101 protein-coding genes and 6 tRNA genes (1 of these 107 running past the window's edge) are annotated in these 115,343 nt (G+C 43.3%); 42 read left to right on the forward strand and 65 right to left on the reverse strand.

The genetic code is table 11. From position 1 onward, the window contains the following. Nucleotides 1-990 precede the first annotated feature (990 nt). Nucleotides 991-1,830 carry a LysR family transcriptional regulator gene (locus R7044_RS14475; RefSeq protein WP_025998628.1) on the forward strand — a complete coding sequence of 280 codons (840 nt, stop codon included), beginning with the start codon at nucleotides 991-993 and terminating at the stop codon, nucleotides 1,828-1,830. Between the two features lie 296 nt (nucleotides 1,831-2,126). Beyond that, nucleotides 2,127-2,339, forward strand: coding sequence for a hypothetical protein (locus tag R7044_RS14480; protein ID WP_005376260.1), 213 nt, complete (start codon nucleotides 2,127-2,129; stop codon nucleotides 2,337-2,339). Between the two features lie 90 nt (nucleotides 2,340-2,429). On the opposite strand, the gene R7044_RS14485 is transcribed toward R7044_RS14480, so the two are convergent. The 10 genes from R7044_RS14485 to R7044_RS14530 all read right to left on the reverse strand — a co-directional run bounded on the left by R7044_RS14485 (nucleotide 2,430) and on the right by R7044_RS14530 (nucleotide 12,280). After that, nucleotides 2,430-2,819, reverse strand: coding sequence for a universal stress protein (locus tag R7044_RS14485; RefSeq protein WP_017634770.1), 390 nt, complete (start codon nucleotides 2,817-2,819; stop codon nucleotides 2,430-2,432). 873 nt (nucleotides 2,820-3,692) lie between these two features. After that, complete coding sequence (locus R7044_RS14490) at nucleotides 3,693-3,854, reverse strand: YoaH family protein (RefSeq protein WP_005376257.1); 162 nt, start codon at nucleotides 3,852-3,854, stop codon at nucleotides 3,693-3,695. 41 nt (nucleotides 3,855-3,895) lie between these two features. Further along, the gene (locus tag R7044_RS14495; RefSeq protein WP_033907062.1) at nucleotides 3,896-5,017 is read right to left on the reverse strand and encodes a conjugal transfer protein TraF; all 1,122 of its coding nucleotides are present in this window, start codon (nucleotides 5,015-5,017) and stop codon (nucleotides 3,896-3,898) included. 60 nt (nucleotides 5,018-5,077) lie between these two features. Then, nucleotides 5,078-5,959 (reverse strand): DUF2861 family protein, encoded by an 882-nt coding sequence (locus R7044_RS14500; RefSeq protein WP_033907061.1) that lies wholly within the window; start codon nucleotides 5,957-5,959, stop codon nucleotides 5,078-5,080. Nucleotides 5,960-5,965: 6 nt separating this feature from the next. Then, entirely contained in the window at nucleotides 5,966-6,628 is a 663-nt protein-coding gene (gene vxrB, locus R7044_RS14505) for a response regulator transcription factor VxrB (RefSeq protein WP_005376251.1), read from the reverse strand. Continuing rightward, nucleotides 6,603-8,057, reverse strand: coding sequence for a sensor histidine kinase VxrA (gene vxrA / locus R7044_RS14510; RefSeq protein ID WP_025767766.1), 1,455 nt, complete (start codon nucleotides 8,055-8,057; stop codon nucleotides 6,603-6,605). The genes vxrB and vxrA overlap by 26 nt, the downstream gene beginning before the upstream one ends. Before the next feature lie 155 nt (nucleotides 8,058-8,212). Next, entirely contained in the window at nucleotides 8,213-9,589 is a 1,377-nt protein-coding gene (gene pntB / locus R7044_RS14515) for a Re/Si-specific NAD(P)(+) transhydrogenase subunit beta (RefSeq protein ID WP_005376248.1), read from the reverse strand. Nucleotides 9,590-9,597: 8 nt separating this feature from the next. After that, nucleotides 9,598-11,154 carry a Re/Si-specific NAD(P)(+) transhydrogenase subunit alpha gene (locus tag R7044_RS14520; protein ID WP_033907060.1) on the reverse strand — a complete coding sequence of 519 codons (1,557 nt, stop codon included), beginning with the start codon at nucleotides 11,152-11,154 and terminating at the stop codon, nucleotides 9,598-9,600. Between the two features lie 434 nt (nucleotides 11,155-11,588). Beyond that, nucleotides 11,589-11,870, reverse strand: a complete 282-nt coding sequence (locus R7044_RS14525; protein ID WP_017634616.1) for an HlyU family transcriptional regulator — start codon at nucleotides 11,868-11,870, stop codon at nucleotides 11,589-11,591. A 41-nt stretch (nucleotides 11,871-11,911) separates the two neighbouring features. After that, nucleotides 11,912-12,280, reverse strand: a complete 369-nt coding sequence (locus tag R7044_RS14530) for a late competence development ComFB family protein (RefSeq protein ID WP_005376241.1) — start codon at nucleotides 12,278-12,280, stop codon at nucleotides 11,912-11,914. A 253-nt stretch (nucleotides 12,281-12,533) separates the two neighbouring features. Here R7044_RS14530 and R7044_RS14535 point away from each other — a divergent pair, with 253 nt between their 5' ends. Further along, nucleotides 12,534-13,772 (forward strand): sensor domain-containing diguanylate cyclase, encoded by a 1,239-nt coding sequence (locus tag R7044_RS14535; RefSeq protein ID WP_033907059.1) that lies wholly within the window; start codon nucleotides 12,534-12,536, stop codon nucleotides 13,770-13,772. 247 nt (nucleotides 13,773-14,019) lie between these two features. On the opposite strand, the gene R7044_RS14540 is transcribed toward R7044_RS14535, so the two are convergent. Next, nucleotides 14,020-14,979 carry a diguanylate cyclase gene (locus tag R7044_RS14540; RefSeq protein ID WP_017634619.1) on the reverse strand — a complete coding sequence of 320 codons (960 nt, stop codon included), beginning with the start codon at nucleotides 14,977-14,979 and terminating at the stop codon, nucleotides 14,020-14,022. Between the two features lie 273 nt (nucleotides 14,980-15,252). On the opposite strand from R7044_RS14540, the gene R7044_RS14545 reads away from it, so the two are divergent. After that, complete coding sequence (locus R7044_RS14545; protein WP_005376232.1) at nucleotides 15,253-15,690, forward strand: DUF3069 domain-containing protein; 438 nt, start codon at nucleotides 15,253-15,255, stop codon at nucleotides 15,688-15,690. A gap of 76 nt (nucleotides 15,691-15,766) precedes the next feature. Here the strand turns inward: R7044_RS14545 and modC are convergent, their stop codons facing one another. From modC to R7044_RS14565, 4 genes are all read right to left on the reverse strand, one after another. Then, a complete protein-coding gene (gene modC, locus R7044_RS14550; RefSeq protein WP_225455641.1) occupies nucleotides 15,767-16,873 on the reverse strand; it encodes a molybdenum ABC transporter ATP-binding protein ModC in 1,107 nt (368 codons plus the stop codon). After that, entirely contained in the window at nucleotides 16,870-17,559 is a 690-nt protein-coding gene (modB, locus tag R7044_RS14555; protein WP_104976084.1) for a molybdate ABC transporter permease subunit, read from the reverse strand. Before modB ends, modC begins: the two co-directional genes overlap by 4 nt. Nucleotides 17,560-17,586: 27 nt before the next feature. Further along, a complete protein-coding gene (gene modA / locus R7044_RS14560; RefSeq protein ID WP_033907056.1) occupies nucleotides 17,587-18,342 on the reverse strand; it encodes a molybdate ABC transporter substrate-binding protein in 756 nt (251 codons plus the stop codon). Nucleotides 18,343-18,411: 69 nt separating this feature from the next. Next, nucleotides 18,412-19,863, reverse strand: coding sequence for a cobyric acid synthase (locus tag R7044_RS14565; RefSeq protein ID WP_033907055.1), 1,452 nt, complete (start codon nucleotides 19,861-19,863; stop codon nucleotides 18,412-18,414). Nucleotides 19,864-20,018: 155 nt separating this feature from the next. On the opposite strand from R7044_RS14565, the gene R7044_RS14570 reads away from it, so the two are divergent. Both R7044_RS14570 and R7044_RS14575 read left to right on the forward strand, forming a co-directional pair. After that, nucleotides 20,019-20,393 carry a YgiW/YdeI family stress tolerance OB fold protein gene (locus tag R7044_RS14570; protein ID WP_033907054.1) on the forward strand — a complete coding sequence of 125 codons (375 nt, stop codon included), beginning with the start codon at nucleotides 20,019-20,021 and terminating at the stop codon, nucleotides 20,391-20,393. Nucleotides 20,394-20,547: 154 nt separating this feature from the next. Next, a complete protein-coding gene (locus R7044_RS14575) occupies nucleotides 20,548-21,084 on the forward strand; it encodes a hypothetical protein (protein ID WP_017634623.1) in 537 nt (178 codons plus the stop codon). A gap of 123 nt (nucleotides 21,085-21,207) precedes the next feature. Here the strand turns inward: R7044_RS14575 and R7044_RS14580 are convergent, their stop codons facing one another. The 3 genes from R7044_RS14580 to R7044_RS14590 form a co-directional block, all read right to left on the reverse strand. Then, on the reverse strand, nucleotides 21,208-21,891 hold the full coding sequence (locus R7044_RS14580) for an ATP-dependent zinc protease (protein WP_005388032.1): 684 nt from the start codon (nucleotides 21,889-21,891) through the stop codon (nucleotides 21,208-21,210). Between the two features lie 11 nt (nucleotides 21,892-21,902). Beyond that, nucleotides 21,903-23,090: an aromatic amino acid transaminase gene (locus R7044_RS14585; protein WP_025767759.1), complete on the reverse strand. Its 1,188-nt coding sequence runs from the start codon at nucleotides 23,088-23,090 to the stop codon at nucleotides 21,903-21,905. A 155-nt stretch (nucleotides 23,091-23,245) separates the two neighbouring features. Further along, nucleotides 23,246-24,103 (reverse strand): AraC family transcriptional regulator, encoded by an 858-nt coding sequence (locus R7044_RS14590; RefSeq protein WP_025767758.1) that lies wholly within the window; start codon nucleotides 24,101-24,103, stop codon nucleotides 23,246-23,248. Between the two features lie 120 nt (nucleotides 24,104-24,223). On the opposite strand from R7044_RS14590, the gene R7044_RS14595 reads away from it, so the two are divergent. Next, the gene (locus R7044_RS14595; RefSeq protein WP_225455642.1) at nucleotides 24,224-25,609 is read left to right on the forward strand and encodes an MATE family efflux transporter; all 1,386 of its coding nucleotides are present in this window, start codon (nucleotides 24,224-24,226) and stop codon (nucleotides 25,607-25,609) included. An 84-nt stretch (nucleotides 25,610-25,693) separates the two neighbouring features. Here R7044_RS14595 and nrdG read toward each other — a convergent pair whose 3' ends face one another. After that, entirely contained in the window at nucleotides 25,694-26,164 is a 471-nt protein-coding gene (gene nrdG, locus R7044_RS14600; RefSeq protein WP_017634628.1) for an anaerobic ribonucleoside-triphosphate reductase-activating protein, read from the reverse strand. An 84-nt stretch (nucleotides 26,165-26,248) separates the two neighbouring features. Then, entirely contained in the window at nucleotides 26,249-28,369 is a 2,121-nt protein-coding gene (nrdD, locus tag R7044_RS14605) for an anaerobic ribonucleoside-triphosphate reductase (protein ID WP_225455643.1), read from the reverse strand. Between the two features lie 309 nt (nucleotides 28,370-28,678). On the opposite strand from nrdD, the gene R7044_RS14610 reads away from it, so the two are divergent. Next, nucleotides 28,679-29,542 carry an endonuclease/exonuclease/phosphatase family protein gene (locus tag R7044_RS14610; protein ID WP_225455644.1) on the forward strand — a complete coding sequence of 288 codons (864 nt, stop codon included), beginning with the start codon at nucleotides 28,679-28,681 and terminating at the stop codon, nucleotides 29,540-29,542. A 36-nt stretch (nucleotides 29,543-29,578) separates the two neighbouring features. Here the strand turns inward: R7044_RS14610 and R7044_RS14615 are convergent, their stop codons facing one another. The 3 genes from R7044_RS14615 to R7044_RS14625 are packed head-to-tail and all read right to left on the reverse strand — an operon-like array spanning nucleotide 29,579 to nucleotide 30,743. Then, complete coding sequence (locus tag R7044_RS14615; protein ID WP_017820171.1) at nucleotides 29,579-30,019, reverse strand: YeeE/YedE family protein; 441 nt, start codon at nucleotides 30,017-30,019, stop codon at nucleotides 29,579-29,581. Between the two features lie 14 nt (nucleotides 30,020-30,033). Further along, on the reverse strand, nucleotides 30,034-30,447 hold the full coding sequence (locus tag R7044_RS14620) for a YeeE/YedE family protein (RefSeq protein ID WP_395231669.1): 414 nt from the start codon (nucleotides 30,445-30,447) through the stop codon (nucleotides 30,034-30,036). 5 nt (nucleotides 30,448-30,452) lie between these two features. Then, nucleotides 30,453-30,743 carry an ArsR/SmtB family transcription factor gene (locus R7044_RS14625; RefSeq protein ID WP_005376206.1) on the reverse strand — a complete coding sequence of 97 codons (291 nt, stop codon included), beginning with the start codon at nucleotides 30,741-30,743 and terminating at the stop codon, nucleotides 30,453-30,455. Nucleotides 30,744-30,894: 151 nt separating this feature from the next. On the opposite strand from R7044_RS14625, the gene R7044_RS14630 reads away from it, so the two are divergent. After that, on the forward strand, nucleotides 30,895-32,598 hold the full coding sequence (locus R7044_RS14630) for an FAD-dependent oxidoreductase (protein ID WP_053303645.1): 1,704 nt from the start codon (nucleotides 30,895-30,897) through the stop codon (nucleotides 32,596-32,598). Between the two features lie 66 nt (nucleotides 32,599-32,664). On the opposite strand, the gene R7044_RS14635 is transcribed toward R7044_RS14630, so the two are convergent. Both R7044_RS14635 and R7044_RS14640 read right to left on the reverse strand, forming a co-directional pair. Next, nucleotides 32,665-33,363: an aspartate/glutamate racemase family protein gene (locus R7044_RS14635; protein WP_151515553.1), complete on the reverse strand. Its 699-nt coding sequence runs from the start codon at nucleotides 33,361-33,363 to the stop codon at nucleotides 32,665-32,667. 139 nt (nucleotides 33,364-33,502) lie between these two features. Continuing rightward, nucleotides 33,503-34,303, reverse strand: a complete 801-nt coding sequence (locus R7044_RS14640; RefSeq protein ID WP_225455645.1) for a PhzF family phenazine biosynthesis protein — start codon at nucleotides 34,301-34,303, stop codon at nucleotides 33,503-33,505. Between the two features lie 147 nt (nucleotides 34,304-34,450). Here R7044_RS14640 and R7044_RS14645 point away from each other — a divergent pair, with 147 nt between their 5' ends. After that, on the forward strand, nucleotides 34,451-34,900 hold the full coding sequence (locus R7044_RS14645; protein WP_005376100.1) for a YkgB family protein: 450 nt from the start codon (nucleotides 34,451-34,453) through the stop codon (nucleotides 34,898-34,900). Between the two features lie 198 nt (nucleotides 34,901-35,098). Here R7044_RS14645 and R7044_RS14650 read toward each other — a convergent pair whose 3' ends face one another. Both R7044_RS14650 and R7044_RS14655 read right to left on the reverse strand, forming a co-directional pair. After that, the gene (locus R7044_RS14650; protein ID WP_005376099.1) at nucleotides 35,099-35,575 is read right to left on the reverse strand and encodes a DM13 domain-containing protein; all 477 of its coding nucleotides are present in this window, start codon (nucleotides 35,573-35,575) and stop codon (nucleotides 35,099-35,101) included. 195 nt (nucleotides 35,576-35,770) lie between these two features. Next, complete coding sequence (locus R7044_RS14655) at nucleotides 35,771-38,095, reverse strand: FdhF/YdeP family oxidoreductase (RefSeq protein ID WP_225455646.1); 2,325 nt, start codon at nucleotides 38,093-38,095, stop codon at nucleotides 35,771-35,773. 666 nt (nucleotides 38,096-38,761) lie between these two features. Here R7044_RS14655 and R7044_RS14660 point away from each other — a divergent pair. From R7044_RS14660 to R7044_RS14705, 10 genes are all read left to right on the forward strand, one after another. Continuing rightward, nucleotides 38,762-39,646 carry a LysR family transcriptional regulator gene (locus R7044_RS14660; protein ID WP_005388011.1) on the forward strand — a complete coding sequence of 295 codons (885 nt, stop codon included), beginning with the start codon at nucleotides 38,762-38,764 and terminating at the stop codon, nucleotides 39,644-39,646. A gap of 53 nt (nucleotides 39,647-39,699) precedes the next feature. Next, nucleotides 39,700-40,530, forward strand: a complete 831-nt coding sequence (fdhD, locus tag R7044_RS14665; RefSeq protein WP_005388009.1) for a formate dehydrogenase accessory sulfurtransferase FdhD — start codon at nucleotides 39,700-39,702, stop codon at nucleotides 40,528-40,530. Nucleotides 40,531-40,936: 406 nt separating this feature from the next. Further along, nucleotides 40,937-42,331, forward strand: a complete 1,395-nt coding sequence (gene uhpT / locus R7044_RS14670) for a hexose-6-phosphate:phosphate antiporter (protein ID WP_021707729.1) — start codon at nucleotides 40,937-40,939, stop codon at nucleotides 42,329-42,331. A 138-nt stretch (nucleotides 42,332-42,469) separates the two neighbouring features. Next, complete coding sequence (uhpA, locus tag R7044_RS14675) at nucleotides 42,470-43,078, forward strand: transcriptional regulator UhpA (protein WP_005388005.1); 609 nt, start codon at nucleotides 42,470-42,472, stop codon at nucleotides 43,076-43,078. Next, nucleotides 43,078-44,580, forward strand: coding sequence for a signal transduction histidine-protein kinase/phosphatase UhpB (uhpB, locus tag R7044_RS14680; protein ID WP_225455647.1), 1,503 nt, complete (start codon nucleotides 43,078-43,080; stop codon nucleotides 44,578-44,580). The genes uhpA and uhpB overlap by 1 nt, the downstream gene beginning before the upstream one ends. Before the next feature lie 6 nt (nucleotides 44,581-44,586). Further along, nucleotides 44,587-45,927, forward strand: a complete 1,341-nt coding sequence (locus R7044_RS14685) for an MFS transporter (protein WP_005480243.1) — start codon at nucleotides 44,587-44,589, stop codon at nucleotides 45,925-45,927. 124 nt (nucleotides 45,928-46,051) lie between these two features. After that, entirely contained in the window at nucleotides 46,052-47,269 is a 1,218-nt protein-coding gene (gene manA / locus R7044_RS14690; RefSeq protein WP_225455648.1) for a mannose-6-phosphate isomerase, class I, read from the forward strand. A 351-nt stretch (nucleotides 47,270-47,620) separates the two neighbouring features. Next, nucleotides 47,621-48,883 carry a hydroxymethylglutaryl-CoA reductase gene (locus tag R7044_RS14695; RefSeq protein ID WP_205461016.1) on the forward strand — a complete coding sequence of 421 codons (1,263 nt, stop codon included), beginning with the start codon at nucleotides 47,621-47,623 and terminating at the stop codon, nucleotides 48,881-48,883. 407 nt (nucleotides 48,884-49,290) lie between these two features. Further along, a complete protein-coding gene (locus R7044_RS14700) occupies nucleotides 49,291-50,859 on the forward strand; it encodes a DUF1800 domain-containing protein (RefSeq protein ID WP_064369239.1) in 1,569 nt (522 codons plus the stop codon). 9 nt (nucleotides 50,860-50,868) lie between these two features. Next, the gene (locus R7044_RS14705; protein WP_170890083.1) at nucleotides 50,869-52,194 is read left to right on the forward strand and encodes a DUF1501 domain-containing protein; all 1,326 of its coding nucleotides are present in this window, start codon (nucleotides 50,869-50,871) and stop codon (nucleotides 52,192-52,194) included. A gap of 86 nt (nucleotides 52,195-52,280) precedes the next feature. Here the strand turns inward: R7044_RS14705 and R7044_RS14710 are convergent, their stop codons facing one another. Then, nucleotides 52,281-53,375: a ketoacyl-ACP synthase III gene (locus R7044_RS14710; protein ID WP_053349917.1), complete on the reverse strand. Its 1,095-nt coding sequence runs from the start codon at nucleotides 53,373-53,375 to the stop codon at nucleotides 52,281-52,283. Between the two features lie 162 nt (nucleotides 53,376-53,537). Here R7044_RS14710 and trxC point away from each other — a divergent pair, with 162 nt between their 5' ends. Beyond that, complete coding sequence (gene trxC / locus R7044_RS14715; protein ID WP_005387991.1) at nucleotides 53,538-53,972, forward strand: thioredoxin TrxC; 435 nt, start codon at nucleotides 53,538-53,540, stop codon at nucleotides 53,970-53,972. 176 nt (nucleotides 53,973-54,148) lie between these two features. Further along, on the forward strand, nucleotides 54,149-55,309 hold the full coding sequence (locus R7044_RS14720) for an MFS transporter (RefSeq protein ID WP_033907039.1): 1,161 nt from the start codon (nucleotides 54,149-54,151) through the stop codon (nucleotides 55,307-55,309). A 50-nt stretch (nucleotides 55,310-55,359) separates the two neighbouring features. Here R7044_RS14720 and R7044_RS14725 read toward each other — a convergent pair whose 3' ends face one another. Continuing rightward, on the reverse strand, nucleotides 55,360-55,749 hold the full coding sequence (locus R7044_RS14725) for a nitrous oxide-stimulated promoter family protein (RefSeq protein ID WP_005387988.1): 390 nt from the start codon (nucleotides 55,747-55,749) through the stop codon (nucleotides 55,360-55,362). A gap of 14 nt (nucleotides 55,750-55,763) precedes the next feature. Then, on the reverse strand, nucleotides 55,764-56,273 hold the full coding sequence (locus R7044_RS14730; RefSeq protein ID WP_033907038.1) for a GNAT family N-acetyltransferase: 510 nt from the start codon (nucleotides 56,271-56,273) through the stop codon (nucleotides 55,764-55,766). A 136-nt stretch (nucleotides 56,274-56,409) separates the two neighbouring features. Here R7044_RS14730 and R7044_RS14735 point away from each other — a divergent pair, with 136 nt between their 5' ends. Further along, nucleotides 56,410-56,601 (forward strand): DUF2986 domain-containing protein, encoded by a 192-nt coding sequence (locus tag R7044_RS14735; protein ID WP_005376066.1) that lies wholly within the window; start codon nucleotides 56,410-56,412, stop codon nucleotides 56,599-56,601. A gap of 49 nt (nucleotides 56,602-56,650) precedes the next feature. On the opposite strand, the gene R7044_RS14740 is transcribed toward R7044_RS14735, so the two are convergent. Together R7044_RS14740 and R7044_RS14745 are read right to left on the reverse strand one after the other, a co-directional pair. Next, nucleotides 56,651-58,822: a TonB-dependent receptor gene (locus tag R7044_RS14740; protein ID WP_225455649.1), complete on the reverse strand. Its 2,172-nt coding sequence runs from the start codon at nucleotides 58,820-58,822 to the stop codon at nucleotides 56,651-56,653. Between the two features lie 89 nt (nucleotides 58,823-58,911). After that, on the reverse strand, nucleotides 58,912-59,649 hold the full coding sequence (locus R7044_RS14745; protein ID WP_225455650.1) for a siderophore ferric iron reductase: 738 nt from the start codon (nucleotides 59,647-59,649) through the stop codon (nucleotides 58,912-58,914). A 419-nt stretch (nucleotides 59,650-60,068) separates the two neighbouring features. On the opposite strand from R7044_RS14745, the gene R7044_RS14750 reads away from it, so the two are divergent. Continuing rightward, nucleotides 60,069-61,400, forward strand: a complete 1,332-nt coding sequence (locus R7044_RS14750; protein ID WP_005376060.1) for an anaerobic C4-dicarboxylate transporter — start codon at nucleotides 60,069-60,071, stop codon at nucleotides 61,398-61,400. 86 nt (nucleotides 61,401-61,486) lie between these two features. Here R7044_RS14750 and R7044_RS14755 read toward each other — a convergent pair whose 3' ends face one another. Beyond that, nucleotides 61,487-61,975 (reverse strand): NYN domain-containing protein, encoded by a 489-nt coding sequence (locus tag R7044_RS14755; protein ID WP_005387978.1) that lies wholly within the window; start codon nucleotides 61,973-61,975, stop codon nucleotides 61,487-61,489. A 119-nt stretch (nucleotides 61,976-62,094) separates the two neighbouring features. On the opposite strand from R7044_RS14755, the gene R7044_RS14760 reads away from it, so the two are divergent. Next, nucleotides 62,095-62,535 carry a DUF4174 domain-containing protein gene (locus tag R7044_RS14760; RefSeq protein ID WP_005387976.1) on the forward strand — a complete coding sequence of 147 codons (441 nt, stop codon included), beginning with the start codon at nucleotides 62,095-62,097 and terminating at the stop codon, nucleotides 62,533-62,535. 16 nt (nucleotides 62,536-62,551) lie between these two features. Here the strand turns inward: R7044_RS14760 and cobA are convergent, their stop codons facing one another. The 4 genes from cobA to nirB form a co-directional block, all read right to left on the reverse strand. Further along, a complete protein-coding gene (gene cobA / locus R7044_RS14765; RefSeq protein ID WP_017634651.1) occupies nucleotides 62,552-63,310 on the reverse strand; it encodes a uroporphyrinogen-III C-methyltransferase in 759 nt (252 codons plus the stop codon). Nucleotides 63,311-63,516: 206 nt separating this feature from the next. Further along, nucleotides 63,517-64,365 carry a formate/nitrite transporter family protein gene (locus R7044_RS14770; RefSeq protein ID WP_005387971.1) on the reverse strand — a complete coding sequence of 283 codons (849 nt, stop codon included), beginning with the start codon at nucleotides 64,363-64,365 and terminating at the stop codon, nucleotides 63,517-63,519. A 211-nt stretch (nucleotides 64,366-64,576) separates the two neighbouring features. Then, nucleotides 64,577-64,900 (reverse strand): nitrite reductase small subunit NirD, encoded by a 324-nt coding sequence (gene nirD, locus R7044_RS14775; protein ID WP_054575426.1) that lies wholly within the window; start codon nucleotides 64,898-64,900, stop codon nucleotides 64,577-64,579. Between the two features lie 13 nt (nucleotides 64,901-64,913). Beyond that, nucleotides 64,914-67,478 (reverse strand): nitrite reductase large subunit NirB, encoded by a 2,565-nt coding sequence (gene nirB / locus R7044_RS14780; RefSeq protein ID WP_205391159.1) that lies wholly within the window; start codon nucleotides 67,476-67,478, stop codon nucleotides 64,914-64,916. A gap of 527 nt (nucleotides 67,479-68,005) precedes the next feature. Between nirB and rnk the strand changes: the two genes are divergently transcribed. The 5 genes from rnk to R7044_RS14805 all read left to right on the forward strand — a co-directional run bounded on the left by rnk (nucleotide 68,006) and on the right by R7044_RS14805 (nucleotide 73,392). Next, on the forward strand, nucleotides 68,006-68,413 hold the full coding sequence (rnk, locus tag R7044_RS14785) for a nucleoside diphosphate kinase regulator (RefSeq protein WP_005390213.1): 408 nt from the start codon (nucleotides 68,006-68,008) through the stop codon (nucleotides 68,411-68,413). A gap of 238 nt (nucleotides 68,414-68,651) precedes the next feature. Next, the gene (locus R7044_RS14790) at nucleotides 68,652-69,611 is read left to right on the forward strand and encodes a GGDEF domain-containing protein (RefSeq protein ID WP_064376974.1); all 960 of its coding nucleotides are present in this window, start codon (nucleotides 68,652-68,654) and stop codon (nucleotides 69,609-69,611) included. Nucleotides 69,612-69,838: 227 nt separating this feature from the next. Further along, a complete protein-coding gene (locus tag R7044_RS14795; RefSeq protein ID WP_005376042.1) occupies nucleotides 69,839-70,825 on the forward strand; it encodes an ABC transporter substrate-binding protein in 987 nt (328 codons plus the stop codon). Nucleotides 70,826-71,123: 298 nt separating this feature from the next. Continuing rightward, nucleotides 71,124-72,164 (forward strand): GGDEF domain-containing protein, encoded by a 1,041-nt coding sequence (locus R7044_RS14800; protein ID WP_225455651.1) that lies wholly within the window; start codon nucleotides 71,124-71,126, stop codon nucleotides 72,162-72,164. A gap of 235 nt (nucleotides 72,165-72,399) precedes the next feature. Further along, complete coding sequence (locus R7044_RS14805) at nucleotides 72,400-73,392, forward strand: LLM class flavin-dependent oxidoreductase (RefSeq protein WP_005376038.1); 993 nt, start codon at nucleotides 72,400-72,402, stop codon at nucleotides 73,390-73,392. A gap of 5 nt (nucleotides 73,393-73,397) precedes the next feature. On the opposite strand, the gene R7044_RS14810 is transcribed toward R7044_RS14805, so the two are convergent. Continuing rightward, nucleotides 73,398-73,471 (reverse strand) — tRNA-Cys (locus R7044_RS14810). A gap of 36 nt (nucleotides 73,472-73,507) precedes the next feature. After that, nucleotides 73,508-73,594, reverse strand: a tRNA-Leu gene (locus R7044_RS14815). Nucleotides 73,595-73,895: 301 nt separating this feature from the next. On the opposite strand from R7044_RS14815, the gene R7044_RS14820 reads away from it, so the two are divergent. Both R7044_RS14820 and R7044_RS14825 read left to right on the forward strand, forming a co-directional pair. Continuing rightward, on the forward strand, nucleotides 73,896-74,825 hold the full coding sequence (locus R7044_RS14820) for a CHAD domain-containing protein (protein WP_064376958.1): 930 nt from the start codon (nucleotides 73,896-73,898) through the stop codon (nucleotides 74,823-74,825). A gap of 69 nt (nucleotides 74,826-74,894) precedes the next feature. Then, nucleotides 74,895-75,683 (forward strand): lipase family protein, encoded by a 789-nt coding sequence (locus R7044_RS14825; RefSeq protein ID WP_005375991.1) that lies wholly within the window; start codon nucleotides 74,895-74,897, stop codon nucleotides 75,681-75,683. A 74-nt stretch (nucleotides 75,684-75,757) separates the two neighbouring features. On the opposite strand, the gene R7044_RS14830 is transcribed toward R7044_RS14825, so the two are convergent. The 4 genes from R7044_RS14830 to R7044_RS14845 form a co-directional block, all read right to left on the reverse strand. Next, a complete protein-coding gene (locus R7044_RS14830) occupies nucleotides 75,758-76,012 on the reverse strand; it encodes a hypothetical protein (RefSeq protein WP_005375990.1) in 255 nt (84 codons plus the stop codon). A gap of 130 nt (nucleotides 76,013-76,142) precedes the next feature. Beyond that, nucleotides 76,143-77,666 (reverse strand): alpha-amylase, encoded by a 1,524-nt coding sequence (gene amyS / locus R7044_RS14835; RefSeq protein ID WP_115386660.1) that lies wholly within the window; start codon nucleotides 77,664-77,666, stop codon nucleotides 76,143-76,145. Between the two features lie 306 nt (nucleotides 77,667-77,972). Beyond that, nucleotides 77,973-78,046: transfer RNA gene (locus R7044_RS14840), tRNA-Cys, on the reverse strand. A 36-nt stretch (nucleotides 78,047-78,082) separates the two neighbouring features. Continuing rightward, nucleotides 78,083-78,169 (reverse strand) — tRNA-Leu (locus tag R7044_RS14845). Nucleotides 78,170-78,719: 550 nt separating this feature from the next. On the opposite strand from R7044_RS14845, the gene R7044_RS14850 reads away from it, so the two are divergent. The 4 genes from R7044_RS14850 (at nucleotide 78,720) to R7044_RS14865 (ending at nucleotide 83,130) form a co-directional block, all read left to right on the forward strand. Then, on the forward strand, nucleotides 78,720-80,351 hold the full coding sequence (locus R7044_RS14850) for a methyl-accepting chemotaxis protein (RefSeq protein WP_005375988.1): 1,632 nt from the start codon (nucleotides 78,720-78,722) through the stop codon (nucleotides 80,349-80,351). A gap of 201 nt (nucleotides 80,352-80,552) precedes the next feature. Further along, complete coding sequence (alr, locus tag R7044_RS14855; RefSeq protein WP_225455652.1) at nucleotides 80,553-81,782, forward strand: alanine racemase; 1,230 nt, start codon at nucleotides 80,553-80,555, stop codon at nucleotides 81,780-81,782. Nucleotides 81,783-82,093: 311 nt separating this feature from the next. Beyond that, a complete protein-coding gene (locus R7044_RS14860) occupies nucleotides 82,094-82,825 on the forward strand; it encodes an AzlC family ABC transporter permease (RefSeq protein WP_017820197.1) in 732 nt (243 codons plus the stop codon). Continuing rightward, complete coding sequence (locus tag R7044_RS14865) at nucleotides 82,822-83,130, forward strand: AzlD family protein (RefSeq protein ID WP_017820198.1); 309 nt, start codon at nucleotides 82,822-82,824, stop codon at nucleotides 83,128-83,130. Before R7044_RS14860 ends, R7044_RS14865 begins: the two co-directional genes overlap by 4 nt. A gap of 140 nt (nucleotides 83,131-83,270) precedes the next feature. Here R7044_RS14865 and dld read toward each other — a convergent pair whose 3' ends face one another. From dld to R7044_RS14895, 6 genes are all read right to left on the reverse strand, one after another. Further along, nucleotides 83,271-84,977 carry a D-lactate dehydrogenase gene (gene dld / locus R7044_RS14870; protein ID WP_053303669.1) on the reverse strand — a complete coding sequence of 569 codons (1,707 nt, stop codon included), beginning with the start codon at nucleotides 84,975-84,977 and terminating at the stop codon, nucleotides 83,271-83,273. Between the two features lie 382 nt (nucleotides 84,978-85,359). Then, the gene (locus R7044_RS14875) at nucleotides 85,360-86,262 is read right to left on the reverse strand and encodes a LysR family transcriptional regulator (protein ID WP_017633645.1); all 903 of its coding nucleotides are present in this window, start codon (nucleotides 86,260-86,262) and stop codon (nucleotides 85,360-85,362) included. A 239-nt stretch (nucleotides 86,263-86,501) separates the two neighbouring features. Beyond that, a tRNA-Gly gene (locus tag R7044_RS14880) sits at nucleotides 86,502-86,577 on the reverse strand. Between the two features lie 37 nt (nucleotides 86,578-86,614). Then, nucleotides 86,615-86,688 (reverse strand) — tRNA-Cys (locus R7044_RS14885). Nucleotides 86,689-86,892: 204 nt separating this feature from the next. Continuing rightward, nucleotides 86,893-88,347 (reverse strand): ATPase RavA stimulator ViaA, encoded by a 1,455-nt coding sequence (viaA, locus tag R7044_RS14890; protein ID WP_225455653.1) that lies wholly within the window; start codon nucleotides 88,345-88,347, stop codon nucleotides 86,893-86,895. A 9-nt stretch (nucleotides 88,348-88,356) separates the two neighbouring features. Continuing rightward, nucleotides 88,357-90,018, reverse strand: a complete 1,662-nt coding sequence (locus R7044_RS14895) for an ATPase RavA domain-containing protein (RefSeq protein ID WP_005375980.1) — start codon at nucleotides 90,016-90,018, stop codon at nucleotides 88,357-88,359. Nucleotides 90,019-90,287: 269 nt separating this feature from the next. Between R7044_RS14895 and R7044_RS14900 the strand changes: the two genes are divergently transcribed. The 5 genes from R7044_RS14900 (at nucleotide 90,288) to R7044_RS14920 (ending at nucleotide 95,079) form a co-directional block, all read left to right on the forward strand. Next, the gene (locus R7044_RS14900; RefSeq protein ID WP_005375979.1) at nucleotides 90,288-90,803 is read left to right on the forward strand and encodes an NUDIX hydrolase; all 516 of its coding nucleotides are present in this window, start codon (nucleotides 90,288-90,290) and stop codon (nucleotides 90,801-90,803) included. 22 nt (nucleotides 90,804-90,825) lie between these two features. Then, nucleotides 90,826-91,830, forward strand: coding sequence for a low-specificity L-threonine aldolase (ltaE, locus tag R7044_RS14905; RefSeq protein ID WP_005375978.1), 1,005 nt, complete (start codon nucleotides 90,826-90,828; stop codon nucleotides 91,828-91,830). A gap of 78 nt (nucleotides 91,831-91,908) precedes the next feature. Continuing rightward, complete coding sequence (locus R7044_RS14910) at nucleotides 91,909-92,229, forward strand: c-type cytochrome (RefSeq protein WP_005375977.1); 321 nt, start codon at nucleotides 91,909-91,911, stop codon at nucleotides 92,227-92,229. A 211-nt stretch (nucleotides 92,230-92,440) separates the two neighbouring features. After that, nucleotides 92,441-93,973: a putative basic amino acid antiporter YfcC gene (gene yfcC / locus R7044_RS14915; protein ID WP_225455654.1), complete on the forward strand. Its 1,533-nt coding sequence runs from the start codon at nucleotides 92,441-92,443 to the stop codon at nucleotides 93,971-93,973. A 110-nt stretch (nucleotides 93,974-94,083) separates the two neighbouring features. Continuing rightward, the gene (locus R7044_RS14920) at nucleotides 94,084-95,079 is read left to right on the forward strand and encodes a succinylglutamate desuccinylase/aspartoacylase family protein (RefSeq protein WP_054574303.1); all 996 of its coding nucleotides are present in this window, start codon (nucleotides 94,084-94,086) and stop codon (nucleotides 95,077-95,079) included. Between the two features lie 207 nt (nucleotides 95,080-95,286). Here the strand turns inward: R7044_RS14920 and R7044_RS14925 are convergent, their stop codons facing one another. Then, nucleotides 95,287-95,820, reverse strand: a complete 534-nt coding sequence (locus R7044_RS14925; protein ID WP_005375974.1) for a lipocalin family protein — start codon at nucleotides 95,818-95,820, stop codon at nucleotides 95,287-95,289. Between the two features lie 307 nt (nucleotides 95,821-96,127). On the opposite strand from R7044_RS14925, the gene R7044_RS14930 reads away from it, so the two are divergent. Continuing rightward, nucleotides 96,128-96,508: a cystatin domain-containing protein gene (locus R7044_RS14930; RefSeq protein ID WP_205391153.1), complete on the forward strand. Its 381-nt coding sequence runs from the start codon at nucleotides 96,128-96,130 to the stop codon at nucleotides 96,506-96,508. 59 nt (nucleotides 96,509-96,567) lie between these two features. Here the strand turns inward: R7044_RS14930 and R7044_RS14935 are convergent, their stop codons facing one another. The 15 genes from R7044_RS14935 to tssA all read right to left on the reverse strand — a co-directional run. Next, nucleotides 96,568-99,624: an AAA family ATPase gene (locus R7044_RS14935; protein ID WP_033907017.1), complete on the reverse strand. Its 3,057-nt coding sequence runs from the start codon at nucleotides 99,622-99,624 to the stop codon at nucleotides 96,568-96,570. 9 nt (nucleotides 99,625-99,633) lie between these two features. Then, complete coding sequence (locus tag R7044_RS14940; protein ID WP_033907016.1) at nucleotides 99,634-100,767, reverse strand: exonuclease SbcCD subunit D; 1,134 nt, start codon at nucleotides 100,765-100,767, stop codon at nucleotides 99,634-99,636. Between the two features lie 361 nt (nucleotides 100,768-101,128). Further along, nucleotides 101,129-101,968 (reverse strand): hypothetical protein, encoded by an 840-nt coding sequence (locus R7044_RS14945; protein ID WP_025767716.1) that lies wholly within the window; start codon nucleotides 101,966-101,968, stop codon nucleotides 101,129-101,131. Beyond that, nucleotides 101,969-102,259 (reverse strand): PAAR domain-containing protein, encoded by a 291-nt coding sequence (locus R7044_RS14950; RefSeq protein ID WP_005375969.1) that lies wholly within the window; start codon nucleotides 102,257-102,259, stop codon nucleotides 101,969-101,971. It lies immediately after the preceding gene. Between the two features lie 11 nt (nucleotides 102,260-102,270). Then, the gene (gene tssI, locus R7044_RS14955; RefSeq protein WP_017820211.1) at nucleotides 102,271-104,106 is read right to left on the reverse strand and encodes a type VI secretion system tip protein TssI/VgrG; all 1,836 of its coding nucleotides are present in this window, start codon (nucleotides 104,104-104,106) and stop codon (nucleotides 102,271-102,273) included. A gap of 49 nt (nucleotides 104,107-104,155) precedes the next feature. Next, nucleotides 104,156-104,635 (reverse strand): Hcp family type VI secretion system effector, encoded by a 480-nt coding sequence (locus R7044_RS14960; protein ID WP_005375967.1) that lies wholly within the window; start codon nucleotides 104,633-104,635, stop codon nucleotides 104,156-104,158. A gap of 208 nt (nucleotides 104,636-104,843) precedes the next feature. Beyond that, complete coding sequence (tssH, locus tag R7044_RS14965) at nucleotides 104,844-107,411, reverse strand: type VI secretion system ATPase TssH (RefSeq protein WP_017820212.1); 2,568 nt, start codon at nucleotides 107,409-107,411, stop codon at nucleotides 104,844-104,846. 10 nt (nucleotides 107,412-107,421) lie between these two features. After that, nucleotides 107,422-108,387, reverse strand: coding sequence for a type VI secretion system baseplate subunit TssG (gene tssG / locus R7044_RS14970; protein ID WP_005375963.1), 966 nt, complete (start codon nucleotides 108,385-108,387; stop codon nucleotides 107,422-107,424). Continuing rightward, nucleotides 108,384-110,207 carry a type VI secretion system baseplate subunit TssF gene (tssF, locus tag R7044_RS14975; protein WP_017820213.1) on the reverse strand — a complete coding sequence of 608 codons (1,824 nt, stop codon included), beginning with the start codon at nucleotides 110,205-110,207 and terminating at the stop codon, nucleotides 108,384-108,386. The genes tssG and tssF overlap by 4 nt, the downstream gene beginning before the upstream one ends. Next, a complete protein-coding gene (gene tssE / locus R7044_RS14980; RefSeq protein WP_225455655.1) occupies nucleotides 110,204-110,668 on the reverse strand; it encodes a type VI secretion system baseplate subunit TssE in 465 nt (154 codons plus the stop codon). The genes tssF and tssE overlap by 4 nt, the downstream gene beginning before the upstream one ends. Before the next feature lie 7 nt (nucleotides 110,669-110,675). Then, on the reverse strand, nucleotides 110,676-111,470 hold the full coding sequence (locus R7044_RS14985) for a type VI secretion system accessory protein TagJ (RefSeq protein ID WP_225455656.1): 795 nt from the start codon (nucleotides 111,468-111,470) through the stop codon (nucleotides 110,676-110,678). A 10-nt stretch (nucleotides 111,471-111,480) separates the two neighbouring features. Continuing rightward, the gene (gene tssC, locus R7044_RS14990; protein ID WP_033907015.1) at nucleotides 111,481-112,992 is read right to left on the reverse strand and encodes a type VI secretion system contractile sheath large subunit; all 1,512 of its coding nucleotides are present in this window, start codon (nucleotides 112,990-112,992) and stop codon (nucleotides 111,481-111,483) included. 52 nt (nucleotides 112,993-113,044) lie between these two features. Further along, nucleotides 113,045-114,538, reverse strand: a complete 1,494-nt coding sequence (gene tssC / locus R7044_RS14995; protein ID WP_005375950.1) for a type VI secretion system contractile sheath large subunit — start codon at nucleotides 114,536-114,538, stop codon at nucleotides 113,045-113,047. Further along, nucleotides 114,538-115,068 carry a type VI secretion system contractile sheath small subunit gene (gene tssB / locus R7044_RS15000; protein ID WP_005387524.1) on the reverse strand — a complete coding sequence of 177 codons (531 nt, stop codon included), beginning with the start codon at nucleotides 115,066-115,068 and terminating at the stop codon, nucleotides 114,538-114,540. Before tssB ends, tssC (R7044_RS14995) begins: the two co-directional genes overlap by 1 nt. A gap of 15 nt (nucleotides 115,069-115,083) precedes the next feature. Further along, nucleotides 115,084-115,343, reverse strand: partial view of a type VI secretion system protein TssA gene (tssA, locus tag R7044_RS15005; protein ID WP_005387526.1) — the final stretch only. The gene runs 856 nt beyond the window's last position; only the last 260 of its 1,116 coding nucleotides appear in the window; the start codon falls outside the window, past its right edge; the stop codon is at nucleotides 115,084-115,086.

Raw genomic sequence — 115,343 nt, forward strand, 5'->3', positions numbered from 1 at the left:
ATCACTACTTCGCTCTCCCACCCTTTGCAACCATTCAGGCCAAAGGCAAACCCTCAACATAACTCCATACACATAATACGAACTTAAGAGTTAGAAGATTAGCATTGGTGAAGTCAGTTTAGTTACACCGTATTTGGCTGTTGCTGCTTTGCAAGCCTCATCAGCTGTCTTGTATGGACCGTGAACTTCGATTTCATCACAGCGACAACTTTATAATAACCAGTCATCAACTTTAAAACCGTGTGGCTGATTAAGTTCCTTCATTGTATCTTGGGTTACGTTCAACACTGTACACGTTGGTTCTGCATCTTGCTCAATCAACATGAGTCAACATGGACACGCATTTGCTTAACCCAAACGTGTAAGTACTAGATTATCTTTATAGGAACAAGGAATCTATTAGATGTAAACTCTCTACTTTTCAATCTATACCTAGATCTTTCTTCATATGTTCACTCAACTCGTTAGTGGTTCTTACATTAATCTTATGTTTGCAATGATGGATTCTCAGCTCTTCACCAAATAATTTTACTAGTGATTTGGTATACAAAGTACTAATATTATTTATTATTCTATACAATGTATCTTTCTGATAAACAGATCTTTTCGAATTTTGTATTGCAGTCTTCATATTTAAATATCCTCACACTTTTAACTTTATAATTTAAAAAATCAATTTCAACTTTTATTATTACTTTTTCCGATATGTAATGAGTCATTATCAATGATGCACAATCAACAATTAAATCACCCGAATCCAACTTAGTAATTTCACGAGACAAATTCTTTATTTTCTATATTTAATCCGATTGAGTTAATTTCTTCAGGATATCGGTTTAACTTAATATCCAATATAGTTTTATTAAGATAGTAGTCTGCCATTATTTCATGACGGCTTTTAAATATCATTGTCCCCCTCCGATGATGCAAGTTATACTTTCCCACCAGTTAAAAGACAACGTGACTCAGAGTTGCAAAAAGGTAACAATCATGGAATTGATGAACAATGAGCTGATCTGCTTTGCAGCCATTTGTAAACACCTCTCTCTTACAGAGGCATCAAAAGAACTTGGAAAGTCTAAAGCTCAAGTCAGCAGGCAGCTAGCAGCATTAGAAAAACAACTTGGTGTAACACTCGTCCACAGGACAACAAGGAAACTCGTTTTAACTGATCATGGCGAAAGCATTAGAGAGCTTGCTATCAAGACGTTAGAGAGTTTGCACGAGTTAAATTACAGAGCTAGCTCGTTGAGTGAATGCATTGATGGAAAGTTTAAAATCACAATGCCCAACTCTATAGCCTCTTCTATTTTTGGTTCTGTTCTTAAAGACTTACAAGAACGATATCCAAAAGTTGATTTTGAAATATCGTCAAGTAACAATGTAGAAAATTTATTAGAAAGCAATGTAGATTTAGCGATTAGGCTTAATAATGTTATTGATGACACTCTTATTGCACATAAAATTGGTGATTATAGTGATGTTTTGATATCTAGGGTAAGTAATGCCAACAACAAAACACTATTAATCTACAAACATCATTCGAATAAGGAATCAATTAAAAATCAATATACTGATGTTATCGAAGTTGATAACACCTCTATTTTAATAAACTTTGTTTCTGAGGGAGTTGGGGTTGGTGTCATTCCAAACTATCTTATTAAAAGTAACTATATAGACAAAAACATCCGAATATCGCAAACTTTTGATATAGAACGTTCCATGTATATTGCCTACCCTTATCAAAACCCTTTGCCAAGAAAGCTAGCTGAGATATCTACTTTTATTAGGTCTGAGTTATCACAAGTATTGAAGAGTGAGTCATTTTAGGGCGGTTGTTCAGATTTAGAATTTTGCGTTGTCTACTCAACTAGGCCTAACGCTAATCTTTGTAACATATTGTTTCGGCGGTATTTATTAACACCCCCATCTTTATGCTTGCTATCACAATGTGGGATGCTCTTCCGCTTTGTTATCAAGGTTTTGCGTGGAATAAATCACGTGGGGTAAATGATAGATTGACTTACATTAAAATTTTCATCAAAAGCAACTTTATATAAAATTGATTTCATACCAATCTATGTGTATCTTCTTCCCATATCCCCACAATAACCAAGGAGAATGCCATGGATAAGCTACTCGCGTCTGCATTAGAAATTAAGCAGCGAACTATGGTGACTGGCTTTTTTGCTAGAAATGGATTCAAAATCGCTATGACCGATTTTGATGATGTCACTTTTGAGCGAGAAGGCGTGCAAGTTAACGTACATTTTGATCTGCAGTCAAACGCGGAGTCTGCATCTGTTTTATCTCATGAGGCATCAATCATTCCTGGCTAAAAACTTTTATTATCACCGATACACCAAGCCGAACATAAACGTTCGGCTTGTTAGTGACAAAAAATGATGAGTGCGAACAAGAGTTGTCGATCACTCGTCTAAATAGACGATTAATAAATCAGCTTCAACCTCGTTCACAACCTTTGGTATCGATGAAAAAAAGCGACTCAATAAGTTGTGATGATGACCACATACAACTAAGTCTATCCCCTCTTTTTTGACGATTCCCGATAGTTTTATATGAAGATCGCCGATTACTACCATGGTCTCGTTTACTGGATATAAGCATTTATCAGCGAGCTCTTGCAGCCTTCTTTCCAATTCTTGCTCTTCCTTCGCTTCCATGACTATGCGATCAACATCTACGTAAACAAATGAGAGTTTGCTGCTTGAGTTATCTGCTTGCATTATTGCTTTTTCGATAACGGCTTGGCTAGATTGAGATAAGTCGACAGCAACCAAAACGTGCTTATAACCCATCATTCCTCCCTAGGTTAGTTTTTGTTCTCATATTAAGTCTAGTCCACATAGAGCGAACACAACATCAAAACTACTGCTACATGATAGTTAAAGGAGTTTAGTGTAAAACAGGCAAATAGTTTTCATTACAACCTTGTTGCTTCCTCTCATCCAAAGATCAACGATGTTTTTCCAATTTCTTCTCTAATTATCGGACTATTTAACAGGAAGGATGCCAGGAAACGTTACGTTGTAATGCGCGTTACTGCTCTTGATTTCTACTACTCTTGAGGATTCATATTACCCACTTCAACGTCGCCTAGTTTAGTAAAACTACTTTAGATTAAGCATATTCAATATGTAACGCTCCGCTCAAATCCAGGAGACGTATTTCGGCTAAAAAAGCAGCTCAATAAGATGAATTTCGATTCATCTATTACATATGTCTGCGAGTGCTTACTGTTCTTATATCGCTTATTTAATAACTCTGGTTTAATTATCGTTATAAGTTACGGTGTCTCTTTTTTCTTTTTTTAGCATAATCTTCTGTCTGAGAACGAAGCTCTCTTGGGCTTTGTAATTAAATTACAAGATCAATCGCGACCAATATGGTTGGCAGATTAAAAGACCGAGGTAAACAATTGATATAATAGAGTTTAACTTATAAGTTCTTTAAAAAATGCCTAACTACCTGCACTGTGTAAGCCAAGGTTAATATGATGAGGTAAAATTTTACTAACCCGCTATTTAGTTTTAAAGGTAATTGCACAAGATTACAATCATAGAGGTATAGTAAATTTTAGTTACAGCGTAACCAGGGTGGTGTTTGGGAGTGTAAAGGAATAGAAAATAGAAAGGCAAAAAAACAGGGCGTATGCCCTGTCCATGAATTGATTAGTTTTGTTGCTGTTGTTTTTCTGCGTACTCAGATCGAATCCGTTCTGCAACAATTTTGATAGCTTCTGCAGTACTTGTGCCCTTCGCCATCAATTCTTGAATTCTCTCTACAGCTTGTTGTTGCTCTTGGTGAGATAGAGGGGGTAAATCGTCAAACATAAAAAGCTCCTCATTTTGAGGAGCTGACTATAACGATTCAATTAATAGGTCGCAAGGAAATTAATGGATGCACCCATAGCGTTCTCGTTTGTGTACTGAGCTGCGATATCCAATTCGAACAACTTAAGTGGGGACAACCCGATACCAGCAGTAATGGTTCCTTCGTCATTACTTCGAGCTAAGTTCTTCATATACCCTGCTCGTAATGCCATTTGACGCAAAATATCAAACTCAATACCAGCTCGAATCATCTGCGTATTATCATCAAAGGATGAAAAACGTTTTTCTTCGTTAAGATCGTAGTCAACACTCATCGTAAAGTAATCGGCAACAATCCCTGCCCCAACGGTGTATACAGGACGCATGCTATATTCGTATGATTTTATCGTATCGCTGCCATATTGGAATGATTTTGTTTTAACGTCTCTTCCGATCAAATTTTTCGCTGAAATACCGAGACGATATGGGCCAAAGAACCAAAGTGCGCCTGCGTCTAAGTTAAACATCGTTTCCGCGGTCTCATTTTCACGTAAGTCTTTAGTATCAAAATTCTGAAAACTCGTGGCGTATGAGTACGTGTATATACGCTGAAGTTTAGGAGTAACACCAAAAGAAAGGTGTTGGTTCATGAAATTAGTGTATTTAGCAAGTGAAATACCAGCTTCAGCCACGCCAATAGAAACACCTTGTACATAGCTATCATCTAATGGATTAGTACCTGAGGTATCAACATTTGGTTGTACGAATGATTCAGTGTATAACTTACCGTATGCAGTTGCAGATAAGAATTTGTTGGGAATACCAATGGCAACGACACCACCAAGATCAAAGTCTGTCTTTTTCCCATCGATAGCATCCATCGATTTTTTGATTTCATCGACGTCTGCCAATTTGCTGATGCGTTCGATCTCATCAACTAGATCATATTGATCATCGTAGCTGCCACCAAAACTTGGCACGATCATGCCTGCATCGTCATTTCGGCGATAAATCGCAGTAAGAGCGGGGTTGAAAAAAGGCGCAGTTAGATAAGTTGCTGATACGGTACCAACGCCACCCATTGCATCACTACGAGCCTCTATCGCATAAGTAGCAGCAGAGGCAGCATTAGTGAAAAGAATAGTAGCAACAGAAGTGGCAAGAATTTTATATTTGTTTTTCATACTACACTTGTGATTTTAGTTCGTCCTGAACCTTTATCGGCACAAGTAGTATTTCTTTAACTATTCTTCCTGGGAAAGATCATAGGTTCGGCTAATAGTTTGAGCCTGCTCAACAATTATATCGCCCTGCCAACGGCGACTATTGATACTTACCGCCAATACGTATCTATCGTTTGGGACACCCGCTAGCTCCAATGAATTTGGATAGTTAGACTCGTAAGTCTTTTTCCACATTTGCTCGTACTGGCCATCAATGTAGTCATACAAACCGACTTCAAGTTGCGGTAATGGACAATGGGGATTACGAAGTGCGCTCTTTTCTACTTTCCAATTCTCTTTAGATGTCCAACGAACATATTGAGAAGAGTTTGAATCTCCAAGTATTACCCAAGTTCGATACTCTTGTTTATCAGTAGAAACAACGGTTAAGTGATATAAACCAGCTTCAAGTTTACCTGTTAAGTTATAGCGTTTCGAGTAGCTACGCTCGTTGGCAAGTTCTGTCCCGCTCGGCTGTTGTTCATAGCTGAATGAACTGTCCGCGGATATAGAATCATCCACCCATCGATTAAATGAAATATTTTCGATGTCAGTTGTAGCTCTTAGCTTGATTACCAATCTAAATGTATCTCGCCCAGGGCTTTGAATAGTCTGACGAATAACGTTCACACCACTTATCCAATCAGGCAGCGTTACACCAGTGAGAGCCTTGCCACAGTTTTTAGATAGTGACTGACCAAGAAGATCATTAAGGTGAGGAGTCAAATCTTTACTTGGTTCCGTTTGCCAGAGTTCAACAAGAGAGTTGAACATACCCGCAAGATCATCTTCAAGTAAGTGTTGATGTGCCTGTGTTAAAGGCGTGTTAGTTTGAAACCAGTCCATCGCATGGACTGGTTTCACTAACGCTAATGAGACAACTACAGGGAGTAGTATTTTCATTACGACTTATGCTTTCATCTTGTAGCCAACACCACGAAGTGTTTCAATTTCCAGTCCTGGCAGTTTTTGACGAAGCTGTAGTACATGTGTATCAACCGTACGTGTTGTCGGGAAATGATTGTAACCCCAAACGTGGTCAAGTAGCTCATCACGAGTAAACACGCGACCTAAGTTTGACGCCAAAAATAGCAGCAAATCAAACTCTGTTCGAGTAAGCGTAATTAGCTCGTCTTTATAAGTCACTTCACGAGTCGAGCGGTCAATCTCTAAGTCTTTTGTAATCACTTTATCAGCGTTGCTTTGTTCTGCTGAATCCGGTGCTCGTAGCTGTGCACGGATTCTCGCAAAAAGCTCCGCCTCAGCAAAAGGCTTTGTTAAGTAGTCGTTCGCGCCGGAATCAAGGCCTGCAACTTTATCTTTTACGGTAACAAGTGCCGTTAACAAGATAACTGGTACGTCTTTAATCTGTTTCCATTCTGGGAGACATTGTACAGAGTCACCATCTGGGAGTTGGCGATCGAGAATTACCAAGTCAGCTTTTTTCCATTGTGGCTCTACGTCTGCAATACGCTCCACATGTAAACACTCATATCCTGCTTGTTCCAGGCTTACTAACAGGCCGTCAGCCAAGTTTTTATCGTCCTCAACGAGAAGCAGTGTCTGTTTCACAAGGTATCTCCAATATAAAAGTTGTAGGTGGTCCCATTAAGGACATTTTTCCGCCCATGCGGCCTACCATAGATTCAACGATTGTTAATCCAAGTCCTAACCCGCTCTTACTTACGAACGGTTTCTTCAAATTTGCCCAATCTTTAGCCGTTAGGCCTCCTGCATCTCGGACTTGGAATACTATTTTTTCTTCACTAGTTGAGACATCCAATTCAACCGGTGCGACACCGTACTTAAGCGCATTACGAAGCAAGTTATCGATACAAGTTCCTAACCAGTACACATTAACTTTAGCAGCCACATCTTCATTGATGTTAAAAAGCACGGCACTATCAAATTCTTCTTCGATCTTAAATTCTAACCAATCTGCAACGGATGGTACCCAGTCTGTTGCAAGCATTTGGTTATCAGATTGCAAATAATCTTTACTTGCTTCTGCCAATTGACGCAGGCGGCGCGTATCTTCACACAATCTGCGGAATTCGTCATACACACTTTCAGGCAAATGCTCGAACTCTCGACGAAAGCCTTCAACCGTTAGTGACAGAGATGCAATCGGTGTTCTGAGCTCATGCGTTAAAATTTGCAACACGAGCATTCTACTACGTAGTTCTTCTCGCTTGCTATTCCAACGGTACACCGCCCAACCAATCACCAAAAGAATATTGGCGATTACCAGTATGATCATACTGATCCGCAGAACTTGCGAGTGATCTTCTACATCCCAACAAATATTGCCTCGTTTAACAAAGCAACTTTTGCTTTGAGAGGCTAGAGCGTATGACAGACCCGCATTCGCTACGTTCTCTTGCCAGATATCTTTCTCGAAAACAAAGTAACGGTCACCACGTCTTAGCCAAAGTTCGTTACCTTCAATAAACATGCTCGCGCCTGCAATCAAAGCATTAATGGCGTCGTCATCCATGTTTTTCAAGCTTTCTAGCAACTCATCCCCTTCCTCGTTATCACGCTCTTTTATATGCATGTACTGAGATAGTTTGGGTTTGAGTTCTGGATACTTATCCACATAACGTGCCGCGTACGTCCCACCACCAGGGTGAATGAGACCACTACGCGAGAACCAACGAGGTGTCAGCTGCGTCCCTTTACAAATCGCTCTTGTAAATACTAAAGGCTCAGTAATTAAAGGACTTAATGGTAATTTGCCACGACAAGTATTCGCCAAGCTGTAAAGCTGTTGGATATCTTTTAACGGATAGTCAGACGTTTGCGGCAGAAGCGAATCTGGCGCAAGTAACTTGGTAGGATAATTTGATTGCAGAATACGAATATCGTACGACTTAAGAGCTACTTCATAGTTAAATAGCTCTGTAAACGTATCTATTCTTTCTGGTAGTGAATCGGAAAATGCAGGTGCCGAAAAAAGCGGCAATACAGTTGCAAAACCGAGCAAAAACTTTTTAATCAAACTGTTACCGTCACTTGTTACATTAGCCAAAACTATACATCAATCTACAAGCAATTGACATCTGCTAACAGAAGGATTTGCATTACTATAACATTGAAACGGAACAAAAAAGGGCCAGCGATTGCTGACCCTGTATAGTTTTAAATCAAGAATGGTTAAAGTGCTTTAAAAATAGACTCAACACTTTCTTTCGCATCACCAAATAGCATTGATGTATTTTCTTTGAAGAACAGTGGGTTCTGTACTCCTGCGTAACCAGTGTTCATTGAGCGCTTGAATACCACTACGTTTTTCGCGTTCCATACCTCCAATACGGGCATACCAGCGATTGGGCTGTTCGGATCTTCCAGTGCGGCTGGGTTGACCGTATCGTTAGCACCGATAACCAATACGGTATCGGTTTCTGCAAAGTCATCATTGATTTCATCCATTTCAAGAACGATATCATACGGTACTTTTGCTTCAGCGAGTAACACATTCATATGCCCCGGTAGACGACCCGCTACTGGGTGAATCCCAAAGCGAACTTCAATACCTTGTGAACGAAGTACATCAGTAATTTCATGAACAGGGTATTGTGCCTGAGCTACTGCCATGCCATATCCTGGAGTGATGATTACTGATTTTGAGTTCTTCAACATCTCTGCAACTTCTTCAGCCGTTGTTTCACGATATTCGCCCTGCTCTTCGTCACCTGAAATCACTATCTCTTGACCAAAACCACCGGCAATAACACTGATAAACGAACGGTTCATTGCTTTACACATGATGTAAGAAAGAATCGCACCTGATGAACCTACCAAAGCACCTGTTACAATCAATAGATCATTTGCGAGCATGAAACCTGCTGCCGCTGCTGCCCAACCTGAGTATGAGTTCAACATAGAGACAACAACTGGCATATCAGCACCACCGATTGAAGCGACTAAATGGTAGCCGAATGCGAACGCGATCAAAGTCATCACAATAAGAGCGAACATGCTGCCATCTGCTTTTACGAAGTAGATCATAAGAAGCGTAGAAATAACAACCGCTGCGAGGTTCATTTTGTGCTTATGAGGCAGGTTAAGTGGCGACGAAGAAATCACACCACGCAGCTTACCAAATGCGACAATTGAACCGGTGAAAGTTACGGCACCGATGAACACACCCAAGAATACTTCTACAAGGTGGATAACATGCTCAGCATGTGTTGCTGCTTCTGGCGCATCTAGGTAACTGTTGTAGCCAACTAAAACCGCAGCTAAACCTACAAAGCTGTGTAGAATCGCAACCAGTTCTGGCATCTCGGTCATTTCTACTTTCTTCGCATAGAAAATACCGATCGCACCACCTATCGCCATCGCGATAATGATCCAACCAAAACCTTGCGCATCTGGGCTAAAGATCGTCGCTATCAGCGCGATCGTCATACCAGCGATACCGTAGTAGTTACCATTACGAGCAGACTCTTGCTTTGAAAGTCCCGCCAAACTCATGATGAAAAATAATGCAGCAACAATGTAAGCTGCTTGTACTAATCCTGCAGACATTGTGACTCCTATTTATCTTTGCGGAACATTTCAAGCATACGCTTGGTGACGGTGAAACCACCGAAGATATTGATACTCGCGATCAATACGGCAATAAAAGATAGGAATGAAACGACGCCATTACCTTGTCCAATTTGCAGTAATGCACCAACGACAATAATGCCAGAGATAGCATTCGTTACTGACATTAGTGGAGTATGAAGTGCATGGGTAACATTCCATACTACGTAGTATCCGACAACACACGCTAGAACAAATACAGTAAAGTGAGAAAGAAACGCTGCCGGAGCAACCGATGCAACCCATGCAAAGGCTCCAACAGCCGCTGCCACACCAATAATTTTCTTCGTTGGAGACGTAGGTTCTTCTACTTTAGGCTCTGGCTTCGCAGGCTGTTCTTGTTTCACTTGCGGCTGAGCTGAAACCTGAATTGGTGGCGCTGGCCAAGTAACTTCACCTTCTTTCACCACGGTAATGCCACGGATAACAACATCTTCAAAATCAATATTGATGTTGCCATCTTTCTCTTTACACAGCAGTTTTAGAAGGTTAACAAGGTTTGTCGCGTAAAGCTGAGAAGATTGTGTAGGCAAACGACCAACCATGTCAGTGTAACCAACAATTTTTACCCCGTTATCCGTCATGATAACTTGGTCTTTCACTGTATATTCACAGTTACCGCCATTAGCGGCTGCCAAGTCAACAATTACACTGCCCGCTTTCATGCTGTCGACCATTTCTTTGGTGATCAACTTCGGCGCAGGTTTACCAGGGATGAGCGCGGTCGTAATAATGATATCAACATCTTTAGCTTGCTCTGCGTATAATTCTGCCGCTTTTTTGTTGAAGTCATCAGACATTTCTTTTGCGTAGCCATCCCCAGAGCCTGACTCTTCTTGAAAGTCAACGGTCAGGAACTCAGCGCCCATCGATTCAACTTGCTCTTTTACTTCTGGGCGGACGTCAAACGCACGGACAATGGCACCTAAGCTACCTGCAGCACCGATAGCCGCCAAGCCAGCGACGCCAGCACCCGCAACCAATACTTTCGCTGGAGGTACTTTACCGGCAGCCGTAATTTGACCTGTAAAGAAACGACCAAACTCATGAGCTGCCTCAACCACTGCACGATAACCAGCGATATTAGCCATCGAAGATAGCGCGTCTAAGGCTTGTGCACGTGAGATACGAGGAACGGAATCCATGGCAAGAACGTTAATGTTCTTACTTGAAAGTTGTTCCATCAACTCAGCATTTTGAGCCGGCCAAATAAAGCTAACCAGTGTTGATCCATCTTGCAGTAACGCAATTTCGTCAATGCCTTGCTCATCATCCACAATTGGCGCATTAACTTTTAAAATAAGGCCAGATGCCCAAACTTCTTCACTAGAAACGATTTTCGCACCAGCTGCTTCATAAGCGGCATCATCGAAACTCGCTAGCACCCCCGCTTGGGATTCAATCGCGACATCGAATCCCAATTTTATTAACTGCTCAACCGACTTCGGCGATGCAGCCACTCGCGATTCACCCGCGAGTATCTCTTTAGGTACACCGATTTGCAAAACGCATACTCCTTGTATACATATCAATAAATTAGTCCCAAAACAGAGCGTCGCTCTACTCTAATTCTTTTTTATTTCTATCTGTTTACCACGCAAGACAATTGCAAACGAAAGATGATGTTTGGGGACACCCATTTGCACAATAACACCTTGACTAACAGCCCTGTTATTATTCTGTTTGTATCGAACGCGTCTCATTACTTCAAGTGTTTTGTAATTTAAATACTAAATTTCATTACATATAACGCTAAGTAATGAATGATTGTCGCTCTGTGCTCGAAAAATAACAACGCAACACCGTACTAGACTGAGGTCTAACCAGGTAACGATTAAATACTGACTTAACAGAGATTTAAGCGTTAAAAAGAAAGAACCACTAGCATATACACTAATGGCTCTTTTTAAGATGACTGGAATCAAATTGCAGTAAATTGCTAGTCGAAGATTTTATCGCCCATTTGATCAATAAACATTTGAGATTTCTTCAACATAAGGTCATTGGCATCTTGCTCTGAGCCAAGTAAATCGGAGCGAATAAACCGATGTGTTTTCACTTCATCATTGTCATGCTTTTCTATTCGACCAGCGATGCGATATTGTCCGCCCTCTGAAAGGCTCTCTGGGTAAATAAAGAAACCTTTATACTCAACTGGCTCGATAGTTTTAGCTTCAGCGGTTTTCTCACTACCACCAAACAAACGCGAAAAAAATCCCACGATTCCTCCTTGGGTCAACTCACTAGTCAACTGAGCGACTCTTACTTGATATTAACGTTAAGGATCGGTTTTTCATACCAATCCAACTCTTTGTCATCATCATAACTAGTATGGGAAAAAATTACAGGCACATCATACTCTCGGTTCTTACGCCTGTCTTCTTTCACCATTTCTGCGGCGTTTTTCACCGCTATATCCGCGCTTTGCTTAAACTGGCTTAATTTTTGTTCAGGAAGTGAAGACAAAAAATCAATATCATGACGGATATAGACAGGCTTGAGCTGGATAAGCGCAAGGCAAGCAATATCGGCTAACTGTTCGTTGTCATACTGTTCTAAAAATTCGGGCAAACTGAGAACCTGGCCTACTAATGTTTCCATGTAATTGTGCACATCTGAGCTTATCTGCATCTGTAAATCTCCTTTTTCCTATGAAATGAGTATAGCAACGACTTGTTTATAACAACTTATTGATTGCTCTTAATTTAATCAATCTCTCTCTTTTTGCCGTAATGTCTTCCAAAATACTTGGGAAAAGGAACAAATAGACGTATTCTTGCTAGTTCTCAAAGTTCGAAATTCAATAACGGATAAATATCCATATTGATAAAACGATTTACCTAACCAATTATATAGTCAACTATTTTCAGGCAGTTTGTAATAGATGTCCTCATCGTCAATGACTTCATCAGGCTTCAGATTCTTATTCCCTTTTTTGCTACTGGGCATAGTGAGTTCGGGCATGGACAGCATTATTCAGATGACTCAGGCAAACTGGGGCATTGCCGCAAACTTGCCGTACATACTATTAGGTTGTGCGCTACTCCTTTGTTATTCATTTAAGCAAGGCAGAGAGTCCATGGTGTGCTTGGCAATGTTGCTAGCCTATTTCGTGATACAGCACCGCCTACAAGTCCCGCTTCAAAGTGGTACCGCTTTACTTGAGCTAACCATTTTAGCCACGTTACTTCCTGTCTCGTTTCTTACGGTATTTTTGTTTAGTAAAGAAGGTTTTGACTCCAGAGCCATGTTGACTTACATCTTGATGTTAGCAATGTTCGCTCTTTGGTCTTATCTAACGCTAGCATATTACGTTGAAGGAGGGTTTGAACAATGGACAAGCGGTATTTTATTTATTGTACCGACGGTCTCTAAACTGCCTTTAATTCTTGTTTTATATTGCGTGGGTATTGTCTGTTTTCTTGGAATCCTTGTTTTAAAGAAGAATGAAATTATCCATGCGATGACCTACTCTGCCATGGTATTGGCGTCTGCGACGTTCATTTTCTTTGATGTGCAGTACATATCAAGCACCATGTTTACGCTAACAGGGCTGCTTATCATTATTTATGCCGCTTCCGCTAGCCATCAACTGGCTTTCACCGATAGCCTAACGCTGATTCCGAGCAGACGTGCACTTGATCTCGATCTAAAACACATGGGTAAGAAGTTCACGATCGCAATGCTTGATGTTGACCATTTTAAAAAGTTTAACGACACCTACGGTCACGATACTGGTGATGACGTTCTAAAAATGGTCGCTTCGCGCCTCACTAAAACCCCAGGCGGCGCAAAAGTTTATCGATTTGGCGGAGAAGAATTTACCATCGTTTTTAAAGGCAAATACGCTGACGAATGTAAGAACTTTTTGGAAGAAGCTCGCAAATCGATTGCAGAATACGAGATGATATTACGCGATGAAGAATCTCGCCCTGAGAACCATAAACAAGGACAAAAACGTCGTGGTAGCAACAGTTCGAAAAGAAAGTCGGTTTTTGTTACCGCAAGTTTCGGAGTTGCTGATAGCCGGAATGGGCAAGCTCCTCTGGACGTCATTAAATTAGCGGACGAAGCACTTTACAAAGCGAAAAAGGCCGGACGTAACTGCATAAAGCTTCGTTAGACCCTCACCAATAGTGAAAGTTAACAAGCTTGTCCGGGTTTAAAACAAAACCGAACTTCCCCATCAGCATAACAACTGCACTCATCGTTGCCACTATCCCGATGTTATCTATCTAATCAAAGGTATAAGGTATACGCCCGATTGCGACATCCGTTCGTATTGTTTGCTTATCTTACTTGAGTTAACTTTAAAAGAATTACCAAAACGTGACAACGCAACAAAAAAGTGGTATTCATAAGACTTTGTTTTAAAAAGAATTAACTACAGTATGTGTGTTTCTTCCCAAAGATTTTGATGTATATAGTGCTTTATCAACGGTTGCATACAAGTCTGATTGCACTTCTTTCCCTGTTGGTTGAAAAACAAAAACACCCTGTGACACTGTCACTCTATTTGACACACTAGAATACTCATGTGGGTAATCGAGAAAATACATAGCCTCTTGTATACGCTCGGCTTCTCTTTCTGCTGTTTGAGTGTCGGTACACCCTAGCAACACAACAAACTCTTCTCCACCATATCGACCTACATATTCCCCAGAGCGACAAAACGTCGCCTTTAGTTGATTCGCAATCGCTTGCAAGCAACGGTCGCCTTCAATATGACCGTAATTATCATTAAACGGTTTAAAAAAATCGACGTCCAATAGAATCAAAGCCATTGGCATATTGTGACGGCCATGCCATGCAACCATCGATTCCAACTTATGGTCGATATAACGGCGGTTATAGAGTTTGGTTAGGCCATCTTCATTCGCTTGCTGAGTCAAAAGTTGATTAACTTGCTCCAATTGAGCTGTCGCTTGCTTAAGCTCTCGTCTCATATGAGCAATACGCTGCATTGCGATAAGTTTAGAGTTCAGTACCAGTTTATCTACCGGCTTAATTAAATAGTCATCACCGCCCGCGTCTATGGCTTTAGCAATCATTTCTGGCTCTTCGTGACTACTCAAGAAAATAATAGGGATCCAATCCGGAAACGTTTCTCTTATATGAAGAGAGACTTCAAAACCGTTCATATCTGGCATTGATATATCGAGTAACACCAGTTCCGGATCAAAACTCTCGTAGGTATTTAACGCCTCTAGTCCACTACCTACGGCTTTTACAATATGTCCAAGTTGCTTTAGACGAATAGCCAACTGCATCCTGTCTAGCTGAACATCGTCAACCAGAAGGATTCGCATCGATGTCCCTGTCGGTTGCATAACGCGTTCCATTTTTAATTATGTCTTTATTAAACATATACCATACTCATAGAGTTGTTGCATTCGACTCATAATTAAGTGCTATATTTTTGTTTGAATATCACGGAATCCATTGCATAAAGCAGTTAGACTGGACGTTACCCTATCTAATCATGGCCTGTGAGCAGAAGTTCAACAAACTCATTCACTTTGGTCATCTTGTGGATTAATGGGTATAGCTATTTGATGCATTTGGTATTAATATTCCCGCCTTTTTGTAATGAGAGACACACCATGTCAGAAGCAACTAACAGCGAAAGCAAAAAAATCGATCTAGCCAGCATTTCTCCAGAGCTACGTAAAGTTATCGAATTTGACGAAGTTCCAGAGCAAATGTTCGAAATGGTTACCTCTATCCATGAAGTGTCTGAAGAAGCGGTACGTGAATCATGGGACGAAATGCCAGCAAGTGCACAGAACATTCTAGACAACTTTGAACAGTTTCATGCTCTAGTTTCTGTAGGCCAAGCATTCGCTGGTATTAATGTGATGGAAGAGTTTCCGACTCTTAATCTGCCAGAAAACATGACAGATGAAGATAAAGAAGAATACCGTGCTCAACTACTTGATAATGTGCTTCACAACTGTGTGAAAGACATGGTTAAGCAACTTAAGAAAGCACGTCGTGACCCACTTCTTAAGCGTGAATTCAAAGAAGTATTCGCGAAGTAATTCCGACATTCTTCTAGTAACAAAGGCCGCACTTTGCGGCCTTTTTTGATCATGAAGCGTAAATCAGTCTAAACGGTTAATGAGGCGCTAGTGCCATATCTTTTTGTGTCACACTGACACCTTTAATTTGTGCAAAAACACGGCTACCAATTTTTAGGTTGAGATCGTCAAGGGCCCACGGTGTGATCGTTGCCCACAAATAACATTTCTCGTCTAGCTTGAGTGATACATTAATACTCTGTTTGTCATCGGCTGCGTTAAACACTTCGATGGAATCGACAATAGCAGGCAGAATATTTCGAATCGACGTCGCCTTGGGCTGCTCGAGCGTGATAGAAACGTCGTTGGCACGCACTTGCAAGCGTATTGGCGTGTCTGGTGTTCCGTCAATCTTTTGCACCCACAGGAGTACATTAGGTGCAAGGCTGATACAAGTCAGTGCATAACGTTCATGATGTTCAGCAATCCGGCCTTCAAATAAGCTGCTTTGATCTGAGAAAGATTGCCATGGACGCATAGCATGAGAAGCCCACACTTCCTCAAGCTTACCTGAACTCGAAATTTTACCTTGGTCAATAATTGCAAGGTGCTGAGCAAGCCTTAAAATTTCCTGGAGACTGTGTGTGACATAGATAATAGGGATATTTACCTTCTCAGACAACTCCTCAAGAAAAGGCATTACCTCACGCTTTCTTGGCATATCGAGTGAGGCAAGTGGCTCATCCATCAAAAGCAAATTGGGTTTAGATAGCAATGCGCGCGCAATCGCAACACGTTGCTTTTCACCACCAGAAAGTGATACCGGAAAGCGCTTTAGTAACGGTTTGATAGACAAGAGTTCGGTGACTGCATCAAAATACTCGTCATCTTTTTCTTTAACGCCATATAACAAATTGCCTTGAACCGAATAGTGAGGAAACAAACGTGAATCCTGAAACACATAACCAATACCACGCTTGTGCGTTGGTAGGTTAATTCCCTGTTCACTGTCAAACAAAACATGCTCACCAACCGCAACATACCCTTGCCTTGGAGTGACCAATCCGCTGATGATGTTAATCAACGTCGTTTTACCTGCACCAGATCGTCCAAACAAGGCACTAATTCCGTTACAGGGTAACTTAAGTTTGATGTCGAAGTCAGTCTCACCAAGCATTTGTTTAAATTGGACTTTAATCGTCATTGCTTCGCACCCAATCTGCTTGCCGCTTTACGATTTAGCCATTCAGAGATCATTAATGTAGACAAGGCTAACGCGATAGAAATGATACACAGACGAGCCGCCTGCATTTCTGCACCTGGCGTTTCAATAAAGTTGTACATTGCCAGCGGAATCGTTTGGGTCTCACCCGGAATGTTAGAGACGAAACTGATCGTCGCCCCGAATTCGCCAAGACTACGAGCAAATGACAGCATCGTTCCCGTAATAATTCCGGGAACGGTCAGTGGTAACGTGACTGTGAGAAACACTTTTAAAGGAGAAGCGCCTAACGTAGAGGCTGCGTGCTCCAATTTAGGGTCGACGCTATCTAAGCTTAAGCGTACTGAACGAACCATCAAAGGCAAAGCCACGACAATACAAGCGACTACTGCCCCTTTCCAATTAAAGCTAAATACTACCCCTAAGTTTTCATAGAGCCACTTTCCAAGGAACCCTTGTCGTCCTAAAGAAATCAACAATAAATAGCCGATTACCACTGGCGGCAATACCAGTGGTAAATGAATTAAGCTATCGAGAATCGATTTACCAAAGAACGTTTTTCGAGAAAGTAGCCAAGCAAGAAAAACGCCGAGAGGAATCAGCCAAAGTACTGCGTACGCGCCTACTTTGAGGCTTAACATTAAGGCTTGGTATTCCAGTTCTGTCACGCTTCGTTCCTATAATTGAAGGCCGGTTTATTGCTGAAAGCCATATTGAGCAAAAACGCGTGCGGCTTCGTCCGATTTTAGGTACTGGAAGAACTGCTCCGACTCAGTAGAATCATTCACAATTGCTGCCGGGTAAACAATAGCCGCATGCGTATCACTCGCAAATTCGCCGACAATTTTGACTTTATCAGTTAACTGAGCATCGGTTTTGTAGACCACACCTAAAGGCGCTTCTCCACGTTCAACCAACGCCAAAGCTAAGCGCACATTCTTTGCTGGTGCGACGTGAGTTTGAACCGCTTTCCATACACCCAGTGTAGTCAATGACTCTTTCGCGTACATACCAGCAGGTACTGACGTCGGATTGCCTAAAGCAAGACGATTTCCATGCAATGCCTTCTCCCATGCCTTTGCATCAGAAAAGTTAAATGAGGTTAATTCTGAAGACTGAGGAGCAATCAAGACTAAGCTATTGCGCACTAGATTTGTGACATTGTCACGATAAATGACATTTTTATCGACCAAATAATCCATCCATTTCGTGTTCGCAGAAATGAATACATCCGCTGGTGCGCCATTGATAATTTGTCGAGCGATAGCAGAAGAACCACCATAAACGGGAGTGATAGAAACGTCATACTTTTCTTCAAAGTTTTGCGCGATCTCGTTAATCGCATTCGTCATAGAAGAGGCTGCATACACTTTTAGGTTCGTTGATGCGTTTGCTGAAAATGAAATGCTTAATACTACCGTAAGGCAAGCATACTGTTTCCATGCTTTCATAGAGATACTCCAATACAAGGCAAGCGAAAGAACAGGTTATTTAAATATAAAGTTCAATCAGTTAATGGGCTATTTAAACAAAAAATCAAGGCGCACATGTTGTTCTATCGCATCTGCGATGCGATTAATGCCTTGCTCCTTTAACTCTTCAAAGTCTTGTTGTTTGATTTGGGTGCCGTTTACCCATTCTGATACCAGGCTTAAGACAGCTGCCTCGTCAAAGAACCCGTGAAGGTAGGTTCCCATGATTTGGCCACACTCGCTGATCGCCCCCTCCGCTTCACCGGAACTGAATGTAAGAGGTTGCAGGCCCCGTACTTCACTTCGCCCTACGTGGATTTCATAACCCTTTACATTGGCTGTTTTGCCGTTAAGAGAAAGCTGTGCTTTTGTGTTTGTAAGCTGTTTGCTGTTAGTTAGCGTCGTAGTGATATCAAGCAAGCCAAGTCCTTCGCTTTGACCTGGTTGGCCTTCGACGCCGTTTGGATCATCAATCAAGTTTCCAAGCATCTGGTAGCCGCCACAGATACCAATCACTTTTCCACCAAGACGAATATGACGCAAGATATCTTTATCCCACCCCTGGCTTCTTAGATAATCCAGATCGTCTCTGACCGATTTGGTCCCAGGCAAAATAACCAGGTCGGCTTTATCTATTTTTTCGCCTTTACCTACATAACGTAGATTGATGTCTGGATTCAATCGCAGCACATCAAAATCAGTATGATTACTAATCCGGGTTAAAACAGGCACAACAACATTCAGTTTTACCTCAGAGTGCAACTCCTGCTGTGCAGTGATCGCGTCTTCTGCTTCTAAATTCAAACCATGGAGAAAAGGAAGTACACCAAGTACAGGTTTACCTGTTTTTTCTTCTAGCCAATCGAGGCCCGATTGCAATAAACGAATATCACCTCGAAAACGGTTGATAACAAATCCTTTTACTCGCGCTTGTTCAGATTCAGAAAGTAACGCAAGTGTTCCGTACAAATGTGCAAACACTCCACCACGATCAATATCAGCAACAATGATCACTGGTACATCAGCGGCCTCAGCAAAACCCATGTTTGCAATATCGCCTTCTCGTAAATTGATTTCAGCAGGACTCCCCGCGCCCTCGATAATGATCGAATCAAATTCTTGAGTCAGACGAGAGAAGGAATCTAACACCGTGTCCATCGCCACTTTCTTGTAATCATGAAAGCCAGCCGCATCCATATTGGAAATCGCCTTACCCTGCAAAATGATCTGAGCACCTGTATCACTGTTAGGTTTAATCAAAACCGGATTCATATGTACGGTTGGCTCAATATTACACGCCTGTGCCTGTACGGCCTGTGCTCGACCTATTTCACCGCCATCTTTGGTTACCGCACTATTTAGTGCCATGTTTTGTGGCTTAAATGGGGCAACATTTATCCCTTTTCTTGCTAATACACGGCATAAACCTGCCACAAGGACACTTTTTCCGGCATCCGAAGTGGTGCCTTGAACCATTAAAGATGGGATCGCTGATTTCATGAACATTCGTAAGGAATAGAGGAAGATGAACAATCATAACGTCATCGTCCCCACTTACTCAAGCAAATGAATAGAATATGAATGTTGAAATCATCATTGGTTCAAACAAGCCCTGTTTTAATGACCCCATCAAAACAAACCGATGAGGATGTAACATGAAAAAGAATACAATTATCGCAACAATCGCCGCCTTAGCTATTGCTCCTTCTATCGCGTTCGCGAAAGATAACGCTCAAAACCAATCAAACTTCCAGTTTAACGGTCCTGTCACTGTGGAAAAATTGGATGCCTTGCTAAACGACTCCAATATGTTTACTGAAAAAGATGTGGTCGTTGAAGGTAACTTATTGCGTCAAGTTCGCTCGGATAAGTTTGTCTTTAGCGATGGTTCCGGTGAAGTGATGGTCGAACTCGATGACGATATTCAGCTAAATACTCCGATTGATCACACGACTAAAGTCCGTCTGTTTGGCGAATTTGAAGGCGGGAACAAACCAGAGATTGAAGTCGAACAACTCGTGGTCATGTAAAACAAACCCCGATTGCTGTGCATATCAACATGATGTAGTGACGATTACAGCTAAATAGTGACGGCAAGCACTTAAAATGATAGCTTTATCAATCTTGGTCTGCTTTTTGCAGACCATTTTTTTGTTCATTTTAATCATCTTGCCCGGAGACACCATGCTAGGTAAAGCTCTAAAGGTTGCAGCCTTTGGTTTGTGTGCTATTTTGCCACTTTCCGCACATGCAAATAATTTCAACTACAACACGATGGAATTTCGCATGGGCACTAGCCCTGGTACATTTGGTGGAGAGTTCAATACCTACTTTACAGAGAATACCCATTTCATTGCTCGCGCAGACAGTGAATTCAGCGGAGACTGGGACATTGCTGGTGGTATAGGCTTTAATGGGCCAGCAGGCCAATTTGCAGATATTTATGGCCAAATGTTGGTACACAACATTAAAGAGAACGGCAGTGATAAAGTCGGCGACGAGTGGCGCACGGAAGTGAATATTGGCACTCGTATTTGGTTTATGCAAAATGTTGAGCTACATGGCCGTATCGGCCAAATCATAGATAATGACGATTCGAACACCATTTACAATCTGGGCGCACGATTCCACTCAACTCAGCAACTATCACTTGGTGCAGATTTCAAAAATAATGGTGTCTATGGCCAGCAAATTGTAATGTCTGCTCGTTTTGCATTTTAGTGGACATGACTACTAGGGCATCACAAGCAAGCATATGATTCAATAAAAATAGCCTCCGATTTTGGAGGCCATTTTTTGTTAATCACGAATTATTAGCTTGTAGCAGAAACTAGCTTTAATACATCAGTTTTTAGCGGTTTTTTTAGGTTTATCTTGCACATATTTTTTCGATACATCTACAACGGCGATATCTCTAAAAAAGCTTCGACCAAGCAAAATTGGAAACGTCATATGTCCGCGATCCGCTAACGTAAACTCTGTCTTTTCTTTGTGATCCCCAACGGTAATGTAGGCTTTTACCACCGCTCGTTTATCCACCTCTTCTGACGAAGACTGCTTAACTTTAGCCCAGCGCTCAACGGGTACTTTAAATTCTTTGGTGTCTTTGTCACCTAAATCTATCTTAAATTTAACCCAGTCTTTACCATCACGCTCAAACGGAACAATGTCAGTCGCACTAATTGATGATGTTGTCGCACCTGTATCGACTCTAGCCTTGAAAGTCTGGTCAATTTCAGGAACATAAACCCATTCTTCAGAACCAAGAATTAACATGCCATCGGGTGTTTTTGTGACCTTGACTGGCTTCTTAGGCTTTGGTTCCGGCTTTTTCTCAGGTTTCGCTTCTGGTTTGGGCTCCACCTCTGGCTTTGGATCTACATCAGGTTTCACTTCTGGCTCGACTTTAACGGGCTCTTCGACCTTTGGCGACTCTGGCTCAACAGGTTCCTGCGTCGTTTGAGTTGACGTACAAGCAATTAAACTGCCGCTCATCATAAGCGGCAGAATCAGTTTCCAGTTTTTCATCCACACTCCAATTAAGCTTGAGATACTTTCTTAATTGCGTCCGCTACGTATGGAATATGAGTTTCGGTAAGTCCGGCAATGTTAATTCGACCATCGCCAACACCATAAATGCCATAATCTTCACGCAGTTGCGCCATTTGGTTTCCACTAAAGCCTAGCACAGTAAACATGCCTTTGTGACCCTCAATGAAATCAAATTGATCTGTATTATGGTTGTTTCTCAACTCGTTACACAAACTTTGACGAAGGCTAACCAAACGATGTTGCATTTCACTCAATTCTTGCTTCCAAACGGAAGTGAGATTGTCATCTTGCAGAATGGTCTTAACTAAAGCTGCACCATGGTCGGGTGGCATCGTGTAAGTCGAGCGAGCTAGAGTGAGGAGTTTACCTTTTGCATTGGTTACATCATGCATGTTCTTACCAACCACAATCGCTGCACCAGTTCGTTCACGGTACAGACCAAAGTTCTTCGAACATGAAGTAGTAATCAACATCTCTTCAACGTTATCTGCCATAAAACGAAGGCCTTTTGCGTCTTCTTCTAGGCCATCACCGAAGCCTTGGTAAGCAATGTCCACAAATGGGATGAAACCGTTCTTCTGCGACAATTCTGTAATGGCTTGCCAAGCAGAGAAGTCAATATCCGCACCAGTTGGGTTGTGGCAACAACCATGAAGAAGTACCACATCTGAAGGCCCAGCTTTCGCAAGATCATCCATCATTTTTTCGGTGTCTACTTGTTTCGTTTCCGAAGAGAAATAGTGGTAGAACTTAACTTTAAGGCCTGCTGCTTCCATCACTGGCTTGTGGTTTACGTAGCTTGGGTTGGAAATCCAAACCGTCGTATCTGGCTGTGCGATCTTCATTAGATCACCGAGCATACGCAGCGCACCACTTGCACCTGGCGTTTGAATAGCTGCAACACGATCCATTGCAGACGTTCCCGTCAGTAGCAAATTGATCATGCTTTTATTAAATTCTTCGCAACCTGCAAGACCAACATAAGACTTGGTTTTTTGAGTTTCAACAACGACATCCTGCGCCATTTGAATGGCTTTCATAATCGGCGTTTCGCCTGCGCTGTTTTTGTATACGCCAATGCCAAGGTCAACCTTGTTTGGACGTTCATCGTTACGGTATGCAACGGATAGAGATAAAATAGGATCTAATACGGGAGTTGGGAGATTAGAAAACATGAAAGTCATAACCCTTTGAAATTCAAGTACCGAACCTCACGTTAACACCATCGCAAAAAATGACGAAATGATTTTTCACTTATTTCATCAATTAGAGAACAAAATTCTGGATTGCGGTGAGTTTTGTGCGCTCTATCGTTCAGAAAAAGAACGATTCACTCCTCGTTGTACCAATCCACTCTACCGTTTTTTCTAAACTCTCTTGGTGTCATGGTCGACCACGCTTTAAAACGTGTACTAAAGTTAGCGCTGGTCGGATATCCGACTATTTCTCCAATATGCTGAATTGGCCATTCTGTTGAACGAAGTAACCTAGCAGCATATTCCATGCGCATACGCGTTAAATGTGCCATTGGGCTTCGACCAAACTGCTTTTGAGTCAGTCGATGCAAATGAGGCTCCGAACATGGATATAGAGCCGCCACCTGCTCAACGCTCCAATCCTTATGGAGCTGACGTTGGACAAGGTCAAATACACGCCGAAGCCTCAATTGGCTGCGTGATATCGACTCTGAGGGCGGCATGTTTAACATCAGCTCTAACTGAGCCACACTATGCTCACCTACCGCACCACCATAATCGATTGGAAGGTTAATGCTGCGTAGTAACGTTTGGATACATGCATACATCACTTCAGGTGTAGATGAAAGCTGGTAGCGAACATCGCATTCTAATATCGGCCACTCTCTATCAGGAGCAAGAAAAAGCCACGCGATCTGCCAAGGTTCTTCTTCTATACCAAAACCGTTTTCAACACCTGCGGGTACTGTAATCAACGAGCCCGGTTCCAAATCGTATCGATAAGTCCCACTCTCTAGCCACCCTTTACCACGCACCGTATAGAGCAGCATGTGTTTCTTTTGGTTTTTACGATAAACAGAGAAGAAGTCACGACAAGTGGCAATGCCGCACTGCACAATGCCTCTCTCCTCAAGTGCTAATACTCGACTGTGATCAATAAACTCTTGATAAGTTTTTTCTGAAATCGCGTAGCGTTCTTGTTTATCTTCCATGATTTATTGGCTCACATGTGCGTTAGTAGAGAGTTTTACAAAGGTTTTGGATTCCTTTGAAAAATACACCGCCAAATCATGAGGATAAACTACTCGCATTAATCTTTAAGGAGAAATGCGATGCTCTTAACACGCGAATACATCGATAAAGCATTTTGGCAAAAGCTGATTACGATTGGCCTACCTGTTTCACTTCAGTCCATGCTTTTTGCTTTGCTCGGCGTCGTGGATATTTTCATGGTAAGCCTACTCGGAGAATCTGCAACGGCAGCAGTTGGAGTTGGAAATCGTATCTTTTTCTTCAACCTAGCGGTTGTCTTTGGCCTGTGCGGTGCAGTTACCGTACTTGCTTCTCAATACTACGGCTCAGGAAACCTAGCCGGAATTCGCAGAACGTTGGCGCAATCTTGGTTTATTTCCATTTTGGTGACGCTGCCGTTTATCGTTCTTTATGCGATTTTTGATGAAGAGATCGTCTCTTTTATGTCAGACGATCCTGAATACGTCACTTATGCACGTGATTATCTTGTGGTTACGGGCTTTAGCCTCATTGCTACGGCGATAGTAGTACCGATTGAAGCGGTATTGCGCTCCGTGGGCCAAACTAAACTGGCAACCAACGTTAGTATCTCCGCCATTGTCGTTAACGTCGCGCTTAATTATGTTTTGATTTTTGGTTTATTTGGTTTCCCTCAATGGGGCGTATTTGGTGCAGCCGTAGGTAGTTTTGTTTCTCGATTTTTCCAAACCGCCGTCTTGATTTATTTTTTCTACAAACGATATGCTTACCTAATTCCGACTAAGTTCGATTGGGTACAAGACCGCTTAAAACAGTATCGAAAAAAGTACTTTAAGGTTTCTTTACCCATGTTGGTCCACGATGCACTTTGGACTGGTGGATTGATCGTTTACAGCATCATCTATGGTCAATTGGGCGTTTCAGAACTGGCGATCATCTCATTCTTATCACCGATTGAAGGGGTACTGATTTCAACCTTTATGGGATTTGCGGTCGCTGCATCCGTTCTTCTTGGGAATGATATTGGTGCAAAACATTATGACCGAGTCGAGAAAACGGCGTGGTGGTATGTGTTAACCAGCGCAATCTTAGCCACCTTGCTGTTTTTCCTAGTGTGGTTGAGCTCGCCCATGATTCATCACCTATTGGTACTGAGCCCGTTAACCGATGCAGACATGGCACTTAACGTATGTTTAGTCATGGCGCTAGGTATGATTTTGAGGGTGTTTAACATGGTTGGGATTGGCGGCGTACTAAAGAGTGGCGCTGATATTCGCTATAGCATTTTCATCGACACGTTCGGTCAGTGGGCTATTGGCATCCCCCTTACTTATTACACAGGCATGGTGTTAGGGCTGCCTTTGCATTTTGTCTTGATGTCTCTGCTCGCGGAAGAGTTAGTGAAAGGCGTACTGACGACTTACCGTATTCAATCTAAACGTTGGATAAATAATATGGTTGAAGATGACCAATCGGTGACAGCGTAACCTAAAAGACATTAACGAACTCACACCAAAAGGGCTCACCCGTTATGCACGCGTGAGCCCTTTTTATGTGCGGAGAATGCTTGATTAGATGTCCGTAAAGCGATGAATGATTTGGTTTGAACTGCCACGCCATTCGAGATTGAGGTCTTTCTTGTCTTGTTCAAACTTACCATCAATCAAAACATCGATGTATTGCACCACTTCCCTTTGCGCGTTATTCAGTTCCGTCAGCGTGTAGCCAGTCCAAACCCAAATGTCTTTACCTGGGCACTCCTCTCTCACCCTTTTCACTATCTTCAAAATATGAGGCACATTAGCAGGGTGAAGCGGATCTCCACCCGACAACGACAAGCCACGGCGTTTGATACGCGTGTCGTTTAAGTCAGCGATGATTTTGTCTTCCGCTTCTTGCGTGAAAAGTACACCAGAATCCAAACGTTGCGTCGACTGGTTATAACACCCACGGCACTGATGCACACAACCCGACACAAACAGCGTGCAGCGCGTACCCGGTCCGTTAACAACGTCAATTGGATAGTATTGGTGGTAATTCATAATGCGTCTCTGTGTTATCGCGAAAGAGAAAATCAACCTGTTTAAAGTTGATTTTCAAAGTGTTAAAACGAGTGGTAGTAAACCTTACAGGTGTTTAACTCGGCGCTTCACTTCTTCTTGCTTACCGAAGTTAAACGGGCGTGCATCTGGGCTGCCTAGGTAGCCACAAACTCGACGTGTTACTGATACTTTAGTTGAGTCATGGTTACCACAGCTTGGGCAAGTGAAGCCTTTACTTGTACAGTCAAACTCGCCGTTGTAGCCACACTCGTAGCACTCATCAATTGGCGTGTTTGTACCGTAGTAAGGCACTCGGGTGTAACTGTAGTCCCATACGTTTTCTAGTGCTTCAACGTTACGTTGCATGTTCGGGAACTCGCCGTAACAGATAAAGCCGCCGCTTGAGATTTCTGGGTAAGGCATCTCAAAGTCGATCTTGTCGTACGGGTTCACCTTCTTCTCAACATCTAGGTGGAAGCTGTTGGTGTAGTAACCTTTGTCTGTTACGCCTTCAATTACACCGAACTCTTTCGCATCGATGCGGCAGAAACGGCTGCATAGGTTTTCACTTGGCGTTGCATATAAGCTGAAGCCATAGCCAGTTTCGTCAGCCCATTGATTCACAGCATCTTTTAGATGCTTGATGATAGCGACCGCTTTTTCACGCAAAACAGCGTCATCATAAACGTGCGCTTCTGTACCGAATAGCGCGTTAATTGTCTCGTGTACACCGATGTAACCAAGAGAAATAGACGCACGACCGTTCTTGAAGATATCTGCGATTGAGTCGTCTGCTTTCAAGCGAACACCACATGCGCCTTCCATGTATAGGATTGGGGCCACGCGTGCTTTCACGTTTTCAAGGCGAGAGATACGTGTCTCTAGTGCTTTACGAGCAAGACGTAGGCGGTCATTTAGAAGCTCGTAGAATTTCTCTTCGCTTCCGTTTGCACGGATAGCGATACGAGGAAGGTTCAAGCTCACGACGCCAAGGTTGTTACGACCTTCGTGAATCAGCTCACCGCTTTCTTCGTAAGTACCAAGGAAGCTACGGCAACCCATTGGCGTTTTGAATGAACCGGTTACTTCCACTACTTTGTCGTAGTTAAGAATGTCTGGGTACATACGCTTAGACGCACACTCAAGCGCAAGTTGCTTGATGTCGTAGTTTGGATCTTCTGATTTGTGGTTCAAACCATCTTTGATGCCGAATACAAGTTTAGGGAATACCGCTGTTTTACGGTTCTTGCCTAGACCTGCAATACGATTCTTCATAATCGATTTCTGGATCAGGCGGGATGCCCAGCTTGTACCAAGACCAAAACCGAACGTAACGAATGGGGTTTGACCGTTCGCTGTATGCAGCGTGTTTACTTCGTATTCTAGAGATTGAAATGCGTCGTAACACTCTTTCTCAGTGCGCGCTTTTGCGAACTCTTCTGGCTCAGCAATGTTCCACTCTTTTGCAATCTCTAGGTGTTTCTCGTAGCTTGTGATTACGTACGGTTCTAGAACCTCATCAATACGGTTGATGGTTGTACCGCCGTAAATGTGGCTCGCGACTTGAGCAATGATTTGTGCTGTTACCGCTGTTGCAGTCGAAATTGATTTTGGCGTATCAATCTCAGCGTTACCCATTTTAAAACCATGCGTCAGCATGCCTTTAAGATCGATAAGCATACAGTTAAACATTGGGAAGAACGGTGCGTAGTCTAAATCGTGGTAGTGAATGTCACCCACTTCGTGCGCTTGAACCACATCGCGAGGAAGAATGTGCGTCTTCGCGTAGTGTTTCGCTACGATACCAGCCAACAAGTCACGTTGAGTCGGAATTACTTTGCCGTCTTTGTTCGCGTTCTCGTTGATTAGATCCAGGTTACTTTCTTCAATCAAACCTTCGATTTCGCGAGTTAGTGCACTTTGCTTCTCACGAGCGATGTCGCGATCGTGGCGATATTCAATGTAAGAACGCGCTAGGGCTTTGTAAGGACCTTGCATGAGTTCATTTTCGACTAAGTCTTGAATCTCATGGATGTGAACTTCATCGTGTTCTCTTAACTGTAACTCGACAGCAAGAGCCACATTAAGAGCATAAATAGCGACATCTTTATCTTTGTTTTCCGCTGCTGCTTCAACTGCTGCTTGGATACGATCCCTGTTGAACGGAGCTCTTGATCCGTCGCGTTTGATTACGATTGGTTTCACTTTGTTCTCCTTACCCGAGCATACTCACAGAGTTATCCATAAACACACTATATGGGGTCATTTTTTATTCTGGCAACACAATATATTGTGGCGTATTTAACGAGAAGCACCACTCGAAAACATTGATTTTGATCAATAAAGATTGGCTAGCGAACAAGAAGAAATCGATCTTATTGGCGTTGATCTCAGTTGCGAAGAAAACCATGAAAATTGCAAAATTGGTACTAAATCTACTTGCTATTTTTGGAGGTCTTGTAGGATAAAGGATGGAAAGGAATACGCTAAAAGATAGGAGTGCAACAGGCCAAAATGCGATCACTTTTTGTTACGTTAATATTACTTTTTAGTTCTCTTTCATTTGCTCAAAACTCCATCAATCTAACCAGTTGGAACATAGAATGGTTATCTATAGATGGTGGAAAAGTGTCGAGAACACCACAAGATTTTGAAAAGCTGACCCACTATGTGGATAAAACACAAGCCGACATTTTTGCTTTTCAAGAAGTCGAAAGTGCTGCTGCCATCCAAAAAGCCGTTGGCAATGACTTCACTATTTATCTTTCCGATCGTTCAAACGCCTCCAACCGACACCTTCAGTTTAACGACACCAACCAATACACAGGCTTTGCCGTGCGCAATGGCGTAAGCGTATTAGACAAGCCAGACTTCTCTATCACACGAGGCAACATCAAGCTGCGCTTCGCGAGCTACCTTGTTTTAAATCCAAACCAAGAAAACGAGACTCACCTACTCTCTGTACATCTGAAAGCGGGTTGCAGTGGCGCGTATCGTAATAACCGCGATTGTAAGATAGTGAAACAACAAGGACAGGCACTAGCTAAGTGGATAAAGGCGCGCGAGGACAACAAACAACATTATGTCGTGCTTGGCGACTTTAACCACAACTTGGGTTATCAAGGAGATTGGTTGTGGGACGTGATATCGGACAATACTAGTGCAAAGCTAGTGACTAAAGACACTAAAGCGGAATGTAAAGTGCGCTCTAATCGTAATCCGAATAAAACCCACCAATTCCGCTCGGTGATAGACCACATTATTGCAAGTGGTGATTTAAAGGCGTCGTCTGGTGTTCAAACCGTTTTCAAAACACAAGATGTACTCGACTATAAACTGAGTGACCATTGCCCGGTTTCTACGACACTCACTTTTTAGCGTTTAAGTACTCTTTTTAACGTTGAAGTACTTTCTTTATTGACGAACCACTCTTTTAGCGGTGAATGACCCAACCAACATTGCCGCTATAAAGAGCAGAACTTGTGTGTTGCCAGTAAAAAGGCTGGCAACCGCAGGACCAGGACACACACCCAGTAAGCCCCAACCAATACCAAACAGTGCTGCACCACCGACTAACTTTTTGTCTATCGTTTTAGAAGTAGGACAGACAACCTCATCACCAAACACAGATTCGCTTCTTGGCTTTATTAATAAAAGATAAGCAGGAACGAACACAACAAGTGCTCCGCCCATAACGAAGGCTAAGCTTGGGTCCCATGAACCGGTAATATCAAGAAAGCCGATCACTTTTGCCGGATCTGCCATACCAGAGACCACCATACCAATACCAAAGAGCACACCAGAAAATGCAACAACGGACATTTGCTTAATACTTTTCATTACGTGAGTTTTCATAACGACACTATCCCTCACGATACTAGCAAGACGGCTAACATGGCTGTGGCCATAAACGTACACGTCGCGACCACAGAACGGATTGAGAAACGCCCTATTCCACAAATGCCATGGCCACTAGTACAACCATTGCCGATACGCGTACCAACACCGACTAACAAGCCAGCAACGATAACTAAAATAAGAGAACCGCTGTACTGATCTGGTACATGCCCGCCAAGAACATAAACAGCAAACACGCCACCTAATACCATCGCAATTAAAAAAACAATTCGCCAAACGCGGTCTGCGCTCTCAACGGCACCGTTTAAGATCCCACTGATCCCAGCAGTCTTGCCAGTAAATAGCATCAGTGTTATCGCTGATACGCCAACTATTATGCCGCCCAACAGCGACATCCAAGGAACTTCAAACATAGCAACCGCCAAACTAATTACTTACAGAAAACTTGCTTAAACGCCTCAACCAGCGGACCAACTCTTTCATCAGAAATTGAATAAAATACCTGCTGAGAAACCTTCCTAGCTTTAATGATGTCGTGCTTTCTCAATACGGTGAGATGTTGTGAAAAAGCAGATTGGCTTAATGATGAACCTTCAAACAGTTCACCGACCCCTTTCTCACCTTCAATCAGCTTACACATCACGATTAGGCGCTCTGGATGAGCCATAATTTTAAGCAGCTCACTCGCTTCGGTCGCACTTTGTAGCATACTGTCGCCCATTCTTATGCCTCTTCATTACTACATTACATTTTATTAGATATTACTAATTAATATTATTAAGTCAATGCTAATGTAGATTAAATAACATTAGACTCAGCTAATTTATTTAAGTAAGGTGTAGGCGTTTTCGATCATTCAGCAGGAGAAATCCATGAGCAAAATCGTGATTATTGGTGGGGTTGCTGGCGGTGCATCTGCAGCAGCTCGCGCTCGTCGTCTTAGTGAAGACGCAGAAATCATTATGTTTGAACGCGGTCCATTTGTGTCATTTGCAAACTGTGGCTTACCCTATCACATTGGTGGCGATATCCAAGAGCGCAGCAAACTGCTTCTTCAAACGCCTGAGAGCTTTCTAGCGCGTTTCAATGTTGATGTCCGTGTGATGAACGAAGTGGTTTCTATTAACCGTCAAGACAAAACGGTTACGGTTAACAATTTGCTTGATGGCTCGGAATACCAAGAGAGCTACGACTTTCTTCTACTCAGCCCTGGCGCAGGTCCAGTTGTGCCGCCTATTCCGGGTATTGATAACCCGTTAACGCACTCGCTGCGCAATATTCCAGATATGGATCGCATCATTAAAACGATCGAAACCAACAAAGTTGAACACGCTACGGTCGTTGGTGGTGGTTTTATCGGTTTGGAAATGATGGAAGCCTTCCACCAGCTAGGCATAAAAACCACATTAGTTGAAATGGCGGATCAAGTGATGACGCCCGTTGACCGTGAAATGGCTGGCTTCGCACATGCTGAAATTCGTGAGAAAGGCATCGACCTTAAACTTGGCGTCGCACTTGAGTCGGTGAAATTCGTACCTAACGAGCACGTGGCAAGTTTCGACTCTGGTGAGAGCGAAAAACACCAACATCTAGAAGGTGAATTGGAATTAACACTAAACAATGGTGAAAGACTCACCACCGATATTTTGATTATGGCAATTGGTGTTCGCCCCGAGACCAAATTAGCAAAAGAAGCTGGCTTAGAAATCGGCGCTCTTGGTGGTATTTATATCAATGAATACATGCAAACCAGCGATCCTTCGATCTACGCTGTCGGCGACGCGGTAGAAGAGAAAGACTTTGTGACTGGCGAGCAAACTCTAGTGCCACTTGCGGGCCCGGCAAACCGTCAAGGCCGAATGGCAGCAGACAACATGCTTGGCCGCCAAGAAACTTACCAAGGTACGCAAGGCACGGCGATCTGTAAGATTTTTGATTTAGCCGTCGCTTCTACTGGTAAAAACGAGAAACAGCTGAAACGTGAAAACATCGCTTATGAAAAAGTGTATGTGCATACAGCAAGTCACGCGAGTTACTACCCAGGTGCAGAAACCGTGTCATTCAAAATGCTGTTTGATCCAGTAACAGGTAAAATATTAGGTGCGCAAGCAGTAGGTAAAGACGGTGTTGATAAACGTATCGACGTAATGGCAGTTGCTCAGCGTGCTGGTATGACGGTAGAGCAACTGCAACACCTCGAGCTAACTTACGCGCCACCTTATGGCTCTGCTAAAGATGTAATTAACCAAGCGGCGTTTGTGGCAAATAACATCATCAAAGGTGACGCGATTGCGATTCATTATGATGAAATGGATTCACTGACAGAAGACCAACTGTTACTTGATGTTCGTAATCCTGGTGAATTGGAGTCCGTTGGTTATCTTGAAGGTGCAATTAATATTCCTGTCGATCAACTACGTCGTCGCATGCACGAACTTCCTAAAGACAAAGAGATCGTGATTTACTGTCAAGTTGGGTTACGTGGTAACGTAGCATACCGTCAGCTGGTCAACAATGGTTACAAAGCCCGCAACTTGATTGGTGGATACAGAACTCTCAAATTTGCTCGCTTATAACTTGATAATAAAAAGAGAAAACCACGTGCTTGGTTTTCTCTTTTTTTGCAGGAAAGAAAGCGTAGATCATTCACCTTCAATTGCCAAACGGACTGCTGCTTGAGCATGGATAGAAGTGGTATCGAGTAGTGTAACATCGGTGTGACTTTGGTTTACAAGTAAGGCAATTTCAGTACACCCGAGAATCACAGCTTCAGCTCCGTGCTCTTTTAGTTTTTCAATAATTTGCAAGTATATCGTCCTTGACTCCTCTTTGATTTCACCTTGGCATAACTCTTTATAAATAATGTTATGTACTTTAGAGCGGTCGTCTTGATCGGGAATGACGACATCAAGCCCATAACGGTCGGAAAGCCTTCCTTTATAAAAGTCTTGCTCCATTGTGAATTGAGTACCAAGGAGTCCGACCTTTTGAACCCCTTTCTCACGAAGTAACTCAGCAGTCGCGTCTGCGATATGTAGTATGGGGATATTAATACTGGCTTCAATTTGAGGCGCAACTTTGTGCATTGTGTTAGTACAAATAAGAATGAAGTCAGCGCCCCCTTTTTCTATTGAAGATGCAGCATCAGATAGAATGCTTGCCGTTTCTTCCCATTTACCTTGATGTTGAAGTTTCTCTATCTCCGAAAAATTCACGCTATACATACAAATTTTTGCGGAATTTAGGCCGCCTAACGCCTCTTTGACTCCTTCGTTGATCAATTTGTAATAACTAAGCGTCGACTCCCAGCTCATACCACCTAGAAGACCGATAGTTTTCATATAACTCTCCAATCGTTATACACCACCGTGCCAGGGGTGTTTTTACAAAAAAAATCAGCCACTTAAATAAGCAGCATTCAAGCGTCTTCACTATTGAGCATTGGGTAACACGAAAATAAAATCATTCCCACAGGGACCGCTACGCGATTCTCATATATCCTCGCAATATCGTTACTGCATTTCCAGAAAGCTTAACGTGCTCAGTGCTTAACAACTCTGTATGGACGACCCCACTTCTCTTGGAGGCTTGGAAGCCTTTCAGTTGCTTTTTGTTGAGCTCTTTAGCCCAGTAAACACATAAAGCGCAATGTGCAGAGCCTGTAACTGGGTCCTCATTAACACCTACCCAAGGCGCGAAGTATCGAGAGACAAAATCGGCGTCAGTGCTTGATTGAGCAGTGATGACGACGCCACGGCCTTTTTGTTTAAGCAGCGCACCAAAATCAGGGTCGAGCTGTTCAAGCACAAATTCATCATTAATGACGACCAACTGCTTATTATCAAACTGACCGTAGACGACTACATTGGCGGTATCTAGCCCCAAACCATGAAGTAAGTCTTTGTTAATACTAGCTCGCATATCTAAAGTTGGAGCAGGAAACACCAAATGAATTTCTTCATGATCGAGTTGTGCAGTTAAAACCCCAGATAGCGTAACGAACTCAATCGTATCTCCAGTATTATATAACCCCTGCTCTTTCAGAACGTGCGCCGTTGCAAGTGTGCCGTGTCCACACAAAGCAACTTCCGTCCTCGGTGTAAACCAACGAAGTTGCATTGTACTGAGTGACAGAAATGCCGTTTCAGATAACGACATCTCGGCCGCGATGGCCAACATCGTTTCCTCATCAAGGCTTGACTCTGTGATACAAACACCCGCGGGATTACCTTTGAAAACCTCTGATGTAAACGAGTCAACCTGAAAAATTTTAACTTCCACGAAATATCCTTAAGTTCTATCAAACACGTAATTCTGTATCACGTGATTTTTAATATCTGTTGTTTGAGCGAAAAAAACCTATGAAATTTTCTACCAACCTTATAGGTCTTGTTGGAAGCGCTAACAAACAGGAGAATGTAGTTAATTATGCAAAACGTAAAAAGCCATCATCAATGTGACTCAATTGGATATCTTATCGGAGTTTTCGGCGTTTCTTTAGTTCTAATATGGATTGGTATTTATAAATTCACACCTACAGAGGCCAAGCTTATACAACCGCTCGTTGAAAATCATTTTCTGATGAGTTGGTTGTATGATGTGATGTCAGTTCAAGCCGTATCAAACATCATTGGCGCAACAGAAATCATTGTCGCTATTGGATTAATCGTTGGCCTTAAAAACACACGAGTCGCTTATTTTTCTGGCATAGCCGCCGCAATTATTTTTCTTGCGACACTCAGCTTTCTAATTACGACACCGAATACATGGAAAGTGTCTGATGGGGTTTTGGTGACAAACTTCTTTTTAGTAAAAGATATTCTATTTTTAGCCATTGCGATTAGCGTCATCGAACGAAACAAGCCAAACAGAGAATAACTCTAAATAGTTCGAAATCTTGTTTTTCCAGAACGTAGCCTGGAAGGTGCAAACGACTTACAAGTCGAATGGTTCTGTCAATAACTCTAAACAAAGACTCTTAAATTTAGAGTGTTTAAGAGTCTTTGCCTTCTAATGATGCGAAACAACATCCTAGCGTAAAGTGAAAAGAAAAGCCTTTCACTCTACTGCTAAGGTTTATTGATACTTTGCCGAAGTAATGAACTCACCGAATGTCTCGCACCATACAACAACCGTATTGTATTCAGAAATTGAAGTGCTTTGAGGAACCTCAACAACGAAGTTATCGAACGTTTTGACATCACCAATTAAGCTCATCTCAGATTTAAGGTCATTAAACTCTTGTTCCGTTTCGACAAACTTAGGAGATAGATAGAGTTTATAGTCTGGTCCGGGAGCGAGTTTTCCTACCAACGTAATGACTTCAGAACTCAAATGAATTTCTCCCTCTCCCCAATGAAAAGCGTCGCTACCTTTGAGTTCCCTCTTAAACACTGCGCTGTATTCTGCGCCTTGCTTGCTCTTAGCAACTTGCTCATCGGTCGGCGCAGGTGGTGCAATAAGGATCGGTAAAGTATAGATACCTATCGCAATGCCAATAGAAACTGCCACTAAGTGACTGATTGTTAATTTAATTATATTTTTCAAGGTCATAAGCATCTTCTTATTAGTTTTACTACTTGAAATTAGATTCAAATCGGCCTTATCTGTCTATTATCGAGCAGCATAATGTCATTAACATTATACACAAGCTATGCGCACTAAATGCAGACTGAGCGCAATTAAAAACGGCTGATAATTAATATCAGCCGTTTGCTTATCGGAAATGTCGTTGTGCCGGTTTGGTCACTATCCCGCTTCCACCAAAGCGATCTTATCGGATGTCGATTTTTCCAATTTTATCGCAATAAACTTAGAGGTTGGCGTAAACGTTCTATCCCCATAACTGTCCAAAGGAACTAATGGGTTTGTTTCTGGATAGTAAGCCGCCGCCTGACCTGCTGGTACATCATAGGCAACAAGCGTAAATCCGCTCACACGGCGCTCAACGCCATCTTCCCACAATGAAACCATGTCCACTTTGTCGCCCGGTTCAAAACCGAGTTTACGAATATCCGCTTCATTGATAAACAGCACTTCGCGCATACCAAATACTCCACGATAACGGTCATTCAAGCCGTAAAGTGTCGTATTGTATTGGTCGTGTGAGCGCATGGTTTGCAAGATCAAATCTGGCTTTTGGCCTTTTTCGAGTATCGCTTCGCTGATCAACTGCTTCGGCAACTCGCTAGAGCTGAACTGTGCTTTGCCGCTTGGTGTATTCCATCGACGCTCGGCAGCTGGGTTTACCAAGTGGAATCCACCCGGGTGTTTAAGCTTATGGTTAAAGTCGGTAAAGCCCGGAATTGTGTCGGCAATCAAATCGCGAATACGGTCGTAATCTTCAATCGCCCACAACCAATCAATTGGTTTTGCCCCGAGTGTAGCATTGGCAATACCGGCAATAATCGCTGGTTCTGAACGCAAATGCTCCGAACGCGGTTTTAACTGACCAAATGAGATATGTACCATGCTGAAGGTATCTTCAACCGTCACGCCTTGCGGGCCAGTCGCTTGCTGATCAATCTCAGTACGGCCTAAGCACGGAAGAATAAGCGCATCTTTACCTGTGACAAGGTGAGAACGATTTAACTTCGTCGAAATGTGTACGGTTAAATTACAGTTTCGCATCGCGTTGTGCGTACGTTCTGTGTCTGGCGTTGCTTGTGCAAAGTTACCGCCCAAACCGATAAATACTTTCGCTTGCCCTTCTTCCATCGCTTTAATGGCTTGCACAGTGTTGTGGCCTTCACCGCGCGGGACGGCAAAGTTAAATCGACTTTCAATGCGATCCAACAACAGATCTGAAGGTTTTTCATCAATGCCCATCGTACGGTCGCCCTGAACGTTACTGTGACCACGCACTGGTGAAAGACCCGCGCCCGGCTTACCAACGTTACCTCGTAACATTTGCACGTTTGCGACTTCTTTAATGGTTGGTACAGAGTGACGATGCTGAGTCAACCCCATCGCCCAACACATGATCACACGTTCTGCACGTCGATACATGCTCGCCACCATCTCGATTTCACTTAAATCAAGACCCGATTGTTCCGTGATGTGTTCCCAAGCGGTTGCGTCCACTTCAGCCAAATAGTCATCTATACCTATCGTGTGCTGCTTGATGAATTCACGGTCAAATACCGCTTTGCCACCGTTTTGCAATGCCTCGCGTTCCCATTGCAACAAGAATTTCGCGATGCCACGAAATACTGCCATGTCTCCGCCCAAAGCAGGACGCAGGTACGCCGTGTTTGTAGGCTCTGAGCCGTTGCTCAACATCTCAATCGGCATTTGTGGGTTTTGGAAACGCTCTAATCCGCGCTCTTTCAGCGGGTTTAGACAGATAACCTGTGCACCACGTTTTACCGCTTCGCGCAGAGGTTCAAGCATTCGTGGGTGATTCGTGCCCGGGTTTTGACCAATCACAAAAATCGCATCAGCTTCTTCAAAATCATCAAAGATCACTGTGCCTTTACCAACACCAATGGTGTCTTTCATCCCTATAGCACTGGCTTCGTGGCACATGTTGGAACAATCTGGGAAGTTGTTGGTACCGAATGCGCGCACAAATAGCTGATACAAAAACGCCGCTTCGTTGCTTGCACGGCCAGAGGTATAAAACTCCGCTTGGTGTGGTGAATCCAATTGGTTGAGATGTTTAGCCACAAGAGAAAAAGCCTCATCCCAAGAGACAGGCACATAGTGGTCGGACTCAGCATCGTATCGCATTGGGTGCGTGATACGGCCTTGGTATTCCAACCAGTAATCGGTTTGCGTTGAGAGAGATGAAACGCTGTGATTGGCAAAAAACTCAGGGTCAACCAGACGATTGGTCGCCTCCCAGTTTACCGCTTTCGCGCCATTCTCACAGAAATTGACTTTACCACTATCTGGCGACTCACCCCATGCACATCCCGGACAGTCGAAACCGCCATTTTGGTTGGTTTTGAGCATAGTGCGAATGTTTTTAACTGCATTTTCACTGCCCCACCAACTTCTGGTTACGGCTTTCAGTGCACCCCAACCACCAGCTGGACCTTTGTATGCTTTTATTTGTTCTTTTTGGCTCACGACTTTACTCCTCGCAGATATACCAGCAAGCAGGGTGCCCGTGAAAACAAGCGCGTTATTTATTGAGATAATGCGGAAGTATTGAAGGGCTTAGTTTCTAATCCATGTATTTTTTAATCCAAATAAGTAACCACTCAACATGCTCTCGCTTGTCCGAGCGTTTACTTATCTAGATTCTTGATATCGGATACCCGCCTACTGTTTCTAAGACTGGTAGATTCAATTCGCATTGTTGCGTCTTGATCTAAATCAAAGATTAAGTCGTTATTCAATATGCGTCCAATTGATAATCCTGACCGAGTGATAAACAAAATCTATGACGAATTTTTCCACTGACGGTCATCACATTTTTAATCAATACAATTTATGAGGTTAATCGTTTTCCCATCCGATTCCACCTAGTTCGCTTAACAAACTCAATAAAATCGGCACTCTTGATAATAGATAATATCTATCACACTATAGATACTTTAAATTTGACCCTAATTAATATCAGGAATAGCCTTGATTCAGATCAATTTTTAGTGTGGTTTTATTCTTGACTTGGTTTTGGTTTTCCATTCCCCAGTTAAAACGCTCCAGCGCTTAAAAAGTACGGTAGTGCTGTGCCCTTTTTAGGGAGTTCCCCCGTACATGTGACTCACAACGCAAGGTTAACAAGCCATTATGGATATCAAACAACTTAAATATCTCATCGCACTTGAACAGACCAAACACTTTGGTCAAGCCGCCGCATTGTGCCACATTACGCAGCCTACCTTGTCCATGAGAATCCGAAGCTTAGAGGAAGAACTCGATCTCGAATTAATCCAAAGAAGTCAACGATTTGAAGGGTTTACTGAAGCCGGAGAACGCATTTTAGCTTGGGCAAAAACCGTCTTAGCCGCTCATGATGGATTGCAAGCCGAGGCTGCTAACTGCCGTGGTCAGTTGGTCGGCTCTCTTCGGCTTGGAATGGTGCCACTCGCCAGCCAAAACCCGATGGAATTGCTCAAACCATTAGCTCACCAGTTCCCTGAGTTACGCTTTCAAATACTCTCCATGACGACCGAACAGATCATAGACCAACTCAATCGCAATCAACTTGATTTGGGGATGTGTTATGTCGATCAAGTTAACACCGCTTACTTCGATGTTATCGAGCTTGACTCGACCAAACTTGGCGTTTTATTCGATGAGCGTCATTTTGATTTTGCCGAATCTGAAGTGTTGTGGGAGTCACTCAATAACATTCCGCTAGGGCTGCTTTCGAAGGGAATGCACTATCGCCACTCAATTGATCTTAGCTTTGTGAGTAAAGGGCTGGTTCCGCAAACCGTCATTGAAAGTAACTCCACCTTCCACTTGATCCAAGCAGTAACCAGTGGCCTTTGTTGCGCCATTATGCCGCTGAATTGTGGATTGGAAGAGTTGAACGATACGCTTCGCATTATCCCTATCGAAGAAGCCGCCGTTCACGCCCCGCTAGGTTTGTTAAAGCGAAAACAAGAACCCTTCTCCGCGCTAACCGATCAGTGCTTCGCAGAAGCAAAAAACATATTCAATCGATAACAAGAGTCCACACGTCAATTTTTGGCATACATAACGGCTTATGAGGTGATTTCATGAGATGCACTACTCAATCTTATTTTGAACTGTCCGATTTCAATCAAGCACCACCTCAACCAAGTGCGTTCAATTACCGAGAATTGATTGATGGCCGCCCAGTGCAACAAATGTCGCTGGCAAGTGAATCCGCCTTAGCTATCAGCTATAACGGCATTAGCCAAGCGGTCATGATGGTGACGCCAGGCCATCTGGAAGACTTCGTGAAAGGATTTAGCCTAAGCACAGGCATCGTCCACGACTTCAAAGAGATCAAAGACATTGAAATTGGCGGCGATCACGAATCTCACTATGCGGAAGTGGAAATCAGCAACCGCGCTTTCTGGGCGTTAAAAACACAGCGCCGAAATCTTGCCGGAACAACCGGATGCGGCATTTGTGGTGTCGAGGCTCTGGAACAAGCTTTGCCTGATTTGGCGCCGCTGACACCGTCTCTTCCTCCGCGCTCCGATGTATTCGAAGGGCTGCGAGACAAAGTCGCACTGCATCAAGAAGCCGCACGTGAATCTGGCGCGCTACACGCCGCTTTATTTTCAGATTTACAAGGCAACATCAAGTTGTGCCGAGAGGACATCGGCCGCCACAACGCGCTAGATAAGTTGATTGGCGCATTGGCCAACAAACACATCGAACCTCAAAGTGGCTTCGCAATCATGACAAGCCGTTGCAGCTTAGAGTTGATCCACAAAGCCGTTCGCGCGCGTATCCCCACTCTGGTTTGCTTATCTGCACCTACAGCGTTAACTGTCGAATGGGCAAGAAGAAACCATTTGAACCTAATTCACTTACCAAAACACGGCTCGCCGCGTCTATACAGCCCAGCCCCTTAACACGTCAACCTAGCCGAATTCCTAATATTTCTAACAGAGACCTCTGGGTCTCTGTTGTTTGCTTCTCGTTCCCAATTGATACTTAGCGACAAGACACTATTCTCTCCAACCAAACGTGCTCACCCCTTGTCAGCACTAAGCTTGCATATATTAACCTGCTTGCATTTGAACGCTTTCCAATCCGATAAGAACTCTGTCAAAAACCCATAAATTAGTAAGGACTTTGTGTGACTCTTTTCACGCTTTTCCGCCTTACTAGGCATTTCTAGGAATTTTTCCTAGCCGATCTAGGCAACCATCTCATGTGCCTCACAAAACCACTCTCTAGAATTCCGCTCAGTCAAAGGTAACAAGAGCGCATAACGGTCTCCGTTGTGTTTCTAAAACAATTACAAGAGAGTTCATCATGTTAAAATTCCTCGAACAGGTGCGGAAGCCGACCCTCGATCTTCCTGTCGAAGTTAGAAGAAAGATGTGGTTTAAACCGTTCATCCAATCTTACTTGGTCGTATTCATCGGCTACCTAACCATGTACTTGATTCGTAAGAACTTCAATGTCGCGCAAAACGACATGATCTCAACTTACGGTTTGAGCATGACAGACCTAGGTCTTATTGGCCTTGGCTTCTCCATCACATACGGCATCGGTAAAACCGTTGTGTCTTACTACGCTGACGGTAAGAACACCAAGCAATTCCTCCCTTTTATGCTGATCCTTTCTGGTCTTGCAATGCTTGGTTTCAGCTTCAGCATGGGCGGCGGTAGTGCAAGCCTGTTCTTGATGGTGGCTTTCTACGCTCTAAGTGGTTTCTTCCAAAGTACTGGTGGCCCTTCTAGTTACTCAACCATTACAAAATGGACACCTCGTAACAAACGCGGCTCTTACCTCGGCTTGTGGAACATGTCACACAACGTTGGTGGTGCGGGCGCAGCGGGTGTTGCTCTTTTCGGTGCCAACTACCTATTCGACGGCCACGTAATCGGCATGTTCGTGTTCCCTTCTATCATCGCGATCATCGTTGGCTTCATCGGTATGCGCTTTGGTAGCGACTCTCCAGAAGCTTACGGTCTAGGTAAAGTAGAAGAACTTTTCGATGAAGCAGTGAGTGAAGAAGACACCGCCGCAGAAGAAAACCAGATGACCAAAAAAGAAATATTTGTTGAATACGTTCTTAAAAACAAAGTTATCTGGCTACTTTGCTTTGCCAACATCTTCCTTTACATCGTGCGTATTGGTATCGACCAATGGTCAACGGTATACGCGTACCAAGAGCTTGGTCTGTCAAAAGAAACGGCAATCTCTGGCTTTACTCTGTTCGAAGTCGGTGCGCTTGTGGGTACTTTGATGTGGGGTTACTTATCTGACCTAGCAAACGGTCGCCGCGCATTGGTTGCTTGTGTGTCTCTTGGTTTGATCATCGTATCGCTTGAGTTCTACCAACACGCCACTAGCGAGTTCATGTACTTGGCCTCTCTATTTGTATTGGGCTTCTTGGTGTTTGGTCCGCAACTTCTTATCGGTGTTGCCGCGGTTGGTTTTGTCCCTAAAAAAGCAATCAGTGTGGCTGACGGCGTAAAAGGTACATTCGCTTACCTAATCGGTGACAGCTTCGCGAAACTTGGTCTCGGTATGATTGCAGACGGTACACCTATCTTCGGCTTAACAGGTTGGAAAGGTACCTTCGCAGCCCTAGATACCTCCGCCATGATTTGTATTGTTTTGCTTGCTTTCGTGGCTATCGCGGAAGAGAAGAAGATTCGACACGCGAAGAAGCTTCAACTTGCACAAAACCAAGCCTAACTTCTCTGCGCGCTTTACTTCGGTAAAGCGCGCAAGATCATTAAAATGAGTTGATCAATTCAGTATCATTAAAGGTTTTTCTATTGGCTCCTGTTGGAGCTTATTGTTGTTAGTCGTCTGCTCTATTTGGTTGTAATAATGATTCATGTTGCTCTAGTTGATGATCACGTCATCGTGCGTTCGGGTTTCGCACAATTATTAAATTTAGAAAGTGATATTACCGTTGTTGGTGAATTCGGCTCTGTCGCCGAAGCGCGAAAAGGGTTGCCTGCGGTACACCCACACGTCGTCATCCTAGATATTTCCATGCCAGATGAAAGCGGCTTAAACTTTCTCAGCGAAATACCAACTGGCATTGCCTGCGTGATGCTTAGCGTGCATGACTCCCCTGCGATGGTGGAAAAATCACTAAAGCTAGGTGCAAAAGGCTATCTTAGTAAACGCTGTAGCCCAGACGAACTTATTCAAGCCGTGAGAACCAGTGCTTCTGGCGGCTGTTACCTCACATCAGATATTGCACTTAAACTTGCAACGCCTAGCGACAACACCACCTCTCTATGCCAACTGACAAAACGTGAAAACGAGGTATGTCAGCTACTTGCCAATGGGTTGGATGTAAAGTCTGTCGCGGCAGAGCTTGGCTTGAGCCACAAGACTGTGCATGTTCATCGTGCGAATGCCATCGACAAACTCGGCGTGAAAAACAACGTTGAGCTCGCCAAACTATTTTCTCAAGAGTCCTTTTAATGCGAGCTTATGCTGTTACCACCATTTGCGGACTTTTTGTTATGGCTTGCGCTTGGTTTTGCTTGTGGGTGATTGCCTATTACTTTGTCAATGATCCCGAGTTGGCGATCTTATTGTTTCCTTTCGCTTTACGATTAGGTGTCGCCCTACACACTCGCACCGCTTATTGGCCGACGATTTACCTTTCGGAGTGGGGACTTTCCATCGCACTTGCGATGTTACTGGGTCAACCGCAGTGGCTTACCGTGCTGATTGCGAGCATTGCCAGTATCCCGGTCACACTGATTGCGAAAAAATACTACTACGGTGACCAAAACCGCCACTTAGCCGTCATGGGCATTGTGATCATCATTACCGCCTTCATCAACGTAATGGCGGTCGGATTTCACGTGCCTTCTGTTTACATGGTTTGGCTGGCTAGCATTTCTGGAGGCTTGCTCGTGGTGCCTATGTGCTACCTGTTGTGGAGCTATTTGTTCCAAAGTCGTTGGTCTCCGCTTAGCTCTCTCCTACTTAGTAATGCCGTTGTATTTCAGGTGCGTCATATCGTGCTTTATGCGCTGCTTTTGATCGGCAGTATTTTGGTGCAAACCAGTTTGCCTGAAGAGCTAAAACGATTTGCGCCGTTTTGTATGGCGATTCCAATCATCGTGCTTGCTCTGCGTTACGGCTGGCAAGGTGCCCTACTCGCCACCATGCTCAACAGCATAGCGCTGATTGCGGCTCGTAGCGGCGTATCGAATCTAGAAATCACCGATTTGTTATTATCTCTCTCGGCGCAAACCATTACTGGCATTATGCTCGGTTTAGGGGTTCAGAAACAAAAAGACCTCAATCACAAACTGCGCGGCGAACTTGCACGCAATCAGAATTTGTCTCGCCAGCTTATCAAAGCGGAAGAATCGGTAAGACGCGATATTGCGCGCGAGCTACATGATGAAATCGGCCAGAACATCACGGCAATCCGCACACAAGCCAACATCATTAAGCGGGTAAATAACGCAGAAACACGCGTTGGTTGCGCCGACATGATTGAAGGGCTTTCCCTCAACGTGTACGACACTACTAAGCGACTGTTAAGCAAGCTAAGACCCAAAATGCTGGATGATTTGGACTTGAAAGAATCCGTCGAGCAACTGACGCGAGAAATGGAATTCGCCAATCACGGAACGACTGTTCAACTGAACTGGCAAGGCGATTACACAAGCCTGAGTGACACACTCAAAGTAACCCTATTCCGTTTATGCCAAGAGTCATTAAATAACGCTGCCAAGTACGCAGAAGCGCAGTTGATCAATATTGAACTGACAATTGGAGAAACGGCGGTGTCATTGATGATTCACGATGATGGTGTCGGTTTCAAAGTTCAGGACAGTATGAAAGGCATGGGCGTTCGCGGCATGCAAGAGCGTGTGCACGCGTTAGGTGGAAAAATGGTTATCTACTCCACCAGCGATCAAGTGATCGGCACACAAATCAGCATTACTTTACCTAAGGTGTAACTCAAGATGTTTGGATTTTTACGTTCACCTAAATTTACTCAACCGAGTCTAAGCAACGAGCAAATCGACCAGCGTTACCGCCATTGGCGTTTGCACATTATGTTGGGGATGTACATCGGCTATGCAGGTTTCTACTTTACCCGTAAGACCTTTAACTACGCCGCACCAGCGATGATTACCGATCTTGGCTTAGATAAAGGCGATTTGGGTCTTATCGGTACGCTTTTCTACATCACCTACGGCTGCTCGAAGTTTATTTCTGGCACGATTTCGGATCGCTCTAATCCTCGTTATTTCATGGGATTAGGATTGATTGCGACAGGTCTGGTCAACATCGCGTTCGGCTTTTCTAGCTCACTCGCGGCTTTCATTACTCTGTGGATCTTAAACGCGTGGTTCCAAGGCTGGGGCTGGCCTTCATGCTCGAAGCTGTTAACCACTTGGTATTCACGCTCCGAGCGTGGCTTCTTATGGGCCATTTGGAACACCGCACACAACGTTGGTGGCGCGCTGATCCCTATTTTGGTGGGCTATTTAACGTTGCACTACAGCTGGCGTGAAGGTTTTATTCTACCCGGCATCATCGGGGTATTACTCGGTCTATTCGTTTGTTGGCGATTGCGCGACAAACCCACAACAATGGGTTTACCAAGTGTCGGCCAATGGCGCAACGACGCACTAGAACTTGCGCAAGAAAATTACGGACGTGGCCTCACCTACCGCGAAATTCTGAAATCGTACGTATTTAACAACAAATACATCTGGCTGCTCGCGTTCAGTTATGTGTTGGTTTACATCGTCCGAACCGCAATCAATGACTGGGGAAACCTGTACTTGACCGAGCAGCATCACTATAGCCTGATTAATGCCAACGCTGCTCTGTCGATGTTTGAAATCGGCGGTTTTGTTGGGTCATTGGTTGCGGGCTGGGGCTCAGACAAACTCTTTGGCGGTAACCGTGGGCCAATGAACTTGCTGTTCGCGATTGGGATTTTCTTATCTGTCTCTGCGCTTTGGCTAATGCCTCTGACCAACTTTGCATTCCAAGCAGCGGGATTGTTCTCCATCGGCTTCTTTGTCTTTGGGCCACAAATGCTGATCGGTATGGCGGCGGCTGAGTGCTCTCACAAAGATTCTGCCGGCGCGGCAACAGGATTCGTGGGCTTGTTCGCCTACATGGGCGCAGCATTGTCTGGTTATCCACTGGCGTTAATTCTTGAAGAATATCATTGGACGGGTTTCTTCATCACCATTTCAGTTTGTGCAGCCGTCATTGGCCTTTTGTTGCTGCCATTTTTGCAAGCGCAACCATCACGAAAACCACTCGAACCAAAGCCTCGGTTGTAAATCGACTTATCGCCCTTCGGGCAAATTGGCGAGTGACCTAACCGCGCTCGCCCTCCTTATTTAACGTATCTCTGCTCAATTTTTCTTCCGATTCAGTTCGGAGGGTTAACTATGGGAAAAATTCATGAATTTGAACACTATTTCATCGCATAGCTTCTTTCAAATGAACAACAAAATCCAAAACTACGCTTGGGGAAGCACCTCTTCTATTCACGATTTGTTTGGCTTTTCTAACGAAACGAATGAGCCTCAAGCAGAAGTATGGATGGGTACTCACCCAAACGGCTGCTCTGAAGTTCAGGTTGAGCAAAACACGCTGCCTTTGTCTGAACTGATCAAACAAAACCAACCCGCTTATTTATCAGCAGAAACCGCAGCAAAATTTGGCGACCTGCCCTTTCTGTTTAAAATCTTAGCGGCCGAACACGCACTGTCGATTCAAGTTCACCCAAGCAAGCAAGATGCCGAAATAGGCTTCGAAAAAGAGCAAAGTGCTGGGATCCCGCTAAACGCGAGCCATCGTAACTACAAGGATCCAAACCACAAACCTGAGCTGGTATACGCACTGACAAGTTACCAAGCCATGAACGGTTTTCGCTCGTATTCCGAGATTATTGAGGCATTTAGCCTTTGCGATATCGATGAGCTACGCGCGCCACTAGATGCATTCAAACACGAAGCCAACTCACAAGGTTTACGCGATTTCTTTGTGCACATTCTGACCATAGAAGGAGAAACAAAAGAGCGAGCACTGAAACAACTTCTTGCCCACGCTTCACGTCAATCGGAACAAGGCACTGACAGCGACGTTTTCCAGCTCATCTTGGATCTATCCACTCAATACCCCGGCGATGTCGGCTTGTTTGCGCCATTACTGTTGAATGTCATCACGCTGCAACCTGGCGAAGCGATGTTCCTGAGCGCAAGAACGCCACACGCTTACATTAAAGGAACGGGATTAGAGATCATGGCGAACTCAGATAACGTTTTGCGTGCAGGACTCACGCCGAAACATATGGATGTTGAAGAACTGGTTAAATGCACAGACTTTGTGCCTAAGCCGTTTAACGGCCTTGTTCTCGAACCCAATGCCAATGGTTGCCAAAGCCTTTACCCCGTTCCAGTGGCAGACTTTAGTTTCAGCATTCTTAACGAACCGAACAATGAAGTGATTGAGGCTAACAGCGCAGAGATTTTGATGGCGATTGATGCCGACCTGACACTCATCAGTGATAACGGTGAGACGTTAACCGCCGCGAAAGGACAATCGGTATTTGTTCCTGCTTACGTTGGCCATTACCGTATTCAAAGTGCGGGACGTGTGGCTCGCACCTTTAACTAACTTCTGGATAACGGATTCAAGCTAGCGTCTGACTCAAGGGACTGGGTTAGACAATTTATTCCTTTCATAGATTGAACCATTCCGCTCTTAAGGCACTCATGCTTACACCTTGTCGAATCAAAACACCTACAGGCCAGTTTCTCTAAAAGCCATAACCTCCCGGATCTACCATTTACTCAACATTCATTGTCAAAACCCATTTATGTCCGATAAATTCGTCGCTCCAATATCAAATCACTTGGATAATAAAGGCGCTTGCACAGTGGTATTTGTTGCAAAACGTATAATCAACGTTGTAATCAAAGCCTCAATCACTACAATCTCTGGTTCGATTTTTCAGTTAACGTTTGTATGCCGAAGTTAAACCAAGATAACCCTGTTCAAAGCTCCGCCCTTTCCGATATCGAAACCAGCAGTAAGATTCAATCGGCATTAGAACCGAAGTTTCACAAGCCAGAGAAACGTCTCTGCTTAAGCCCTGGCCTGTCGGATAAGCATTTGGCGCGCCGTTGGCAAGTATTGGAACACGTGACCAATAAAGATCATCTCCTTGATCCTTTCACGCAGTCACATCGCGATGCTTACTCCAACAACATCGAGCACTTCATTGGTACTGTTAATGTGCCGGTCGGCATTGCAGGCCCTTTGCGCGTCAACGGCTTGTATGCGAACGATGACTTTTTGGTTCCGCTCGCAACGACAGAAGCCGCGTTAGTCGCTTCCTACAACCGTGGCGCAAATCTTATCACCGCCGCTGGTGGCGCGAGCGCATTGTTACTAAGTGAAGGGGTGAGCCGAACACCAGTATTCGCCTTTAATCACCTTGCTGACGCCGGCCAGTTCGTCAGTTGGGTTGTGACCCAGTTTGACGTATTTCGTCAAATTGCGGAATCCACCACCTCACATGGCAAACTCAAAGACATCAATGTAAATATCGAAGGAAACCATGTTTATTTGGTCTTTGAATACGTGACTGGTGACGCTTCCGGACAAAACATGGTGACCATCGCGACAAACGAAGTGTTCCATCATATTTTGGCGACCAGCCCAATCAAACCAACTCAAGCATTCTTGGATGGCAACTTATCAGGCGACAAAAAACCAAACGCACACACACTGCGCTCGGTACGCGGTAAGAAAGTATCCGCCGAAGTGACCATTCCTGCTGAGTTGGTGGAAAAATATCTGCATACGACGCCGGAGTCTATGGTTCAATTTGGCAAAATGACCACGGTGGGTGGTTTACTCAGCGGGACAATTGGCGTCAACGCGCATTACGCAAATGCCCTTGCCGCGCTTTACATTGCTTGTGGTCAAGATGCCGCTTGCGTTGCAGAGTCTGCCATTGGAATCACTCGTATGGATGTGGACGCTCAAGGCAACTTGTACGCGTGCGTGACCTTGCCAAACATCATGGTGGGAACGGTTGGCGGTGGTACTGGCCTTCCAACGCAAAAAGCATGTTTGGATATTTTGGGTTTGCACGGCAACGGCAAAGCGAAAGCGTTAGCCGAAGTCGCAGCTGCGCTTTGTCTGGCTGGCGAACTCTCGATTGTTGGCGCATTTTGTGCCGATCACTTTTCTCGTGCTCACCATAAGCTTGCCCGAAAATAACCTTTGTTGCTTTGTACAAGAGAACATCCGTGTGGTTTTCTCTTGTGCAAACCAATGGACTTTATTTATTGGCTCAATAATTTCTTGAAACTAACTTAAGCCTTAACAAACATACCAATCTCTTGTTAACAGTACTTTAGCTGTCCCCCTTCTATATCCATTGCGATATCTCTGCTTGTTACTCTTCATTGGCCATATTTAATATCAGTATCTTAGAAAAAATAGCATCAAAAACTTCTAGCACTATAGTACCAAATTCATCGTTTGAGTTTTTTGTTCACCACTTATAGCTACTATACTCGCCTATGCAGCTGCTTGATTTTCATAAATTTACTAAACAGCTCAAAAGAGCTTAATAACTCCCGTTAAATGGACTTAAATCGTTACTTCGGGTAAGCGAGTTAACTATGAGACGTCAGAAGCTAAATAAAATCTCTGCTTGGGTACTAGGATTGGCTATCTTATTGCTGAGCCATGTGCCTAATGTATCAGCACAAATACAGCAATCCCCATCCGATCAAACCGTTGCGCGTTTTCTCTATCAAACCTCTTTTGGACCAACACCTGCATTAATTAATGAGGTTAGGGAAAACGGGTTAGAGGACTGGATACAGAAACAAATCAACCTGCCAGCAACCTACCATCAACCACTTTATCAAACGCCTTTTTCTAAAGGTCTACAGTCAAACCGAGAAAATGCTTGGTATCAAATTGTTGTTACTGCTGAGGATCAGCTTAGGCAGCGAACGGCTTATGCATTGAGTCAGATCGTAGTCGTTTCTCGTTATGGCGGCGTTCTTTCCAGCAAACCTACAGGGTTAGTGAATTACTACGATCTGTTGGTTGAGCATGCGTTTGGCAACTACCGAGACCTGTTGTATGACGTTTCCATCCATCCAGTCATGGGGAGCTATTTGTCTATGCTCGGTAGTGCAAAAGAAAATAGTGCGACAGGAACGCTTCCCGATGAGAACTTTGCTCGAGAGTTAATGCAGTTATTCACTATCGGTTTGTATGAACTCAATTTAGATGGCAGTAAAAAGCTAAACCATGCAACAGGCAAACCTATCCCCACGTACAATCAAACTGATATTCAAGAGCTCGCGCGAGCATTAACTGGATGGAAAAATTCCGACATCGCATTCGTGAAACCGATGCGAGTTATCAGTCAAAGACACGACACCGGCGAGAAGCGATTTCTAGGGAACGTGATCCCATCGGGTCTAACCGCACAAGAAGAGCTTTCAAAAGTGATTGATATGTTGATGTCTCACCCAAATGTTGCTCCATTTGTTTCAAAGTTACTTATCCAACGTTTGGTCAGTTCAAATCCAAGCCCAGAGTACGTCGCGCGTGTTGCTACGATATTTAACAACAATGGGGAAGGAGAAAAAGGCGATCTAACCGCCGTTGTTCGAGCCATATTGCTCGACCCTGAAGCATTAGGGATGACGGATACCCCGCCTATAAAAGTGAAAGAACCGATACTGGTCCTGACTAATTTTCATCGAGCATCAGGTTTTACGATTAAAGGATCACGTTACGAAGACGCAACAACGATGATGAACATCGCTAATCAAGGGCCGCTTCGTTCTCCTTCCGTGTTTAATTTTTACTCTCCAGACTATCAGCCGTCTAACGAGTTTACGGAGTCTGGTATTAACTCTCCAGAGTATGAACTTCTCAATTGGTCTGTTTATACCGATTTGGTCAACTATATGTTAACCAGCACTCGTAGAGGAGGTGGTGATTCCTACCACTTCGATCTTAACGAGTTTTATCTTCTTCTGGACGATCACCGTGCCTTAGTCGAATTGGTTAACGAGCGTTTCTTTGCTGGAACGGCTTCTGCTGAATTGAAAGAGCTCATGCTCACCGCCCTGAATGATTATCGTGGGGACTATGTGCCAACAACAAAACTCGCTCTAGTGATATTTACCGCCATTTCTGGCGACGAATTTTATATTCAGGATTAGGAGTGAATTATGGATATTTCACGACGACATTTTATACAAAGCACGCTATCGATGGGCGCACTAGCCTCTCTTAGTCTGCCAGGTTACTCTCTCGCAGCGCCATCCAATGACTTTCGAGCATTAATATGTGTGTATTTAGCAGGCGGAAACGATGCATTCAACACCATACTGCCATTATCGGAGGCGCACTATCATCAATATTCCAAAGTCAGAGGGCCACTCTCTGTCGCCAAAGAAGACATACTCCCTATCAATTTGAGTGCTGTCGATAGCTCAAATCACCCAGTGAAGCTCGGCTTACACCCCAAGTTAAATGCGTTAACTTCCGTTTTCGAACAAGGCGATGCCAGCATCGTGCTCAATAGTGGCATTCTCAACCATCCCGTCACCAAACAAGCTATTGAGCAAGGTGAAGCATCACTTCCCGAGCAACTGTTTTCTCATAATTCTCAAACAGACGCTTGGTTACTTGGTGGAATGAGCGAGTCTAAAAATCTTGGTTGGGCTGGCAGAATGTTGGATGTATTAAACTCTGAATCAGAAATAACACCGCTATACAGTGTGCATGGCAACTCGCTTTGGTTACGGGCAATGGAACACCGCCAAACCGTCCTGAAAAAAGATCGCGCAGTTCAGCTTACCGCGATTGATAACCCGCTATACAAGGGGATCTATGATCGCCTTCTCTCTCATCAAACTGACAATCCATTTAATGGTCATTTTAATTTGATGGTTGATGAGTCGATGGTAATGAGTAGTGTACTGAGCGAGCAACTCAACCACATTGCTGACGAGCCGCTGTTTACGTCATCGACGCTCGGCAAGCAGATGCAAACCGTGTACAAATTGATAGCAAGCCAAGATGTCCTGAAGCAGCAACGACAAGTCTTTTTCGTTAAACACTCTGGGTATGACCTGCACGATTCGCAACTGACACGTCATCCAGTGTTACTTGAGGATCTCGCGACAAACCTTTTAGCAATGTATCGTGCGGTCGAACGGTTAGGGCTAAACAAGCAAGTCACCTCTTTCACTATGTCTGACTTCGGTCGACGGATGATGAGCAACGGAAATGGTACCGATCATGGCTGGGGTGGCCATCAACTATTAATTGGAGGCGCGGTAAATGGGAAACAACCTATCGGTACATGGCCGGAACTAATACTGGGCGGAAACGATGATTACTCTCAAGGCCGACTCATACCCAAAATTGCCGCTGATCAAGTTGGTTCAACACTAGCGCAGTGGATGGGCGTGAGTGATAACGCTGCACTGGAATACGTCTTCCCGAACATCCGTAATTTTACTCATTCAAACCTGGGTTTTATGGCTTAAGATATTTTTCAGGTTAGCTGTAGAACGCATCATCAAATAAGGGAGCCTCGCGCTCCCTTACTCATCTTATGTTTGCAGAGTGTCCGTTACACCTCGTCGCGACGGCGTTCGTTACACAGCTTAATGGCACGCTCAAGTAATTCTAACGCGGATTGCTCACATTCAGGCAGAACCGCATCACTTTCAGAAACTGGCGTTACGCGGTCACCCCATTTCAATACTGCCGCACCCCATGTCAAACCTGCACCAAATGCAGCAAGAAGCATATTATCACCTGGGTTAACTCGACCTTGCTCTACCGCTTCACACAATGCAATTGGCACCGTCGCAGCTGAAGTATTGCCATAGTTTTGAATGTTAACAAACGCTTTGTCGTGTGGAATTCCAGACAGGTCACACAAGGTTTGAATAATACGAATATTCGCTTGATGCGGAATCACAACATCGATTTGTTCCGTCGTTAACTGTGATGCTTTCAGTACGGTTTTCGCAGCTAGCCCCATGCCTTTTACTGCACGTTTGAAAATTTCTTGTCCTACAAAGTTGAAATCCCAGTAACCGTTGTCTTCCGCAAAGCGATCCATACAAGTACCAAACTTTGGTACGGACAGAATATCGCGGCCTTTTGCGTCACAACCGATTTGAGACTGTAGTAAACCCGTTTCTTTTTCCGTTCTTGATAACACAACGGCGCCCGCACCATCACCAAATAGAACAGCGGTATCTCGCATTGCCCAATCGATGTAGAAAGACAATCTTTCCGCACCAATAATGATCGCGTTACGATAGTTACCTGATTGAATCAAACGTGTGCCCGTTTCTAGGCCATAGACAAATCCCGTACATGCGGCATTTAAGTCAAAGGCAGCGGCTGCACGAATACCTAGGTTCTGCTGTACCTTAGACGCGATATTTGGAATCAATGAATCTGGTGAACAAGTCGCCACAATGATTAAATCCACGTCTGTTGCATCGACGCCTGCTCGAGCTAATGCATGTTTAGCAGCAACGGTCGCCATGTCTGACGTGTTTACATGACTAATACGGCGGTTTTCGATACCAGTGCGGGTACGAATCCACTCATCGGAAGTATCGAGGAAAGTGCTAAGATCATCGTTAGAGAGCACGGCTGGCGGAACACATTTCCCCCAACCTGTAATTTCAGCGTAGTAATTTGTCATCGCAGACCTATTTATTGTTGTATTTTAATAAAATTTCTTAGAACCTTAGGCTCAAATACAAACCTGCGCTGCGTTATTTCGGCAGGTTAAAAAATAAGTATACAAATAATGAGGCTGACTGGTAAGTCATGTTTTCATCAATACGTAATAAAGGAAGAAGTCATGTCATCGTTTAAAACTCGCTGCCCTTCGTGCGGCGGTCTAAATCGTGTCCCTAATGAGCGCGTTGCCGAATCTGCAACTTGCGGTAAATGTAAAAGTGCACTTTTAGACGGCTCGCCTATCGAAGGTACACAAGATAACTTTTCTGCTCTATTACAAAGTGATATGCCTGTTGTAGTAGATTTTTGGGCCCCATGGTGCAACCCGTGCGTTGGTTTTGCTCCTGTTTTCTCTGATGTTGCTCATGAGCAAGCCGGAACGGCTCGTTTTGTTAAGATTGATACCGAAGCTCAACAACAACTTGCGACGCAATTTGGTATTCGCAGTATTCCTACCATTATGGTTTTCAAGAATGGTCAACGCGTTGATATGATCAATGGTGCGTTACCTAAAACTCAATTCGATCAATGGTTAAATCAAGCACTTACTAAATAATCTTCCACGCCAACCTTGTTTGTAGGTTGGCGTTTTTATGCAACTTATCAACCTATCTAGTTAACAAATATTATTTATCGAAACGACTTAAATTTATCATTTTACTTGCCTAACTATTAGCCTCATATTCGCGCCGAATAACCCTTAGATTTCATTTAACTTATAGGCGCAAAACAGTGGAAAACACAGTCGTTCCTGCAGCATCACCACGAGTTACAGTTCCAGTCGTCGCACTGTCTCTTTATGCGGTGGCTTCGGGCTATTTAATGAGCTTGATCCCTCTCATGCTCGGTGAATACAACATCTCAGCAGATTACGCGAGTTGGTTGGCGAGTGTGTTTTATGGCGGCTTATTAACCGGTGCTATTTTTATTGAACGTATCGTACGTCAAGTTGGTCACCGTAACGCGTTTATTGGTTGCTTGGCCGTATTTTCGCTAACTATCGTCACACTACCCGTGTTTGCTAACGGATTGATGTGGCTTGCCGCTCGCTTTATTGCGGGTATCGCGGTTGCTGGTGTTTTTGTCATTGTTGAGTCTTGGCTAATGTCTGGAGACGAAGCATCGCGTGCGAAACGTTTGAGCTTGTACATGCTATCGCTTTATGGTGGTTCAGCATTAGGCCAGTTTGGTATTGGCGTGCTTGGCGTAAGTGGCGGCGTTCCGTTTATTGCGATCACGACGTTGATACTAATGGCGATGCTGGTGCTAATGTTCATTGAGTGTGAGCAGCCAAACAGCCATGAATCAACCGCTTTATCATTTAAGCAAATTGCCAAACTAAACCATGCAGCAATTATTGGTTGTGTTGTTTCAGGTTTGACCTTAGGTGCAATCTACGGATTAATGCCAGTTGAGTTAACTAACCGTAAAATTAGCCATCAAGACATTGGTACATTGATGGCGCTAGTGATTCTAGGTGGCATGCTAGTTCAACCAATGGTGACCGCGTTAAACAAATACATGAGCCGCACAGTGCTAATGGCGTTTTTCTGTATTTTGGGTATTTTTTCGATCGGTATGACCTTTATTTCCTCGTCAGCCGTGGTATTGGCTGCTGCATTATTCTTTTTAGGTGCAGCTACTTTTGCCTTGTACCCGATAGCAATCAACTTAGGTTGCGAAGGACTTGATGAACGCTTTATTGTCTCTGCGACACAAGTCATGCTGTTTAGCTACAGCATCGGCTCTGTTGCTGGCCCAGTTGTCGCTGATAAATTTATGGGCCAAGAACACGGCTTACTAGGCTACTTGTTTGCCGCTTTGGTTGCGACTGGCGTATACATGCTACTTGCTGCGAGCAAAACCAAGCAGCGTATGGCCGCTGGCCTCTAATCACGCCGCTTCTACTCAACGAAAACGAGGGCATGTCGCCCTCGTTTTTTTTATTCTTCGCATTTTTGTTTAGATAAACGCTTGTGACGGTTTGACGCGTTCGCTGCAGGCTTTTCCGGTACCATGCGCTTTTCATGAAGCAAATGACGAACCGCCAAGATGGGATGTTTCAGTAACATTCTGGGGCCAGAGTAACGCATGACCAAACGCATTTGTTCTTTCGGCTCTGGTTTGTAGCAGTGAATCGGACATTTATTACACGTCGGTTTATTCTCTCCATAAGGACAGCGGTCGAGGCGCACTTCTGCGTATTCAAGCAGCTCACGACATTCTGAGCATAAGTCACGTTTTGTTCCATGATGGTCATGACAGTAAACCTCTACCATGGCTTTTACTGTCTTAAATTCAGTGGCGAGTTTGCCAAGTAAAATATCGCTCATGCACTATCCAAAAATCACAACATCATTGTGTAAAGTTCTAACGTGCGGCCATTATCATATTGCTGCTCAACTCGTTCAAACTCAAAGCCCAGTTTTTTGAGCAAACTTATACTACGAATATTGTCATTGTTGGTGATGGCAACCAAATTATCGAGTTTCATTTCCTCTCTAGCGTATTCTAGCACTGCGGTTGCAGACTCCGTTCCGTAGCCGAAGCCATAAGCGGAAGGTAAAAATCCATATCCGAGATCATAGTGTTGTAATGTGTCACGTTTAACCAACCCACAAATCCCGATGGGTTGCCCATCTTCTTTCTTCTCTACAACGAGTAAACTCACGCCTCTAATTTTTTGCATGCGTAGCATGTTTTCTTTTATGTAACTCGCCGCTTCATATTCGGTACGAATTTGTTTATCTCCGACAAAACGGTAGAAGTCTGGGTGGTTATAAAGTTCTAGTATAAATGGTGCATCATCTACACTCACAAGACGCAGTATCAAACGTTCGGTGTACAGTGTTTTCATTTGGGCTCCATTAAAACGCGATAGATGATTGGACATAGGAACGTACTTGAATTTTGCGACCGATACCGGCGCTTATTTAGTTGTAACTTGATAAAAAAGTAACTATCCTGCCTCGCTAAATTAAAGGACCACCACCATGAACCGCAAGAAGAAAATCAATCAGATCTTGAAAGCGAAGCAGAAGAAGCATAACGCTAAGCTACATAAGAGCAATAAGCCGCGTTATATCTCCAAAGCTGAACGCGCGAAAATGGAAGCTGAAGAACAAAACCAAGCTTCAGAACACACGGAAAACGTTGTAGACACAGCGCAGACAGATCAAGCCTAAAAGAAAAGCCGCTTCAAGCGGCTTTTTTGATATTCGGAGATAGTTAGCTTTAGTATTCGACACTGTAGTTCAGTGTGAATGTGCGACCTCTTCCTTTGTAGTCGTACGCTGCTGCATCGTAGTGTGCTGCATAAAGAATCTGCGCACGTTGTCCCCAAGCGGTTGTGTAGTCTTCGTCAAATAGGTTTTGAATACCAAAACCTAACTGCCCGATAGGTAGTGTTACGTTACCAAGAAGATCAAACGTAGTGTATCCATCTAGTTTATTGTTTGCGTCATCTTCGTAATCAAACATCGTCTGGCTTTGTAAACGTACTGAATAGCCATCCTGATAGTAAGCCGCCCACGCGTTCGCTTTTGATGTACTTGCTTTACCCGCGCTTAGATCTTCCCACTTACCGTTGGTTTTCAGCTCAGAAACCACATAGTGACCTGATGCACCTAACAAAATATCACGGTTTACCCAGTAGTTAATGTTTGCTTCGGCACCGTATACACGTTGCTCGTCATCAACATTGGTGATTAGGAGCGTCTTCTTGTCATACTTGATTGAGTTATCCGACACCGAGTAGTAACCCGCCGCTTGCAGTGCGACAGTATCGGTATCTAATCGGTAACCAATTTCATAGCTGTCCGTTTTGATGCCCGACATTTTTGAGTCAGATACGTTAATGCTATTGTTCAACGCGTAGTGACCATTTGCATCCGCGGCATCGTAGCTACCTTGGCCGTAGTACTTTGCAGGATCAGCGAGTTCGAAACCTTGAGAGAAGTTCGCCCAAAGCTGAGATTCATCGTTAAGCTGATAAATGGTGCCCAAATTAAATAAGCTCACTGAGTAGTCAGTGCTGCCACCTGGTACCGCATCCGCTGATACACCATTACCCGATGCGATCTTCTTTTGTATACTATAGGCAACAAAATCATCAATCTTATTGTCCATGTATTGGTAGCGGTAGCCTGCTTGTACTGACCAATCTTGATTGATTTGGTAATCCCCTTGGACAAACATTGCGTAAGACGCCACATCAACATCTGGGTAACGCCCCACTTCGGCATAGGTTCGATTAATTAAGTTCCCAGAGCTGTTCGCAATGGTTGGATCGAACAGAGCCTGGTTACTTTCAAAACGGTCTAAGTACGCATCGACACCATAAACAAGTTTGAATGACTCCCAGCTTTTAGCTAACGCTAAGCGCCCAGCAAAAACTTCTGTTTTTTGTTGAGAGGCACTTTGGTAATAAGGAGTAAAGGTTTGGTCTTCACTACGGTAAGATAACTCGCCTATCAGTTGATGACCGAATACGCTGTCGTGAGCGTAGTTCGCACTTAAGAGAACTCGCTCTGTACCATGTTCACGGTCGGAATCGAACCCCTCTCGTACATCAACAAATTTATTGTTAACAATGTACAAACCGTATGGCGAATCTTGCTGGCTGTCATAGTATTGTGCGACAAGGTTTAACTTGCTGGCATCGGAGATTTGAATCTCGGTCGATCCCATAACATCGAGCGTTGAATTATACTGCAAGGAGCCCTGTGAAATGTCTGGGGTGACAATGTCGCCATTTGCGTCAAATGCACCTTGTGTCTCGGTGTACACAACCGAACCTCTAGCGGTAATTCGCTCATTACCACCCGAGATAGACTGAGCGAGTTTGTAATCAAAGTCATCGCTGCTATTAAAGCCTGTAGTGCCACTCACGTAGGATTCAAACGACAAGTCATCCGAGTACGCTTTCTTGGTGATAATGTTAATAACACCACCAGTAGCGCCTGCACCATAAATGGAGGTTGCACCAGATAGTACTTCAATTCGCTCGATGTTGAATGGGTCTATTGCGTCTAACTGACGACTAATCGGGCGAGAAGACTGTAAAGAGACACCATCAATCATTACCAACATTGCTCTACCGCGAAGGTTCTGACCATAATTAGTTCGACCACCGGTGCCGACGTCTAAAGAAGGGATGGTTGCAGAAAGAATATCACCCAGTGTCTTGCCCGCACGATATTGCTGAGCAATCTCTTCTTGGCCAACAAACCAAACCGTTCCTGGAATATTGGAGATCGATTTCGGCATCACACTGCCTACAACAACCAATTGCTCATCGCTCGGAGTCGATGTTTGTTGAAGATCTTCTGCTGCTATTGAGCTAACTGCGTATCCACTGCTCATCGCAAGTACGATGAGATTGAAAGAAAACGTCCTTTTCATCATTGTATTTATCTTTTTGTTGTCAACAAGAGCATGCAATGATACTTATTCTCACTCTCAAATCGAGCACTGTTACACAAGTTAAATAAATGTTAATTAAGAACCTTCTTGCTCATAAGCTGTCGATTTTCCTCTAAACGAGGACAATCTGCACAAAGCTTTCTGCCTTCACACTTATAGACTAAACAACAACTTTTTCTTACTAACTTTAGCGGCTGATCAGATTCCGTCTCATGAAGTGAGCGGCTATTATCAACATCCAAACCCATTGCGCTTAGCCACAAGACCGCATGCTCCTGAAGTGTCGAGTTAGTCATTTGCGGAAAGCGCTGTTGGAGACGAATTAAACAAGCCATGATTCCGTCCGACATCAATTGATGGGTGAAGCCAGGACGAATGCGTGTCCATTGACTCATCTCTTGTTGATAGAAGTCGAACAGTTCTCGGATTTGACGCCCCGCCTCTTTTATCAACGCTTCTGGCTCGCCATGTATATGCACTTCGTCGGCGAATCGGTACCCAGAAACAAAACAAGGTTTGAGGTGCTGCGCTATCTCGCGAATGTTTGGCAACGTGTGGTAACCGTAAATGGAGATGAATGCGACATAAACTGGCTGCCAACAAAGTAAATCCCACGTTCTTGTCAACCAATATGCTTTTCCCGCTTCCGGATGAGCCTCCGAGATTTGCTGGTAAAGGCCTTGGATGATCGGGTTGATATCATTCTCGATATGGATAGCTTCTTGCCCTATCTCGCCGATATCACCGTGTAGATAAGGTGTAATCTCACTCGAAGTTTGAAACAGTTGCGGGAAAAATTGCTCAGACATGATGGCTTATTGTTGGTGTAGTCATTCTGACACCTTTATACCCAAGCACCAATCGCAATGCAAACTATTATCCTTTGCGTTTTCATAACAAAGAAGCACTCTTAGGGTTAGTTATGACTGTATTTCCGCGTTCTGTGAAACTGTAAGGTCTGGTTACGTATGCGATGAATAGCAACAAACTCTTAAACCTCTTCGCATTTAACGCTCACATGATCGCAAAAATACACAGCATAAAAACACCCTGATAAAACTGTGTTAACAGTTCCCCTGTGTAGCGTGAGTTATTGCCAATAATTGAATATTGCTGTTTCTTATCCAGCGGATTGTGAACAACATGAAGTATTTTCTTTCTGAATATCGAGACAATACAAAGAGGTAATTTGGCTATGTAGCCCTCTGTTTTGAATAAGGAAATCCACATGTTGTATCTTGAGTTTCTATTTTTGCTCGTGATGCTGTATATCGGCTCACGTTATGGTGGTATAGGCCTTGGGGTCGTATCCGGAATTGGCTTGGTGATTGAAGTCTTCATCTTTAAGATGCCGCCAACCTCTCCTCCTGTCACCGTCATGTTGATCATTTTAGCGGTGGTAACATGTGCTTCCATTCTTGAAGCCGCTGGCGGTTTGAAATACATGCTGCAAGTTGCCGAGCGTGTGCTTCGTAAGAACCCAAAACGCGTCACCCTTATTGCTCCGTTCGTGACTTACTTTATGACCTTCCTACTTGGTACAGGTCACGCGGTTTACTCTATCATGCCAATCATTGGCGACGTTGCACTTAAAAACGGCATTCGTCCTGAGCGTCCTATGGCTGCCGCTTCTGTCGCCTCTCAAATCGCAATCACGGCATCACCAATTTCAGCGGCCGTAGTTTACTACTTGGCGCAACTCTCTGATATTCAACACGAGATCACTCTGCTCTCAATTCTGCTCGTTACTGTACCTGCAACCTTATTCGGTACGTTGTTGATGTCACTTTACAGCCTAAAGCGTGGTAAAGAACTAGACGACGATGAAGAATACCAAGAGCGTTTGAAAGATCCTGTGTGGAGAGAAAAAATCCTCAACACAACTGCAACGTCTCTTGATGAAGTACTACCAACAAGTGCTCGTAACTCTGTATTGCTGTTCATTGCTTCTATCTTGGTTATCGTCGTTATCGCAATGTGGCCAGACATTCGTACCATCGTAGATGGCTCGAAGCCAATCAGCATGGCAGTTGTGATTCAAATGATGATGCTCTGCTTCGGCGGTATCATTTTGCTTGCGACCAAAACTGACCCGCGCGACGTACCAAATGGGGTGGTATTTAAATCTGGTATGGTGGCGGCGATTGCTATCTTCGGTATTGCATGGATGTCAGATACCTACTTCCAGTACGCTATGCCTCAATTTAAATCTGGCATCGTAGAGATGGTAACCAACTATCCTTGGACATTCGCGCTTGCGTTATTCATTGTGTCGGTTGTGGTGAACTCTCAAGCTGCAACGGCTCGCATGATGTTGCCTGTTGGTCTCGGCTTAGGTTTGGAACCTGCGCTGCTTATCGGCTTGATGCCAGCGGTATACGGCTACTTCTTTATTCCAAACTACCCTTCAGATATCGCGACTGTGAACTTCGATACCTCGGGCACAACTAAGATTGGTAAGTGGTACTTCAACCACTCATTCATGTCTGTGGGCTTAATCGGCGTGATTGGTGCGTGTTGCTTGGGTTACTTGCTAGGGCAAATGATCATTCCTTCGTAACTAGCCAAATCAAGGATAAATTAGAGGCGAGTCATTGTACGTTTCGTACAGCCTGAGTGACTCGCCTTTCTTTATTGCACTATTCACTACAGCAAGAAATCGTCATCAATCGCGACAAAATTGTCGGCACAATCAATCAGAGTTTGAGATGTAAGTTTAGGTACACCATAAACGGTCACCGTTTTATTGAAGCGCTGCTGAATTCTCTCTACTAGCAGACTAAAGTCTCCATCTCCCGAAACTAGAATCACTTCCTCAACTTCGGGAGCAATTTCAATTGCATCGAGAGTAATACCCACATCCCAATCGCCTTTCGAGCTGCCATCACGACGCTGGATGTAGGGTTTAAGCATCACCTCAAATCCAACACCGCGTAAAATGTGATGAAACTGACGTTGTTTTGGATCGTTACTCGCGATGGCATAAGCACGAGCACTCACCACCTCTTTCCCTTGTGTGGCGACATACCAAAACTGGTTGTAATCGAAATTGCTTCGATACGCTTCGCGACAGGTGTAATACACATTCTGTACATCAACCAAAATGGCGATTTTTTGTTTGCTTTCCGAACTCATCTATTTCTACGCTCAATTTATTTGCTGCCTACCCTATGCCAGTTTTGGAAAAAGCACAATGAGCCAATTCCACTAAACTTAACGTATAAAAAGTTATTTGGGTTTCTAGGGGAACTGTCATGGGCGGAAAGTTACTAGTGATACTGCTTTCTTGTATCTTGTCATCGACAGCATTTGGTTATCCAGCGCACTCCAAATACTGGCCACATAGAAGCGTGCTCTACTTTGCGCCAGAAAATGATGAATACGTCAAACAATTCTTGCTAGAAACACTTATGAATGAGTGTGAGTTGGAAGACAGAGATGTCGTCACGCTGGTCATTACAGAACAAGGTTATACTTTTCCTGCTTGGCTTAAAGAAGAGTTCGACCTAAAAATGCTAGCTCGTCTTTATGAGGTCGAAAAAGGTTCTCATACCGCTATTTTGCTTGGTAAAGATGGTCTAGAAAAGCACCGCTGGGGCGCAGAAACAGACTGGTCGTTTATCAACAACCTCATTGATCAAATGCCGATGCGTAAGCAAGAAATGCAGAGGCAACAAAGCCCCTGTAAAATATAGTCAGTTCTGGGCAGTATTACTTTGCGAACCAATCCAACTTGTTGTGAAGTTGAGTCACGCTGCCAACCACAATCAATGCTGGGCTCACGGCTTGCTCTGCCATGATCGATAGCTCGTTCAACTTTCCTTGGAACACACGCTGCTCTGGGCGCGTACCGTTTTCAATAATGGCGCATGACATCTCAGGATCTAAGCCGTGAGTGATCAGCTTATCCATAATGTGGCCGCTTTGCTTCAAACCCATGTAGAACACAAGCGTGTTGTTGGATTGCGCCAGTGAATGCCACTCAATCTCACGACCATCTTTTTGTACGTGACCAGTGATGAATTGAACGCTTTGCGCATGGTCGCGGTGTGTTAATGGAATACCAGCATAAGCCGTTGCACCCGCTGCTGCTGTGATACCCGGAACCACTTCGTATTTGATACCAAATTCCGCTAGTTCTTCTAACTCTTCACCGCCACGGCCAAAGATAAATGAGTCACCGCCCTTCAGACGCACAACACGCTTACCTTCTTGTGCTTTCTGCACCAAGATTTGGTTGATTTGATCTTGAGGCACACAGTGAAAGTCTAATTTTTTACCTACGTAGATCATCTCTGCTGATGCATGAGCCAATTCTAGAATGTCTTTCGACACCAAACGGTCGTATACAACAACTTCAGCCGCTTGAATGGCTTTTAAGCCTTTTACTGTGAGCAAATCAGGATCACCTGGACCTGCACCAACAAGAGAAACAAAGCCGCTGTTTAAAGATGAGTGAGCAGTAGTCATATCAACGCCTATCGAAAAATTTAGATATAAAGAGTAACACTCGCGTTATGCACTTAGGGCTAAAACCACTCTAAGGAGTTATTACTTTTTATAGCTAAATCAATAAAATATGTCGCGAAAGTGAAAGTTAAAAATTGAAATCTAGTTAGAGAATAGTCCCGCCCATCCAGAAGCAGGACCATATTAAGCGAATTACCCGTTAATGGTTATTTAGCCATTGCAGGTTGCGCTTTTACTTCTTCTTCAGCATTGATAGAAGGCGCAGTTTTAGCGTGAGTTAGGTACAGTGGAATACAAGTCATTACTAGACCACCAACAATGTTACCTAGGATGGTTGGGATAAGGTTGAAGTTCAACCAAGTCGCGATACCAAAATCCGCACCTAGAATCATACCTAGTGGGAATAGGAACATGTTTACTACTGTGTGCTCGAATACTAGAGCGAAGAAGATGAAGATTGGGAACCACATCATTGCTACGCGACCAGATACTGAACGTGCTGTCATGTTGCCGATAACGCCTAGACATACCATTAGGTTACAGAAGATGCCGCGTACGAAACACGTGATCCATCCGTCCATACCCATGTTTTCAAAACCAAGGCTACGCGCGGTAGAAACAGCCACAAATTTCTTCGCTACTGCGTTCAGTTCTAGAGAGAAGTTACCTGTTAGAGAGATAGCCACTAGGTAAGCAACGATCAGAGAACCGATAAGGTTACCCAAGCCTACAAGACCCCAACAACGGAAGATACGACCCCAAGTGATGCCCGGACGGTTAGCAAACTTAGCCAGAGGCGCTAGACCAAAAACACCGGTTACTAGGTCATACCCCATCACACTTAGAATTACGAAACCAACGGGGAAAACAAGTGCTCCTACAAGACCGATACCCGTTTGTACAATCGCGGTAATAGCAACCACCACCGCAAGCGAAAGAATAACGCCAGCCATCGTACCGCGAAGCAGAAGGTCTCGCGTGCTTGTATTAGTTTTCGCTTCACCAACATTGATCATGGTTTGCACGAATTCTGCAGGCTTAAAATCAGTAGACATGAATGTGTCCTTATCCAAAATTGAAAGTTAAAAAGTTAAAAAGTTAAAAAGTTAAAGATTGAATAGAGAAAGGCTTCCCGTTGACACCTGAACGCTGTCTACAACACCTCGCTTCCCTGTTCCCCTGAGATGATGCTTGGAAAGCCTTTGTCTATTGAATCTAGGTTTCAGTTCATTCCCTCCCCCTAAGAGGAGGGAATGAAAACCAAGCTTACGCAGAGATTTCTACTTCGCCGTTGGTTACGCGGGTTTTGTACGCTTTCACGCTAAAACGCTCGTCTTCCATGCACGCACCTGTTGTCAGGTTAAAGCGCTGCTTCTTAAGTGGGCTTGCCACCCAAAGCTCGCCTTGGTGCTCACAGATCAAACCGCGAGAAAGCACGTTTGATTGGAAGAACGGGTCTGTGTTGCTGATCGCCAGCACTTCTTCTGCTTGTGTTGGGCGAAATACCGCAACTTGCTGACCATTAACCAAAGCACAAACACCCGTGCCCGGTACGATGTCGCTGATTTGGCAAATCTTTTCAAATGACATAATCAAACTTCCCTTATGCTTCAGTGATCGCTACGTGTAGGATGTCGCCTTTCGCTTCAGGGTGTTTTTCCGTGAAGGTTGCTGGGCGGTGCTGTTCGCGCTCTTGTACAAACACGACGTTTTCATCGCGCTTGTCAGAGTTGATGAAGTGCGCGAAACGAGTCAGTTGTGATTCGTCGTTGATGGTCGCAGTCCACTCACACTCGTACTCGTCTACAAGCTTCGCTACGTCAGCTTCTAGTTGAGTGTTGATGCCAAGTTTGTCGTTAACAATCACTTCGCGTAGGTAGTCAACGCCACCTTCCATGTTTTCCATCCAAACTGATGTGCGTTGTAGTGGCGCAGCAGTACGGATGTAGAACATCATGAAGCGGTCGATGTACTTGATTAGCGTTTCTTTATCTAGGTCACTTGCAAGTAGGTCTGCGTGACGAGGTTTCATACCACCGTTACCACATACGTACATGTTCCAACCTGCGTCAGTCGCGATAATACCAAGGTCTTTACCTTGTGCTTCCGCACACTCACGAGTACAGCCAGAAACACCGAACTTCATCTTATGAGGTGTACGAATGCCTTTGTAACGGTTCTCGATGTAAGAACCCAGACCAACAGAGTCTTGAACGCCGTAACGACACCACGTTGAGCCAACACAGGTCTTCGCCATACGAAGTGCTTTTGCGTACGCTTGACCTGTTTCGAAACCAGCGTCGATAAGCTTGCGCCAGATCTCTGGAAGATCGTCTTTTTGAGCACCAAACAGACCAATACGTTGAGCACCGGTTACTTTGGTGTATAGGTTGTATTCTGCTGCAACGTTCGCTAACGCACCCAGTGCTTGAGGTGTTACTTCACCACCCGCCATACGTGGGATAACAGAGTAAGTACCGTCTTTTTGGATGTTACCTAGGAAGTTATCGTTCGTGTCGTGCAGCTTAACCAGTTGTGGCTTAAGAATGTGCTCACCCCAGCAAGAAGCCAAGATAGAACCAGCCAGTGGTTTACAAACTTCACAGCCGTAACCTTTACCGTATTTCTCTAGAAGCTCATCAAACGTTTTGATCTCTTCAATACGGATTAGGTGGAACAGCTCTTGGCGTGAGTATGCAAAGTGCTCACACACGTCGTTCTTCACTTCGATACCAGATTTAGCAAGCTCAGCATTTAGAACAGAGGTCACTAGAGGAATACAACCACCACAGCCTGTACCTGCGCCAGTCACTGCTTTGATGTCGCCCAATGTGTGGTGACCATCAGCAACCGCTTGTGCGATCTTGCCTTTGGTTACGTCGAAACAAGAACAGATTACTGCGCTTTCTGGTAGAGCGTCTGCACCGAGTGCTGGTTTCTCAGCGCCTGCGTGTGCAGGAAGGATCAACGCATCCGGGTGTTCTGGTAGGTCGATTTCGTTCAACATAAGTTGAAGCAGGTCACCGTAGTCAGAGGTGTCGCCAACCATAACCGCGCCAAGCAGTTTCTTGTTGTCTTTAGAAACGATAAGACGTTTGTAAACTTCTTGTTCTTCGTTCTGGTAAACGTAACTCTTACAGCCTTCAGTACGACCGTTCGCGTCACCGATTGAACCTACTTTTACACCTAGAAGTTTCAGCTTCGCAGACATGTCAGCGCCTTCGAATTTGCTTTCTGTGTTACCTAGTAGGTGGTCAACAGCAACGGTCGCCATCTTGTAGCCAGGAGCAACAAGGCCGTAGAACATTTCGTTCCAAGACGCACACTCACCAATCGCGTAGATGTTCTCATCAGAAGTCTGACAATGGTCGTTGATAGCAACACCGCCACGAGGTGCCACTTCTAGCTCCATTTGGCGTGCTAGTTTGTCTTGTGGACGAATACCTGCAGAGAATACGATGAAGTCTGTTTCTAGTTCTGAACCGTCAGCAAAACGCATAACGTTGCGTGCGTTTGTGCCTTCTGGCGCAATCTCAAGCGTATTTTTGCTGGTGTGAACGTTCACGCCCATACGCTCGATCTTGTGACGAAGTTGGTTACCACCAGCCAGGTCAAGTTGCTCAGCCATTAGTTTTGGCGCGAACTCAACAACGTGCGTTTCTACACCCAGTGCTTTCAGTGCGCCTGCTGCTTCAAGGCCTAGCAGACCACCACCGACAACAACGCCTGATTTGCTCTTCTTCGCACACGCTTCGATCGCTTTAAGATCTTCGATAGTACGGTAAACAAAACAGTCTTTGCTTTCGTGACCTTTAATAGGTGGAACAAATGGGAATGAGCCAGTAGCAAGAATCAGCTTGTCGTATTGAACTTCACGGCCAGTGCTTGAGTAAACAATGCGGTTTTCACGGTTGATGTTAATCGCGCGTTCGCCGATCAGCATGTTAATACCGTGTTTCTCGCAGAAGCCTTCTTTTACTAAAGAAAGTTCATCTGCAGTATGGTGAGAAAAGTAAGAGGAAAGATGCACACGGTCGTATGCGACACGAGGTTCTTCACAGAAAACCGTAATGTCTATATTAGACATATCAGCTTTCTCGACTAAGTCTTCAATATAACGGTGCCCTACCATACCGTTACCGATGACTACTAGCTTCAACTTGCTCATTATAATTCCTAAGGGTTAGGTTCTTATCACTGAGCTCATTGTTAATTGTGAAAGAAAATTAATACATGATGTAAATCAATTACAATTTCAAACTACCCTAAAGGGGTAGATGAACGTATTTATCTGACTATTGCGAAATAAAAAGTAATTTATTAACGGATATTGGTAGTTTTAACAAACTGAGATAACCGAAGCCATGCTAGCAACGGACTATACCGTTTTGCTTTTATGAAGTTAGGCTGACCATCGAAACCGAGCACACCTACGATAAATCCTGCTTTGCTTCTAAACGACGCACTCACTTGACTTCACCGTTTCAAGGTGAACAGAGAACAATATCTGAAGTGATTGAAAGATTTAGAAAAATCAAGCTTCACAACAAAAATTTTTTACTAGCTAAGTCGCACTATAAAGACTAAAATCAGGTTTAGTTCATATGGAATAGCGTCCATATGATTGATACCGTAATTGACATATAGAGTGCCGTCCCATTTTTGTGAGGCGGCCTTTTATTTGGGAGTCATAAAATGTCAGAAAACAATTCTATCTACATCTCAAGCTTAGATATGAACCGAATCACGGCCTTGTTGGATAAAATGCCAAACATCGCAGCGGAGCTTGTGGAATTAGAAGCAGAGCTCGACCGAGCAACAGTTCTTGAGCCAGAACAAATGCCAGATAACGTGGTCACGATGAACTCGACTGTAGAGTTTAAATTTTCAGGTGAAGATAGAACCATGACAAAGACACTGGTTTACCCTTCTGAACTGAAAAGCAGTGATGATATCTCTATTTTTGCGCCCGTAGGCAGCGCACTGATCGGTTTGTCTGTCGGCCAAAAACTTGACTGGCCAATGCCAAATAATCAAGTGAAGACAATTGAAATTGTCGATATCACATACCAACCTGAGCGTTGTGGTGCACTAAACCGCTAACCCTCAGTAGTCCCGGTGCAAAGGCCTCCATTTAAGACTTTGCACCAGGAGAGCCCCTCGCTTACCCCCTATTTCCTTCTTTGTTTTCCAAGCATTTACTTTGCTGCTCTTAAGTAACATCACCGATTCTTTATTATTTACCGCATATTCAATACTTATATCTCCAAGCTCAATCATAGAAATTGCAAAGTATTTTTCGTATATTGTCGCTCCGAAAACGACGTAAATTATGCGCAAAATGGAAGAATATCTAACTCGAATTGCCTGCTTAGAAAAAGAAAATGAAGAGCTGAAGCGGAAGAATGCGCGACTACAAGAAAAGTTGAATGCTGCACTCGACAGTAATGGACTGTGTTTGTGGGAGCAGCATATTCCTTCAGGTACTTTGACGATATTCAATATGCAGTGGGGCAAAATGCTAGGTTATCAGCCCCATGAGTTAACCGCGACGGTTGAAACGTGGAAAAACAATCTCCACCCTGAAGATTATGATCTTGCGGTGGGTGCATTTGAAGATCACCTAGCTGGCAAAACCGACCTTTATGAGGTAGTGCATCGCATGATTCATAAAGACGGCAGTGATAGTTGGGTCTACGATCGAGGGCGCATCGTCGAGTATGGTTCTGATGGCGAACCACTGCGCATGATGGGCACTCATATCGATATTACAAAAGAAAAGCGATATGAGCAGCAACTGGCTAAGTTAGCTTCGAGTGATCCATTGACCGGACTGTTAAATAGAAAAGCAATTGAGGAAAACTTTAATCATCAACCTCAAACCAAGCCGTCTCAGCAGTCTGCCTTAGTGTTTGTTGATATAGATAATTTTAAAGCAGTTAACGACCAGCTAGGTCATCATACTGGTGATACTCTCCTCATTAATATAGCCAATAGCTTAACAGAGCTTGCGTCAAGCAAGTCTCAAGTTGGACGCATAGGAGGCGATGAATTTGTTATCTTAAACTGGCATTCAAGTCGAGAGGAAATATCCCAACTTTGCAATCAACTCTTAGACTCAATCATTCCAGCGATAAATCAAGACTTACATAAAGTAACTATAGGAATGAGTATCGGTGTTTGTCTCTTTAACAAAGGAAAGCAACCGTTTAATGAAGTGTATCAAAAAGCCGATCACGCAATGTATGAGATAAAGAAAAATGGCAAAAATGGAGTACAATTTTTCAACTTAAAAAGTTGATATCTCTCCATAAATCATCATGTTATGAAATCAGTCATTTGCTACAACTTGAACTAACTAAAGATAAATTCTTTATATCTAAGCCAGTTACCGAAATTACCCCTAGGTACTCATAAATTTGGCACGATACAAATAAATCCCCTCCTCTCCTAGCATCAACCCAATAAGCAACTACACTCATTTAACTGATAGATTAATTACTACTATTATGAAGGGAGTTGTTTTTGATGGATACAAAACAGATTTCTACAGTTATCATAATTTTAGTTCTTTCTGCATTAGTAGTTGCTTATTTAAAGTTAACAACGGTATCAAATGCTATCCACAAACCTACAACAATCGGTATATCTAAGACGCCTCTGTCAGCCCCTTTTATCATTGCAGAGCACATAGGTGCGTTTGAAGAAAACGATTTAAACGTCGAACTTATCATGTGCTTTGGAGGGGTCGAATGTTCAAACCTACTTCTAGAAAACCATGTTAATTACGCCACTTTTTCTGAAAGCGTACTGATGTTTAAAAGCTTTGAATACAAAGATTTAGCATTAATCACTTCTTTTGCATCTTCTACGAATGATATTAAGCTGCTAACTAAAAAGCGGTCTGGCATAGAAAGTATAGATAAATTACCAGGAAAAAAGGTTGGTGTAATAAAAAAGAGCGCTAGCGAATATTACTTAGACTTGTTGCTACAGGTAAATGACATTGATTTAGAAAAAGTAGAAAAAATATCATCAACAACGCAGGTTATTATAAATCATTTAATGCAAGGAAACGTCGATGCAATATCTACTTGGGAGCCATACGGATTTATGGCCAAGAATAGAATAAATGAAGAAGTAAAGAACATAGGAATTATTGGCGTGTATAAACTTTACTTTTTGCTTGTATCAAAAGAAATACACATTGAAAAATCAGATCAAGAAGTAATGAAAATAATAAAGTCACTTCATCACTCAATTAACTGGATGGATAAAAACCCTCATTTAACAATGAAAATACTATCACAAAAACTTAACACAACAGTTGAAGAAATATCTTGGAGTTGGGATGATTATAACTTTCGATTAAATTTAACGAATTCTTTATTATTTACATTACAATCAGAAGCTAATTGGGCATTAAAACAAAACTATGTAGAAGGACAGATTCCAAATTACAGAAAAATATTTAAAGAAAACTATATCAATTCATATTTTGATGGTCTAGATTAAAATGCATCGTTCGTTAAACCACTATTTAGCATCACTATTCAGTCTAAGCGTAATACTATGTATCAGCGTTATAGTATACATAAGCTTCATAAAAATAGAAGATTATAAAGCCAAGAAACAATTAAACCAAATAATGGACATACAAATATCATTAGAGTCATTAAGTAGTTATCTTTGGGCTTACACTCAAAATAGGGGAAAAAACAATTTCACACAATTCATGATTTCTCATAACAAATTAAACGAATTATTATCTCAAAATGAAGATGTTTTATACCTTACTAAAGACCTAAAAAAAATGAATCTCGAACTGTATTTTTTAGTTCAATACGAAAATAATCATTTACTAGACAAAGATCGCCATTATGATTCAGTCGTAAATTATAATAAATCAAATCCTGTCATACAATCCAGAATAAACATTGTATCCCAGGATATGAATAATGAAATAATATATATTTATAAAAAAATACTTAATAATAAGTCTACAAAACTACAAAATTTAAATTATTACACTCAAGCAGGTATTATTTTTATCTCTCTGGTTGTTATGCTATTATGCTTTTATATAAAAATAAAGTTCAAGAGAAGCTTTCAAAGGTTTATAAATGGAATAAAACAATTAAGCAGGTCAAATTTTGACTATAAAATCCCTTCAGAAAATCAATTCACGGAATTTGAAAATCTGTCTTGTTACTTCAATAAAATGGCGGCATTGTTAAACCACACAACAATATCAAAATCAAAACTTAAAGAAGAAGTAGAGAATCAAACTTCAGTTCTAAATCGTCAAAAAGAAAGTTTGGTATTTTTGTCTGAGCACGACTCCTTAACTAATATCTACAATCGTCGAGCAATAGAAAAACATTTGATCCAGCTTACGCGTAATTTCAGAGGCAGTGAGAATAGTTTTAGTTTGTTTTTTATAGATTTAAATTTATTTAAGGATATTAACGATAGCCATGGCCATGAGGCAGGTGATGCAGTGTTAAAATCTGTAGCTAGTAGATTATCAAGTATTATCGACGAATCAGACATGGTAGGCCGCTTTGGTGGAGATGAATTTATTATTATTCATCGTTCACACACAACAGGTACGTCTCTGTCTGCATGTGCACTACGCTATATCCAAGAAATAGAAAAAGTAATTCATTTTAAAGGTAAAGAGTTATGCGTCGGAGCTAGCATTGGTATTGCACTCTATCCTGAGCATGGGTCGAATGTACATGAATTATTAACAGCGGCAGACAAGTCTATGTATCAGTCAAAACGTTCTAAAGCTAGCTCGTTCACTATTGTCGACAACAGCAGTTCGCTGTTAAAGAGGCCTATGTTTTAATCTAAAGTAGCTGTGGAAACGTTCTACATGCGAATATTCAACGACATCGACCACTGTGGCCACTTACAGTAATAAAGCCGCTTTTATCACATAGCAAAAGCTAAACTCGTAAGCTAAACGCTCTCCAGGCATTGAAGAAAAATAATCCATTGTGAATGGTTAATCCTCCCCTTTTAAACGTCAACTTTCACCACCATATGATAGTTAAGATTCATTAACAGGCTATAACTATCCTATGTCTTTTCCTCGTTTATCTGTTCTGGATTTGGCACCCGTGTCCGACGGAACAAACTTCACCGAAACGTTCGAGCGCTCCGTTGAATTAGCTCAATCAATCGAGTCCTGGGGCTATCATCGGTTTTGGATGGCTGAACACCATAACATGCCCGACATCGCCAGTGCCGCAACCAGTGTATTACTCAGTCATATTGGAGCGCACACGAACTCGATCCGTTTAGGATCTGGTGGAATCATGTTACCTAACCATGCACCACTAGTTATTGCAGAGCAATTCGGAACGTTAGAGGCATTATACCCTGGTCGTATTGACCTCGGATTAGGACGCGCACCAGGCACCGACTACCAAACAATGCATGCATTAAGGCGGGAACCAGAGCATATGGATCCTGACTTTGAAGAGCTGTTGGAGGAACTTAATTTCTTTCTTGGTCCCGTATCTCGAAATCAACCAGTCGCGGCTTATCCAGGTAACAACACATCTCTGCCGATTTGGCTTCTGGGGTCGAGTACATACAGCGCACGTTTAGCAGCTAAGAGAGGCTTACCTTTCGCATTTGCTGCACACTTTGCTCCAGATGCAATGTCTCGTGCTCTAAACTTTTATCGAGATGAGTTTGTCCCATCCGAGCATTTAGCTCAACCCTATGTGATGATTTGTGCCAACGTTATCGTAGCGGATACTCAGTCACATGCAGATTTTCTCGCGACAACAGAGAAGCAAAAATTCTTAAAAATGATTCGCGGCAATCGCGAAAAACTTCGCGCACCAGTGAAAAGTATGGCACCACTATGGTCAGCACAGGAAAAGCTTCACGTTGAAACTCAATTACGTGAATCTATCCATGGTGATCAAACATATGTAAGACAGAAAATTGAGAAACTTTTGGAACGCACTGGGGCAGATGAAATTATGGTAAACACGATGGTGTTTGAACAATCTGAGAAGTTGAGATCCTACAGGTTACTATCGGAACTCATGGACAAGTAAAAGAATGGAGGCGCCTCCCGGAGTCGAACCGAGGTCCACGGATTTGCAATCCGCTGCATAGCCACTCTGCCAAGGCGCCTTTCTGATTTTATATCTCTGTCACCAAAGATTTTGATGGTGCCCCGGGCCGGACTTGAACCGGCACAGCGCGAACGCCGAGGGATTTTAAATCCCTTGTGTCTACCAATTCCACCACCAGGGCAACGCAATCATGCGATGGGTTAGACACCATCTGTCTCTGCGGCCTTTGCCGTGAGAACGAGGCGTACTTTAACGGATTAATTTATCTGGTCAACAAAAAATTAGTCTCTTTTATTCAAATGGTTAAAAAGCCAACTCAAACGAACAAAGGGCGATCATTTTGCTCACAAGAACATCAGCATGCTTTGCTCTCGTTTACTTTGCTTCATCACTTCATGTCAATGAGGAATCGACAAGTCACACAAATTGGCAGTATGGGTATAAACTTAACTCGTACTGCAGGGGACAAATAAGCGCTCATCATGTTTCGAAAGTCATCATTTCAATTACCGCTACATACTGATTCCGAACTCGACTTCGTAGTGTCCCACTTCTTACTTACTGAATTTGATTATGCACGCTCTCTGGAACAGGGGATCGTCCATGACTTGGACCCTGAATATACACACCAGTATCGCGTCACACTAAGGCGCATACGCTCACTATGCTCACTACTTCGCGAACTGATCCCTCCTTTTGAACAGCGTATTTTGAAACCTCATTTAAGAATAATGATGAAGAAAACAAATAAGCTGCGTGATTTGGACGTATTTATCTTGGACAAAAACCAATACATTGAAATGCTCCCAAATCACAAATCGTCTCTTGAGCAGCTTTTTGGCTTTATCGAAGCCGAACGTGCTTACGAACAGGCAAGAGTTACGCGTTGGCTAGCTACAAAAGAATACACAACGCACTGCACTTTGGTCAGGAATAGTCTGCTGCGAAGTACGCAACACGAACGAGTGGATAGCAACGTACCTGCGTTACTCTTCGCAAGCCAAAAAATCTCCGATCAATTTAAAAAAGTTGATAAAGCACGACGCAAGATCTCGGACAAAAGTCGTGACAGCGTGATTCATTCGATGCGGATAAAGTGCAAAGCGCTGCGTTATCTGTTAGAAGGATTTTCCACGCTCTATCCTTCCCAACAGCACAAAAACAACGTGAAACAACTAAAACTATTGCAAGACAAGCTCGGTGACTTTAACGACACTTCAAGTCAAATTGAATTTTTCGCACAACTCAAAGAAACAGCAAATCTTGATAAACAAGATCGTAAGGCTTTGAAAAAGCTAATTAACGTGCTTAGCGAACATCATGCACTCTCTCGCCAAACCATCTTGACGCATTTAAGCCAGTTTGAGTCTTTCATTCGCGATACCAATACACAGAATCTCTACCGACCCTAAATCAAGGTTCACGTATTTTTAATATTCATTAATTACAGTCAAACGTTAGGCTCCACTAAGAAAGTTAACGTGAAACCATTAAAACGATACCAATACGAGCGCTATGCGGTGCTTTGTAATCTCGCCTACCCTCGCGTCTTCAGGCAAACTCAATACGGGTTCGATCCTAATGGGCAACGAGTCATTAGAAATGAACACGGTAAGATTATGATTCGCGTGCTCTGGAGTAAAAAACAGAGTGAAGTGGTCGTAGTGATTAAAGGCTCACACAGTATCAGTGATTGGTTGTTGAACTTCGCGATGTGGACGAGAAGCTGTCGAAGGTTGGGACTAAACTATCGCATTCACGCGGGTTTCTATCATCTGTTGTTCCAAGAAAGTTTACCGAGCCGAAATGAAGATCGGTTAGGGTTGACCGTGATCGAACGCCTCGAAGGTATCGTTGTACCACTTATTCTCAGGGGGAAAAGAATCACTATTACTGGCCACTCTTCAGGTGGCGCGATTGGCAGTGTTTTTGCTGACTATATTGAGAAAAAATACCCAAAAAGCATTAAACGCGTGGTCACTTTCGGACAGCCCGCTGTCGGGGATTGGACGTTTAAGAAACGCTACCGTTTGGGGCACAAAACATACAGGATTTGTTGCGACATCGACATCGTGACCTTTATGCCGCCCGTACCTTTTTTGTATTGGCATGTAGGCAAAATGCTATGGTTATATAACGGGAGAATATACGAGAACACCCCAACGCTCATACGGCTTGGGCGCTCCTTATTTAGTTGGCTAATGCGACCGTTCTCTTATCACTTTATGAGTAAATACATTCGCGACAAAGACTTTTTTGATGAACGCTGAGTTAAACATCCGAAAGGTATGACGTACAGACACGAAAAAGCCGGACTTCGCCGGCTTTACGATTAAGTGGTGATCTACAGAGAGGCAATTTCTTTTTCAAGTTGATATTTGTTATCTGTGACAATTCGCTCTAACACTTCAACACGTCGCTTCAAGTCACCAATTTGCTTGTTAAGGTTATCTTGTTCTTCTCGGCTCATCGTATTACGTTCAGATATCTCCAACGCTCTTACTTCTTTACGATGGTTCAAGATTAACTTTATTATCCCGCCCCCAAATATGGCACCGAACACAATAGCCACAACCAATACATCAGCAATAGATTCCATTCTTTATCTTCCTCTAGATTATGCTCAAATATAAGTTACTCATTTGTTGAATGAATATCAAATAACACATTGATTCATTGAAAAGTTTTATCAAGAATTGCCTACTCTGTATCAAAATCACAGGAATGGATTATTCAACGCCAACCCAAACCGAGACAGATCCGCCGTTTACTGGGAACTCAGCCCAACCATTCGCATCAGTCCAAACTTCTTCAGTTCGGATACCCAACTTGTCTACGTAGCGAGCACTTGGTTTACCCGTATACATCCACTTCGAGCCACCAGGTCCATCACTCATGATCACGGCCATTGAATGTGGATGATTTGCATCACCTTCTCGAGTCCAACCAATTACGTCCCAGTGGTCGAGATAAGAATGTTGTTTGCCATAGGCATAATCTTTACGCAGTGTTACTAGCTCTTTAATGTAAGGCACTTTGACCATATTGATGTCATGCCCTTTATCACTGTACTGCGCGCCGTAGTAATCTGCATAAAACACGGATGGATAACCTTCTTCACGCAATAAGATAAACGCGTAAGCGAGCGGCTTGAACCACCAATCAACGGTTGATTCCAACGCCTGCAAAGGCTGAGTGTCATGGTTTTCTACTAAGGTAACCGCTTTGACTGGATTGTCCTTCATCAGCGTACCATCCATGATTTGACGCATATCGTAGCTACCACCCGATTTAGACGCATTATAAAAGTTCATATGTAACGGTGCATCAAACAAAGACATGCTGCCAGAGGTTTTGGTGATAAAGTTATGCAGCTGATTCACATCGTAGTTCCAGTACTCTCCGACCGTGAATAGTTCTTTCCCTGTTTTCCAACGTAGGTGATCAATCCATTCTTGCAGGTATTGATATTTGATGTGCTTCACCGCGTCCATTCTAAACCCATCAACACCAGTCATGTTGATATACCACTCACCCCAGTCTTTAAGTTCTTTCTTAACTTCAGGGTGATCCATGTCTAGATCAGCGTACATAAGGTAATCGTAGTTGCCTTTTTCCGAGCTCACTTCCCAATCCCATGCCTTACCCTCACCTTTGAATTTGAAGATAGCTTTTTCTTCGCCAGCATCGTCCCAGTCCACGCCATCAAAGTGGTACCACGTCCAATGAAAGTTTGAGTACTTATCGTTGCGCCCAGGGAAATCAAACTCTACCCACGCTTCAATCCATTTATCACCAAGTTCAATATTTCGGTTGTTCCAATCGACTCGCTTGGTGTCGACCCAGGATTTACCATCCGCACCGCCGCGATGGTTGAACACCACATCGCCATAAATCTGGATATTGTTTTTATGGGCAGTATTGATGGCGCTTAGGTACTGATCTTTGGTGCCATACTTGGTGCGCACCGAACCTTTTTGATCAAACTCTCCCAAATCATACATATCATAAACGCCATAACCGACGTCGTTGCTACCACCAGCACCTTTATAGGCGGGCGGTAACCATAACGCAGTAAAGCCGTTGCCAGATAGTGCCGAAGCGTTGTTTTCAACTTGTGTCCAGAGCGCACCGTCATTTGGCACATACCAATGGAAATACTGCATCATGGTGCCATTTTGTGCCGCCATTACAGGCGAACTGAGCAGCAAAGTTAAGGGTAAAAGTGTAGGTTTAAGGTTGAATGTTTTCATTATTTTTCTCTCACGTTAAGGACTAGAATCCTCCTTTCTGCATATACGCACCAAGCGATACTAACTATGACGCTAGCTAGGTTGCTGCCTGTAATACAAAAAGTTCGGATTACAATCGAAGAGAAACTATCACCAATCACACTATACAATTATTGAGTTGTCTAACATTTATAAAGTCAATGATTAGCGCATTAAAAATATTGAATGGTGATCAAAACATGGGAGGCTTTAGGAAAGCGCGAGGGTTACGAAAAGGCGGACTAAAAACGAAAAAAGCCAGTCATTTAAGACTGGCTTTCGAAATAGTGGAGGCGCCTCCCGGAGTCGAACCGAGGTCCACGGATTTGCAATCCGCTGCATAGCCACTCTGCCAAGGCGCCTTTCTGATTTTATATCTCTGTCACCAAAGATTTTGATGGTGCCCCGGGCCGGACTTGAACCGGCACAGCGCGAACGCCGAGGGATTTTAAATCCCTTGTGTCTACCAATTCCACCACCAGGGCAACGCAATCATGCGATGGGTTAGACACCATCTGTCTCAGCGACCTTTGCCGTGAGAACGAGGCGTACTTTAACGGATTAATTTATCTGGTCAACAATAAATTTTATCTTTTTGATTTAAGTGCTTAAAAAGCGATCTGCCTAGTACATTTGGCATTCAATTAGACCAATAAGCACCCGTTCCCTTTCATTGGCTATTAAGTCATACGCATACTAGTGCCCGTAACTGCTTCGAGGTAAACACGCGACTATCACGTTATGAACGCTGATCTTTTCACCGCTGTAACATCTGTAACAATTTGATTCCCTGCTCTTGGCACGACTGCGTACAGAACATCATATTTTGTTACCGATAACTTTATATCGAATGTGGTCGTACCTTTATAAAATCATTGACTTTTTTTATTTTCAAACAAAGCTCAATTCATTATCGAAAATATCAATAAATAATGGTACGTTACACGAGTTGCAGTAATTTAATGGACATATATCACATATAAGGATGTGGTTTACTTTGGCGACACAACATAAGAAAAACAAGGTATATCACTAATGTCTATCAAGAATCTTTCTATAGCGAAAAAGATATCGCTATCGTTTTTACTCATTGCCATCGTCAACATTGCATTTGGCGTGTTTTTATCTACAGAGCTCAAAAGCATCAAATCTGAGCTTTTAAACTATACCGACGATACGCTTCCTGCAATGGAAAGGGTCGATTCGATTCGAGATCACTTGTCTCGCTGGCGCCGAGCTCAATTTGCTGCGTACACTTATGAAGACGCAGACCAAGTCAAAACTAAAATTTCTAACAATATTAGAGAACGCGAAAAGATCACTAGAGAGCTCAACGCTTACGGTGAAACTATCTGGCCTGGCGAAGAGCAGCAAACTTACCAGCGTCTTATGCGTCAGTGGAAAAAGTACTTGGTTACTATGGACCAGTACAATGAAGCGATGCTAGCTAACGACAAAAGCAAGGCCCACCCTATTTTGGCGAACTCTTTGTCTGCTTTCGAAGCGGTTGACTCAGAGTTAGGCGAACTAATCCGTCTCCTTAAAGAAGCTATGGACAGCAACAAAACTCATATCCTGTCCTCTGTAAATGGATTGAGTAATTCTTCAATAGCAAGTAACGTGATTATTCTACTGATCATGGTAGGCATGACATACGTGCTGACTCGCCTAATTTGTGGCCCACTTAAACTTGTTGTTGAGCAAGCAAATGCCATCGCGACAGGTGATCTATCAAGTGACATTGACCGTAAAGCAATCGGCAATGACGAGCTTGGTGAACTGGCAGACGCGACCACTAAGATGCAAGATGACTTACGCCAAGTTATCGATAACGTGATTGCTGCAGTTACTCAGTTAAGCAGCGCTGTCGAAGAGATGAACCAAATCTCCGATATTTCTGCGTCTGGTATGAAAGATCAACAGCTGCAAATTACGCACATCGCAACAGCAATGACAGAAATGAAAGCGGCCGTAGCCGATGTTGCTCGTAACACTGAAGACTCAGCGAACCAAGCTAACGAAGCAAACCGACGCACACAACACGGTGTTCGTGAAACCCAAGGTATGGTTGACGCGATTCAAGAAGTTTCAAACGTAATTGGCGCTGCAGGCGATACCGTAGCAGAGCTTGAACAGCAATCGAATAAAATTAACGTGATCGTGGATGTTATCCGCGACATTGCCGATCAAACCAACCTACTTGCACTTAATGCAGCCATTGAAGCGGCGCGTGCTGGTGAGTCTGGTCGTGGCTTTGCCGTCGTTGCAGACGAAGTTCGAACTCTTGCCGGCCGTACGCAAGATTCAACGAGTGAAATCACTTCGATCATTGAGCAGCTACAATCACTTGCAAAAGACGCAAAATCAGCCACTGAACTTTCTAGAACCAGTATTTCAGAATGTGCAGAACAAGGCATTCAATCAAAACAGCTGATGAGCGACATTGAGCATTCGATTTCTGACATCTCAGACATGGGTACCCAAATCGCCACGGCTTGTAACCAGCAAGACTCTGTTGCGGAAGAGCTTAACCGCAGCATTGAAAACATACATTTGGCATCTCAAGAGGTCTCGCAAGGTTCGGAGCAAACCGCACAGGCGTGCCGCGAACTAAGCCAGCTATCCATTTCTCTTAAAGATGTAATGAGCCGCTTTAAACTGAGTTAAACTCAGTGGATACCTTAGTAGATATCAAATCAATCCCGATTTGCTTAAATTGAATGTCATCACTGAGGTATATTTAGGTATATATTAAATCACTATCTTAATAAACGCTCCAAAGCACCACTTGGAGCGTTTTACTTCGTCAGGTACTTTCCCCAAGTACTCAATAACATAACCAATACAAAAAACGCGTACGGAGACTTTATGCGCTTAAATAAAACCTTACTATCACTGACTATCGCTGCTGCAGTCGCGGTTCCTGTAATGCAAGCCACTGCCGCTCCTCTTCAAATTAGCAATACAGCAGCAAAAGCAGAGCAAGTTCAAGGTGCTAACGCTTGGCTAGAAATAAACTTAGGTCAGTTCCGCGATAATATTGAGCAGTTTAAATCGCACATGGATGGCAAAACGAAAATCTGCGCCGTGATGAAAGCCGACGCATACGGCAATGGTATCGCAGGCCTGATGCCGACTATTATCGAGCAACAAATTCCTTGCGTTGCCGTTGCAAGTAACGCCGAAGCACAAACTGTTCGCGACAGTGGCTTTAAAGGCCAACTTATGCGTGTACGCTCAGCGGATATTGGCGAGATTGAAGCCGTAATCGACCTAAATGTCGAAGAGTTGATAGGCACAGCAGAGCAAGCTAAAGCACTGTCTAAACTAGCCGAGAAAGCTGGTAAAGAAATCAAAGTTCACCTTGCTCTGAACGACGGTGGTATGGGACGTAATGGTGTTGATATGACGACAGAAGCAGGCAAGAAAGAAGCGCTAAAAATCGCTCAACAAGCTGGCGTAAATATTGTTGGTATCATGACTCATTTCCCTAACTACAATGCAGACGACGTGCGCCAAAAGTTAGCTTCATTCAAAGACAGTTCTGCATGGCTGATTAAAGAAGCGAATCTAAAACGCGACAACATTTTACTGCACGTAGCAAACTCTTACACCGCGCTTAATGTTCCTGAGGCGCAGCTTGATATGGTTCGTCCTGGTGGCGTTTTATACGGAGACTTACCAACTAACCCTGAGTACCCTTCTATCGTGTCTTTCAAAACACGCGTGGCATCCGTTCACCACCTGCCAAAAAATAGCACAGTCGGTTACGACAGCAGCTACACAACAAGCAAAGAAAGCTTAATGGCGAACATTCCTGTTGGTTACTCTGATGGTTATCCACGAAAAATGGGGAATACGGCAGAAGTTCTGATCAATGGCCAACGTGCAAAAGTTGCGGGCGTTGCTTCAATGAACACTACTATGGTAGATGTTACAGGTATCAAAGATGTTGAGCCTGGTTCTGAAGTTGTTTTGTTTGGCTCCCAACAAGGCAAAACGATTTCAGCTGCTGAGATGGAAAAACACGCAGAAGTCATCTTCCCTGAACTATACACGGTTTGGGGAAGCGCGAACCCTCGTGTCTACGTAAAATAAACCTATTCAGTTATTCGTAACAGAGCGAAAAAGCGAGCCTCGTGCTCGCTTTCTTTCTTATTTACTAATCTGTACTAGCTCGTGATGTTATCAATTAAACAGAGCTTACTATTTCTGTTGTTTTATTCTCCTTTAGCACTACCAAGCGCGACTCTCTACACTCTGTTTCTTAAAGCCGCTTGGATGGCTCAATTTTATATAGCACTTAGAGTTTGAAAGCCCCTCCAATTGATGTTAAACATGAAGTTTACAAAAGAATAACAAACACACTCGTATGGCACTGCCCCTTTGCCTGCTAGCTAGGTATCTCTATGACAGAAAATACTCAACATCTTCAACGCTCCTCCACTGAGTTGCACGAATTTAATCGGCTTGACGTCTGGAACGGCTTCACCCAACTTTTACCCCTCTCTATGTTCGTGGTCATATTTGGCCTCGCTTTCGGTGTTGCTGCGGTACAGACTGGACTAGATGTATTTCCCACTATGTTGATGAGCACACTGGTCTTCGCCGGTGCTTCACAATTTGCCACGTTAGAAATGTGGGGAGCAGAAGTCCCTCTCATTCCAGTTCTTATTACTGTATTTGCTATTAATGCTCGTCACCTCTTGATGGGAGCTACACTTTATCCATGGTTACGACAACTCCCACCAACAAAACGTTACGGTGTAATGCTGGTAGCATCAGACGCTAACTGGGCAATGGCACTCAATGCATTTGGTAGAAAAGAACCAGGCTTTGGCTTGCTTGTTGGTGGCGGCTTAGCGATGTGGTCTTTTTGGATTGTGGGCACCTGGATCGGCATTTATTTTGGTAGCGCAATCAAAGATCCGGTGGGCCTAGGGCTCGATATGGTTATGGGATGCTTCCTGCTGTCTATGGTGGTGGCCGGGCCGAAAGACTTAAGAATCTTTGCTATTTGGGCCATAGCAGCAGCCTCTTCTATGTTGGCGTATTGGTATTTGCCAGAGAATAGCCACGTAGTGGTTGGCGCCATTACTGGCGGAGTCTTGGGTGCTTGTTGGAAGGAGAAGAAAGCATGAACATCGAAACAACCTTAGGTGGCACACTGCTTATCATTATCGCTATGGCGTTAGTCACGCTCATAACCCGCTGGGGCGGAGTGTATGTTATGTCATTCATTCCAATTAGCGAACGGGTTCAACGTTTCATTACTGCGATGTCAGGCTCCGTATTGGTTGCCCTTTTAGCTCCGCTAGCAGTAGAGGGTGATAACGGTGCTAGAGCAGCACTGTTTTCTACTGCCGTTGTCATGTTCATCGTGAAAAAGCCTCTACCCGCAATCGCAGCAGGCATCATCGCCGCCGCTGCAGTACGTGCTCTTTAGTCGTTGTTTCAAAGCCGATACCAGTCATCAATAAAAGACCCAAAACACAAAGCCCTGATGTCACGAGTGTCATCAGGGCTTATCTTATGCTCATCATTTTAACGATGAACAACGATTATTAATCATGGTGAGACAGCACATCACGCACAGCAGTTACAATTGCGCTTATATTTGTCCATTTTACCAATACCAGGGTTAAAGGTATTGGTTGGGTCTAATTCGTGGTAAAACTTCTGCAACGAGTTTTCGGCTTCATACAAGTGACCCACGTTATGTTCTGCTGGGTATTTGGCACCACGGCTATTGAGGTGCTCTAGCATCAGCTTTTTCATCAACTTCGTGTCAGTCCCTTTTTTGAAAATGTAATCTTGATGGAAGACGTAACACATAAAGTGACCATAATAGAGCGCTTGAACAAGGTTCTTACTCACCTCTTCAGGCAAAGTTTCTAGCCACTCTTCATCATTACGTCGCAAAGCGATATCAAGTGCAACGATGTCTTCTACGTCTTTTCGGTGAATCGTCTCGTAACGAATTGCTGCTCCTGCTGCTGCAAAGCGATGTAAATAAGCTTTTTTACCCTCTTCCGGCGTACACTCGAAGAAATCACAGTCGTCTTCAACAGCCCAAACTTCTTTGAGGTATTTTTGTGCTTCAGCAATACCACCATCACTCATTTTCAATACCAGGTGATGCTCATACTTGTCACGGAAATCCAGCATTCGCTCTGGTAAGTGTTGTGGGAACAACTTGCTCGCGTAGTACAAAATGGTGTCTGGCAGATATTTACTGACAAACGGGATGCGCTCTAAGAAGTTTTCTACCTTAGCTTTAAGTGCGAACATTTTTGGCAGCTTATCTGTGCCTAACAAGTCGATGGATAAGAACACATCCTTGCCGTACTTCTCTGCCATGTTGAAGATATCTCGATGCAAGTATTCTCCCATCTCAGGCAAGTTATCAAACGTAGATAAGAAGTCTTTTCGCAACTTCGTTAGTTTCGCAGGGTCATTGGTGCCAAGGTAAAAAACCTGCTCTTTTTCGGGTACTGGGTAGCTGTCAACCCGAACGGCAAAAACACCCAACTTGCCAGCGCAGCCACTAGCTTCAAATAATCGGCGTTCATCGGCATTAAAGCGAGAAGGAATGTCAGAAGTCACGTCTCGAACACGTTCATCGTATTCTTTGTCTGACGCCATTCGCTCATCATGAATGATCTTCGCTGGGTCAAAGTTCCCTTCTTGCAGGTTTGTTAGAATTTCTTCTGGCGTTTCACCTAATCCTTCAATACCAAGGTGGTTCACCAAATGTAACTGGCCTTGCTTATCCACCTGCGCATAGATCGCCAGTTCCGTATAAGCAGGACCACGCTTAACTAGCGCACCGCCTGAGTTATTGGCGATACCACCGACCACAGTGGCACCTAGCGATGAAGAGCCGATGATAGAATGCGGTGCTCGGTTCACTGCCTTCAACTCTTTCTCCAAAGAGTGTAAGCTCGCACCAGGCAAGCAAACCGCCTGCTTACCACCATCTAATAAGTGAATCTTCTTGATTTTGGTAATATTGACCACAACCACATCGCGATCATAATCATTACCACTCGGAGCCGAGCCCTCTGTTAAACCTGTTTTAGCCGCCTGCATGATAATGATGCAGTTTGCTTCAACACACTGTTTAATAATCTTCCATTGTTCTAGAAGAGTGTTAGGAAACACGATAGCAAGCGCATTACCACTACCCGAACGAAACCCCGAGCGGTAATATTTCGTTTTAACCTCGTCGGTTAGAACATTTTCTTCCCCCACGATGGTTTTAAATTCTTCAATCAGCTGCTTTTGTTTCATATCCGTATCTCTAGTTATTGTACTTCGCTCACAACACCGCTTAGCGGCAGGCATGGCGTTTGAGCCACTATAAGCAGTCCATTTCTCTGCGTCTATGTCAGGCGGACGAACAATACGTAATCAATAAACAACAAACAAAATAATTCTTTATTTTTCTGTTACTTATCTTTCACATTTGAGAAATTTAACGTAAGAAACAGACCGTTTCTTAAAAGAAACAATAGCAAAACCATTTGTTAACAGTTGTGCGGGGTATCTTGTTATCAATATTAGTGAAGAAAACGAGGAGAAGCGTAAGCTCCTAAATTTAAGAGGACTCTTAGAAATGAAGATGGAAACATAAGCTCAACACCAACATAACGATCGGTGTTGAGTTATTGGCTTAAAATCGATGGTTTTGACTTTGAAAGCTTGTGTATAGATGATCGATAAAGATCTTAATTTTTTCTGGTTGCTGACGAGTGTAAGGGTACACCGCATAAATACCCAAACATTTGGCTGTTTCGTCTTTAAATAACTGAATCAGACTGCCTTGCTTTAAGTCTTCATAAACCAATACACGCGGCACATAGATGATTCCCTGCCCTAACAGCGCCACATTTCTCAATACAGAAGAATTGTTAGTACAGAGGTTACCGTCGACGGTGATTTGATATACCTCGTCTCCATCTTTAAACGCCCACTCATGCGCTCCGGTTTCTTGGTAGGAATAGACTAAACAATTGTGTTTAGCCAAGGCTTGAGGTTGTTTAGGTATGCCATGTTTAGCTAGGTATTGGGGTGACGCGCAAATGATCCAATTTGCATCCACCAGCTTTCTTGCAATCAGACTAGAATCTGGCAACACACCCGTTCTAATTGCCAAATCAAAACGTTCATTCACGATATCGACGAAACGATTATCTAGATCCATATCGATATTGATGTCTGGGTATTTCTGATTAAATTCATTAATCACTTGAGGAAGAATTAATTCACCAGAGATAGTAGGCACCGAAATTTTAATGTTTCCAGATAAGTTTTTACCTAAACCCACAATGGATTCTTCCGCCGTTGCCACCGCTTGATAAACCGCTTTTGCATGAGTAAAAAACGCTCGTCCTGCTTCAGTCAACGTTAGCGTTCGCGTTGTTCGGTAGAGAAGCTGTACACCAAGCTCTTGTTCAAGCTTGGCAATCCGTTTACTGACGACCGATTTGGTCAGTGACATATGTCTCGCGGCAGCACTGAATGAACCTTGCTCGATCAAGTGATAAAAAATGATGTAATCGTCGGTATTTCTCATGCGTCTTCGTCAAATCCTTTGGAAGCCCGTATTGTAAACTGAAATTGGCTGAGGTGCGAAACATCGGGTCACACTTAATATCAGAAACTCGTGACAGAGATGGGGTTGCTAAGCTCACAGGTAATGAAAAAGAGATGGTGTGAATTTATCAGTCTTCAGATACAAAAAAACCAGCTTTCGCTGGTTTTAAGTTGATGCACTTGGCATCGAGATACCGCCATGGCCATATCTGAATAATTTGGAGCGACACACGAGGTTCGAACTCGTGACCTCAACCTTGGCAAGGTTGCGCTCTACCAACTGAGCTAGTGTCGCATTTATTCTCGAAAGCCATTCACTCTCAAAAGAATAATGGAGGCGCCTCCCGGAGTCGAACCGAGGTCCACGGATTTGCAATCCGCTGCATAGCCACTCTGCCAAGGCGCCTTTTTATTACGCTTCAGGGCTCTACCCCGTTGCGTTGGTGGCTACTTTACGGATTGAGAGAAGATAGTCAAACAAAAACATTTCATTTTCTGTTCGTTTGATTTCTTTTAAGTCAATTCGACCAAAGTTCGATCTTATTGGCTTAAAACGAAGCAATATAAATCTCGCTTTCAGTTCGTTTTGTCCCATGAAACATTAAGGCGTTTAATAGTTGCTGACCCTTTTTAGCAATCTTCCCACAACATTAGGGTGATAAGACCAAGTGTGATCAAACATCGACATTAATGCAGGATTTCCGTATTTCGATAAGCTAATCGCGTGAAAACGGTTTTTCTTCGCTTTGAGCGCATCCACTTTGGCCAGTAACTCGTCTTGTTGTTTTGGCGCGATAAAGTCGGAAATGACTACCATGTCTGCGTTTTTATATTTATCACCGCTCATCAAGTCGATAGATTTAATCAAAGTTGGCTCTAAGTCTGTACCACCATGGAAGCTATAAGTTAGAAAGTCCGCCGCCTCGCGCAGACCATCTTGTTTGGTTAGTTCGTAGGTAATGTGTTCCGTAGAAAAAATAATGACATAGCAATCACGTTGCTCCGCTAGTGCGATTTGCATCAGAGCATAAGCCATGGCTTTGGCGCATTGCTCAGGAAAGCCACTCATGGAACCGGACGCGTCCACACAAACAATGAAGGGGCCTTTTTCGATATCTACCGCTTTATGGTCAGGTCGGTGAGCTTTAACTTTACGTAACGTGCGCGATTTGCCTTGTGTACGATAGTTCATGAGCCGTTTATCAACTAAGTGTTTATAGAACACAACTTCAAGTTCAGGATACGCCAAAAACATCGTTTCGTTGGGAAGTAGCTTATTTAGATCATCGCTTTCGTGAATACCGATAATATCATCCGTCGCCTCATCACTTTTCTCTTCGACCAATTGAAGTTCTTCAGTGGGCGCACGATTTAGTTCAGGATCATTTACTTGCCCCGCCATACGACCGAGTTGCTCCGCAATTTCTTGCAAGCCTTGGTGCTTCTTCAGAAACTCAGCATGGCGTTTCATCACCGTTAAGTCTGTTTTACTCAACTTGGCAGATGCCATATCCCACAGGCGCCCTACACTTTCAGCGTCACCCGACTCCGTGACTTTATCCATATTACGCATGGTTTCCATACGTTGATACAGGTCATTCAGCACCTTTTCTTTATTGGCTTCAAGCTCGCTTACTTGCGCTTGTTTTATAGCATCGGTGAGGCTTTTGTACCATTGATCACAAAAGTAATGAGGGAACATAGGGTTATTCATCCCTTTGTTCTTTTCCATCATTCGGCGAGCTTGCATGTAAAACGCAGAGTGCCATTCCAGCTTTTTAATCACATCTTCGATGTTTTCAAAAAACGCCTCTTCATCCCAATGAATAACCTCTTGATATAAAGACAGCTCTTGTTGGAAACGCTCTGTCTCACATACCTTGGTGATCCGTTTTTTGACGCTGCCTCGCCACTTTAACAAGTGACCTTTGACCGAAGATTTAACACCTCGGTTTTCTGCCATCATCATGACTTGTGAACGAGCCATCAAATCATTAACTGCGCTATCGATGATGCCGGAGTCGGCCACCATCAGCGCGAGGTTAAGTCCGTCTGCACCTAGCATGTCGTCTCCTTATGAGAAAAACTGATTTAAGTTTTTAAAGCGTTGGATAACTTTTTCACTTTCTGCTTGGATTGATTCAAGTCTCTGACTGACCTGTTGTAGACTCGACTCCATAAGGCGGGGTAGTTCAGGATCAACAAAGCTATGCGGAAGCGCATCATGAAAGTTCGCTTTCACCTTGCGCATATGGTGTTCTGCCTCACTAAGCTGATTTACGGCTTTTTCGCTCTGCGTTAACCACTTTTGGTAAAGCTCTACATCCAAGCCTTCTTGAGTCACTAGGCTAACCAAAATGCCTCGGTTCGCGATATCACGGATAACTAGGTTATTCGCCGCGTCAACATCAAATCGTAAACGGCACATGTTGGTGTTTTGATTGACGTAACCATACACATCACCGCTTCCCTCTTTAATGACTCGATCTAACTCATCTTTGGGTACATAAACCCAGCGGCTATCACCTTTTTCTGATTCTGAAACCGACATGTTGCTTTGCAAGACAACCAATTTAACTAAGTTAACGGCTGCGCCAACTTTGTACATCTTGGCTTTAGAGGTATCAAAGCGCATGGTTTCTTTACGCAAAATACCCGTGGCCGCTTCAGACGTTAACGTCATGCGGTAGGCATCTTCTAGTTCATGTTGGACATCAACCAAAGACTCACGGCAGTACTCGATTTCCTGCTCCGCGTCTTGTTGATCAAATGCATGTTTTAAGGCGAACTCTTGAACCACTTCACGTACCACATCTCGCGATTCAGGACTGTTCCATAAACAATCTTGCAGCAGTAAAAGGTCAAGCGGATTTATTTCATCGCGACCATTAAAAAACGCGCTCGCTTTTAACAACTTCACGGCTTTCTTCCAGCGGCGGTCAGAGACATACATATCGGTATTGGCCACATCACCAAACTGAGCTTCAACTTTGCTTTCTAACATCGTTTTAAGCTGGAAAAGCTTTTCGAATGCATTGTCGGTTAACGTCAATTTGTCGAGCTGTTGTTGCCATTGATGATATTCTTCATCAGTTATCGCTAGGCCTTCTGGTACTTGTGCCTCTTGCGATGTGCCCACAGTCAACATCGACTTAAAGTTTTGTTTATTCTGAATTCGATTCACAAACACACGCACCAACATGCGGTCGTAGAGCGCATCCAATCCACTATCTTCATCGGGTAATTCATTGGAAGCCGATACCAACAAGCGCATTGGCACACGCTCGATATCGCTGCCATTTTTGAATGTTTTCTCATTAACCACTGTCAGCAATGTATTAAGAATTGCAGGGCCCGCCTTCCAGATTTCATCCAAAAATACGACTTGTGCAGTTGGCAAATACCCTTTAGTTAAGCGAACATAACGGCCGTTGTCTTTTAGCTCTTGGATACTCAGTGGCCCAAACACCTCTTCAGGGGTTGAGAAGCGCGTCATCAGGTATTCGAAGTAACTGCTGTTATCGAACGCTTGGATGAGTCGTTTGGCAATTAAGCTTTTTGCAATACCAGGGGGACCTAAAAGAAAAACACTTTCACCAGCAAGTGCAGCAAGAAGGCAGAGCTTGATCGTATGTTCACGCTCATAAACGCCATCCGTTAACGCTTTCGCCAATTTATTGATGCGTTCTGAGAGAAGCGCTTTTTCGGCATTTGAGGTAAATAAGGTTTGTGTCATACGTTCTCCGGCTGCTGAAGTGGTATTGCGTTAACATTTTTATACACTTGTTATAACTTTGTTACAAATGTATTTTGTCGAATTCCCCTTATAGCAGATGCTTTTCCCCTTCTTGACGAAGCAATCAAAGTTTCCATTTATGAGACATTGCTCACTTAAAGTGCAAACGCTTTCGTCGTGTTGCAGTATTTTTTGCTTTTGTTTCCCACCATTTGTGGTTAATGTCGAAAAACGTCAAAAATGCGGTAACAGCTAGGGTTTATAACTGCATGAGCAAGATAATTCATAAATGGAAGCAAATTTCTCTGATTGAAGAAGACGTTGTGCTTCCTACAGGACAGGCAATTACGCACACCACAATCCATCATCCGGGTGCTGCGGTGATTCTCCCTATTACAGCGGAGGGTCACATTGTCCTTGTCCACCAATTTCGGCCTTCACTTAATAAATGGCTATTGGAACTTCCTGCTGGTACCAGAGAAGGCAACGAAGAGCCACTCTGCTGCGCCAAAAGAGAGTTAGAGGAAGAAACTGGGTTTAGTGCAGAGAAATTCACGTCTCTCGGCCAAGTCACCCCTCTTGCCGGATTTTGTGATGAGATACAGTATCTATTTGTTGCCGAAAAGCTCAACAAAACAAACCGTTACGAGTGCGATGAAGACGAAGTGATTGAGGTCGTCACCTTGTCAATCAAGCAACTCGAAGAAAAGATAGTCGATGGCACGATCACCGATGCCAAAACGATCGCTTGCTTAAGCAAAGCGCGCCTTTGCGGATATATTTAGGACTTTGACCAAGGAGACATTCATGGATTTTCGATCAGATACCGTTACACAGCCCACCCAAGCCATGCGAGAAGCCATGTTTAAGGCCCCCGTTGGGGATGATGTTTATGGTGATGACCCTACGGTCAATGAGCTTGAAAAATTTGCTGCGCAGCTTGCTGGTTTCGAAGCAGCTTTGTTTACCACTTCAGGCACTCAAGCCAATCTGCTCGGTTTAATGGCGCATTGCGAGCGGGGAGATGAATATCTATGTGGGCAACAAGCACATAACTACAAATACGAAGCTGGTGGCGCGGCGGTTTTGGGATCAATTCAACCTCAACCAGTCGAAAATAACCCAGATGGCACGCTACCATTTGATAAACTGGCTGCTGCGATTAAACCAGATGATTGTCACTTTGCTCGCACTAAGCTTCTCAGCTTAGAAAACACAATTAATGGTAAAGTACTACCTCTGTCTTACTTAGCAGAAGCACGTGACTTCGTGAATAAACATAACTTGCAGATGCATCTAGATGGCGCTCGCGTTTTTAACGCAGCCGTTGCACTTGATGTTCCGGTAAAAGAGATCGGTCAGTACTTTGATTCAATGACGATCTGTCTGTCGAAAGGTCTGGCTGCCCCTGTTGGCTCGCTACTACTTGGTAGCAAAGACTACATCGCAAAAGCACGTCGCTTAAGAAAGATGGTCGGCGGTGGTATGCGTCAAGCGGGTATTCTTGCCGCAGCAGGCAAACTTGCCCTTACCGAACAAGTGGAACAGCTAAAACAAGACCACATCAACGCAAAAACCTTAGCGGAAGGTTTAGCAGAACTGCCTGGTTTTTCAGTCAACCCTGAATTTGTTCAAACGAACATCGTGTTCGCGAAGCTTGATCCTCAAGTGGACATAGTAAGTATCGCTGCGAAACTAAAGGAACAAAACATCACGATAACCCCTGGAAATCCAATTCGTTTTGTAACTCATAAAGATATTTCAGCGAAAGACATCGACACTTTCTTATCAAGTATAAAATCTCTACTTTAATTTGATTTTGATCATTGAGCTTCCCCTAAGGGGAAGCTTTATTGTATCGCCATGATTTTTAGCGAATAGATAACCTCCATGCTCAGGTTTGTACTTCTAATCTCTTTTATTTTCTCTTCCGCTATCCATGCCGAGCCGTTTGGTGATGCTGATAAAGGTAAAATCAAATCACCTAGCTGTGTCTATTGTCACGGTGTTAAAGGCATCGCAACGAACAACACCTATCCAAGCCTTGCTGGTCAAAATTCTCAGTACCTTTACAATGCAATGAAATCTTATCAAGCCGGTGAGCGTAAAGGGCCGCTTGCAGAAATGATGGCAGCACAGTTAAAAATGTTAAATGATGAAGACCTTCGTGATGTCGCTGCTTTTTATGCAGAACAGACAGAAATCAAGTAATTAGATCACCTGTAGATGACTATGAAAGCTCGTGAATCATCCAAACTCAACGCATATTGAAACATTAACCCAACATTTGACCACAAAACAATCAAATTAACTTCACTTCAAATATTTGATGAATTTATAGTTCAACATAAGCATTAATATTGACTTTTTATTCTATTTTATCGATATTTCATGCTTTATTGAATTTGACGTGAAGTAAGTTATGTCTCACACACATACGCAACCAGCAGACTCGGTTGCTACCCCTAAGTCGTGGCAGATGCCAGATACCCTCATTTTGATCTTCATTGTTGGTATTCTTGCTGCGATTCTTACCTACTTAATTCCTGCTGGTCATTTTGATAGCCAACAGGTGACCTACATGGTCGACGGTGCAGAAAAAACTCGCACAGTTATCGATCCTTCTTCTTTCTCTTATGCAACCGACGAAAACGGTGAATTGGTTTACAACAAGGTTGGCCTGTTTGCTTCTGGTGGTGGCATTGGTCTGATGAACTTCCCTTTCGAAGGGCTAGTTTCTGGCTCTAAATGGGGCAGCGCAATCGGCGTGATTATGTTCATGTTGGTTATCGGCGGTGCTTTCGGCGTTGTAATGCGCACAGGCACAATCGATAACGGTATCCTGCGCCTTATCGATAAGACCAAAGGTAACGAAGCGCTATTCATTCCAGTGCTATTTTTGCTGTTCTCGCTAGGCGGTGCGGTATTTGGTATGGGTGAAGAAGCCGTAGCGTTTGCGATTATTATCGCGCCGCTTATGGTTCGCCTTGGTTATGATGGTATCACTACGGTAATGGTTACCTATGTTGCGACTCAAATTGGCTTCGCTACTTCTTGGATGAACCCTTTTTCCGTAGCTATTGCGCAAGGCATTGCGGGTGTACCTGTTTTATCCGGCATGACAGTACGCATGGGGTTATGGGCTGGCTTTACGTTAATCGGTATCGCTTTCACAATGATCTACGCCGCTCGTGTGAAGTCAAATCCTAAACTTTCTTACAGCCATCGCACAGACCAGTATTTCCGTCAGCAAGAGCTTGGCAATCAAGATTCTCGTTGGAACCTAGGTGACACACTCGTTATCCTTACGGTTATTGCGACCACGGTGTGGGTCGTTTGGGGCGTAGTCGCTAACGCATGGTACATCCCAGAAATCGCGTCTCAATTTTTCACTATGGGCTTTGTTGTCGCGATCATCGGTACGATTTTCCGCCTGAACGGTATGACGCTAAACTGCGCAGCTGATGCATTTAAAGAAGGTGCAGCTATTATGCTTGCACCTGCCCTATTAGTGGGTTGTGCAAAAGGGGTATTGTTGATCCTTGGTGGTGGTACAACTGATGAAGCGAGTGTACTGAACTCAATTCTAAACAGTGCTGGCGGCGTGATCAGTGGGCTTCCTGACGTAGCTGCAGCATGGTTAATGTATGTATTCCAATCTATCTTCAACTTCTTTGTCACTTCAGGCTCCGGACAAGCGGCACTAACGATGCCTCTACTGGCCCCTCTGGCAGACATTGCAGGAGTTACGCGCCAAGTCGCAGTTTTGTCATTCCAACTTGGCGATGGCTTTACTAACGTTATCGTCCCTACTTCGGCATCTCTCATGGCAACGCTTGGTGTCTGCCGTATCGACTGGGGTGACTGGGCAAAATTCTGCTGGCGATTTATTCTATTACTCTTTACCCTATCAAGTATCGTCGTTATCGCAGCTCATATTATGGGTTTTGCGTAAAACGAAACCAATTGGTAATTAAGGCGAGACATGTTCTCGCCTTATTAATATTCATGGTATGACGACGCTAAGGTTTTAGATTAGCTTATGGTTTTGGAGTGGTAACTTTAATGGCAACACAATTTCTCGATGACGTGATTCAGGGTCATCAAGTGATTCAATCTCTCAATGTAGCAGACCTAAATTCGGGCGAGCATAAGTTTTGGTTTCGCATCGCAACGAATGCTCTCTCTCAGTGGCAACACCTACCTGTACTAGTGTTCAAAGGTGAAAAACCTGGCAAGAAAATCATGATTACCGCAGGGGTTCATGGTGATGAGTACAATGGTGTGTTAGCAGCGCAGAAAACTGCTCGAGAGCTCATCGGCACTGAAGTCGCTGGTACTGTCACTATTGTTCCAACCATTAACATGCCAGGTATGCTAAACCACAGCCGCGATTTCTATTCCGCAGACCCTGATGCGTCTCCTGCAAACTTAAACCGCTTTTTTCCTGGTGACCAAAACGGCAATGAGGCCCAACGTTACTTATATGCATTGTGGAATGATTTGCTCAAGCCAAATGCTGATTTAGCCATTGACCTTCACACTCAAACCAGTGGTGCGGCCTATCCACTTTACGTGTTTGCAGATTTCCGAATCGAGCAATCATTAGAAATGGCTCGCCTCATTAATCCTGATGCGATTTTAAATGATCCTGGAGATGCTGGCGTCCTTGAAACGGTTTGGAATAACCATGGTGTCCCAAGTATTACTGTTGAAGTAGGTATGGGGCGATACACCGAGCAAGAACTTATCAGCCGAACTGTAACAGGCATTTTTAATGTGCTGAAAAAGCATAACATTGTTGAAGGTGATATGGACCCTATTACGTCATGCTTGGAAGGAAACGAAATCGTCAGTGTGAAAGCGACACACGGCGGCTTTGTACTGCCTCATGTCAGTTTGATGAATTTTGTCGAGCAAGGCCAACTTCTTGCGATTCAATACGACAGCTTTGGCGCTGAGATTAAACGCTACACCGCCCCAACAAGCGGCACAGTACTTAGCCACAATGTTGAATCTATTCGAGCACCAGGTTCCCTGATCGTTCGTTTGATTAAGTAAACCATAACCGTTTGTTGATAGATCAACCTTTCGACGCTCACTCAAATTTATATAAGCCCCATCACGAGTAATCACAAATGATGGGGCTATATCCATTTTGACCACATTAAGTTACGCGGTAACAAATTACTGTTAAGCGAAATGACAAACTGAGCTCTTAATTAGGAAGCTTCCCCTCTGTCCGCTTTTTCAGCCACGCTAATGAACTTAAAGCTGTCTTTGTTTCTCTTGTTCAACAAAAATGAGCTCGTCGATAGCGAAACCTTTCTCTTTAGCTACGTACTTAAAGCGCTCCACTACTTTCTCATCAACGTTAGGCGTTCTAGACAATAGCCACAAATAGTCGTGGTTGTAACCGGAAACAAACGCATAGTTATAGTTTTCACCTAGCTCAAAAACAATGTAAGAAGAGTATATTGGCCCAAAAAAGGAAACCTTTAAGTGTCCAACCGTTTTATCTTCAACAAAATAAGCTTTGCCTTCAGCTTCTGACCACTGTCGCTCTTCTTCGGAATATCCACGGTTTATCACCTTAACCCCACCATCCTCGCGAACCTGATACTCAGCGGTAACGTTGGATAAGCCTCGCTCAAATGAATGGTCTAGGCGTGCAATTTCGTACCACTTACCTAGATATGGCTCTAAATCGAAATTATTGACGGGTTCCACCCCATCCGGCTTCGAGGTACAACCAAATAAAGTTGCAAGTGACAAAAGTAAAAATATTTTTATCGATTTCATACAACACCTAAATTTTAATTAGTGATTGATTTTACTCTAGAAGATAACAAATCGATCACTAAGCCGCACCATCGCCCTAATAGGTACACATCACAATTCTTCATCATCAATAGCGCGCTGAACACCGAAACCTCGTCATCTCAGCAAATCGATAACAAGATTGCTCTATTTTTGACTTACAAGCTGACCATGCTTGTACATTTTGTCAGCATTTAACCCTATGCATATAGAAACTTTGCACAACATAGACATTCGTAGGCATATCACCCTCCTATAATACGTTGCGTTATAGACAGAGGTTATTGTTATGAAATTAAAAACAGTGTCAGTTTGTGCACTTTTGGCGTTACTTGCAGGTTGTCAGCAGGAAAAGCCGAGCGAAACGACACAATTAACGACCTCGGCAGATGTATGTAATGCACAAGGAAACATGCCAGGTGGGTGGAATGAGTTTAACGCGACCCCTGATGCACAAAAGGCAATGGCCTTTGTTTTAAAGAAAATGGACACAATAGCGTCGTTTAAACGAATACTGAATGTTCACGCGCAAATCGTTAGCGGCGTCAACTATGCTATTGAGTTTGAATTGGATGATGGCTCTGTTTGGAACACGATTGTTTATCGCAACCTTGATGGCGAATATGCGATTACCCAATCACCAAAAGAAGGCCACTTTTGCGAACAGTAGCGACTTAGTCAGAAAGCCCCTAACAATAGGGGCTTTTTGATCTAACAGTAGTCACTGAATTAGACAGCGAAGCGACATTGAGATTTAATCGACACCGTTGAACCAAGTCTTGATGGTTCAACATCAATCCTCTGCGCCATTTGCTCTTTCAGCTCAGAAACGTGAGAAATAACACCGATCATGCGCCCAGTCTGTTGCAAGTCCACTAGCGTTTGAATAGCAAGATCTAAAGACTCTGGGTCTAAACTACCGAAGCCCTCATCAATAAATAAAGTGTCTAAACGAATACCGCCACTATAGGATTGCACAACATCCGACAAACCAAGTGCCAGAGCAAGCGCTGCCATAAATGATTCACCGCCGGAAAGTGTCGCAACATCACGCGTTTTTCCTGTGTAGCCATCTTCAACCATTAAATCTAAGCCGCGACCCGCTGCGCCTTTGAAGCCCTCTGTTTTTCGAGCAAGAATATAGCGCCCTTTACTCATAAGGCTTAAGCGTTGAGAGGCCTGAATCAGCACATCATCCAACAGTACACCAAGAACAAAGCGATGTAGGCTAACCCTGCTGCCTGTTTTACCGCTAGCAACGTCGTACAACGTACCAAAGACTTTGTATTCTTCTTCTAACTTACTATTTTTCTCATGCAACACGGCAATATCTTTACGAACCTTTTCAAGACGTTCAAATATTGAGCGTGTGGTATCAAGTTGATTCCTTACTTCAATATATTGCGCCTGCAGAGTGGTTAACCTGTCGTTAAACGACTCCAAATTAGGCCTTTCAAGATCTTTCAATGCATGATTTAAATCATGTAGTGTTTGCTCAAGCTTGGTTTGTGCCTGTTTGAAACTGTCTATTTCTTGCTGCCAGGCTTGAAGTTCATCATCTCCCACTCGACTACTTAGATAATGGCTTTCATCCTCAAATTTACTCGCCTGTAGCGCCTCATTCCACGCTAATTCTGCTTGGCTAAGTTTTTGCTCTGACTCAGATAACCACTGCTTGTTCGTCGCTAAGTGACTTTCCGCATTTGATTTCTCCAATATCGCTTGCTGCAAAGCGTTTTGCGCCTTTTCTAAGCCTTTGTTCAAACTCAGAATTTGCTCGTTTGTCAGCAAAATTTCACGTTCAAGCAAGTCAGCGGAACTGTATTTTGGGTCAATAGAAGCTTGTAATTGAGCCAATTGTTCTTGGTTCGCTTTAACGGTTGATTCATTTGCCGCCATTTGATTCTGCAGCTCATGAATTTTATTTTCACCCACGACGCAGCGTTGATTAAGCTGTTCAACGTTCTTTTCTAGCTTTTCAATATCAATAGCTTGTAGACGTAGGAGTTGAGCATTGATCGCTTGCAAATCATTTTGAACCGTCGAGATATCAGATGTAGCATACTCACCCAACTCCTCTTTCAACTGGTTACACTGATTCTGATACTGACTAATGACAACGTTATGTTGTTCTAGCTGATTGCTTAGTTGGTTCAACAAGGTTTGAGCTTCTCGCTCTTTCGCTCTAGCCGCCTGAACTTGCTCTTTTGTAACGGCTTCTTCAACAAACGTTGCGGGGTTAGGATGCGTTTCGCTACCACACACCGGGCATGCTTCACCTGCTTTTAGTCGCTGCGCTAATACTGCCGCTTGAGCGTTGTGCCACTTAAGCTCTATCGTATCAGCGGCTTGTTGACGCTGCATATAGCGCTGACTGGCTTCGTGTAGTGACTGCTGCTTGCCTACAGTTAGCGCATTGAGTTTAGAGAGCTCTAAAGTAAGATCATGCAGCTTTTGTAGATCCTGTAACAGCCGTTGTTTTTGTTTTATTTCCGCATCGATGCTGCCAATAAGCGCAACATCAACTCGTGCTTTCTCTAGCTCCTTCTGTCCCTGCTGGGCCTGTAACGTTAACTTATCTTTTAGTTCTATGTACTGTTTTAACGTTGCTTCAAATTGTTGTTTTTGTTGATAACCCGCCGTTATTTTACTTTCCAAATTGTCTTTCTCGACCAACTTGTTTTTCATACTTTCAAGTTGATACTGCAGTTGCGTTAACTGCGGGACCTTTGCCGCTGCCTTTTTTGCACTTTGCTGCAAGTTTTCTTGTTCTCTCGCAACGACATTAGCTTTTTCGAGACTCTCTTTCAAAGCTACGATTTTTTGCCTAAGCTCTTGCGTTTGAGCTTTTGCATTTTGTAATGAGATGTAGGGCAACTCTATCTTATTGGCATTTTTAGCGTTTTCTAATTGCTGTTGACGAGCTTTTATCGAATCTGAGTGTTCTAGATGCAGCTTGAGTGCGCTTTCTGCTTGCTCTCGTTTCGAAAACTCTCCATTCAAGGTTTCCGCTTTTTGCAATTCAGATTTAGCAGTATTGAGCTTATCTAACGCTGCTTGCTCATTCTTTTTATCAGACTCTAATTGCTTAGTTACTTGTTCCAGTTGTTGTAATAGCTCTTGTTCAGAACTCGCTTCTGCAACTTGTAAAGCACCTCGAATTTGATTATCAAATTCGCCTTTCGCTTTACTAATTGCACTCGCTTTATCTTTGAGCGCGTACTCAATTTTTTTATATATGTCAGTTTGAAAGAGCTGGCCAAAAATTTCTTCACGCTCTTTAGAGCTAGCAAGCAACAGTTCTCGGAATTTTCCTTGAGGCAACACCATAACTTGACGAAATTGAGTTTCATTCAAGCCAATAATATTGCTAACTTCAGTTTTAACCTGAGTCGTCTTGCTGGTGATAAGCGTTTCAGTCTCACCGAGTTCATAAAGAGCCGCAGTGTGCTTTTTAATCGTCATCCCTTCACCACGGGCCTTGGGCGCTTCCTGCTCAGGGGATCGAACAACTCGGTATTGTTTGCCGTGTAACGAAAATTCGAGAACTACTTCGGTTGGTAAATCTTGCGCGGATAAGTCACACCGCATCTGAATACCTTGTCGCTCATTACCTGTGGTTTCACCATAAAGGGCGAAGCAAATGGCATCTAAGATCGACGTTTTACCGGAACCTGTAGGACCATTAATCAAAAATAGAGGGTTACTGCCAAGCTTCTCAAAATCAATGATTTCAGTTTTTGCAAACGGACCAAAGGCTTGCATGGTTAGTTTAATTGGTTTCATCTTTGGTCCCTATTGCTGTGATAATTGCTTAATAATGTCAGTAACAGCTTGCTCTTGCTCTTTAGACAACTGGCTATCTTGCGCCTCAATAAAAAAATCTCGGAACATATCAATTTCGCTTCGCGCCAACTTTGCTTGCGCCATTTCCTGCTCTACCCCAATTAACATGCCAGGTTTCTCAAGGTGTAAAACGTTTGGATACACTGAACGAAGTTTTTCCATTGGGTTTAAAATCGCATGTTTATCCATCAAGCGAACTAACAAATAATCTTCATTCTTAGGGTCTGTTTTGCCTTGCTCAATAACTTTATCCAGCTCGCCCTCTACAATGCGCATTTCATGAGGAGCCGTAAGATCAATATGCTCTGCAGAAACAAATCCTTTCTTGTCCAGTTCAACTAACGTGAAACCTTTTCTCTGGTTCTGTTCACCAAAGCTATACTTCATGAGAGAGCCAGAGTAACGGATATGCTCTGCGCCTTTCTTTTGAGGCTGATGCAAATGACCAAGTGCGACGTAGTCAAAATCTAAGAAGTGTTCATGACTCACGCGATCAGAACCACCAATAGATAATGGTCGTTCAGAGTCTGACTCGATAGCCCCATCAACAAAACAGTGACTCACGAGCACGCGCTTTTGCTTAGAGATAAAGCGCTCTTTAATTTGCTCAACAAGCAATTGATGAGCCTCATCATGAGTGGATACCGAGGCTTTGTAGGCAAACCTGACCTGTTCAGGGTCGTTATAAGGCATACCATAAAACGCGACCTCGTCCGCAGAGTCCGTTTTTATGATGATGGGAGTGAGCATCTCTTCAAAGTTGCTAACAATATGGAGACCTGCATTTTTCATTTGCTCTGAGCCGAAACCTAACCTTTCTGCACCATCATGGTTGCCAGATATCAATATCATTGGTGTTTCTAACTCGGTACAAATGCGTTTCACGACTCGATTTAACAGTTCTATTGCAACCGTTGGTGGCACCGAACGGTCATAGATATCTCCCGCCACTACAACTGCATCGACGGGGTTGCGTTCAATATAGTTAATCAGTTGTTCGAGTACTGCTTGTTGATCTTCGAGTAGTGATACGTTGTGGAATTGTCGACCAAGATGCCAATCTGAGGTGTGGATAAACTTCATTCGAATTCACTTTCCGCCAATTCTATGAGTAGGCTTGCTTCTGTCAGAGTCCATGTACCGTTTATAAAAAGGAATGCGTCACGGGTGGGATCTCGAACAAGCCAAAACTCAAGTTATTTTATTTCGGTAAGGATATCTTGAGTCGAACAGCTTTTCATGTGGTTTGTGTTCTATGGCTGGCTATTTAATCAGAAAGCGAGAAGAACACTGTAAAAACGCGGTGAGCAAAGCTATTTTGAAAAGCAAGCTGCGCCTAGTCATTGTCCAAACATCATTAAAGGGCCAGTTTCGAGTCAATCCCCCATAACATTTGCATCACTAAAACCTCAGCTACTACTAGAAGGAAAAGCAATAGCCAGACCTATTCACTACGCCAATTGTATATTACTCCTACCGCATAGCCATCTGACTCGATGTCCGCTTGCAACACGTGAAAGTCTGGGCAGGGGCTGCTTCTTTGAAGCTCATCAATCACTAACGCTTTTAAAACGCCGCCACATGCACCCAATCCGCCAAGTTTGATATCAACAAATTGATACTGAGTTTGATCGGTCACCCACGGAGACAAGAATTGCATTGAGTTTAACCATTGCGGTTCTTCCTTATTAACGGATAAATACAATTGACTGAGTGGATGTTCACAACTTACTCCTAATTGCTTAAACACCTTGTCCACGGCGATGCGTTGTTGTTTGGCATCTAAATCAATTCGAACAACATCAGGCACAAGACCTGAATGTCGAAAAAAACACTTGGTTAAAATGATAGAGCTTTGAGGTTTGACATGCCCTTCTACATCACTCGTAACCTCTATAGCCAGTATCCAAGTCGCTTGCGTTTCATTAACTTCACGATTTATCCGATTTAGTGCCATCAAAAATGCAGCTTGGCCATAAGGATAAAAGTAAATTTCAGTATTGACAGTTTGGTCAACGAAAATAGAAAGCTCGCTTATCAATGCTTTAAGCAAACTTTTGTCCACCGAAGATGGTAAAAGAACACAGAGATTCCCCTTGATATCAGCTTGCTCAAGACTCTCGCGCTCAGAGCGCACGAGGCTTAATATATGCTCATCTATTGATTGAGCAAAGTCAGGGGGTCGGATTTCCTCGGACAATCTAAAAGAATCATCAGCTATCTCGCGAACGGTGTGTGAACGGCCATTAAAAGATAGAAGATGCGTTTGAAATGCGAGTGGCATCTAGCCTCCGATTAAAACCGTAGGCATACCAGATAGAATTTTGCCACCATGAGACGTTGAATCGCCGACTCTCGCGGCTGGTTTACCGTTGATTGTTACGCTAGAAGAACCTGCTGAGATACTATCCGGAGGACCGATACAAATAAGCTTGTCGCCTTGTCTTGCCGCAGGTATCCCGCCAATCGTTACGTTTGGTGAGCCAACAACGACGGGACCACCGACATGCGGTATCTTTCCTGTTTTTTTAGGGCAAAGATGAAAGCTGCCCAAAATTGCGGCTGGTTTACCCACTTTAAATCACCTTAGTTCAATGAAATTTGCCCAGCTTTAAGAGCAATAGCTGAGCCGTTAATGGATATTTTATTACCTTTGATATTGATTTCTCCAGAGCTAGACATCTGAATAGAAGCACCACCTACTTTGATCTCGACGCTCTTTCCTGCATTAAAAGACAGCACTTCACCCGTTTCATTCGAAAAGTTTTTACCTACTTTCAAGCTCGCGTTCTGACCAACCTCTTGATTAACATCATTGGTCACTTTTTCGGTTTTACTGTTTTCAACGGCGATATCAACACAGTCTTCAACTAGCATTTGGAACAGTTTTTCAGCATGAAGATAAATGTGCTCTTCACCAGGCTTATCATCGAAGCGCAACTCATTAAAATTGGATGTACCTTTTTGTACAGAGCGTGATTTATAACCACTCTGAGAACTTTGCTCTGGTAAAGCGTAAGGAGGGAGTTGACTACCGTTATATAGTGATCCCGTAACGATTGGTTGATCAGGGTCTCCGTTGACAAACTCGACGATGACCTCTTGTCCGACTCTAGGGTGAAACACCGACCCCCATCCGTTACCTGCGATATTTTGCGCAACACGAATCCAACATGAACTATTTACATCGTATTTACCAACACGGTCCCAGTGAAACTGAACTTTGATACGGCCATGTTTGTCTATGTAAATTTCACCATCTTTGTTCCCCGTAACTATTGCAGTTTGCAAACCTTTCATCTGAGGTTTCGGATAGTTAACTGAAGGACGAAGGATTGTCTTTGAGTCAACACAACTAAACGAGACTTTGACACCTTGCGCACCGGTGCCACCTTGACCAGTCTGGTTATAAACAGCAGCAGACAAAAAAACAGAAGACAGTACATATTCTTTGCCAACTCGAGATTTATCTTCATGTTTTTTAAACTTGAAGCACTTGCCTACGCTGAATGTTCTGCACGTAGCCTCGCCACGACACAAATATGCATTTTGCTGTAGTGCTTCTATTGCATGCGTGTTTCTCAGTGCGTATTGATCATTGCTCTCCATTTCACCCATGTATTCAAAATACTCGCTTTCAGGCACTGTAAAAAAATCACTTTCACCCTTTGCAGTATTTTTAGGATTCGAAGAAGGCTTGAGCATGTTATAGCCTGACTTTTGACTCGCTTTAGTAGTCAGAATTTGCGTTTCATGCCAAGAAGAAATGTGGCTAGATTTCGCCGTACCTGTATCAAAATCGACTAAAAACTCAGTACCCGGCTTATAAAAACTGATGTCATCAAAAATATTGAGCGTATGGGCAGACTTAGTATGTGTAAAACAAAATGATAGCCCCTCTTCCGATAACAGACGTCGAACAAATTCAAGATCTGATTCTTCATATTGTACTTTGTACGTGTATTTAGGATAGGACTTGGTTAGCTCAAAACTAAAGGCAACACTATGCTCCGATAGTACTTCAGAGATAATTTCCTTTATATCTTTATGCTGAAATATTCTGCAATTTTTTCGATATTCAGCGAAACGTAATTTAGGCTCTATTAATAATTCTATGTTTTTATAATTTTCGCCTTTATGTGTATTAGAAACCCTTTTCCCTTCTAATCTTGCAGCAGAAACGTAACCATGCATATAACGAGGATTTGAAGAAACATCCTCATTATTTTCAAGGGTAATGGTAACTTCCTTACCAATAATTTCGTTTAACTCACTTCGTTGATCATTAAAGTAAGCTTTAGCACGCAATGAAAAAAGTTCTGAGATCTCTTCTTTATACTCAAACGAGTTTAGTATGATGGCATCTTTACCGAATGGGGAAGAAATTCGGATGAAATTGTTATCTTGAGTTGCTCTTTTCATTAAATACTTCTTTCAAAAAAATGCGGAGGAATACTCCCCCGCATGAAAATTACATTTGTTGACCTTTAACACCGCTGTAGCCGTATACCAATGGAGCAGAAGTGTTGTTCTTATCGTCAGTAGGAGTCACTGTCATCATCATTTCTGTGTAAGAAATTGTGATAGTTTCAACTGGACGATCGTCTTGGATAGAAACTGAGTAGTTAGAAATCATCGCATCAGTCAGTTCGATCTTCATGATCTCTTCAACCTTCTCACCCTGCTTAGTAATATGGAAAACCGCTGGTTTACCTTTACCAATCGTCGCTTCTTTAAATAAGTCAGGAGAAGAACGGTCTTGAAGTTTAGTGATAGTCAAATCATATAGACGAGTAGCGCTCGCTTCACGGTCCATCGCTGTACCAGTGTATGATGAGATCTCACGACCTACACTCCAATCTACAGATAGTAGTGTAATCAAATCTTTGTATTGCTCGGCTGTTGCCTCACCCTTAATATCTGCGTATTTAAGATACGTATTAGACTGCATGCTAATCTCCTATAGCATTATTAATTGACATATATCGTAGTAATTTAATTATCTGACGTTTGGTGATAATTAGTGATTAATGTATCAAAAACTTCATTTTAAATACGCCCTGTTATATCTTTAAATAAGATTTAATTTAAGCGTTTTTTATAAAAAATAATAGTTAATATGAACCAACTCCCAATTATTATTGAGAGTGTAAAGGATGTTAAACTATTGAGACATCAAGTCCACTAGTTGTACCTTTAACAATAATTTCATCAAACGTCTTATCATTAAGAATTGCATGCAATATTTCATGAGAAATCTTCGGAAGCAATGTATTTTCTATGGTTGTTTGTACCACACGCGCACCACTGCCAGACTCATTGCTATTGTCTACAATATCATTAATTAGTTCCTCATCAAAAAACAGGTCAGCGTTATAGTGCTTACGAATACGAGTCGTAATTTTATCCAACTTTAATTTTGTTATTTCTATCAATACTTTTCTTGATAGAGGCAAATAAGGTAATACGTTCACACGCCCTAAAAATGCAGGTTTAAAGTCGACCAACAAATCATCGCGTAAAGCATCTTTTAGTGCTGACGGCTCAGGAGATAAATCAGGATCAGAATACAAAGACATCGTCGTTTCGGTCCCTGTGTTCGCGGTCATAATAATAATAGTGTTTTTAAAGTCTATATCTCGACCTTCACCGTCTTTAATTGAGCCTTTATCAAACACCTGATAAAAAATATCTTGAACACCAGGGTGCGCTTTTTCCATTTCATCGAGGAGAATTACACTATAAGGTTTACGTCTAACAGCTTCAGTCAGTACACCTCCTTCTCCATAACCGACATAACCAGGAGGAGAACCTAATAGCAATGAGACTTTATGCTCTTCCTTAAATTCCGACATATTGATAGTCGTGACATTTTCTTCACTACCATAGACTTTCTCTGCAATCGCCAAAGCCGATTCGGTTTTACCCACTCCGCTTGGTCCGGTTAGGAGAAATACACCATTTGGTCGTGTCTCATCCGTGAGCTGCGCACTCGCGGTTTTTATCACTTCAGACATGAGCTCTAAAGCGTGATCCTGCCCGACAACTCGCTTACACAAACTTTCTTTCAAACCCAATACTGCTTGGATTTCATCATCCTGAAGTTTACCTAGCGGTATACCGGTCCAATCCGAAATAACTTCTGCGATTAGCGCTTCATTTACATGCGAAAAAACTAAGGGCTGTGAGTTAGCGGAAAGGTTATTTTCAAGCTCTTGTAACTTGTCTCTAGCAGTTTCAGAACCCTCCTGGATTATTTGGGTTCTAAGTGACTTAGCTTCATTTACCCATTCTTTTTCTTTTTCCCAAAGTACTTCTAATTCAATAATGTCATTAGATAGCGCATCAATCTCTTTTCGGACACCTTGCAGCTGCACATCAAGAGATGCTCCTAGCCGACTCTCTTGGCTAAGATGCTCATACTCAGCTTGCTTTGCTTTAAGTTTGTTTCTTTTCGCATCTAGGCCTCCCGGTGTAGATGACTGACTTAACGCAACTCGAGAACAGGCCGTATCCAAAACAGAAACCGCTTTATCTGGCAGTTGACGACCATTAATGTATCGAGCTGACAGTTGGACCGCTGCATTGAGAGCTTGGTTAGTGATATGAACATCGTGGTGTTGTGCCATTACATCAAGTAAGCCTCGTAACATTTCGATCGCGAGTTCAGGGGCTGGCTCATCAACCTTTACGACTTGAAAACGCCTAGTTAAAGCTGCATCTTTTTCAAAATACTTTTTATACTCTGCCCACGTTGTTGCTGCGATCGTTCTGAGTTCACCTCTCGCTAATGCTGGCTTCAGAATATTCGCCGCATCACCTTGGCCCGCTTGCCCACCACCGCCAATTAGGCCATGAGCTTCATCAATGAACAATATAATAGGCTGTGGAGCGTCGTTTACTTCCTTAACAAGGTTCTTAAGCCTGTTTTCAAACTCACCTTTCATGCCTGCGCCGGCTTGCAGTAACGCCAAATCCAGAGACTTAATTGCCACATTTTGCAGAGCGGGAGGTACATCGCCATCAATGATCTTTTGCGCCAAACCTTCAACAACGGCTGTTTTTCCAACACCGGCTTCTCCCGTAAGAATCGGGTTGTTTTGTCGGCGTCTTAATAAAATATCGATCATTAGGCGAATTTCATTATCTCTACCAATCACCGGATCTATTTTACCTTCCCTAGCTTGCTCAGTAAGGTCTGTTGTAAATTGATTCAAGGCGGAATTCGCGTTTGACTGCGCTAAGTCATTCGATCTTGATTGAGGCGCATTACTTTCTTTAAAGTTCAATAAGCGAGATGGTTCTATCTTGTTTAGTTCAGGACTAATCGAACCAGCCATGTTGACTAACGTATCATCAGACAAGTAGGCAAATAAAAGATGGATGCACCCCAACTGTTCTTGATTGAATTCAATGGTTGCAGACAACAAGGCATTTTGCATAACAGTCACCGTATGAGCTGATAGCCCAGGCACCGACTGGCATCCTGTTTTGTATTTTTCTAATGCCTTTTGAATATCGGTTTCAACCTTGATTTTATCGACATCAAATTCGTCAAAAACTTCAGAGTAAATATCGTCAGGATGGCGGATAATCATCATTAACCAGTGAGACATTTCAATACTGTGATGAGTTCGGGAGCTTGCCATCGCAGCTGCCTGTTCAAGTGTTTCCTTAGCCTGAGGAGACAATCTTTCGACCAACGCTGAAAGTGAGAGTGAAGCCATTACATTTCCTTTAAATAGTAATTGTTATAGTTCGATCTTTTGTACGTTCGTGTTTTTTAAGCACAGAACCAATACCTAACTGCCCCTGCTGTTTCGATAAACAAGCTTGTGGTAGCAAACTATGTTTGGTGGTGAGCTGCCACTTCAGTTGTTTATGTTTTCCAATCAACTCATAAGCAGCGTTCTTAATGATTGCTATATTGGGTTGGTTAGGAAGCAATTTACTAACTAGCTGTTTATCTTTTGGCAGAAATTCTATTGTTGTCCCCGCGTTGATGTTCCATGCTTTCGAACCCAAAGACGCTCCTAAACCAAGTTGAGCAAACTGCCCTTCAGGCATAGTTCGGGATGCAAGGCGTGTTTGCTCTTCTTTCGTAAGGTGTAACCATTGTCCTTGAAATTCATGAACTTTTACTTGGCATCCAGATAAACATTCAAGAATACTTTTCAGTCCACCTTTACTTCTCACTGGTGAAGCAAACACACCACCATAGTGCCGGGACAGTGAACTCCCTTTCCCAGTTAATGCCGATTTACAGCTTTCTAACGGCGAACGCGCGCCCTGCGCATGCGCACGAGACTGAACAGTCAGCTGACTCAGTTGCCAACATCGATAATAAAGAGATAATAAGCGATGATTGAAAATATCGTAGAAGTCCACCATAGCCGTATCGCCTTCTTTTTGGCGATGTAAAGCTAATTCACTATAGTGCTGGGGAAGCACACCTTGCTCACCCGTTAGGCCTATTAAATTGGTCTCAATCTCTAACTTGCTGTCATCTATATTTTTCAGTTCACAAAGCTGAGCATTTTCAAAACCTAATGATGGATTAACCTTTAAGTTTAGCTTTTCATGCTTCGGTAACGCATCTGTTCCTATTTGCGCCTCTGCTTGCAGAACTTCGTGTTCAATAAGATGAATCGCTTCAAACAATGGATGTTGCTTTAATTCTCGATAAAATTGTTCCGCGCTCATAGCAACACCTTATCGCCAGTTAATGCGGGCCATAGGTGGAAAGACTTTCCCGTGGACTTAATTCTTATTTCTAACTGCGTAAAAATGTTAATTTCAGCATATTGCGAGAAGTAAACAGATAAAACACTACCTAAGAGAAAGATCTGCTCTTTAGGTAAAATTTGATCAGAAACCGTCAAAATAATTTTTATACCGTGCGCAAATCCAACTTTGCCTTTCTGACTAATTCTTCCTGTAGTAGGCTCAAACTCTAACTTAGTTAAAGCATCGATTACCGCTTTCGTTTCTGCTGTCCCAGAAAATGCATAGAGATTAAGGGTCTGCTTCAAAGTTGCTAAACCATCTTCCTCGGTAAAATGGTTTAAAGTTAAAAGCTTAGTTAACTGCCATCGTGTGCTTTCATCCATTTCTGGCCGAATAGTTTCTGATAAAGAAACTAAACAACGAACAGATTCGAAATTGTCATTTACCTCCGGTAAAGATACTTGCGGCAGCCCACCTCCAAATGGAAGTTTCTGCGCTAAGTTGCGGTTACAGCACTCAGCTTCCACGTACATTAACCAGTTTTCCCGGCTATCCGGGCTGAACAATTGATGTTTTTTATCAACAAAAGAAATGTAAGTTTCTCTACCTGGCTCATCATACCCACCAGCCCAGTTCTTATCCTCACGTCTCATCAACCAATAAATCTCACTAGTGTTTGTATAATGCGTGTGCTCACCAGCGTGATAACATGGCAAATTGTGGTACGTTTTGTTCCAGTTTCTCAACGTTACGTCAGAAATTGAGACAACCTCATTACTTTCAGATTCTTGGTATTGCGGAGACAAGTGGTAATCGTATTCAGTTGGTAGAATACGCTTAGGCTCCATAATACTTTTAAATAAGTTGATTACAGGCACACAACCTACCATTAAGCTTTCTTCGTCCACTTGCTTTGGAAGCCAGTCATCGTTGGTATCAAAGTAAAAATACAGTTCGACTTGCTCTCCAAGATCTAGCTCAGATAATCCAAGTTCGGTGATATCAAAGAACATAAACTTCTCAGGAAAGTGCAAATACTCAACAAGTAATCTTGCTCCTGAAAAGCTTCTTTTACTGTATGGCACAACTTTCTCATCTTCTGAAAATCCTACTTCAGAAAGATGTCTTTTGGTTAAAGGACGAACTTCTTTGCCATCCACAACAACAGATAAACCAATTAGGTTTTGAAACAGCATTTGGTAGAGCTTAAAAGTCAATTGAGATTGACCGTTTAAATAGAAGCGCAGCCGTTCTATCCCCATTTCACCAAGAGGAGTCTCTTCATCTTGAGCCGTGAGCTGTACTTTCAAAACTGAATGAGCATTGCTTTCCCATCGTGAGCCAACTGGCTTGAAAGGCGCATTTTTAAAAACGCCAGAGGTCACATCAACAGGATACATTCTGACCGGATAACAAGTTCTAAACTCGCATTCATGATATCCAGTAGCACCGATAACAACTCGCTCGCCTTCTTCTACATCAAAATAAGAGGAAGTGGAGTTAGAACAGCTCATTTTAATGACTGACATTGACGGGATTGGGGCGTGAAAATCCGGATATAACTGTCCCATCAAAGACTCTGTAAACTGAGGGTAACTATTGTCTAAGCTTTGTCTAATCCTTGCTGTTAGAAATGCGCAGCCTTCTAACAATCTTTCTACGTGTGGATCGTCAACCTGTTCCTCACTAATACGAAGTCTCGCGGCAATCTTGGGATACTGCTCACCAAACTCTTGCCCTTTGTGACGCAAATAAGCTAACTCGCGATTATAGTACTTGAGAAACTCTTCACTCATTTTGCTCTACTCAGTTTCATACCTAAATTTACCGGCTCTACTTCAGAATTGAATCGCACTTCATGAATACTGTTATCAATTAAGCAAGAGGCATTTATCTGTAACCTCAATACCCTATCAATAGCGTTTTTCTCGTCCGAAATCTGGACATGAGGGTTCCTTAACCTCGGCTCAAACTCTTTAATTGCATCATGAACGATGTCGCAAAGCTGATTCTGCCCTTCTTGGCTGCTATAGGGCATTGAGGAAAAATCTGGCAGCCCATAGTTCAATATTGAATAACGAACCTCTAGAAGATCATCAGGAATATTTTTCCATCCAATACGACTATTCAGCATCGACTCTAGATCTCTAAGTAAGCTGCTCAACATCTGTTGCTGGCTTGCAGGGAAGTCTTTCTCATCTCGAGTGAGAGGATCACTATCTATCAATTTGTCGAGCAGAGAAACGGTTAACGACATGATATTTCTACGCTATTTGTTTCTGTTCTAATAATGTAGTCAAATCACAGATTGGAAGCGCTGAGTCACCGACTAACCAACATTTTTGACCCAAGCCAACAAAAGATTCTTGCTCACCAATCTGCTTCCAATCCGTTTCTCGACCTAACTTTTGCGCATCGGTCTCTGAGTCAACATATGTCAACGGCATATGGCCTTCGCCTTCACCAAGTCCATCGATATCAAACTCGACAGGTCGCCAAATACTCTCTAACAAAGAAGTAGGTGCTTTAACTTCTAGCGTATGGATGCTCGATATGGGTACAAGAAAATAGTTACCTGCTGTAGAAAACAGTTCAATGTAACCACCTAAACGATCATCAATATCTCTAGCATCTTCGTAGTTTGTGCCGTTTACGTTAAACCCTTTAATAGTACGATGCTCTTCAATGCGATGCGATAGACGTGACGCTTCTTCGTACTCTTTATTTCCGAGAGCAAGATTAAATCGAACAAGCTCTTTAGTTAATTCCTCATCACCTATTACTTTGGCACTAGCCGCACCATTGATAAAATCCTTTCTAGCTTGAGCTGCTTTCACTAAATGTCGTAGCTGACTTGCACCAGGCAGATACTCAGGAAACAATTTAATCGATTGCATGAGCTGAGCGTCCGCACGCTCGAAGTCCCCATCAATGCAAAGAAGCTCAATGAAGGAACTTCTCAAGCTCGCATCTTTAGGTGTTGCTTTAATTTCATCAGTTAACTGCTCTAGAGCGTGTTGCAATAGGCCTTGGGACAAAGCATTTTTCCATTGAGTCATTGTTATTTCCTTACACCATGTGCTCTGGTGATAATTCGGTAATTAATTTAATGCTAGATACCATTTGATCGAGTTGAAAATGCGGTCGCAAATGGATAACTGAGTAATAATGTCCAGGAGTTTCTCTTTTCTCTCGAACTGTAATTTTTGCTTCATTTAGGGGGTATTTAGCTCGAAGCTCATCAGACGCTTCATCTGATGCGGTAGTGTACTGATGTAACCAGCGTTGAAAGTCACGCTCTAGGCTTTCTGCGTCTTGATACCCACCAATTTTGTCACGCCCCATAACCTTGAGATAATGTGCGACTCGCGATACACACAATGTGTATTGCAACATCGATGTCAGTTTTGCATTCGTTGAAATATGCTTTTCTGCGTATTGTTTGGGCTTGTAGAGAGATACATTCGAGGTCATCCCTACCATATCAGTCTCAGGTATTGGAGAAATAGAAATAAAACCGCACTCAGACAATTCTTGTTCTTTTCTCTCAGAGATTTTCAAGTTTAACGGACATCTTTCACGATCATTCTTGCCGTTAACACGCATCTTGCTCCTTGTAGGAGCGACGATAATGCCCTGACTGTAATCGCCTTGTTTAATCCCTCGCATATGCGTGAACCAACCATGTTCCTGAAATGCTCTAATTGATACGGCAGCAAAACAGTACGCACTACTCCCCCATAGCAAATCTCGGTTGGAGTCGTAGATGTGTTCTTGAAAATTGAATTTATCATTCCGCGAGCCATCACTTTTGTATGGCTGACGGAACAAGACGTTAGGTGCAGTCAAACCAATAAATTTAGCGTCATCGTTGTCTCTCAAACTACGCCACTTTGCATAATCTTCCTGTTCAAATTGGGCCGCTATATCTCTTATCGCAGAGAGTTGAGCGAAACTATCAACACCAAACATCTCTGGCGATGCAGACATGATAAATGGGCTGAATGCTGCAGCTGCAGACTGAGAGATCTTACTCAACACAGACAGATCTCTATCAAAATAATTTTTACTAGGATCACAGCGAAGCTGATAATCTCCAACCACCACACCAAAGGGTTCTCCCCCTGCCATGCCATATTCATTTTGATAGAGCAACTTAAATAGTGCTGATTGGTCAAACTCGATGGCTTTTAAAGCATCTTTACTGATTTCATTCCATGTCGCCGTTAAAACCTTAACTTTTACAGAATCCGATGAACGAGAATCAACCTGTTCACATAAATACCTAACTCCAACCCACCCCCTTTCGAGCTGTTGAAACTCAGGATGATGTAATATTTCATTTAGTTGAGATTCTAATAGCTCATCAATGCGGTTAATTGTGTTCATCACACTATGACGAAAGCTGTCCAAATCTCTTGAACGTGTACCTTCTATCCAAATTCGCGCTGACGCTACAAGATCAGAAGATTCATTGAATCGAGTCAACCACGGGCTATCAAGTTCAGCATAGCCTCCGGTACTGAACTCATGTTTTAGCTTGCTAGGGTCGCGAAAGTTAAGTGACACTGCTAATTCCATCTAGAACATAAAGATTGGTCATGGCTGGCCTTTCGACCAGCCAATTCATTTCTTATCCACCTGACTGAGGGATCTTTGCCACAAGTCGCAAAGATGTGGTCAGTTCTTCCATTTGTAACCAAGGCTTCAGCCATGCTACGGCATTGTAAGAACCAGGTGCGCCAGGAATTTCCTTAACCTGAACACGAGCGTCTGCTAGAGGGTATTTCGCTCTGATCTCTTGACCACCGCCTTCAGAAGCATTGACGTAACCTAGGATCCAGCGGTTCAGCCAAGACTCAACGTCTTCTGCTTCCATAAAGCTACCAATTTTATCTCGAGCCATTACTTTCAAATAATGCGCAAAACGAGATGTTGCCATCATATAAGGTAGGCGGGCAGAAATGGCCGCATTGGCCGTTGCTTCAGGGGATTCATGGTTCGCTGGTTTTTGACAGGTTTGCGCACCAAAGAACACTGCATAGTTGGTGTTTTTGTAGTGACAAAGTGGTAAGAAACCAAGCTTACCAAGCTCCGCCTCACGTCTGTCGGTAATACCAATCTCTGTTGGGCACTTCATATCAGGGTCGCCATCATCACTCATGAAGAAATGCGTTGGCAAGTTATCCACTCGACCGCCGCCTTCTGCACCACGGATGGCAGTACAAAATCCATATTTTGAAAATGCGTCGGTTAACTTAACACCAAGAACATACGAAGAGTTCATCCAACAGTAGTCGTTATGTTCAGCGTTAACAGCAATACCTGAAACAGGATCTACTTCGAACTCTTCAAACCCAAACTCTTCGACTGGAGCGGTAGCTTGTCCGTATGGCAAACGAGCAAGGACTTTTGGCATCGTCAGACTAACGAAGCGCGAATCGGCACTCTCGCGGAACGAACGCCATTGGGCGTATTCTAGTGATTCAAATACCTTATCTAGGTCGCGTGGTTTTGACAACTCAGTCCACTCATCAAAGCCGAATAGTGCTGGTGAAGCTGCGGACAAGAATGGAGAGAAGCCAGAAGCCGCTACATTTGACATTAGGCGTAACGACTCAATATCTTCTGGGTGGTTGGTAAACTCATAGTCTCCAATCAATGCACCATACGGTTCACCACCAGCACTACCAAACTCAGACTCGTAAACCTTTTTAAAGATCTGGCTTTGATCAAACTCAACAGCTTTGCTCAAGTCTTTATGTAGCTCTTTCTTGGTCATGCTCATCATGCGAACTTTCAAAGTAGAGCTGGTCTCTGAATTCATCACTAGATAATTTAAGCCGCGCCAAGAACCTTCGAGTTTCTGTAATTCTGGGTGATGCATTACTTCAGACAACTGATCAGAAATCTGCCTATCGAGCAAATTAATCGCTTCACGAAAAGTTACTGTTAGGTTTTTGTTCCAAGTAACTGTCCCTTTCATTGCTTCTTCAGCGAGCGTTTTAATCAGCTCCTCAGCACGAGAAGCTTCGGTCTGCTTAGTCGCACCAATAGCTTGATCTAAGAATGAAGTTGTCTGTTCATTAACTGTTGGATCTAACTGTTTTTCAGCTTCAGTCGTCATTATTCCGCTCCTTCAGTACTGTCTGACTTCGCTTTCTTGTCAAGATCTAACTCGCCTGCAAGTCTTGCCAGATTGTCCGTATTGTTCAAAACATCCTCTAGGATATTTTCAAGCTCTTCTGAGCGGTCAACTTTTGTCATCAAATCACGCAGTTTATTACGCGTTTCCATCAATTGGCGTAGTGGATCAACTTGATTTACGATCGCAGCAGGCTCAAAGTCTTGCATTGATTTAAAGTTTAAATCGACCTCAAACTGTGAATCGTCATTCGCAAGCTTATTCGCAACTTTAAACTTCACCGATGGATTCATTTTTTTGAGTACATCGTCAAAGTTATCTCGATCGATCTGAATAAAACGGCGGTCTTTTAATGGCTTCAACGCTTCTGTGTTTTGACCAGCGAAATCACCCATTACACCTACAACAAAAGGCAGTTCTTTCTTAAGAGTTGTACCTTCAGTTTCAACATCATAGGTAATGTGGACACGAGGCTTCCGTACTCGTGATAGTTTCGAGTGGATACTCGTCATACCATTCTCCCTTTATTAATTTTCATTTTGTTCTGCTATGCCAACCAAACGGAAGTAGCTTTTCTTTGCATCCCCGTCGGAGATAAGTTCCGCCAGTAACTCCGGCAGAGGCATCCCACACCAACGAATGATCTGTTCGATGGAGTAAGAAACTGGTGAGTGAGGTTCACTCTCTCGGAAGAAATCAGCTACTTGCTGCAATTGTCTAATTGCCTGCTCTCGTGATTTCATGTTTGTCGCTAATAATGCATCACAACTTTGTGAACTTAACGGTT

It is taken from the genome of Vibrio sp. 1402, assembly GCF_033340275.1.

Coding starts and splice junctions, on each gene's coding strand:
- R7044_RS14475 (WP_025998628.1), top strand. CDS start 991: ATGGAATTGATGAACAATGAGCTGATCTGCTTTGCAGCCATTTGTAAA.
- R7044_RS14480 (WP_005376260.1), top strand. CDS start 2,127: ATGGATAAGCTACTCGCGTCTGCATTAGAAATTAAGCAGCGAACTATG.
- R7044_RS14485 (WP_017634770.1), bottom strand. CDS start 2,819: ATGGGTTATAAGCACGTTTTGGTTGCTGTCGACTTATCTCAATCTAGC.
- R7044_RS14490 (WP_005376257.1), bottom strand. CDS start 3,854: ATGTTTGACGATTTACCCCCTCTATCTCACCAAGAGCAACAACAAGCT.
- R7044_RS14495 (WP_033907062.1), bottom strand. CDS start 5,017: ATGAAAAACAAATATAAAATTCTTGCCACTTCTGTTGCTACTATTCTT.
- R7044_RS14500 (WP_033907061.1), bottom strand. CDS start 5,959: ATGAAAATACTACTCCCTGTAGTTGTCTCATTAGCGTTAGTGAAACCA.
- pntB (WP_005376248.1), bottom strand. CDS start 9,589: ATGTCTGCAGGATTAGTACAAGCAGCTTACATTGTTGCTGCATTATTT.
- R7044_RS14530 (WP_005376241.1), bottom strand. CDS start 12,280: ATGCAGATAAGCTCAGATGTGCACAATTACATGGAAACATTAGTAGGC.
- R7044_RS14535 (WP_033907059.1), top strand. CDS start 12,534: ATGTCCTCATCGTCAATGACTTCATCAGGCTTCAGATTCTTATTCCCT.
- R7044_RS14540 (WP_017634619.1), bottom strand. CDS start 14,979: ATGCAACCGACAGGGACATCGATGCGAATCCTTCTGGTTGACGATGTT.
- R7044_RS14545 (WP_005376232.1), top strand. CDS start 15,253: ATGTCAGAAGCAACTAACAGCGAAAGCAAAAAAATCGATCTAGCCAGC.
- modC (WP_225455641.1), bottom strand. CDS start 16,873: ATGACGATTAAAGTCCAATTTAAACAAATGCTTGGTGAGACTGACTTC.
- modA (WP_033907056.1), bottom strand. CDS start 18,342: ATGAAAGCATGGAAACAGTATGCTTGCCTTACGGTAGTATTAAGCATT.
- R7044_RS14565 (WP_033907055.1), bottom strand. CDS start 19,863: ATGAAATCAGCGATCCCATCTTTAATGGTTCAAGGCACCACTTCGGAT.
- R7044_RS14570 (WP_033907054.1), top strand. CDS start 20,019: ATGAAAAAGAATACAATTATCGCAACAATCGCCGCCTTAGCTATTGCT.
- R7044_RS14575 (WP_017634623.1), top strand. CDS start 20,548: ATGCTAGGTAAAGCTCTAAAGGTTGCAGCCTTTGGTTTGTGTGCTATT.
- R7044_RS14580 (WP_005388032.1), bottom strand. CDS start 21,891: ATGAAAAACTGGAAACTGATTCTGCCGCTTATGATGAGCGGCAGTTTA.
- R7044_RS14585 (WP_025767759.1), bottom strand. CDS start 23,090: ATGTTTTCTAATCTCCCAACTCCCGTATTAGATCCTATTTTATCTCTA.
- R7044_RS14590 (WP_025767758.1), bottom strand. CDS start 24,103: ATGGAAGATAAACAAGAACGCTACGCGATTTCAGAAAAAACTTATCAA.
- R7044_RS14595 (WP_225455642.1), top strand. CDS start 24,224: ATGCTCTTAACACGCGAATACATCGATAAAGCATTTTGGCAAAAGCTG.
- nrdG (WP_017634628.1), bottom strand. CDS start 26,164: ATGAATTACCACCAATACTATCCAATTGACGTTGTTAACGGACCGGGT.
- R7044_RS14610 (WP_225455644.1), top strand. CDS start 28,679: ATGCGATCACTTTTTGTTACGTTAATATTACTTTTTAGTTCTCTTTCA.
- R7044_RS14615 (WP_017820171.1), bottom strand. CDS start 30,019: ATGAAAACTCACGTAATGAAAAGTATTAAGCAAATGTCCGTTGTTGCA.
- R7044_RS14625 (WP_005376206.1), bottom strand. CDS start 30,743: ATGGGCGACAGTATGCTACAAAGTGCGACCGAAGCGAGTGAGCTGCTT.
- R7044_RS14630 (WP_053303645.1), top strand. CDS start 30,895: ATGAGCAAAATCGTGATTATTGGTGGGGTTGCTGGCGGTGCATCTGCA.
- R7044_RS14635 (WP_151515553.1), bottom strand. CDS start 33,363: ATGAAAACTATCGGTCTTCTAGGTGGTATGAGCTGGGAGTCGACGCTT.
- R7044_RS14645 (WP_005376100.1), top strand. CDS start 34,451: ATGCAAAACGTAAAAAGCCATCATCAATGTGACTCAATTGGATATCTT.
- R7044_RS14650 (WP_005376099.1), bottom strand. CDS start 35,575: ATGACCTTGAAAAATATAATTAAATTAACAATCAGTCACTTAGTGGCA.
- R7044_RS14660 (WP_005388011.1), top strand. CDS start 38,762: ATGGATATCAAACAACTTAAATATCTCATCGCACTTGAACAGACCAAA.
- fdhD (WP_005388009.1), top strand. CDS start 39,700: ATGAGATGCACTACTCAATCTTATTTTGAACTGTCCGATTTCAATCAA.
- uhpT (WP_021707729.1), top strand. CDS start 40,937: ATGTTAAAATTCCTCGAACAGGTGCGGAAGCCGACCCTCGATCTTCCT.
- uhpA (WP_005388005.1), top strand. CDS start 42,470: ATGATTCATGTTGCTCTAGTTGATGATCACGTCATCGTGCGTTCGGGT.
- uhpB (WP_225455647.1), top strand. CDS start 43,078: ATGCGAGCTTATGCTGTTACCACCATTTGCGGACTTTTTGTTATGGCT.
- R7044_RS14685 (WP_005480243.1), top strand. CDS start 44,587: ATGTTTGGATTTTTACGTTCACCTAAATTTACTCAACCGAGTCTAAGC.
- manA (WP_225455648.1), top strand. CDS start 46,052: ATGAATTTGAACACTATTTCATCGCATAGCTTCTTTCAAATGAACAAC.
- R7044_RS14695 (WP_205461016.1), top strand. CDS start 47,621: ATGCCGAAGTTAAACCAAGATAACCCTGTTCAAAGCTCCGCCCTTTCC.
- R7044_RS14700 (WP_064369239.1), top strand. CDS start 49,291: ATGAGACGTCAGAAGCTAAATAAAATCTCTGCTTGGGTACTAGGATTG.
- R7044_RS14705 (WP_170890083.1), top strand. CDS start 50,869: ATGGATATTTCACGACGACATTTTATACAAAGCACGCTATCGATGGGC.
- R7044_RS14710 (WP_053349917.1), bottom strand. CDS start 53,375: ATGACAAATTACTACGCTGAAATTACAGGTTGGGGGAAATGTGTTCCG.
- trxC (WP_005387991.1), top strand. CDS start 53,538: ATGTCATCGTTTAAAACTCGCTGCCCTTCGTGCGGCGGTCTAAATCGT.
- R7044_RS14725 (WP_005387988.1), bottom strand. CDS start 55,749: ATGAGCGATATTTTACTTGGCAAACTCGCCACTGAATTTAAGACAGTA.
- R7044_RS14730 (WP_033907038.1), bottom strand. CDS start 56,273: ATGAAAACACTGTACACCGAACGTTTGATACTGCGTCTTGTGAGTGTA.
- R7044_RS14735 (WP_005376066.1), top strand. CDS start 56,410: ATGAACCGCAAGAAGAAAATCAATCAGATCTTGAAAGCGAAGCAGAAG.
- R7044_RS14740 (WP_225455649.1), bottom strand. CDS start 58,822: ATGATGAAAAGGACGTTTTCTTTCAATCTCATCGTACTTGCGATGAGC.
- R7044_RS14745 (WP_225455650.1), bottom strand. CDS start 59,649: ATGTCTGAGCAATTTTTCCCGCAACTGTTTCAAACTTCGAGTGAGATT.
- R7044_RS14750 (WP_005376060.1), top strand. CDS start 60,069: ATGTTGTATCTTGAGTTTCTATTTTTGCTCGTGATGCTGTATATCGGC.
- R7044_RS14755 (WP_005387978.1), bottom strand. CDS start 61,975: ATGAGTTCGGAAAGCAAACAAAAAATCGCCATTTTGGTTGATGTACAG.
- R7044_RS14760 (WP_005387976.1), top strand. CDS start 62,095: ATGGGCGGAAAGTTACTAGTGATACTGCTTTCTTGTATCTTGTCATCG.
- cobA (WP_017634651.1), bottom strand. CDS start 63,310: ATGACTACTGCTCACTCATCTTTAAACAGCGGCTTTGTTTCTCTTGTT.
- R7044_RS14770 (WP_005387971.1), bottom strand. CDS start 64,365: ATGTCTACTGATTTTAAGCCTGCAGAATTCGTGCAAACCATGATCAAT.
- nirD (WP_054575426.1), bottom strand. CDS start 64,900: ATGTCATTTGAAAAGATTTGCCAAATCAGCGACATCGTACCGGGCACG.
- nirB (WP_205391159.1), bottom strand. CDS start 67,478: ATGAGCAAGTTGAAGCTAGTAGTCATCGGTAACGGTATGGTAGGGCAC.
- rnk (WP_005390213.1), top strand. CDS start 68,006: ATGTCAGAAAACAATTCTATCTACATCTCAAGCTTAGATATGAACCGA.
- R7044_RS14790 (WP_064376974.1), top strand. CDS start 68,652: ATGGAAGAATATCTAACTCGAATTGCCTGCTTAGAAAAAGAAAATGAA.
- R7044_RS14795 (WP_005376042.1), top strand. CDS start 69,839: ATGGATACAAAACAGATTTCTACAGTTATCATAATTTTAGTTCTTTCT.
- R7044_RS14800 (WP_225455651.1), top strand. CDS start 71,124: ATGAATCTCGAACTGTATTTTTTAGTTCAATACGAAAATAATCATTTA.
- R7044_RS14805 (WP_005376038.1), top strand. CDS start 72,400: ATGTCTTTTCCTCGTTTATCTGTTCTGGATTTGGCACCCGTGTCCGAC.
- R7044_RS14820 (WP_064376958.1), top strand. CDS start 73,896: ATGTTTCGAAAGTCATCATTTCAATTACCGCTACATACTGATTCCGAA.
- R7044_RS14830 (WP_005375990.1), bottom strand. CDS start 76,012: ATGGAATCTATTGCTGATGTATTGGTTGTGGCTATTGTGTTCGGTGCC.
- amyS (WP_115386660.1), bottom strand. CDS start 77,666: ATGAAAACATTCAACCTTAAACCTACACTTTTACCCTTAACTTTGCTG.
- R7044_RS14850 (WP_005375988.1), top strand. CDS start 78,720: ATGTCTATCAAGAATCTTTCTATAGCGAAAAAGATATCGCTATCGTTT.
- alr (WP_225455652.1), top strand. CDS start 80,553: ATGCGCTTAAATAAAACCTTACTATCACTGACTATCGCTGCTGCAGTC.
- R7044_RS14860 (WP_017820197.1), top strand. CDS start 82,094: ATGACAGAAAATACTCAACATCTTCAACGCTCCTCCACTGAGTTGCAC.
- R7044_RS14865 (WP_017820198.1), top strand. CDS start 82,822: ATGAACATCGAAACAACCTTAGGTGGCACACTGCTTATCATTATCGCT.
- dld (WP_053303669.1), bottom strand. CDS start 84,977: ATGAAACAAAAGCAGCTGATTGAAGAATTTAAAACCATCGTGGGGGAA.
- R7044_RS14875 (WP_017633645.1), bottom strand. CDS start 86,262: ATGAGAAATACCGACGATTACATCATTTTTTATCACTTGATCGAGCAA.
- viaA (WP_225455653.1), bottom strand. CDS start 88,347: ATGCTAGGTGCAGACGGACTTAACCTCGCGCTGATGGTGGCCGACTCC.
- R7044_RS14895 (WP_005375980.1), bottom strand. CDS start 90,018: ATGACACAAACCTTATTTACCTCAAATGCCGAAAAAGCGCTTCTCTCA.
- R7044_RS14900 (WP_005375979.1), top strand. CDS start 90,288: ATGAGCAAGATAATTCATAAATGGAAGCAAATTTCTCTGATTGAAGAA.
- ltaE (WP_005375978.1), top strand. CDS start 90,826: ATGGATTTTCGATCAGATACCGTTACACAGCCCACCCAAGCCATGCGA.
- R7044_RS14910 (WP_005375977.1), top strand. CDS start 91,909: ATGCTCAGGTTTGTACTTCTAATCTCTTTTATTTTCTCTTCCGCTATC.
- yfcC (WP_225455654.1), top strand. CDS start 92,441: ATGTCTCACACACATACGCAACCAGCAGACTCGGTTGCTACCCCTAAG.
- R7044_RS14920 (WP_054574303.1), top strand. CDS start 94,084: ATGGCAACACAATTTCTCGATGACGTGATTCAGGGTCATCAAGTGATT.
- R7044_RS14925 (WP_005375974.1), bottom strand. CDS start 95,820: ATGAAATCGATAAAAATATTTTTACTTTTGTCACTTGCAACTTTATTT.
- R7044_RS14930 (WP_205391153.1), top strand. CDS start 96,128: ATGAAATTAAAAACAGTGTCAGTTTGTGCACTTTTGGCGTTACTTGCA.
- R7044_RS14935 (WP_033907017.1), bottom strand. CDS start 99,624: ATGAAACCAATTAAACTAACCATGCAAGCCTTTGGTCCGTTTGCAAAA.
- R7044_RS14940 (WP_033907016.1), bottom strand. CDS start 100,767: ATGAAGTTTATCCACACCTCAGATTGGCATCTTGGTCGACAATTCCAC.
- R7044_RS14945 (WP_025767716.1), bottom strand. CDS start 101,968: ATGCCACTCGCATTTCAAACGCATCTTCTATCTTTTAATGGCCGTTCA.
- tssI (WP_017820211.1), bottom strand. CDS start 104,106: ATGAAAAGAGCAACTCAAGATAACAATTTCATCCGAATTTCTTCCCCA.
- R7044_RS14960 (WP_005375967.1), bottom strand. CDS start 104,635: ATGCAGTCTAATACGTATCTTAAATACGCAGATATTAAGGGTGAGGCA.
- tssH (WP_017820212.1), bottom strand. CDS start 107,411: ATGGCTTCACTCTCACTTTCAGCGTTGGTCGAAAGATTGTCTCCTCAG.
- tssG (WP_005375963.1), bottom strand. CDS start 108,387: ATGAGCGCGGAACAATTTTATCGAGAATTAAAGCAACATCCATTGTTT.
- tssF (WP_017820213.1), bottom strand. CDS start 110,207: ATGAGTGAAGAGTTTCTCAAGTACTATAATCGCGAGTTAGCTTATTTG.
- tssE (WP_225455655.1), bottom strand. CDS start 110,668: ATGTCGTTAACCGTTTCTCTGCTCGACAAATTGATAGATAGTGATCCT.
- R7044_RS14985 (WP_225455656.1), bottom strand. CDS start 111,470: ATGACTCAATGGAAAAATGCTTTGTCCCAAGGCCTATTGCAACACGCT.
- tssC (WP_033907015.1), bottom strand. CDS start 112,992: ATGGAATTAGCAGTGTCACTTAACTTTCGCGACCCTAGCAAGCTAAAA.
- tssC (WP_005375950.1), bottom strand. CDS start 114,538: ATGACGACTGAAGCTGAAAAACAGTTAGATCCAACAGTTAATGAACAG.
- tssB (WP_005387524.1), bottom strand. CDS start 115,068: ATGACGAGTATCCACTCGAAACTATCACGAGTACGGAAGCCTCGTGTC.